The sequence below is a fragment of the Pseudomaricurvus hydrocarbonicus genome, from assembly GCF_011602365.1.
Taxonomy (GTDB): domain Bacteria; phylum Pseudomonadota; class Gammaproteobacteria; order Pseudomonadales; family Cellvibrionaceae; genus Pseudomaricurvus; species Pseudomaricurvus hydrocarbonicus.
Genome location: NZ_JAAONZ010000004.1, coordinates 287619 through 402961 on the forward strand (window position 1 = coordinate 287619; position 115343 = coordinate 402961).

The window sequence follows — 115343 nt, forward strand, 5'->3', positions numbered from 1 at the left end:
TTTTGCTCATTCCCTCATTAAAAAGGGACATGAATAAACGCCCACCGCCACACATTAAATCGCGCCAGGAAGTTTTAAAGACTTTATCGGTACTGAGATTGGTCCAGATCTTATTTAGATCATCAACCGCTTCATAGAAGTGCCCCGTGTGTGAGGCAAGCGCCAATGCATTAATAGCACCGGCAGAAGTCCCGCAGATAATAGGAAAGGGATTGCGGGTTGTTGAAGGCAACAAATCATTAATTGCTGATAAGACTCCCACTTGATAGGCCGCACGAGCGCCGCCACCCGATAAAATCAGGGCATTTGTCAACTTCTGTAACTCCTGTCTGGTCCGTTTAGTCCGTTCATTCTGCAGAGTGCAGGGAAAGTTAAACGCTTGGTTTAACTACAAGCGCGGAAAGGAAAGCATCCCAAATGCTTTATAGCTCGTGTTTAATCAGCGACACCTTGTCCATAAACTCGGCCAGTCTTTTAACCTGCATTTTGGACATCACCCGACTGCGGTGTATTTCGACCGTTTTAATGCTGATCCCCAACTGTTCAGCAATTTCCCGGTTTGCCAAGCCGTTCATCACCAACTTGGCCACGTCCAGCTCCCTGCGACTGAGCTCAGACCAGCACGCCAGCACTTCGGCTTTACGCTGTTGCTGCTCAAACTGTTCCGCGGTACTCGACAGTGTGTCCTCAATCAAAGACAGCATGGCAGTGTCTTCAAAGGGCTTTTCGATAAAATCCACCGCATCGTTTTTCATTGCCTGTACTGCGACGGGCACGTCTCCATGTCCGGTAATAATGATCACAGGAATGACCTCTCCACGGCGAATAAGCTCCTGCTGCAAAGCCAGCCCACTCATCCCGGACATGCGCACATCCAGTAACAGGCAGCCAGGCTCCTGACGGTAGGTAAACAAAAAATCTTCGGCACTTTCGAAGGCTTTCACCTGGTAACCGGCCCCCTCCAACAACCAGGCCAGTGAGTCACGAAAGTCCTGATTATCATCAACAATAAATACGGTTTGCTGTATCGTCACAAAATATCCTTAAGTGCCATAAATTGGCATTGTAGAAGCTCTCTGTGTATCCAGTACAGCGTGAAAGCGGTCTCAACATTAACTTAACTGTTGGCTCAAAATTGTAGGCTATCTTCGCAAAACGCCCTTGTGCTGCCCTGTTCGCAAGCGTCATTATGCTGCTTTCTGGCAGTCGTTCTTATGCCTCTCACTCAACAACCTGACACGTCGAGCTCAACAATCCACTGCCATCTACCCGCGTTCAACATCCTGCCCGGGGTAACTTCACCGTAAATGAAGTGGCCGGCGGGTGATCCATATCGACCACTATTTGACCACCATGCGCCTCAACAATGGATCTTGAGATGGATAACCCCATGCCCAACCCATGGCTTTTTAGGGTAACGTACGGTTCAAATAGCGTCTCTCGCAGGCTTTCATCAATACCACCGGCAAAATCCTGCAGGGTCATCAGTATATCCTTATCGTCAATGGTGATGCCGATCAAGACGATCCGGTCGTCGCAATTGGACTCCTGATACGCGTCCATACTATTGCGTATCAAATTAAACAGTACCTGCTGAATTTGAATCCGGTCACCGATCACATTGGCCGCAGTTTCTGGCAAATTATATTCTAAAGTAACCCGGTTACTCCAAAGATCGTGGCCTAATAGTTGCTGAACTTCCTGTATTACTTGCTGCAGGCTAAATTCGCTGCGCTGATAAGGTGTTTTTTTCACAAAACTGCGCAACCGCTTGACGATATCCGCAGCCAACTGTGTCTGCCGAACAATTATATCAAACACCTTATGCAGGTGTTCTTCTGATAAACGCTGCCCATCATCCAGCATCCTGACCGCCCCCCGAGCGTAATTCAGGGTAGTGGCCAGAGGCTGGTTAATTTCGTGAGCCAGTCCCGTTGCCATCTCCCCCAATGTCGTCAACCGGGAAGCGTGAATCAAATCCGATTGCTGGTCACGCACTCGCCGCTCAATCATCTTTTGCTCAGTACTGTCGCGAATAATCAGCGAGTAATAATTACCCTTTTTACCCAATTCCGCTTTCGAATAGGCCAACACCTCTTCTAACAGCAGATAACGATCTCGAGCCTGCGGGGCACGCACCCGCAGAGCCCCGTTCCAGCTGCCATCAATATCCGCCTGGGAAAAAGCGGACTCCACCACTTCAGCGTAGTTCTCTGCTCCCAACAGATCCTTGAGATAAGGCCGCTCATCCATCCCCGCCACATACAGCACATCACGGGTTGCCTGGTTCATATAATTGACACGATGCTGACGATCACAGAATAAAATCATGGCGAACGACGCTTCGACCACCGAAGCGAGCAATCGGGTAGATTCTTCGGCGTTCACCTGAGCTGAAATATTTCGGGTAATGGCGATAATTTCGATCAGTTGACCCTCATCATCGCGGACAGAACTGTGGGTAGACTCCATCCACGAATAACTGCCGTCTTTATTGCAGCTACGATAGCGGAAAGTCCGTGCCCCATGATGGTAAATGGCCGGAATCAATTTGTTTTTCATCGCCTCTGCATCATCGGGGTGAAACAGCTCATACGCAGGGCGCCCCAATAATTCCTCAGCGGTATACCCTGACATGCGCTCCAGGGCCGGATTTAAGGAGGTATAAGCCCAATCCCCCGGCCGGTGAGTTGAAATAATATCCCCGGAACGCTCGACCAAAAAACGATAGCGGGCATCTGAAGAAGAGCCGCCCATGGTAATTAAAGAGTCTGTTCGGGAAGATTTTGTCATTGAACCGGTCTTTTGTGAGAAAAGCCCCAATTTACTTGCCTGCAGGGAGACATGCAATGTCCAAGGGGCTGTCTTCGAGGGCGTCGGCCTGACACGGCAGACCAAAGAGCCCAGGCCGTCACGTCCAGCGGTGTAGTTATGCTGAGCTTGTCGTCATGGTCGACTTATGAGTTATGCGGGGAAAGCCCTGACAAAACGCCGTCGCGATCAAACAGCATTGTACAGTAAGATATGCGGTGTTCGTGGTTTTATAGCCGTAAAGCGGCCATGCGCCGGGCAGCGGCATTGATAACGGCGACACGACCGTGCCATCTCGGCACAGCTAAGATGGATGACCTCTCCAGTCCCGCAAAGCCTCCCCGTCCCCCAACACCCATGTTTTTAAAGATTGAGATCCAGGAGTAATGACCGCATCCAGATATTAGCCTTGTCCTGATCCGCACTGGTGTGCCAATACAGGTTCCAATCAAGGGCCGGAAGTGAAAAAGGCAGCTCTAACACTTTCATGTCGTACTTTTGCGCCATGCTCATCGGTATGGTCAGTGCCAGGTTGGTTTTGGCCACGAGCATGGGGGCAACCTGATAGTGCTGTACCCTCACTTTCACTTTTCGATGACGTCCCAGGCGGTTGAGGGCAACATCGACGTAACTCATCCCCTTGCGACGTGAAGAGACCAGAATATGATCCAGCTCCAGAAACTCGTCCAGGGTGATTGAATCATTCACGAACGGATGATCTTTACGGACAACGCACGCGTATCGCTGCTTTACCATAGAGGCCGTACAAATTTGAGTACCGGAAATCAACGGGACATCCAACGCAAAATCCAGTGAACCGGCCGCCAGCTCACGCTCCACCAGATCGCGAGGAACGTGGTAGCACTCAACACTGACATTAGGTGCCAATTCCTGCAAGGTCTCCAGCAGACCCGGCAGAATCATCGCCTCCGCCATGTCGTTCATGCTCAGCCGAAACGCTTTATCAGCCTGATCCGGCTGGAACACCTCCCCTTCAGTGACACTGGTATTGAGCAACTGCAGCGCCTCCTGAACCCGCCCGACTATATTTTCAGCCATGGGTGTGGGACTCATGCCTTGTGACGTCCGTACAAACAGAGGGTCGTTCAGAGTATTACGCAGACGTCCTAGAGCATTGCTCACGGCAGGCTGCGTAATGCACAAAACCTCTGCAGCACGCGTTAAATTCCGCTGTTGATAGATCGCATCGAAGACGATAAATAGATTTAAATCTACCTGACTCAGTCGCATAAATCCTCTCTAGGTCTCTGCCCAATTCTCTGGCAGTTTGTCTTACCAATAGCAGGCAGGCCTGCCTAAAACCGTCAATCCCACCTAAAAACGGTGCTGCGTTCAGCCATGGACCGCTCACTAGAGCCATAAGATACATGAATATTACCGAATTCACATAATAAATTTTCAATATAATCAGGTGGGGACTAAGCTCTGTTACCAAGTCATTTCCGCAATATTGAATAACGGGAGCACAACGGATGGCAGAACTTTACCTTGTCAGGCACGGACAGGCGTCCTTCAGGTCTGACAACTATGACAAACTGTCTCCACTTGGTCACCAACAGGCACAATGGCTGGGCGAATACTTTCGCCAACGTAACCTTCAGGTAGACAGCATCCTCACCGGCACTCTGGTCCGACATCGTGAAACCGCAGAGGGCATCGCTCAGGGCTTGCAGTTGTCATCACCGGACTTCAAGGTGTTTGAAGGCCTGAACGAATTTGATTTTCACAGCCTGATCAACGCCTATATCAAACAGCACCCTGCTGAAGCCCTCGACAGAAACGCGCCCGCTGCAGACTTCTACAAGCTGTTAAAAAAAGGCATGCAAAAGTGGTCATCCGGTGAACTCAGTGAAGGCGTAGACGAAACCTGGCAGCACTTCGAAGAACGGGTGCGCAGCGTCATTGAAACCCTGCAAGCCGAATTTCACGGTCAAAAGATCGTCGCTGTCAGCTCCGGCGGTGCCATTGCCATGGTACTCAGGCAGATTCTGCAGGCTCCCAGCCAAACGGTCATAGAGCTGAATTTACAAATCAAGAACACTGCCATAGCCCATTGTTACTTTAACCCCAAGGCGTTGCGCATGACCAGTTTCAATCACGTTCCGCATCTGGATACACCGGAGCGCGAACAGCACATTACGTACAGCTGAGAGTGTCAGCACATAACCTGTAACAAAGCATAACCATTACAATTTACCGTTTTCAATTAACAACAGATAACAAACAGATATTTTGAGGGAGATCATAATGGATTTCGAATACAGCGATAAAGTGAAAGGCCTGATAGAACAAGTGCGTGCATTTATGGATGAGCATGTCTACCCCAACCAGGATCTCTTCAATGAACAGCTATCACAAGAACGCTGGTCCACCCCCCCCATTCTGGATGAACTGAAAGCCAAGGCCAAAGTACTGGGCCTGTGGAATTTTTTCTTGCCTCTGTCTTATGGCGAGTACAGCGGTGGATTGACCAACCTGGAATACGCGCCACTGGCAGAAGAAATGGGTAAAGTGGGTTGGGCGCCGGAAGTTTTTAACTGCGCTGCGCCGGACACCGGCAACATGGAAGTATTGGCCAAATACGGCAACGAGGAACAGAAAAAACAATGGCTTGAACCGCTGTTGGCTGGAAAAATTCGTTCGGCTTTTGCCATGACTGAGCCTGAAGTGGCCTCTTCAGACGCCACCAATATCGAAACTCAAATTGTCCGCGATGGCGATGAGTATGTGATCAATGGCCGTAAGTTTTACATCAGTGGCGCCTGCCGGAAAACCTGCGAAATCATGATCGTAATGGGCAAGTCGGACCCTGAAAACCCCAACCGCCATATGCAGCAATCTCAAGTGTTGGTCCCCATGAATACCCCGGGGGTAACCATCGTTCGCCCGATGCAAGTGTTCGGATACGATGACGCACCGGAAGGTCACGCGGAAGTCATTTTTGAGAATGTCCGAGTACCGGTGAGCAACATCATTCTCGGTGAAGGCCGCGGTTTTGAAGTGGCTCAGGGGCGTTTGGGACCGGGTCGTATACACCACTGTATGCGTTCGGTGGGTGCGGCACAACGGGCACTGGAACTGATGTGCAAACGCGCCAATAGCCGCGTTGTTTTCGGCCAGCCAATGTCCAAGAACCAATCCGTGCGTGAAGACATTGCCCGTTCAGCCTGTCAAATTGAGCAAGCCAGACTGATGACTCTGAAAGCTGCACAAAAAATGGATACCGCAGGCAACAAAGAGGCCAAAGATCTAATTGCCATGATAAAAATCGTTGCCCCCAGCATGGCACTGGATGTTATTGATCGCGCGATTCAAATACACGGTGCCGCCGGCGTCAGTCAGGACACCAGTCTTGCCCATGCCTATGCCGGCCAGCGCACTCTGCGTTTGGCCGATGGCCCCGATCAGGTGCATATGATGCAGTTGGGTCGTAACCTAATGAAACAGTTTGAAGACTAGTACTGTGAAGGCTATTTCTTGAACACACGTTTTTTAAAGTCAGCGTAGAGCCGACCTGACACGGACCCCACTGCCTGCTTCAGGCAGTGGGGTTTTAAACGTTAAACGCGTTTCGAAAACACCCGTTATACACTATGCACCATACACAAAATGAAACGGAGATAAGAATGAGTACTGCCGTTGACACTCTGGATACCGAAGTTTTAAGCCGTTATCTTGAAGAGCACATAGAAGGGTTTAAAGGCCCCGTCACCGCCGAGAAATTTGCTGGCGGGCAGTCCAATCCAACATTCAAAATCAAAGCGGCCTCAGGCACTTATGTATTGCGTCGTCAACCACCGGGCAAGCTGCTTAAATCAGCTCATGCAGTCGATCGCGAATACCGTGTTTTGGCCGCGTTAAAAGACAGTGATGTCCCTGTGGCAAAAGTCTTCCATTTGTGTGAAGACCGCGACGTAATCGGCTCCATGTTTTACATCATGGAGTTCTGCGATGGCCATATTTACTGGGGGGCTGCGCTGCCTGAAATCGACAGTAATGAACAACGCACCGCCATGTACGATGAAATGAATCGTGTCCTCGCGGCCCTGCACAGTGTGGATGTCGATGCAGTCGGGTTGTCTGACTACGGCAAGCCAGGCAATTACTTTGAGCGGCAATTCGGCCGCTGGTCCTCCCAGTACAAAGCGTCTGAACTGCAACCCATTCCTGAAATGGACAAACTCATCGATTGGCTGCAGGAAAATCTTCCCGCCGACGATGGCAAGGTAGCGTTGACTCACGGTGATTACCGGCTCGATAACGTCATGTTCTCTCAGGACAACAGCAAGATTATTGCCGTTCTCGACTGGGAGCTCTCCACCCTGGGGCACCCCTACTCTGACCTTGCCTACCAGTGCATGCAATTGCGGCTGCCCACCAGCGGTGAGAAAAACACGATGTCTGGTCTGCTGGGCATCAACCCGACCGATCTGGGCATTCCCACAGAAGAAGAATATGTAGCAGCCTATTGCAAACGCATGGGGATTGAAAAGATCGACAACTGGTCTTTTTATCTGGCGTTCAGCTTTTTCCGCCTGGCCGCCATTTGTCAGGGCGTCGCCAAACGAGCCGCCGATGGCAATGCATCCAATAAAGCCGCCAATCGCGTCGGTGCGATGGTATTGCCACTGGCCCAAATGGCTCTGGACATCATTAATCAATAAATATTCAAAAGAACACCAGTAAGGGTTCAGGAGAGAGTTATGAAAGCAATTATCTGTGAAAAATTTGCCCCCGTAGAAGAGCTGCTTTACAAGGATGTCCCCGACCCTGTTGTCGGCAAGGGACAGGTTCTGCTGGACATCACTGCGATTGGAGTCAACTACCCGGACGGCCTATTGGTTCAGGGGCTGTATCAGATGAAACCGCCCTTTCCGTTCACTCCTGGCATGGAAGTCGCCGGGGTCATCAGTGCGCTGGGTGAAGGCGTCAAGCATCTGAAGGTCGGCCAACGAGTCATTGGTTTAGCGGGTTTAAATGGTTACGCCGAAAAAGTTGCCATTGATGCCATGCTGGTGATGCCTCTGCCGGACTCGATCCCGGATGACGAAGCCGCAGGCTTGATTACGGCTCACGCTACCGCCCACCACGCGTTGAAACAGCGTGCGAACCTGCAACCCGGAGAAACCCTGGTAGTCACCGGTGCCGCGGGCGGTACCGGCCTTGCTGCCGTACAAATCGGTAAAGCCATGGGGGCTAAGGTGGTAGCGGTCTGCTCTACTCAGGAAAAACTCGACATCGCCAAAGCCAACGGTGCGGATATTTTGATTAATTACAGCGAAACCGACCTTAAAAGTGAGCTTAAAAAACTCAACGACGGCAAAGGTGTTGATGTTGTCTACGATGTGGTCGGTGGTGATGCCTTCGATGCCTGCAGTCGCTCAATGGCGTGGAACGGTCGCTTACTCGTCATTGGTTTTGCTTCTGGCACGATCCCCAAGTTCCCGGTGAACCTTTCACTGGTTAAAGGTTATTCCGTGGTCGGTGTTTTCTGGGGCAGCTTTACCAAGCATGAGCCCAAAGCGTTTATGGAAAATATGGTGGAACTGATGGACTGGTACGTCAAAGGCAGTGTTAAGGTGATCGTTGACGAAGTATTCCCCCTCAAAGACACCGCCAAAGCCCTGCACAAAGTCATGGATCGTGAAGTTAAAGGTAAAGTCATTCTAAAACCTTGATAAAAATTCACCCACCTAGCCTATACAGACAGACGTATTTTTAGACCTATCAAGAGAGAACACTATGACTACGAACTTATTTGACTTATCGGGACGCATTGCTCTGGTTTCAGGCGCTAGCCGCGGCATAGGTGAAGAGATTGCCAAGTTGCTCGCCGAACAAGGTGCACAGGTTATTGTCTCAAGCCGCAGAATTGAAGACTGCACTGCGGTGGCTGACAGCATCAAGGCCAGTGGCGGCAAAGCTGAACCCTTTGCATGTAACATCGGCAATATGGACGATATCAGTGCTGTGTTTGAACACATCCGCAGCACCTACGGCAAACTCGACATTCTGGTGAATAACGCAGCCGCCAACCCCTACTTTGGCCACATTCTGGACACCGACCTGGGGGCATTCAACAAAACGGTTGATGTTAACATCAGAGGTTACTTCTTTATGTCAATCGAGGGTGGCAAGCTGATGCGTGAACACGGTGGTGGCGCCATTCTCAATACCGCCTCGGTCAACGGTTTACAGCCGGGAATGGGCCAGGGAATCTACTCCATTACCAAAGCTGCCGTCATCAATATGACCAAAGCGTTTGCTAAAGAGTGTGCCCAGTTTGGGATTCGCTGTAATGCCTTACTGCCGGGCCTGACGAAAACCAAATTTGCAGGCGCGCTCTTTACCAATGATGACATCTACAAAACCGCCGTGCAGGGAATTCCAATGGGACGCCACGCGGAACCGAGAGAAATGGCTGGCACCGTTTTATATTTGGTATCGGATGCCAGCTCTTACACCAATGGTGAATGCATTGTGGTCGATGGCGGCATGACCATCTAACCCGTGGTATTTGGTCTGGACGCACCGCAATATCGCAGCCTCCGCAACAGAGAATCTCCATATGAAAAACTATCAAGATCAAGTTATTTTGATTACCGGCGCCAGTGGCGGCCTGGGGCAGGAAGCCGCCAAACAATTTGGCAAGCTCGGTGCAAAACTGGCTCTCAGCGACATCAATGCCGAAAAACTTGCCTTGCTCGCCAATGAGTTGCGTGAGCATGACATCGACGTGCTCACCATGGTTTGTGACGTCCGTGATGAAGATCAGGTTAAAGCCTTTGTGGCGGCAACCGTTGAGCGTTTTGGCCACTTGCATGCCGCGATCAATAACGCCGGCATCGATCCTGAACACGCCCTGCTGGCGGACACTTCTCTGGAAGAATACCAACGTACAATGGACATAAATGTCCAGGGTGTTTTTCTTTGTATGAAATATCAAATACAACAGATGCTAACTCAGGGTGGCGGTGCTATCTGCAATATCGCCTCAGTCGCTGGCGTCGGTGGCGCGCCTTTCATGTCGGCTTACGCAGCCAGCAAACACGCGGTTATCGGACTGACTAAAAGTGCCGCCTTTGAATACGGAAAGTTTAACATCCGTGTCAATGCTGTTTGCCCATTCATCACCATGACCGATATGTTTGAGCAAACTCTGGCTCAATTTCCAGACCGTGAAGCAGCGCTGAAACACTTTGGTAAAACCGCCGCTCTCAAACGAGTAGCCCAGCCTGAGGAAGTGGTACAGGCGATGCTGTTTGCCTGTGACCCCAACAACTCCTACATGACCGGTCACGAGCTGGTCATTGATGGTGGCATGACTGCGGTTTAACTCTCAAAACATCAGGAAAAAACAATGGATCCACTACTCGATTTTACCGATAAAGTTATTCTGATTACTGGAGCCGCCAGTGGCTTTGGCAAACAACTGGCTGAAGATTTTTCACGCCGGGGGGCCCGACTGGTACTGGGCGACGTTAACGAAGCCGGTGTACAGGCTGTCGCTGCCAGCCTTGAAGGGCCGGTTACGGCCATGAAGTGCAATGTTGCCAATGAGGCAGAGTGCAAAGCCATGGTTGAAGCCGCCACTGAAATCTACGGTCGCCTGGACATCGCCGTCAATAACGCGGGTGTCGGCCAGGGTTTCATGTCCTTTACTGACATCACCGAAGAAGTGGCTGACCGCCAATTCGACATTAACGTCAAGGGCGTCATGTACGGCATGAAGCATCAGCTTAACGTGATGAACGATCAGGGTGACGGTGTCATTCTCAACGTCAGCTCCATGGCCGGACTCGGTGGCGCGCCTAAAATCGCCGCCTACTCTGCCGCCAAACACGCCGTCATCGGCTTGACCAAAACCGCCGCCGTGGAATACGCCAAGAAGGGTATTCGCGTCAACGCTGTGTGTCCCTTCTTCAGTCTGACGCCACTGGTGACCGATTCGGAATTAGCGGCTGGCGGCACCGAACAGCTGGAGTCCTTCCTCAGCCGTGGCGCGCCAATGAAGCGTCTTGGCCTCCCCCAGGAAATCACGAATGTCATGTTATTACTGTGCTCCCCAGGCAATACCTACATGACCGGACAAACCATTGCGATTGATGGGGGCGTTTCCGCACTTTAATACACACGCCCAATCTACAACATTAAGAAAGACTGTACTCAGAAAGACAATGTTCAAACCCACAACGTTCAGACTCCACATTAGGATGTCTGAATGTTGTCTCGCTAAAGAAAGGCTGAGTTCAACATCGACTGAGGCCTTAACAGCAGGATCCCAGAATGCACAGGATTGAAGATTCTTACTTGAACGTTAACGGCCTGCGCTATCATCTCGTGAGCTGTGGCAGCGGCCCACTGGTATTGCTCACACACGGTTTTCCTGAATCCTGGTACTCCTGGCGCCATCAATTGCCCGCCTTAGCCAAAGCCGGCTTCAAGGCTGTTGCTCTGGATATGCCAGGCTATGGTGATACCGACAAGCCTGATGCCGTTGAGCGCTATAGTCAGGTAGCCCTCAGTGACGACATCGCTGACATTGCAACACAATTGGATTACGAAACCTTTGTCTGTGTCGGCCATGACTGGGGAGCCCCAACAGCGTGGCACACAACATTACGATTCCCTGAAAGAGTCCGGGCCGTCGCAGCCATGAGCGTTCCTTACGGTGGCCGATCTGCACGCCCCCCCACTGAGGGCTTTAAGCGACTGTTTGCTGACAAATTTTATTACATTCTGTATTTCCAGCTACCCGGGGTCGCCGAAGCTGAGCTGGAAAGCGATATTCCACGTTTTTTGCGAAGCTTTTGGTGGCCCGTCAGCGCTGAGGGCAACGGGACATTCGCTCGAGAAGACCAACCCCATGATGCCCAGCTTTTTCAAGCCATGCCCGACCCGGGTCAACTGCCAGAATTTATGACCGAAACTGAAGCCAATCATTATATCCAGGCGTTTACGCAACACGGTTTACGAGGCCCGCTCAATTACTATCGCAACATTGACAGAAACTGGGCACTGAGTAACAACTACGGCAACAATACTATTACCCAACCCGCCTTATTCTTGTACGGCGACAGAGACCCGGTTCCCATGGTGGGCGGTGAACTTGAACGGATGAAACACATCGTACCCGGTGTGGAAATACAAAAGCTGGAGAAGTGTGGACACTGGATTCAGCAGGAAAAACCCGAAGAGGTTAACTCGCGGTTAATCCACTTCCTGAAACAACTTTAACCAAGAAAATGCACACAACATTTCTATAGAGGATACCCAATATGACCCAGTATCAAAATCGCTCAATCGTTCTCAGTAAACGCCCACAAGGTGAACTCCAGGACGGAGACCTCACCCTGGAAACCAACCCGGTGCGGGAATTAAAAGACGGAGAATTTCTTATCCAGGTACTCTGGCTCTCTCTTGATCCCTATATGCGCCCACGGATGAACGACACTGAAAGTTATGTCGACCCCGTTGCCATCGGGGCAGTCATGGCCGGTGAAACGGTAGGTCGTGTGATCGCATCCAAAACCCCCAAATACTCAGTCGGTGACATAGTGACCAGCTACTCGGGCTGGCAGGAGTACTACATTGCAAATGAGAACGAGGCGATGATTTATACCGTGCAACCGGACGGTGTTCCTCTACAAGCCTTTTTGGGGGTTGCAGGGATGCCTGGCCGCACCGGCTATTGCGGACTGACCTACGTAGGCAAACCCAAAGCCGGTGAAACCGTAGTGGTTGCTGCTGCATCTGGACCTGTGGGAACCGTCGTTGGTCAAACTGCCAAGCAACTCGGTTGTCGTGCGGTGGGAATTGCTGGAGGCCCTGAAAAATGTCGCTATGTGGTCGAAGAACTTGGCTTTGATGACTGCATTGATTACAAGCAGGGCAACCTGCTGGAGAACCTCAAGTCTGCTTGTCCGAAGGGTATCGATGTGTACTTTGAGAACGTCGGCGGTGAAGTCACCAAGGCTGTTGCCCAACTATTAAACAAAGGTTCACGAGCCCCTATTTGCGGATACGTTTCTGCCTACAATTCTGAAGACATTGGTAAGGTCGAGACACCGTTCCACATATTCGGCGCTCTGGCTGAGCCACCTGAGCATCGCTTCTTTGTGGTCACCGAATGGCAGGATCAACACCAGGAACTGACCAAGTTACTCGCTGAGCAAGTCAGGAGCGGCCAGCTTAAGTACCGTGAATCTGTCGCAGAAGGTCTGGAAAATGCTGTTGATGCCTTTAAAGGCATGCTCAAAGGTAAGAACTTCGGCAAGCAATTGGTGCATATTGCCGATTAATGAAAGCGGCTGTGTCCATAGACATAAAAAAGGCAGCCATTGGCTGCCTTTTTTATTAAAGAACGCGCAATCGGGTTAAGCGGCTTTACCGCTTGTTTTTGCCTTCTCTTCCTCTTTCAATTCACGGCGTAAAATTTTACCCACATTTGACTTGGGCAAATCATCCCGAAACTCAATATGCCGAGGAATTTTATACCCCGTCAGTTGAGTCCGGCAAAAGGCAATCACATCTTCTCGGGTTAAGGCCGGATCGTCCTTAACAATAAACAGCTTAACCGCTTCTCCAGATTTTGCATCAGGCACACCAATTGCTGCAGCTTCCAACACACCTGGGTGCTTGCAAACTTCATCCTCAATTTCATTGGGATAGACGTTAAAGCCCGACACGATAATCATGTCTTTCTTGCGGTCGACGATCTTGATGTATCTGTCCTTGGAAATAACCGCCATGTCGCCAGTTTTTAACCAGCCATCTTCACTCAGGATTTCAGCCGTCGCTTCTGGACGTTGCCAGTAACCTTTCATGACCTGAGGGCCACGAACCAGCAGCTCACCAGACTCGCCTTGCGCAACTTCGTTTCCGTCATCATCGACGATTTTAATATCTGTGTTTATCACCGGCGTGCCCACTGTCCCCTGACGAATATCATCCGGTGGGTTAGAACTGATAACCGGCGATGTTTCCGTCATGCCGTAGCCCTCTGAAACCTGACAACCCGTGGTTTTTTTCCACAAATCGCCAACATCACTGGTCAGAGCCATGCCGCCAGACGCAGTCAATTTAAGCTGGGAAAAATCCAGCTTTTTAAAACCTTCGTTGTGGCACAAGCCATTAAACAATGTATTGAGGCCAACAAACCCTGTGATCTTCTGCCCTTTCAATGCATTCACAAAACCGTCCATATCCCTTGGGTTAGGAATCAAAATACTGTGATTGCCTGTACTCACCAACATCATGCAGTGAATGGTAAAAGCGTAAATATGATACAGAGGTAAAGGCGCCACGAAAGTTTCTGCACCCGGCTGGTTCATACTGCCCAGACGCTCATCAAGTTGTTTCATGTTGGATACGATATTGCTGTGCATCAACATAGCGCCTTTTGCCACCCCTGTGGTGCCGCCGGTGTACTGCAGAACGGCGACATCTGAAGGATCAACCGAGACCGTAGCCAACGGGCTAGAGGCCCCTTTCTTTAACGCATCTTTAAATGAGATTTGATTGGGAAAGGAAAATTCCGGGACTAACTTCTTTACATGTTTGGCAACGAAGTTAATGATCGGCCCCATCGGGAAACCGTGCAAATCGGCTGCATCAGTGACGATCACCTGCTCTACAGAAGTATTGCGGATAATAGCAGCGGCCGGACTGGCGACATTTGACATCACCACCAACAACTTTGCGCCAGAGTCATTAAGCTGATGCTCAACTTCACGCTCCGTATACATCGGATTTGTGTTCACCAGAATCATACCTGCCCGCATGATCCCGAACATGGCAACGGGGTATTGAAGTATGTTCGCCAATTGAACCGCGACCCGGTCGCCAGGCTTTAACGAAGTGTGATTTTGCAAATAACTGGCAAACTGCTCACTGTAACGATCAATTTCAGCATAAGAGAGTGTTTTACCCAGGCAAGTAAAGGCGGGCTTATCCTTGTACTCTTTGAACGCCGCGAGGAACACATCGGGGATGGTTTCTAAATTACTGGTATTCACTCTTCCTCCCAGGCAAGAATGCCTTATCTTTTTTATCTGTAAACAAAATGCAACTTGCTGATAGTCACTACTGAACCATTTAACCAGATGCGTTTTACTTTATTGGGTTTGTCTTTATTCATCGTGCCGTTAGAACAGCTTATAGGTAAAAACTGAATATAATGTGTTGTCTCTGAAGTCTGTTATTTTTTTTAAATTGGGCTGCAAAATTGCCATTCATCCAAATTTATTGTCAAAAATGACATCACACGAAGTTCACAATGTGACTAGGTTTTTTGCAAAGGAAATAACTCAGACAATTTGGTCGCGTGTGCCATATCACCATCGGCCTTGATTCGCCCAAACATAAACGCTTGCATACCATTGACTGTGCCGCTCAAAACATCAATCAATGTCTGTAAATCCATAGTCAAGATAACCGTTGGAGAGTCACTGATACCTTCGTTTAAAAAACACTGGGAATCAGACACCACCAAATAACAATCCCCGGCATCGGGGATTGTTATTTGGAAACAAGCTTCCAGCCCCTCTGCCGCTTGACGATCAAAGCGGAGACGGGCCTGGAGAAAAACCTCTTGTAAATCAGGCATATAAATCAGAGTCTTCGCGATTAAAAAGCGAAAGACTCTACATCCATGTCCATCAGGCTGCTGGCGCCAGAGGTCATGGTTGTTGCCAAAGACTCGGTGCGAGGCAAAATACGCGCGAAGTAAAAATTAGCCGCCTGTACTTTAGCGGTATAGAACGCCGCGTCACCACGACCTTCATCCAGTGCAGCCTGAGCCTTGGTGGCAGCCAGAGCCCAGAAATACCCGAGGACTACATAACCAGAGAACATCAGGTAATCAACGGATGCGGCACCGACTTCGTCGGGGTTTTCCATAGCCGCCATACCCACTTTCATGGTTAGCTCACCCCATTGTTTGTTAGCTTCAGCCAATGTTGCCACCAGAGGATTTCCTGCATTGGCCTGGCAGAATTTATGAACCTCTTTGGTGAACGGCTTCATGATTTCACCCTGGCTCATCAATACTTTACGACCCAGCAGGTCCAATGCCTGAATACCGGTGGTGCCTTCATACAACATGGAAATACGGCAATCACGAACGTTTTGCTCAGCACCCCACTCCGAAATAAAGCCGTGACCACCAAAACACTGAACACCGTGGTTAGCCGATTCAAAACCCACTTCGGTCAGGAATGCTTTACAAATAGGTGTCAGGAACGCCAGTTTGGCATCGGCTTCTTTCGCCGACTCTTCCTCACCGTTGCTGATGATATCAACCAGCTTACCGCAATAAGCCATCAGCATACGCCCACCTTCGGCGAAGGCTTTCTGAGTCAGCAGCATGCGACGAACATCCGGGTGAACAATAATGGGGTCAGCCGGACCATCCGGGTTTTTCACACCGCTTAAAGAGCGCATTTGCAAACGATCACGAGCGTAATCCAAAGACTTCTGGAAACCCAGTTCAGCGTGGGCAACACCCTGCAGTGCCGTGCCCAGACGCGCGGTGTTCATAAAGGTAAACATGCAGTTCAAGCCACGGTTAGGCGGCCCAATCAAATAGCCTTTGGCATTATCGAAATTCATGACACAGGTTGCAGACGCTTTAATACCCATCTTGTGCTCAATGGATCCGCAGCTCACGCCATTTCTATCCGCTACGCTGCCATCTTCTGCGATGTTAAACTTGGGAACGATAAACAGTGAAATGCCCTTGGTGCCCGCAGGTGCATCCGGGAGACGAGCCAGAACAATATGGACGATATTTTCTGCCATGTCGTGTTCACCGGCAGAAATAAAGATTTTGGTTCCGGAAATAGCGTAAGAACCATCGGCATTGGGTTCGGCCTTGGTCCGCAGCATGCCCAGATCAGTACCGCAGTGAGGCTCAGTCAGGCACATAGTCCCGGTCCACTCACCGCTAACCAGCTTGGTCAGGTACACTTCTTTCTGCTCGTCCGTACCGTGCTCTTCAATCGTGTTCATCGCACCGTGCGACAAGCCAGGGTACATGCCCCATGACCAGTTGGCAGTACCCACCATTTCATTGAGAACCAGACCCAGCGACGGCGGCAACCCCTGACCGCCGTGGTCCGGGCTGTGAGTCATTGAAGGCCAGCCGGCTTCAACAAACTGCTGATAAGCTTCTTTAAAACCTTTTGGAGTGGTAACTTCACCATCATTCCACTGACACCCTTCAGCGTCACCAGACTGATTGATCGGAGCCAGAACGTTTTCGCAGAACTTCGCGTTCTCTTCCATAATCGCGTTCGCAATATCCGCACCGGTTTCTTCGAACTTGGGAAGAGCCTGCCAGTGTTGCTCATAGTCCAACAATTCGTACATGGTGAACTGTATATCACGTAGGGGCGCTTTATAGTCTGCCATCCTGATAACCTCTGTGTCGTCTTTAAATTGATTTGTCCCTGAATTTCAGGCACTTATAAACAAACGCTAGAATCACGAATTCGTCAATTTCGCTCAATGGCAAAACTGACTACATTTACTATCAAATATGACTATAGACCACTATAACGCCACAAATAGCCTGTGACTATTCGGTCAAAAATACTTTGGGCCGATCAACACAGACTTACACTTAAAGAACCTGCTTGACCAACAAGTCAGATATAAACGCTAGGCCGCGCCCTGCTCTACCGACATTTGCTTGCGGTATTCACCGGGAGTCAGTCCGGTCCACTTTTTGAATGCCCGGAAGAAGGCACTGGTTTCATCAAATCCAAGGCGCTCGGAGATCACACTGTTAGTGAGGTCTTTACAGCCCAAATAATGGATGGCCGCTTCCAGGCGACATTCGTCTTTGATTTTCTGAAACGAGGTCCCCTCCTGCTGTAAATGGCGGCGCAGGGTCGTTACCGATAAATTTAATTGGGAGGCGACGGCCTCGGCCCCAGGCATGGACTCACTGACGTCTTTTGACAAGATAGTGCGCACCTTCGATTTAAGGGTACTGCGTGCACTGTTGTTAATGACCAGGTGGTACGGAGCCATGCGGATGAACTCGTCCAGGGTTTGTGGATTTTGGATGACCCGGGCATCCAGATAATCCTTGTGCAGCTCGAAACCATTGTATGGTTGCTCAAAGAAAATCTGTGCGGGATAAGACTCTGCCAGAGCCCGGAAAGACTCGGGGCATGGAAATGTAAAACTGATCGATTCCAGAGGGATTTCCTGCCCAATCAACCAACAGTGAAATCGGTGCCAAACCGCCAAAGACGTCCTGATACGGTCAGCGTTTTCGACCGACATCAGCTGCTCAAAGGCCTCATCGGACAAAGATTCGATCCCTGCCATTCGAATCGAGGCCAATTCACCCTCGCCCTCAACCAGGATCGACCGAACCTGGAAACCACGGCATATTTCACTGAACTCACCCGTGCGAATCACCGCCTGACGCAGGCTTTCACAATGAATAAGCGTGAGGCAAAGCAACCGGAATGAGCCCCAGCGGACCTTACCTCCGGCCATCATTCCAAAACACTCGTCCTGCATTTGCCACATGATGCGCTGGTAGAGTTGTCCGTACTTCACCGCTGAAAAAAAGCGCCCATCCTCGATATCTTCCGGTGAAATACCCAGCGCCTGCAGTAACTCATCCGTGTCACAGCCCTGTTCTTGCGCTGCATCCAGTAATGCACGGGCATACTCGACGGATACGGGACTATCAAATATCGCCATAAAGCTGACACCATTCGGCCTGGCCGACAGAGATTGGGGTGACTATACTGGCTTCATTGGTCAAGATTTTCAATCGTCATTTCTGAGCTTTTGAACAAATTTGATCAAAACAACCATGCCGATAGCGGCCACCATCAGGCCGAGTATCAACACCAGTGAAATTAAAAAGAATTGACTCAGCGTTTCCAGAGGTACATCCCAGCCCCAAACGGCCAGTGCCAAAAACGCCAGAGATGCCAAAACAGCCACCGAAGCAGCGGATCTGGACTTATTCTTCCTGGAAAAAATCATACAACACCTTTAACAATTCAGAGACCGGCATTGGCCATATGGCAAAACGCCTCTCTGACGGTTTCAGACTTAACACAAACTCAGCCACAGTAGCGGCCTGCCAGCCGAGGCTAACTCCCAGCCAAGTGTTCCAACACTACAGCTACGCCATCTTCCCAAACGGCTGTAGTGACAATATCAGCCTGGGCTTTGACATCGTCTGTTGCATTTCCCATCGCCACACCCACCCCGGACAACTGCAAAAAGGTTTTATCAGATTGCGCATCCCCAAAAGAAATCACCTGATCAGCGGTGACGCCATGGTATTCCAGCAACTGCTGAAAGCCAGTCTGCTTGCAGGCCCGCGAGCTGATCACACTGACAAACAACCAATCCGGCTTTGCCGCCATCTTAGCATAGGCAAACACGGCGTCAGGAAATCGTTTTTCCAGGGCATAGAGCTTGGCATGATCTTGTCTGGCGGATACTGCAAACAACAGCTTAATAACGGCCTCATCCGCTTCCAGCTCATCAAAAGCACACATTTCAGGGGCTGCTCTCAGGTGTTGACTGTGCAATTGTCCCAAGGCGGTGATGGCTTCGACGTAAAAGCGATGCCGGCCACAGACTTCGATATACACCTGCATGTGTTTCGCCGCCGCCAACAGGCACTCAACCAAGGCCTGCTCCAATGGGTGCTCAGCCAGGCTTTCCCCCGTTTGTGGATTGTGAAGCAGAGCGCCGGTATAAAACAAACCCGCATGATTTAAGCCCAGTTCACGCACCAGAAAATCAGCCGCAAACAGGGGCCGCCCCGAAGCCACGGCCGTTTTAACCCCCCGCGCCTGAACGGAATGGATAGCCTGCCGCACTCTTTCCGTATAGTTACCATCCAATCCCAGCAACGTGCCATCAATATCAAAGAAAGCCAGGCGAATATCACGCTGCAAAAAGCGCTTCGCTTCAGGAGACGATATATGCATAAGTGTTTTTCATTCACGGTTAAAGAAGGACGGGCTAACGCCAGACAGCGGCCGCCCCCGTAATTGGGCCGAGTGACGGTATTTCATTTTTTCATCAGCGAGGTATTTTGGATCAGCGACTGCCTCGATAAGGACCCCACCCAACCAAGGGTTTCAGGACCGAGAATGATCCACGGGTCCCGGCACCTAACACCAAAAGCCTTCGCAGTAGCTCAACAATCAGGCTGCCCGAAGACCAGACTGTAGGGCTGCCCGAACACCACACTACAGGACTGCCCGAACACCACACTACAGGACTGCCCGAACACCAGACTACAGGCTGAGAGACCCCTCGTGACTCCACTCACAGCGCACCTGCATATCGCCAGACCCCGGAATATGAGTGTCGCTGGCGGACTCCCAGGTAAAGGTGTGGGTGCCCGATAATTCAGTTTCCAAATGCACGGTGGCTGAAACCCAATACATTTGACTGAGCAGCTCTTCAAATTTGGCAATCCACTGCTCCCACTCGTATTCCACGGCTTTGTAGGAGGCACCGAAGTGCATAACCTCGGTCTGATAGTTTGCCTGATCGACCTCCACCTGTGGAATCGCAAACATTTCCTGACACAGAAAAGGCCAGCCGTCCGCCTTGGGCAGCCCTAATAATGCCTGCCGATTTATTCTACGACGGGATGAATCTGTCTCGTAATAGGAGGCATCTTTAATACAACCGTAAACAATCGATTCCTGATCCATAATCTTCAGCCCTTAGAAAAACCACCAACCGTTGCTTTCCAAACGCTCCTGACATCCTGCCAGTTGCCGTTTATACGTCGCCGCACGGGAAGACACTTTTTTGGCCACACCGGTCAACCAGCGTTTGTTGCTGTAGGTTCTGCGACTGAAACCACCATGCCCTTCATGGTACGCAAGGTACAAATTATACGGGTCGTTCAACCCGATGCCATTGCGCTTGTGACTGACGCTGTTGTACCAGGCGACAAAATCCACCGCATCCGCAAAATCGTCACGATCTGCCCCCCACCCGCCGGCCTGATCTTTATACCAATCCCAGGTTTCATCTTTCGCCTGAGAAAACCCGTAGGCACTGCTAACGCGAGGGCCGGGGAAAACCCACAACAATTTTGTCCGCGGAGGCTTTGCCTTCGGCTGGAAACGCGATTCCTGATGCATAAACGCCATCAATATCGGTATCGGAGTGCCCCATTTCTTCTGCGCCGACAGCGCGTCGTCGTACCAGCCATCTTTCTCATCAAAAATATGACAAATATTATCCACATGCCGCGGCGGAGAGGTAACACAACCGGTCAAGCCGGCCACCACTACAATCGCTAACACACCGCGCGTTAGTATCAACTTCAGAAATTCCATTTGCCTTCCCGTGCTAACCTTCATAGACACCATATTCTGTCAGCAATGCTACCAACTCTTCTTCGGTCATGGTATCAATGCCCAGCTCCTGAGCTTTGACGTATTTTGAATTATTGGTCGCTCCACCGCCAACCACGACACAATGGGTCTTGGCGGAGACCGAACCGGCCACTTTTGCCCCAAGCTGCTGCAGCATTTTTTTAGCCGCGTCACGCTTGACGATCGAAAATGAGCCTGTCACCACATAGGTTTGATCCTTCAGCGGTTCATCCGCCTCTTCCACATCGATATCACTCCAGTGAACTCCGGCGGCCTGTAATGCTTCAATGGCTTCCAGGTTGTGCTCCTGTCGGAAAAACTCCGCAACAAAATGAGCAACGACGGGCCCAACGTCCCCAACTTTCTGCAGGGCGTCTTCGTTGGCCGCCATGATCGCGGGCAAGCTGCCGAAATGACGGCTTAAGCTTCGTGCCGTAGCCTCGCCAACCTCCCTGATGCCTAAAGAGTACAGGAAACGCTCCAGGGTCGTCTGTTTACTGGCACTCAGAGCGGCAATCAAATTTTCAGCGGACTTGGGGCCCATTCGCTCCAGGCCTGCGAGCTGCTCTGCTTCCAGCCTATACAGGTCAGCCACCGAGTGAATCAGGCCTTCATCCACCAGCTGCTCAACCAGCTTATCGCCCAGGCCATCAACATCCATCGCCTTGCGCGAAGAAAAATGTTTAATCGCCTCTTTGCGCTGTGCACCGCAGATCAGGCCACCGGTACAGCGAGCGACAGCCTCTCCCGGAACGGTTTCAACCGGAGAGTCACAGACCGGACAGGTTTCTGGAAAAACAATCTCTGCGGCATCATCAGGGCGCCTGGACTTAACAACCGATACCACCTGGGGAATCACATCCCCAGCCCGGCGAATGACCACAGTATCGCCAACCATGACTCCCAGCCGATTGATCTCATCGCGATTATGCAATGTGGCATTGGAAACGGTGACACCGCCGACAAAAACAGGTTCCAATCGCGCAACCGGGGTTACAGCCCCGGTTCGTCCCACCTGAAACTCAACACTCAGCAGCTGGGTCATCTCCTCCTGGGCAGGGAATTTATACGCGATGGCCCAGCGAGGCGCACGGGACACAAACCCGAGTCTCTCCTGCAGCAAACGGTCATTAACCTTAAAGACAATGCCATCAATGTCGTAGGCAAGGGTCGTTCTTTTTTCAGCCAATCTTCGGTAATAGTCCAAACAACCATCGATATTTTTAACGGTGGCCATTTCGGGGTTGATCAGAAACCCCCACTCGTGCAATTTTTCCAACACCGCGGTATGGCGATCCGGCAACTCTCCGCCACTGACCCGGCCGACACTGTAGGCGCACATCTGCAAGGGCCGTTTGGCCGTGATTCTGGCATCAAGCTGTCGCAAACTGCCTGCCGCTGCATTGCGAGGATTGACAAAAGTTTTCTCCCCTGCCGCCCGGGCATGCTCATTCAATCGCTCAAAGCCCCGTTTGGGCATGTAGATTTCACCACGCACTTCCAAAGTGGCGGGATAGCCCTGCCCCATTAAGCGTAAAGGTATCGAATCTATGGTACGCACATTCTGGGTAATATCTTCCCCAGTAGTGCCATCACCCCGTGTTGCCCCCCGAACCAGCTGACCATCGATGTACAACAAACTTACCGCGATACCGTCGAGTTTGGGTTCACAGGCAAACTCAATATCTTCGGGGGTTTTTAAACGGTCCTGAACCCGGCGATTAAAATTAAGCAGGTCTTCGTCGTTAAAGGCGTTGTCCAGCGATAGCATTGGCAGCTCGTGGGACACCTGTGAAAAGGCACTCAGGGGCGCCTCACCCACCCGCTGACTGGGTGAGTCCGGTGCAATCAATTCCGGGTGCTGAGCCTCGATATCTTTTAGCTGTTGAAAAAGGCGATCGTATTCAGCGTCCGGCACATTGGGGTCATCAAGCACATAATAGCGATAGTTATAATAATTAAGCTGCTTTTTTAGCTCTTCCAGCCTTGTCTGGGCTTCAACAGTACTTGTCATTAGTGGGGATATTCCAACTGAGTTCTAATCCGGTAAATTTCCACTTACCATTTGATAAGTGTTTTTGAATACTAAGTGTTTTTTCAATACATTGACGTGGGCTAGTGGCGACACGGAGCCATTACAGACACCAAAAGAATCAAAGTGTCGACGACGAGAGAATGAAAGATGCCATGAGTTTTCGATCCGACATGCCCTATGGCAGCAAGCGCCACGCCCTGTGAATCACAGCTGATTTGAGCCCATTAAATTGTTAATTTGAGCCCAACAAGCTGTTAAGTGGCTACCGGTTAAGCTCAAATCTTTTATCAAGAACAGAGCGCTCACAGGTCATCAATCGAAACTTATAACCTGCAAATAAACCGGGGCTGCGCAGTGGCTTTTAAATCAAACGCGAGAGAGCTGTTTACGTTCAAATTCCCGTATGCGCTGGCGACAATGCTCAATCGTTTGCTGAGTCATGATACTGCGCTGCTCATCTTTGAGTTCTCCGCCCAGACTGTCAGCCAACGTCATTGCTGTATTCGCCATGATATTGAAGGCTTCCATGCTGTTAGCGCTCATGGGCAAAGTCATAAAAAAGCTGACGCCCGGAGTTTCGAATTCACTCATGGTACTGAGGTCAAAGGTTCCCGGAACAACCATATTCACCATACTGAACAGCAGATCTCCCTCGCCATCCTCGCCTTCATGGCGGTGAAAAATCTGCATATCACCAAAACGCATACCACACTGTAACAGGACCTGCAGGAGATCAGCTCCCTGAAAGCGCTCCCCCCCCGTAGACATGACATTGATGACCAGCACTTCTTCTACTTCAGGCTCTTGCTCGGGTTCAGAGTCTTGATGAGCCTTGCTTCTGCTTTCTGCGCGCTCAGCTTTTGTGGCCGACCGAGCCGTTTCCTCTGAAGCCGTAGCCGGCTCCGGCAGCCTCTCATCAAGTGAAGGCTCCTCGATGGAGATTTCAGCAATTGAGGGTTCCTTGCGTAAACCCTCATCCTCGGTAACCGATTCCATCAACATAGGGACTTCTTCATCCAGATTTAAAGTCACCTGTTCGGGGATTTTGCGGCGCCCCAGGGTCGTCTTGCTTCTTACAAAGTCCTGCTGAAGATTTCGGGTCAATTCACGCGTATCGTCTTCATCCCTGACCCCCACCACTCGGGCCCCACCGTTAGGCAACTCACTGCCGTAAGTTTCCGGAGTGCCTTCGTCCGTTTTGATTATATTTCGTGACATTTTGATCGCTTGACGCTTGGACAACCTCATCCGACGCCAGCCATCCAGCAGCACACCAATGATCAGCAAGACAATTATGACCGTTAACCACTCACGCATCGCGAACTCCATTCGTTACCGCGCCCCCTGAAAAGTAAAAAGGTTGATAACTTTTCCAAACATCCAAACCAGCCGACCATCCACTAGGGCTCGACCAGTCAAAAACATCGCTTGCTTTAAAAAAAAACGTTGTTTTAAAAACATAGACAGTCTCTGCATAACTTGTATTTATTAAATACAGCGCACATGGTTTAACTTGCAGCCAGTTCCGCCGCTTCTTCCACATCTACCGTTACGAGCCTGGACACACCAGGTTCATGCATGGTCACACCCAATAGCTGGTGTGCCATTTCCATCGCAATCTTGTTGTGGGTAATGTAAATAAATTGTACATGCTCGCTCATCTGTTCAACCATGCGAGCATAGCGCCCCACGTTGGCATCATCCAACGGAGCATCAACCTCATCCAGCATACAGAAAGGTGCCGGGTTCAAGCGGAAGATGGAAAACACCAGAGCAATGGCCGTCAACGCTTTTTCACCACCGGACAACAGATGAATCGTGCTGTTACGTTTGCCCGGCGGGCGCGCCATAATCGCAATCCCGGTATCCAGCAAGTCTTCGCCAGTCAATTCCAGATAGGCATGGCCACCGCCAAATACTTTCGGGAACAGCTCCTGCAAGCCGCTGTTGACCTGATCGAAGGTCTCTTTAAAGCGTGTTCGGGTTTCCCGGTCAATTTTCTTAATTGCGTTCTCTAACGTTTCAAGCGCGTCCTGAAGCTCAGCATTCTGAGCATCCAGATAATTCTTCCGTTCGGCTTCCGTTTTGTACTCATCAATGGCCGCAAGGTTAATTGGCCCCAGACGGGTAACCCTGGCGGCGATCTTTTCGAGCTCTTCTTCCATTGGCGCTTCATCAGCGTCGTCGGGTAACTGCTCCAGCAAAGTTGGCAGATGGAATTTGTCTTCTTCGAGTTGCTGCTGCAGGGTTCGACGCTGTACCTCAAACGTTTGCGCTTCGAGCCTTGCCTGCTCAAGGCGTGAGCGGACCGCCTGAATTTCCTGCTCCGAGCGACTGCGATCCTGCTCGGTTTTGCGCAGGTCGTGCTCGACCTGCTCAACCGCTTTACGAGCGTTGAGCAACTCTTCCTCAACAGACAAACGCTTGTCCAGTAAGGCTTCGAGTTCCAACTGATGATCTTCACCCGGATCCCGGGCTTCTTCCAACTGGTCGCGGAGCATGTCACGGCGCTCCTGCAGACGCTGGGTCTGCTCACGCAAACGCCCCAACCCAGCCTTAATAGAATCGACCTGCGTTTTTAACGCCTGATGACGCATGGCGAGCTGGTGCCCGCGATCCTTGTCTTGGCGGGCACGCTGACGAGCGTCATCCAGCTTTGCCCGGATATCATCGCGCTTCGCCAACAAAGCCTCACGCTGGTCGGTGTCCCGCCCCATCGCTTCAATGGCTTCCTGGAGGATCATGCGCGCCTCGCCCAAGCCCTCATTTTCAAGATCGACCTGCTCCCGGGCTTCACGAATTTCGTTTTCGACCCGCTCGTGACGTACTGCGATCTGCTCTACGCGGACCTGCTTGGCACTTAACTGGGAGCGCAGCTCACTGTATTTGCGGTTATGGTCTTCGGATTCACGGCGAACTGCTTCCCGCTGCTGCTCCAGCTCTTTGATCTGCGAGCGCCCTTCATCCAGTTTGAAGCTCAGCTCTTCGACACGATTTTCCGCTTCTTCCAGCTGAGCCGTTAACTCTTCAAGCTCCTGCTTTCTCGCCAACACCCCGGAAGTGGCATCGTTGTCGCGCGCCACCCGCAACCAGTTACTGCCCAGCCACAAACCATCTTTAGTGACCACGGATTCATGGGCCTGCAGCTTACTGCGGATAGCCAATGCGGCTGACAAATCTTCAACGGCGTAAATTGCCCCCAAAAGTCCGGCCATACTGACATTCGAAACAATTTTATCCTGTAAGCGGTCAGCGACGTCAGAAGCGGAGGCTGACACCTCGGCGCGGGTATCCAGCAACACCAGTTCCCCCTGAGTCAGCTGCCCGACAAACTCGGATACCGCATCGAGGCCATCGACACAGACAGCCTGCAGGGCATTGCCCAGCACCGTTTCCACGGCCTTGTCCCAGCCATCACGAACTTCCACACCTTCGGCCAGACGGGGATTTGCGGCCAGGCTGCGCTCCTTCAACCAGTCGCTGACGGCCCCGCTCTTTTCCCCCATCGCCGCCTGCTGAAGCGCTTCCAGGGAGGCGTGACGGCCACGCATGGATTGTAATTTGCCGCGCACATCGTCCAACTGACTGGCTACAGCGTCATTGTCGTCGCGTAATTCGTTGATCTCGTCGCCAATTTGTTCCACCCGGCCGCGCTTATCGTCGGCGGCCAGATCCAGTTCAGCCAACTGCTCGGTCAGCTCGCCAATTTCCTCTTCGGCCTCATCGGGAACCAGATTTCTCTTTTCCTCGTCCAGCTTGCGTATCCGGTCCAGCAACCGGGTTTGTACCTGTTCCAGGTGCTGAATCCGGGACTGCTGCACCTCCGCTCGTTGACGCGGTTCGGACGCAGTTTGGTTGAAGTTGTCCCAGTCCAGCTGCCAAGACTGCATGGCGTCCTCAGCCTCCTGCAGCTCGTCACCAGAGCCCTCTTCGGCCGCTTTCACCAGCTCCAGCTCTGGCTCAAGCTCCATCAACTCCTCTTCCCACTCCTCGGCTTTGGTCTTATCGGCGACCAACAGCTCTTCGGACTCTTTACAGTCGCGCTCGGTCTGATCGAGATCCGATTGCAGCTGACGGCCACGCTCCTGTGAGTGCTGAATGGTTTGCTCTACACGAGCAATATCGGCGCCAATGGAGTAAAAGCGCCCCTGAACCTCATTAAACTTGTCGCTCAAATCGGTGTATTGGGTGCGGTACTTTTCAATCGCGGTGTCGTTTTGAACCTGATCGGTGACAAAAGACTCAACGTTCAATTCCAGCTGAGTGATGGCCTCTTTTTTAATCTCGGCCTTGGTATCAATCACTTTAAAGCGCAAAGCCTGTAACTGGGCTTTCAACAGTCGCTCTTCTTTTTTGTACTCAGTGTACTTTTCGGCCGCCTGTGATTGGCGGTGCAGGCGAGATAACTGGCGTTCCAGCTCATCGCGAATATCGGTCAATCGCTCAAGATTTTCATGGGTGCGACGCATGCGGTTTTCAGTGTCACGACGACGCTCTTTGTACTTCGAGATGCCCGCGGCTTCTTCGATATACACCCGCAGTTCTTCAGGTTTGGCCTCAATCAACCGGGAAATCATCCCCTGCTCAATAATGGCGTAACTGCGCGGCCCCAGGCCAGTCCCCAAAAAGATGTCGGTAATGTCACGACGACGGCACTTGGTACCGTTGAGGTAGTAGCTGTTCTGGGCGTCGCGGGTGACTTTGCGCTTAATGGATATCTCGGAGTAGCCCGCATATTCTCCAATCAGGGTGCCGTCGCTGTTGTCAAACACCAGCTCAATGGAGGCTTGTCCTACGGGTTTGCGCCCACCTGAACCATTGAAAATAACATCCGTCATGGACTCGCCACGAAGGTTTTTCGCAGACGACTCGCCCATCACCCAACGCACAGCATCAATGATGTTGGACTTGCCACAACCATTGGGGCCAACCACGGCTCCCAGGTTGCTGGGAAAATTGACCGTCGTTGGATCGACGAAAGATTTAAAACCTGCCAGCTTAATGCACTTTAGCCGCATAGAAATGCTTCACTCAGATATAACGTATTGATTTTCTTATGTTTTGGGTTGGACTCAAACTGCCAAAAACATCCCTGCTCAGGTAAACACCTGGCTTCCACCCTACACATCCCCACTCAGGCAATTCTTACTCCAGCACAAGCTGCTCACCAGAGGAACCCTCATCACCAAGAGTTCATGTTCGATTGATTGAGGAATTTTACACACTTGGCGGTGGTATTACATCCACTCATCTGCTCACCCTGTTCGATGGTCGCCCCCATCCTCGGCCGGCCTCTGAATATCCCCGAATGCCCCTCGATCTGCCGCTAAAATTATCAACAAGATCCGTAACTTAGGCAACCTTTACCGGCAATCTGAATTTAACCAGTAGCATCTGGGATCATGGTATCTGCTGATTGACGGATAAACTGAGGGGGCCATCCAACTCTGCCAAAATGACGGGACCAAACGTCGCCTGCCAGTCACCCGATTGCGGAACCGGCGCTCCGGACCTGGAAATCCTCGCCACCACCTCAAGTCGGGGAAAGCTGGTCAGCGTCACCCCCGGCGCCATGGCCATGGTTTCATCCAGAATGATCGTTGCCGGCAACTCAGATGCTGGCACTTTTCGGATGGCCAGCGGCATCTTGGCCCCCTTCCAGGCCCTCACATAAACAAACACGGTGTCACTGGGCGCCACCTCAACCCCATCCGCCACGCTCACCTGCACCTGGATGCTTGCCTGAGCCGCCGTATCCTGTTGCTTGCCTGTTCCCACCGTCTGGCCCTGCGGCGCCAAAGGGACAGCCGCCATATCGGCTTGCCCCAGCACCGCCGGGGGAGCGGCTGCTTCGGGCATGAGCGAGTAAGCACGCTGAATGCCAGCCATCAGGGATTGGGCACCAGGTGAGTCAACACCGAGCACCTGTACCGCTCGCTGCCAATATTGGATGGCCTCGGCGTACTGGGCCCTCTCGAAAGCCCCAATACCCGCCAACCCCAGAGAAGTTGCTTCGTTCGGTTCCTTTTCAAGCGCCCTTGCAACCAGAATTTCGACCTCTGGCGTTACCCGATTGCCCGCCGCCAAAAAAACCGCCTGAGCCAGCTCGCCAAGAACGTTGGCCGGTGCATCATTATTTTGAGCGATATACGTATACTGCCCAACGGCCTTCACATAATCATTGCTTTGCATGTAAGCCCGCGCCAGCAAATAGCGGTTACCCAGGTTGTCGGGGGCTTGTGCGATACGTTTTTCCAGGCTGTCGACCATCCCCTGCAGGGCTTGTCCGGAAGATAACTCGCCACGCTCTGCCGCCTGCATCTCTTCCTGAAAATACGCCTGGCGCTTGAGCACAATATCCACGTCATTGATCGAGCCATATTTCCAGTAGAGACCAAAAGCCACCGCCGGCAACAACACCACGGCCGCATAAAGCCCCCAGCGTGAATGCCCATGACACTCTTTTTTATCGTCAGTGATATCTTCCAGAAGGGAGAGCTCCAACTCTGTCTTCAGTTGTTCAAATTGAGCCTGATCCAGTTCTCCCGCAGCAAACTGACGTTCCAGTCCCTGCAGGTGCTCGTTAAACAGATCCAGCACCAAGGCTTCACGATCCGCCACATCCTCACCGCCCTGTCTCTGGCGCCACAGTGGCCATAACACGAAGAACGCCGCGGCCAGAGTCATCACTGCCACTATCAACCAAAAACTCACCATTTACACTTTATCCTGTTGCGGGACAGCATCTGCCCGTCATGAAGGGTGGGACCGGGTATTCCCAGTCAGAAACTGCCGCGGGCACCGCAGCGGCAACAAACCCTGTTGAAGAAAACTTTACTGCACCAAAACCCGCCAGCTAAGGGTACCCCGGGCCGATCCGCAGCCCATCACCGCTGCGGGTTATTGGTGTGTTTCGCCCTCTCTGCGGCGGCCGCCAGCAGCTTTTGGAGACGCGCCTCCTCTGCCTGTGCCAGATCCGCAGAACCAGGCTGCGCCCTGCGCCTTTGCCGGAGAGTCAGACCTACCATCACAAGCCCAAGGATCAGGAGCAGCGACGGCAAGCCCCACAGCAGCAGCGTGTTGGTTTTTACCTGCGGGCGGTACAAAACATAATCGCCGTATCGGGCCACCATGAAATCCACGATTTCCTTATCGCTTTTACCATCCTGCAGCAGCTCGTACAGCTCCCTGCGCAAATCCGCCGCAATGGGAGAGTCTGAACCCGCCAAATTTTGATTTTGACACTTGGGACAACGCATCTCCTCCGTGAACGCCAAATAACGCTGCCGAGTGACCTCGTCCTTGAATTCGTGCACATCTATCGAGGCCGCAACGGGCGAGCCTGGCAGTAACGACAGGCACAGCAGCAACCAAAACCCGGTAAACATTTGTCGAGTCAACTGTAATGACCTTGGATCAGACATAGATCTCCCCTTTTAGATGGCGGAGATTATAGCAATCGACACCCTTGGTCTCTATAGGAAGTAAGGTAAAGTAAAAGCACGGTATAAAACGTAGCATTTTGATTTTTTTAGAAAAAACCGTTGACGAGAATCAAAATATCATTAATATACGCGGCCACTGACAGCGAGGGTGGTTAGCTCAGCTGGGAGAGCATCGCCCTTACAAGGCGAGGGTCGGGGGTTCGATCCCCTCACCACCCACCAATTTTTCGATGCGTGATGCGAAAAATCTGGAGATGTCGGTAAAATTGCGGACCGGTAGTTCAGTTGGTTAGAATGCCGGCCTGTCACGCCGGAGGTCGCGGGTTCGAGTCCCGTCCGGTCCGCCACGAATTTGGCTTATGCTTCCATAAAGAGCTAGAGCCTGAAAAAGCTGCCTCAGCCGGTAGCTTTTTTTATGCCTGCACAAAGCACCTTGTTTCAACAGGTTTCGATGCGTGACGCGAAAGATCTGGAGGTGTTAGTTCAAACTGCGGACCGGTAGTTCAGTTGGTTAGAATGCCGGCCTGTCACGCCGGAGGTCGCGGGTTCGAGTCCCGTCCGGTCCGCCATTTATTTAAAAGCTGCCCACCGCACCGGTGTTGGCAGCTTTTTTTTGCCTGCAAGCCCCATAAAAAAATCCCCGCACGATGGCGAGGAGCTTGTCCGCAGGCCCTATGCACTTGGCCTGCCGATGGTATTCTATTTTCCTGTGAAAGAAGGCCCGCTTAAGACTTCTTGGATTTTTCCATATCCTCTTTAATGTGACGGTGAGCGTAATACCCTACATACCCCATCATCACACAAGCCAAAACAACAATTGCCACACCAGAGAGTACATACACGTCAACATACATAGGTCATCATCCTTTCGAGGCTGTTTAGATTCGTTTACGCTACAAGTAAATAATACGCCCCACGCCCTGAAAAGCTTTGATCTCAATCAACTGGCCAGCGTTTATGAAACTTGCACCACTCCCGATTCAAACCGGAAATTTAACGCCTCGCAGCTGCAACCTTTGTTGCCTGAAGACTTTCGCGGGCACCAGCTGCGACTGTTCTATTTTTCTGAACACAATGTTCGAAATGAGAAGCGTTATTTGAACTAATCGTTCCTATACTCTAGTTTGTCATTAGACTGCACTTTTTAAAGCGGCCACATTTAAGCCGCGGCATTAACCCTAACGCCCCCACAAGCCTGAAAAACCAACCACGGGACACCCACTCAGACAGCCATGCTTAAAAATACCCCACAAGCCTACGGATTAATCAGTAAACTGCTGCACTGGAGCATCGCCCTGGCCCTGGTAGGGCTGTTTATACTGGGTCTGTGGATGGTCGATCTGGGCTACTACGACAGCTGGTATCAAAAAGCGCCTCACTATCACAAAAGCCTTGGCATTATGGTGGCCACAGCAATGCTGCTGCGCTTGCTGTGGCGCGCACTCACACCACAACCCCAGCCCCTGGTCAGTCACCGCCCCTGGGAAATCAGACTGGCAAAAATCGCGCACATTTTGCTCTACCTGCTGACTTTCGCCATCGTTATCAGTGGCTATCTCATTTCGACAGCGGACGGCCGAGGCATCGCGATATTCAACTGGTTTACGATTCCGGCACTGGGTAGCTTTATAGACAACCAGGAAGACGTCGCCGGATACTTTCATTACTGGCTGGCCGTATCACTGATCAGCTTATCAAGCCTCCACGCACTCGCGGCCTTCAAACATCATTTTTTTGATAAGGATCGCACCTTAAAACGCATGATCTAATCCAACGACCAACAACCTTTTACTATTACAGGAGTTACCCATGAAACCCTTGAGGTTTTTCGCCCCCATACTCATGGCAGCAGCACTTACCACCCCCCTGCACACACAGGCAGCGGATTACAAAATTGACAGCAAAGGTGCACACGCCTCTATCAATTTTCAGATTCCTCACCTGGGGTATTCCATACTGGTGGGTCGTTTCAATAAATTTGAAGGTAAATTCACTTACGATCTGAACAACGTTGAAGCCTCGGAAATTGAGGTTCTGGTAGACACAACCAGCATCGATTCAAATCATGCGGAGCGCGATAAGCATTTGCGTAGCGATGACTACCTCGACACCAAAAAATTCGGAACCGCAAAGTTTGTCAGTACCAAAGTCATCGACAGGGGCGACAATCAATTGTTAGTGGAGGGCAACCTGACGCTGCATGGCGTAACCAAACCCATCACGATCGAGGCCTACAAGGTAGGAGAGGGCCCAGATCCCTGGATGGGGTATCGCGCTGGCTTTTCCGGCAAGACCACGTTAAAACTGCAGGACTTCGGGATACCCGACAAATTGGGCCCCGCGTCCTCCCGGGTCACTCTGGATTTGCACATTGAAGGCATACGCCAATAACTTAACTGCCCCTTACAGCGGCATCCACCCACACTCTGGTGGGTGGATGCCGCCAGCAACTCCAGCAGACACGCCCTGCCCCGCCATAACGCTTAAGCTCAATCTTCCGGGCCCACCCGCATCATCGGATTGTAAGCCACCTCCCACAGGTGCCCATCCGGATCCTGAAAGTAACCACTGTAACCACCCCAAAAAACGCTTTGCGGTGCTTTGGTAATCACAGCGCCCGCTCGCTTGGCAATCGCCATCACCTCATCCACTTGCGCCTCGCTGTGCACATTGTGCGCAATGGCAAAACCGTTAAACCCACTCCCCTGCGCCGAAACAGCGGCATCCTCTGCCAGCGCCTCGCGCCCAAATAAGCCCAGCCAGGTGCCGCTCAAGGTAAAAAAAGCCACCTCTGGTGGCGACTCCATTCTTGGGAACCCCAGCCCCTGCTCATAGAACTGAATGGATCGGGCAAGGTCACTAACCTCCAGCGTGATCATGCTCATACGGGGCTGCAGAGACTTCATAAACACCTCCGGGCAGAGTGCCATTGAGGTTAAATAGGCCAAACAAGCATAGGTGAAAAAAAACTAATGGCGCAATCCTGTCAATTCAGACCACAACATGGCGGCGGCATTTTGACAAATGGGCTCAATGGCAGCTTCATCGACATAAATACCGTCAATCAGCAGACGACTCATGCCGTGCAGCGTGCTCCAGCTGACCTGCGCATACCGAAGCGGGTCAATGGATTCCAGAATCAATGCCTGCTCCTGCCAGTGGCGAACGCCATCGACATAGCGGCGAAAGGACGCGTGGGATTCACGGGTCAGGGATTCCGTCAGTTGCCGATCCTTCCAAAGGTGTCCGCCAAACATCAGGTCGTAATATTCGGCATTCTCGATCGCGAAGCGAACGTAGCCCCTGACAAAGCCATCCAGTACCGAGCGCGCGATCATGCCGGTCTCAGGGTCCTTAACCACAGAGCCATCAAATAACATAAAGCGCCTGAATCCCTCCTCGGCAATGGCACACAAGAGCGCCTGCTTGTCGGTAAAGTGGTGATAGGGAGCGGTACGGGACACCCCCGTTTTTGCAGCCAGTTTGCGCATGGAAAAAGCCTGCTCACCGTCCGCGCGAATCATTTTTGCCGCCTCGTCCATCAGTACCTGGCGTAAATCCCCGTGATGATAGGAAGTTTTCATTGTGTATGGTCCTTGGGCATGCCTCCTCAAGCGGGAAGCACGAGACATGTCATCCAATGTACCAATCGATCTTGACACTGTCAAAATATAGGACTAAGTTAAGACCCAACAAACTTGACACCGTCCAGTTCACACAAAACCAGACGCCAATCATCACCCCATGACAGGCATCAATACACAGGCAAGGAGAACACCCACATGAGCTATGACAGCCTAACCCTGAACATAGACGCCAAAATTGCCCACATTCAGCTCAATTGCCCCGACACGCTCAACACCATGACCCCCGCCTTCTGGCGGGAATTGCCTGAGGTCGTTCAGCACATCGACCGTGAAGCTGCAGCCCGTGTGATTGTGCTCTCCTCGACTGGCAAGCACTTCTGCGCTGGCATGGATTTGTCCGTGTTTACCGGCGGCGCCTTAACGTCCAAACAAGAACTGGGGCGCAAGCACGAAAACCTGCGTCGAACCGTGCTGCAATTGCAGGAGGCACTCAGCCAATTGGAGAAAGTGCGCATGCCGGTATTGGCCGCCATTCAGGGAGGTTGCATTGGCGGTGCCGTGGACATGGTCACCGCTTGTGACAGCCGTTACTGCACAGAAGATGCCTTTTTCAGCATTGAAGAAACCAAGCTGGGCATGACCGCCGATGTCGGAACGCTACAGCGCCTACCCCACCTCATCCCCCAAGGTCTGGTGCGCGAGCTGGCGTATACCGGTCGACGCATGTACGCCGACGAAGCCAAACAAGCCGGCCTCATCAATAGAGTCTACCCGGATCAGGCAACCATGCTGAATGATGTCATGGACATCGCCGCTCAAATTGCCGCCCGCTCTCCTCTGGCCGTCACTGGCTGTAAAGAAATGATCAATTACACTCGCGACCATTCTGTCGCCGACAGTCTGAATTATATGGCCGCCTGGCAAAGCGGGATGTTCCAGCCTGAAACCGACATGATGGAAACTTTTATGGCAAAAGCCGAAAAGCGGGAGCCGGATTTTGAGGAGCTGAACAAAATGACGTCCATTTTCGACTGAGCCTTTTCTTTAACTGAGTAATTGCACCCAAGAGGATCTCCCAATGACTGATGAGCGCCTGGCACGTTGGCACAAAGTTGTTTTTGAAAAAGACCTGACACTTTTGCATGAACTGCTGGATGAAAATGTTGAATTCCACTCACCTACCGTCTGGAGCCCCAAACAGGGACGAGAAATCACAGCGTATATCCTGGCCATGGTGATCGATATTTTTCAGTCGTTTGAGTACCACCGGGAATGGCTCAACCCAAATGATTTTGCCCTCGAGTTTTCCGCGACGGTCGGCGATAAAAAGGTAAAAGGCATAGACCTCATCCGCTGGAATGAGGCCGGTAAAATCATCCACTTTGAGGTCATGATGAGACCCATCAACGGCCTCAACAGTCTATTTGAAAAAATGACGGAACGCTTGCACAGCGCCGGCTTTATCAGTTGAAACCCAGACCGACTTTTCCACCAAACCGCATTAGATATTGAGACAGGAAATACACATGAGCACGAATGCATACCCCCATATGTTGAAGCCCCTGGATTTAGGCTTTACCACCCTGAAAAATCGTGTCCTGATGGGCTCCATGCACACCGGGCTGGAAGAAGCGCCCAATGGTCACGAGCGTATGGCGGCTTTTTTCGCTGAGCGCGCTCGCGGTGGCGTGGGACTCATCGTCACCGGAGGCTTTGGGCCGAACAGGCGGGCCGCAACGCACGAGCATACCAAAATGCTCTGGAGTGAAGCCGACTGTGCCGACCATCAAATCATCACTTCTGCGGTGCATGAAGCGGGTGGAAAGATCTGTATGCAAATTCTCCACACCGGCCGCTACGCTTTTAATGAAAACCCCATAGCCCCCTCCGCCATTCAGGCTCCCATCAATCCGTTCAAACCCAAAGCGGCAACCGAAGAAGAAATCGAACAACAGATTGAAGATTTCGTCCGCACGGCAGAACTGGCGCAAAAAAGTGGTTACGACGGTGTCGAAATCATGGGCTCTGAAGGCTATTTCCTCAATCAGTTTCTGGCTGAACGCACCAACAAACGCGATGATGACTGGGGCGGCAACTACGAAAACCGGATGCGTTTACCCGTCGAAGTGGTGCGTCGTGTGCGCGAGGCGGTGGGCGAACGATTCATTATTATATACCGGCTGTCCATGCTGGATCTGGTGGAAGGAGGCAGCTCCTACGAAGAAATCGTCACCCTGGGCAAGGCCGTTGAAGCCGCGGGAGCAACCATCATCAACACCGGCATCGGCTGGCACGAAGCCCGCATCCCGACGATTGCCACCAAAGTGCCTCGTGCCGCATTTACCTGGGTTACGGCTAAATTTAAACAGCAGTTCCGTATTCCGGTGATTACCTCGAACCGCATTAATACGCCCGAAAAAGCTGAAGAAGTGCTCGCCAATGGCGATGCCGATATGGTGTCCATGGCGCGTCCGTTTCTTGCGGATGCCGACTTCGTCAGCAAGGCTGCTGCTGGCAAAAGTGACGAAATCAATACTTGTATTGGTTGCAACCAGGCCTGCCTTGACCACATTTTTAACGGCCAAATGACCAGTTGCCTGGTCAATCCCAGAGCCTGTCACGAAACTGAATTGAATCTGCTACCGACCCTTGGCGTCAAAAAGTTGGCCGTCGTTGGCGCAGGCCCTGCGGGTCTGGCCTTTGCGACTTCAGCCGCAGAACGCGGTCATCACGTCACCTTGTTTGATGCTGCCGGTGAAGTTGGTGGTCAGTTTAATATCGCCAAACAAGTTCCCGGGAAGGAAGAGTTTTACGAAACCATTCGCTACTTTAAACGTCGCATTGAGCTCACAGGTGTGAACTTACAGCTCAACACCGCCGTGACAGCCGAGGCACTCAATGCAGCCGATTTTGATGAAATCATCGTCGCCACAGGCATTACTCCACGTACTCCGGCGATTCCCGGCGTTGAACACGAAAAAGTCCTCAGCTATCTCGATGTGCTCAAAAACAAAACCAGCGTTGGCAACAAGGTCGCGGTCATCGGTGCCGGCGGGATCGGCTTTGATGTGTCAGAATATTTGACCCATGCCGGCCCTTCCACCAGCCAGGATATCACAGCGTTCATGCAGGAATGGGGAGTGGATATGAACCTGCAGGCTCGCGGCGGTATAGAAGGTATCAACGCTCAGGTGACGCCTTCACCGAGGGAAGTGTATTTATTGCAGCGCAAAGCGGCAAAAGTGGGCGGTGGACTCGGTAAAACCACCGGCTGGATTCATCGTACCGGCCTGATCAACAAAGGGGTGAAAATGATCCCGGGCTGTGAGTACCTGAAAATAGACGATGAGGGATTGCACATTCGAGTCGGTAACGACACCAAAGTACTGGATGTAGACCATGTCATTCTTTGTGCCGGTCAGGAACCGAAACGGGATCTGGTGGAAGGCTTAACCAAACCGTATCATTTGATTGGAGGCGCCGATGTGGCCACCGAACTGGATGCCAAACGAGCCATCAACCAGGGCACCCGGTTAGCCGCTGATATCTGAATTTCAGCGGCTGCCCCCGGTGCCCGACCATCGTCGGGCACCGGGTAAAGCTCGATTCAAGCGCCACTCAACTCGGCCGCGCAGTCGTAAGTCTGCTGAATGAATAAGGCATCGGTGCTCGCCCGGTGCCGTTTCCCGTCAAACGTTGACGCAACAATGGATCGGGCTTCGGTCCAGCACTCCATCATAGGTTCGGTCAAAATCATCTCTAAAGGAGAAAGCCAAAAGTTCATGGGCGTTCTGGCTCGGTCAAACAACTTGATAAGCCAGGGCTTATCCACCACCCAGCCGTCACTGTAGACGGTCTGGTGCTCTAGCAGCGCATTCAGCTCCTGTGCGACCACATTGCCCGGCTTACCGTATTTCTCAAGATCTGCCTGACTGATGCCGTGGACGGCTTCAGCCTCTTCCCCCCAACAATCCCAATTGGCGTAAGGCTTTATCAATGAGGAATAGCGCTCGCCGTTACTCGTCACGACCCCGACCTCGATAGGGAAACTGAGAGAATCAAAGCCGGTTGCCTCTACATCAATAATGGCTGGCTTTCTACGACGATCTTTGTAAATGGAAGTGTTAAAAGTCAAAACTCTAAATCCTTACTCATAAAAGGGCTAAACTGTCTCGAAAAAAATGACCTCGAAATAACGGTCCAAGAGTTGCTGTTTCGAATAAAGGCCGTCTCTGAGAGGGCCAGGTCTAACGGGACATGTTCACCTAAGGCACGGCAACGTTGTGCATTGTTATTATTTTGTGGCTTAACCCGGCAACTGCCACTTTGCCAAGCTGCAAACATGATCAGTATCCAGAAGCCCGAAGTTTCTGAACCCGAATTAAACCAACAGCGTTCTTGAAAGTCCATGTCACTGAGAAATTCTTTATCTCAGTTATCGTTGAACTGTAGTCTAGACGTTGATTGGCATATTCCTGCATTTCAGCGGGCCGGGAGCCCTCTAAAGCGCCCACTGTTTGCGTGAGTTTGCTATTATCCGGTTTTCTCGACACTCAAAAGGCTTTCAAATGGACTGGCTGGCTAACTTTATTTCAGGTTTTTTTCAGTTTTTCGCCCTGCTTTTCATCTTGATGGTAGGAGCTGGACTGGTATCGCTGGTTTACATGTTCTGGGTTGACATCCATCAGACCAAACACGCAATACGTCGAAATTACCCGGTAATCGGTCGCTTTCGCTATCTTTTCGAGCACTTAGGCGAGTTTTTCCGTCAGTACTTCTTTGCCCTTGACCGCGAAGAACTGCCGTTTAACCGGGCTCAGCGCAGCTGGGTTTATCGAGCCGCCAAAAATATTGATTCGACCATTGCCTTTGGCTCCACCCGCCCTTTGAACCAGACTGGCGAAGTTCTGTTTTTAAACGCGTTTTTTCCCACCATGAAGGCCGAGGCACAACCCCCCTCAACCATTACTATAGGTGAAGGCTTCGCGCGCCACCCATACACCTCAAGCTCCTTCTTCAACATCTCCGGCATGAGCTTTGGTGCACTTTCTGTTCCCGCCATTCAAGCGTTATCTCACGGAGCCAAAAAAGCGGGCATCTGGATGAACACGGGTGAAGGCGGCCTGTCGCCCTACCACCTCCAGGGTGGGTGTGACCTGGTCTTCCAGATGGGCACAGCAAAGTACGGGGTTCGTAAAGACGACGGCACTCTGGACGAAGACAAGCTGAAATCCGTTGCCAACCACCCTCAGGTAAAGATGTTTGAAATTAAACTCAGTCAGGGAGCCAAGCCAGGCAAAGGGGGTATCCTGCCGGGGGAAAAGGTCACACCGCTGATTGCCTCTACCCGTGGCATCCCGATTGGCCTGGACTCCATCAGCCCCAATGGGCACCTCGACATTCGCTCCATCGATGATTTACTGACTTTTCTGCACCGCGTGCGCGACCTTACCGGCAAACCCACCGGCTTTAAGAGCGTCATCGGGGAGAGCCGCTGGATAGACGAACTCTGCCAGGCCATCCACAAGCGGGGCCTGGAGTATGCACCAGACTTTATTACCATCGACAGCGCTGACGGCGGCACCGGTGCGGCACCTCAAAGCCTAATGGATTACGTGGGATTACCACTGCGCCGCAGCCTGCCACTGATGATTGACAAACTGAATGAATACGGGCTGCGCAAACGCATAAAAGTCATCTGCTCCGGCAAAATGGTTAACCCTTCAGACGTCGCCTGGGCGTTGTGCGTCGGTGCCGATGAAGTGGTCAGCGCCCGTGGCTTCATGTTTGCTCTGGGGTGTATTCAGGCTCTGCAATGCAATAAAAACACCTGCCCGACCGGGATTACCACCCATGACCCCGATTTGCAAAAAGGTCTCAACCCGGCCAATAAGGCCAACCGCGTATACAACTATGCTCAAAACCTGATTCATGAAGTGTCCGTGATTTCCAACTCCTGTGGTGTCAAGGAACCTCGTCAATTGCGCCGCTCACACGCGCAGGTCATCGACAACGACGGTATCCCGCGCCCTTTGGATGACCTTTACCCCGACGTAACGACTCAGGAAATATGGCAGCGGGAGACAAAGCCCGTCGCCGTTGCGGACTGAGCGTAACGTTAACCCCCACTCTGCAACCACACTCCGCCGCTAAGCCCGTCAAGCCGTTTTGGGATGCAGCGCCGGCATTAATCCCGTGTCAGAAACAGTGCCTGTCTGTTTTCTGGCACGTATTATTTTACTCTCCTCGCCCATCATCAACGACAGCTATAGCCCATAATTCACAGCAAATATACTCACCCAAAAATGTCAAATAAGGGTTTTCCCCAGGCTCTCTCATCTGTTATGTTCATAGACAATATAACAAGAAATAAAGAGAGAACTATGTCCGCCAACAGAACTGTGTCCAGCGACGGGACCGTCTCAACCGACAGCAAGGGGCCTGCCAACACTAGCTCCCCGGATCCACAGGCCATCAGCTACACACCCGCCTATCGACGTTATGTGCTGGTGATTTTAACCGTGGTGTATGCGTTTAATTTCATCGACCGCCAGATCCTGGTCATCCTGCAGGAGTCCATTAAAGCCGACATGGGGCTCTCCGATACACAACTGGGGTTACTGACCGGGTTTGCCTTTGCCATCTTTTACGTCAGCGTGGGCATTCCTATTGCCCGCTGGGCCGATGCCGGCAACCGCAGAAACATTGTGGCTCTGGCCATCACCGTGTGGAGCGGCATGACGGCACTGTCTGGCATGACGCAAAACTTCTTCCAGTTATTGCTGGCCCGTATCGGCGTCGGCGTCGGCGAAGCCGGCGGCAGCCCCCCGGCACACTCCATGATTTCGGACTATTACCCAGCGGAGCAACGGGGCACGGCCCTGTCGTTTTATTCCACCGGCGTATACATAGGCATTTTGCTCGGCTTTCTCATTGGCGGCTGGATCAATCACACGTTTGGCTGGCGTTGGGCGTTTTTTGTGGTGGGCGTTCCCGGCATTTTGATCGCACTCCTGGTCAGATTTACCATTCGTGAGCCAGTGCGCGGGCAGTCTGACCCAGTGGATCCCCGCATCGTCCAGGCAGGCAGCAAGCCCAGAGCCAGTTTCAAACACACCATGGCGACGCTTTGGCAGCTGCGCTCATTCCGTTTTTATTCCGTCGCCGCGGGACTGGCTGCGTTCACGAGTTATGGGCTTGGCAATTTCATGCCGTCTTTTCTTATCCGCACGCATGGCTTCGACAGTCTGCAGGTGGGCACCAGTTTGGCGCTCATCACCGGCATTGGCGGCGCAGCTGGTACGTTTCTCGGGGGCTACTTTGCCGATAGACTCGGAAAAAGAGACATGCGCTGGTATTTATGGATAGCCGCCATCCCGGCGTTGATCTGCTTGCCAATGAACTTTTTAGCGCTTACCCACGATCAATCCAACTGGGCTCTGGCCTTTTTGTTTCTGGCGACCATGACTGGTGCTTTTTATTTGGGCCCCACCATCGCCATTACGCACACCCTGCTGCCACCGATGATGCGCGCCATGGGGTCAGCGGTGTTGTTTTTTATTTTGAATCTTATTGGTCTGGGGATGGGGCCACTGTTTGTGGGCATGCTCAGTGACTTTCTCGCGCCCTCTCTGGGATCGGAATCATTGCGCTATGCCATGATCTTCACGTCTTTCGTGGGGTTGATAGCGGCTATAGCTGCGTTTATTGGCGCCGCCAAACTGCCACAAGATCTAAAGCGGCAGCAACAACACAATGATATGGAGCGCTCAAGCGCCGCAGAAGCAGCTCTGCCGGAAAGTGTGTAATCGCAGCACGTCAGGAGTGACAGGCTCAGCCGGCCAGCAGGGAGTGACTGCTGGCCGGCGAGCTTGAGTATGTTCAGTAACATGAAGGGGGTCGATGAACCCGGTAAAGGCCTTTAAGCGCCAGGAGGAATATAGGTTTCAACCGATGCCGGGTCGGGAGCCCCCCCGGACTTGCGTGACCGGGAGGACTTCAACGCGCAGGACTGACAGATACAGGACCGCCCCCGCTGCTGTAACGGCAGCGATTCCAATAAGTTGGGATCAATCGTTTCATGCAGACACCAGCAATCGAAATCATCGGCGGTGGCACTGGCCGTTTGCTGGCGCTGCTGATTACCACAGTGATTTTGCTGCTGACAAATCGGGCAATAATCAGCAACAGAGGTTAAGTCCGGATTTTTCTCGGTCATTCTCAACCCTCTTTCAAGGCATCCACAATCGGTTTGATTCTTTCGCTCCAAACTTTATCGTCGACCACACCCACGTGCTTGTAACGAATGACACCCTGCTGATCCAGCACATAGGTTTCAGGCGCCCCAAACACACCGAGATCAATGCCTAAACGCCCATCCGCATCGACGATGCTGTACACATACGGATTGGAAAATTCCTTTAACCATTTCTGCGCAGCCGGAACATCATCTTTATAATTGACGCCCACGATTTTGATCCCCTGATTGGCCAGTTTCACCAGGTACGGGTGCTCAACCCGGCAAGAGATGCACCAGGTGGCCCAGACATTCAATAGGGTAACCTCACCTTTGAGGTCTTCGCCGACGATCACCCGGTCAGCATCGCCAACCGTCGGCAAACTGAATGCGGGCATCGGCTTGTCGATCAGCGCAGATGGCATTGCGGTGGGGTCAAGGCTCAAGCCTCGCCAGAAAAAAGCCGCCAGGACCAAAAAAATAATCAGCGGAGCAAACAACGTCAATCGAGACATTCTGTACCTTTTCGTTCATCAGCTATAGCGATAGCGGCAGTTTCACCCACAACAATCGCTTTACCCGCAAGTATCGCTTTACCGATCACGATAACTTGCATCGGCATCATCAGTTGGTAGCAATCATTTGTACCGGCCAGACCCACGAGTTCAGTGACAGTATGAGCCGCCGGTTGATTACCGGGCTTCAGCTGCTGCCGGGTCTTGGCTCGCGACTGTTTCATTAGTGAGGCTTTCGGTGGCTTTCGCAGTCGCTCGGTAGCGCTTATCGAGCACCGCCAGCAGACCGCCAAGCCCCATCAGGATGGCCCCCAGCCAAATCCACCGCACGAAGGGTTTGTAATGAATTCTTACAGCCCAGGCTCCGTCGGGAAGCGGCTCGCCCAGGGCGACGTAAAGATCGCGCCAAAACCCGGCATTTATTCCTACCTCGGTCATCAGGTTACCGCCGGACAGATAGCGACGCTTCTCAGGGTGTAGAACATCAATGACCTTATCGTTCCGATAAACCTCAATCACACCCCGGTCAGCCAGGTAATTGGGGCCGCGCAGTTTTTCGGCGCTTTTAAAATGGTACTCGTAACCACCCTGCTCTATGCGCTGCCCCACTTCCATGCGGATGTCCTGATGATCTGAATAGATGGTATTCAGACTGGCACCGAGTAAGGTAAAGGCGACCCCGGTGTGAGCTAAAAGCATGCCTTTGTAACTCAGGGAGAACTGCCCAAAGCCTTTTAGCCAGCCTTTCTTGTTGCGCAGGCGATAGCGTATGTCGGTCAGGGTAGCCAGAACGATCCAGCTGCCCACCGTGATCGCAAGCGCCGCCGAGATCGAGTATTCATCCGCAATAACCAGCGGCAACAAAGCGCCTAAAGCCACACTCAATACCGCCGGCTTCAGCAGCCACGCCTTCAACGTACTCAGCTGGCCCCGCTTCCAGTTAACCAAAGCCGCTGAGCCCAGCAGCACCGCCAGCAAGACCATCAAGGGGATGAAGAAGAAATCAAAATACGGTGGCCCGACCGAGATTTTCCCCCAGTTGAGCGCATCGGCAATCAACGGGTAGAGGGTACCCAATAAGATGGTGCCTGTGGCAACCACCAGCAAGACGTTATTCCCCAGCAGGAAGGCTTCGCGCGATAACCACTCAAAACTGGCTGCCGCCTTCACCGATGGCGCCCTGAACGCATACAGCGTCAAGGATCCCCCAACCACCAACGCCAGGAAAATCAGGATAAATACCCCGCGCTCAGGGTCCGCGGCAAACGCGTGCACCGAGGTCAACACACCGGATCTAACCAGGAAAGTGCCCAGCAAACTCAGGGAAAACGCAAAAATAGCGAGCAATAACGTCCAGCTTTTAAACACGCCCCGCTTTTCGGTCACGGCCAGGGAGTGGATTAAAGCCGTTCCCACCAGCCAGGGCATAAAGGAAGCATTTTCAACCGGGTCCCAGAACCACCAGCCGCCCCAGCCTAATTCGTAATACGCCCACCAGCTGCCCAGGGCTATCCCGATCGTCAGGAAGGCCCAGGCAACCGTCGTCCAGGGACGCGACCAGCGCGCCCAGGCACTGTCCAGGCGGCCCGACAGGAGCGCGGCGATGGCAAACGCAAACACCACGGAAAATCCCACATAGCCCATGTACAGCATGGGTGGATGGATGATCAGGCCAAAGTCCTGCAACAGCGGGTTTAAATCACCGCCATCGGCCGGAGGGTTGGGCAACAACCGGTCAAACGGATTGGAGGTCAATAACACAAAGGCACAAAAACCAATGGCGATCATACCCATCACTGACAGCACCCGCGCCACCATGTCCAGCGGCATATCTTTGCTGTAGATGGCCACCGCCAGAGTCCAGCCGGACAGAATCAGCACCCAGAGCAACAGCGACCCTTCATGCCCTCCCCAGACCGCGCTGACCTTGTACTGCAGGGGCAGCAGGCTATTGGACTGATTGGCCACGTAAGCGACCGAGAAATCATCCTGCACAAACGCGTAGACCAGGCACGCAAACGACAGGCCCACGAAGACAAACATCCCCAGCGCCATGCTGCGACCGGAAGCCATCATGACCCGGTTGCCCGTGTGAGCCCCCCACAGAGGAACGATCGTGAGAGCAATCGCCAGACAGAAAGCCAGAATTAACGCGAAATGACCAAACTCAGGAACCATAATTCATGCCTTCACAGGTTTTCTGGTGTTCACCGGTATTTTGCATGGCTTCAGCCACCTCAGGGGGGGTGTAGGTTTCATCGTGCTTGGCCAAGACTTCAGACGCCATGAACACGCCTTCACCATTCAGCTTGCCGTTCACCACCACCGCTTCACCCTCAGCGAACAAATCCGGCAGAATCCCACTGTATTGAACTTCCACCGAAGCGGCACCATCGGTAATGAGGAAACTGACATCCAGATTGTCTTTTGCTCGCCGAACCTCCCCCGGCAGCACACAACCGCCGGCGCGAATGCGCTTGTCGACAGGAGCCTCACCCGCAATGATCTTGGATGGGGGGTAAAATAAATTGATGTTTTCCCTGAGGGCGTAGGCCAACAGGCCCACAGCGACACTGGCGAAAATCACCACAAATAACACCATTATTAAACGCTGTTTTCTTACCGGGTGCATGCAAACTCTCTCTTTCTAAAACTGTGTGTTCGGTATTCGTACGGGCGGCTCTTAGCCGATCACCAAGAGCAAGCCTTTGCGTGACGTATTCAGGACGTTTGATGTCTCATTTCATGCTCCCGGACTCTCGCTTGCCGCTTCAGGTCGGCCATTAATGCACGGCGCTTGATCACCGGTGAAAGCAGTAAATAGGTCAACGCCAGGGCTGTGATCACATAACAGGCCCACACATAAGGGCCGTGACCGGACATCCACAAAAAACCCTGCAAACTTTCAAATTGAAACTTCATGTACGGCTTCCAATAAGAATTGAATGAGCACCCGGCCAGCGCCGGATGATGACAAAACGGTTCCTCTAGAGGTGATCAGGTCTTCACCGCCAACTCCTGGACCCAGCGAGTTTTCTTTTCCCGACTGAGGATCTCGGTCCGCGTTCTCATCAGCAAGACCAGGGCGTAAAAGACGTAAAACCCCACCACCATCACCAGCAGTGGATACAGCATGGTCGGATGAATGGTCGATTCTGAGGTGAATTTGATCGTTGCAGGCTGATGCAGGGTGTACCACCAATCCACCGACTTATAAATAATGGGAATGTTGACGGTGCCCACCAGCGCCAAGATGGCGCTGGCCTTATTGGCCGTATCCTGATTCTGGTAGGCCTCTTGCAGTGCGATCACACCCAGATACAAAAAGAACAACACCAGCATGGAGGTGATGCGGGCATCCCAAACCCACCAGGTTCCCCAGGTCGGCTTGCCCCAAACGGCACCGGTGATCAAGGCGACAAACGTCAGTACCGCGCCAATGGGGGCCGCCGATTTCATCACCATATCGGCCAGTTTCATCTTCCAAATCAGGCCAATGGCACCGCTGATTGCCATGGTGTAATACCCAGCCAAGGCCAGGAACGACGCGGGTACGTGAATATAAATAATGCGGTAACTGTTGCCCTGCTTCATATCGGCGGGTGCAAACGCCAACCCCCAGACAGCACCGACGATCAGCAAACTGATGCTGATGGCGGCCAGCCAGGGAATCCAGGCGTTGGTTTTTTCAAAAAACCAGCGCGGAGAGCCTAATCGATGAAACCATTGCCAAGCCACGTCTCTTCCTCATATTTCGCTACACATTGACCGGGTCCCCAGCAATAACGCAGCAATTCATCAAAAAATCTTTCATTTGGCCCGCAAGGAGCCATTTTACACTACATTGGCGGCCTGCCGGCGATTCACTCAGCCCCGCCTCGGAATCGCAAAGCCTTTCTTCAAACGTACAATTTCAAGTAAAACAGTGACCGCAACACTCGCCCATCCGTTCAACCGTTCACACTGATGCGCAAGGCTCCCGCTGCTGCGAGGGGGGCCAGTATCACCGACAAGGCCAGAAATGCCCCCAGCACTGCCAACTGCCCGCTCATCGGAAAACCGTCGATCGCACTGGTCACCGCACTTGCGCCAAATATCAGCACTGGAACATAAAGAGGCATAATGATCAACGAAATCAGAATTCCCCCCTTTCTCAAGGCCACCGTCAAAGCAGCACCAATAGCCCCGATCAAACTGAGGCACCCGGTGCCCAACAGCAGCGAAGCCATCAAGGGACCGTAACCCGCTGACGGTAAAGACAGCATAACCCCCAAAATGGGTGCCATCACCGTCAGCGGCAGGCCAGTCACCAGCCAGTGCACCAGCACCTTCGCCAGCACTTGGAAATACAAGGGTTGCGGTGACATGAGCAGCTGTTCCAGCGAGCCATCTTCAAAATCACTGCGAAACAAGCCATCCAGTGAGAGCAGCGTTGCCAGCAGTGCCACCACCCAGATCATGCCCGGAGCCAGATTGGCCAATACCGCCGATTCCGGGCTGATGCCCAGCGGCACCATGGTAATCACCATCAGCAAAAACATGATCGGGTTGGCCATTTCGCCCCGGTGCCGAAACGCAATCAACACGTCGCGGCGCAGCGTGGCCCAAAACCCCGCTCCGATACCGGGGGTCGCCAACGGCTGCGCTTGCAAGCTTACCCGCTCCTGCGGCTCCCGCGCGCTCATACAATGTCACCTGCTGACCATTCAGACTGCGGCTTAAACTCTTCTAAATTGATCTTGCGAACCGCGCTCATCGACATATCCTGATGAGTCGTTAATAACACACAGCCGCCGCCGGCAGCGTGTTCGGCCATTAAATTTTCCAGATTTCGAACCCCTTGCTTGTCTATAGCGGTAAACGGTTCATCGAGTACCCAGACCCTGGCCGGAGTCAGAAACAAGCGTGCCAGCGCGACGCGACGCAATTGGCCGGCCGATAAATGGTGGCAAGGCACATCCTCAAACCCGAACAACCCGACTTCTTCCAGGGCGGATTCAATCGTGCAGCGCTGATGGCCCTGATTGACTCCGCAAAACCAGTCCAGATTCTCTCGCGGTGTCAGCGCCTTCTTGACCCCAGGAAGGTGCCCAACGTAAAGCAGCTTGTTCAGGTAATCCAGGCGCTGGTCTTTTAACGGCGCTCCACACCACAAAATCTGTCCCTCGTAATCCGTGGATGTGGTTGTCAGCAAACGCAATAAGGTGGTCTTACCGCACCCATTGGGCCCCTCAATCTGCACCACATCACCGGGCATGACCTTGAGGTCGAGGTTCTCAAACAGAACCCGCTCATCACGCTCGCAGCGGAGTGCCTGTAATTCGATCAGCGGTTGCGTCATGCCACACACGATTCCTTGGAAAAATCTTCAGGGTGCTCGTCTAAAAGCTCTTTTTAAGTGCGCTCTTCAAGAGCGTCTAAAATACCCGGCTTGTGTACCGGCTGTGGATTACTGCCGTACCGGCTTTGGAAAAAAGCCCACTCAATAGCGAGCGGCCTTGGTAAATTCCTGCCAGGCAGACACGCCATAAGCACCAGGTACGTTAAGCAAGGTAAAGCAAAATCATGCAAAGTTAAGCGAAATCAAAGTCTTAGCTGGCATGTTCAGATTGGCAGCAATCTTACTGACAAAACGCATAAATTTCATCGTGAATTTGCCCCAACATCGCTTTACGCCCTACTCTCCCTGCCGATTCGGAGCCCAATCAGACCTGTCTGGGGCCCGTTTTCCTCAAGATTGACAGTGGTATACTGACGGTCTGTAGAAAATCCGCCCCTTTTTCGAGACTCCTGAACGCCTATGCCCACCCCACAGTCATCCGCTACACACTTCGAGACCTCCAGCTCCAGCGGCAAGCCCGTGCTGGGCTTTATCGGTATGGGGCTAATGGGCGTGCCCATGACCACTCGACTGTTACAGGCCGGCTTCGAAGTGAATGTCTGGATCCGCAACCCGGACAAACTGCAACAGCCCGCACGGCTCGGGGCCAGCCCCTGCACTGACCTGCAAGCACTTGTGCGCGGCAGCGACATCATCATGCTCTGCGTGTCTGACACAGACGCGGTAAAACACATCGTCGAAGGCCCACGGGGCCTTAAAGCCTTCGTCAAACCGGGCACCATCATCGTTGACTTCTCCAGCATTTCGCCTGATGCCACCCGCGACCTTGCGGATCAGTTGCTCAACCAATGCGGGGCGCAGTGGGTTGATGCCCCGGTTTCCGGTGGCGTTAGCGGTGCAGAAACCGGCAGTTTGGCGATCATGGCAGGCGGACCCGAAGCAACCATTGACGCCATACGCCCGATTCTGTCTCACTTGTCCCAGCGAGTCACCCGCATGGGCCAGGTGGGCAGCGGCCAGACCACCAAGATCTGCAATCAGATGCTCGTCAGCTGCAACCTGATGGTCATGGCCGAAGTCATGGCGATGGCAGAAAAGGCCGGCGTGGACACCCACAAGATCCCGCAAGCGCTTAAGGGCGGGTTCGCAGACTCCCTGCCGCTGCAGCTAACCGGATCACGCATGGCAGACAAAGATTTTGAGCCGGTGAAATGGCATGTTAAAACCCTCCTCAAGGATCTCGACCTGTCCGCCAACCTGGCCCGCCAGAGCAACGCCAATACCCCGATGAGCCAGCTGGCTCGGGAATTGATGCAACAACACGCCAACGGCGGCAATCAAGACAAAGATCCCGCCACCCTAGTCGAACTGTACTCATCAGGGTGTCATGCACCTTAAGCCTTATGACTCCCGCCGAAGCCACAGACGGCAACCCCATTAAAAATATTGAAACAACACCACCATGAAACTATGCGCTAACATTTCCACGCTGTTTACCGAGCACCCTCTTGCGGAGCGTTTCGCGGCGGCGAGGCAGAACGGTTTTAACGCTGTCGAAATTCAATTCCCATACGACGAGGATCTGCAGCTCCTGATCGACCGGCAACAGCAAGCCGACACCAGGATTGCCCTGATCAATGTGCCTGCGGGCGATTTAATGGCGGGCGGCCTGGGGTTAGCCTGCTCACCGAACACCACCGATGCTTTCAGGCATGCCGTTGACCAGTGCCTGATCTATGGGGAGAGTTTGCAGGTCGATTGTGTCAACGTACTGGCCGGCAGAGTCCCGGACCAGAAGCAGAGCGATCGGTGCTTTGATGTGTTTTTGCACAATTTGGAGTACTGCGCGGACCAGTTCCAGTCGATCGGAGTGACCACGGTATTTGAAGCCATCAACACTTACGACATGCCGGACTTTTTGATTCACAGTGTGGCTCAGATGCAACAAGTCCTGAAAGACCTCAACCATCGCACCGTCAAAATGCAATATGATTTGTATCACATGGCCCGTATGAATGAGCCCACACAAGCTCTGTTGCCGCAGATTCTATCCGATATCGGACACCTACAATTTGCGGATACGCCCCACCGACACCAACCAGGTACGGGGAACCTGGCGTTTGAGAAAATCATTCAGCAACTGCAAGATCTACGCTACGACAAATGGATTGGTGCGGAATACAAGCCCGACGGCAATACCGAAGACTCCCTCGACTGGATGTCGTTATTCTCTTAACCTTGCGTTAAACCTTTTAACGCTTGCAAGGCAGACAACATGACCAGCCCAAACAAAGACGCCCGGCTTGACAATACCTTCATCACCGCAGATGAGCTCGCGGATGAGCTGACGAATACCGTGATTCTGGATTGCCGGTTTTCACTGGCGGATCCCCAAGAGGGTGAACGCTTGTATCAGCTTGACCACATTCCAGGGGCGCTCTATTGCCATCTGGAAAAGCACCTCTCGGCGGAAAAACAACAGCACGGTGGCCGCCACCCTCTTCCTGATGCTGAGTTTTTTGCCCGGCAACTGCAGAGCTGGGGGATTAATGCCGGGACACCGGTCGTGGTGTACGATGATCAACGTTTTGCCTTTGCCGCCAGAGCCTGGTGGTTATTGAAAGCCGCTGGCATCAACAATGTCAAATTCCTTGATGGTGGCTATCAGGCCTGGAAAGCACAACGTCATCCCATCGAAACGGAACCGAAAGATGTGCCGACCGGTAACACCTCGGAAACCCATTTATTCGAGGTCAATAACACCGTTAACTTTGACATGATCTTTCAATCCCTAAACCAGTCAGCCTACCAGTTGATCGATAGCCGTGAAGCTCCCCGCTATCGAGGCGAATCCGAACCTATAGACCCGGTTGCCGGGCACATCCCCGGAGCCATCAACAAACCCTGGGCTGACATTACCGACGAAGCGGGTTTCATTCGACCGCAGGCGTTTCATGACCTGCGATGGCAGGGCATCAAGGATGACAAACCGCTGGTGATTTACTGCGGTTCCGGCGTCACCGCCTGTGTCAATATTGTGTCCGCCCAGCTGGCGGGGAAACAACCGTTGTTATACCCCGGCAGCTGGAGCGATTGGTGCAGTTTTCCTCAAGCGCCTATTAGCACACATAGCTAGCACACACAGCACAAATGGCAGCACAGTAGACACCACAACACCTCCGGCCCAGTGACGTTAAAAACCTGACCGAAGTGTATTTAGAGCGGATTGGCTATGGTGTCGACTGACCCCGTTGAACTATAGTCAGTGCACTCTAAAAAACGGAATGGCTGATTTTTTTCATGAATTCCTGATGCCCGTTTGTCAGTAGATCAATCGGTAGCCTTCAGGAGCTAATATCGGCGTTTCACAACAATATGCTTGCCCCCAGTCTAAGAGAGGACAATTTGACCAACTCAACAGAACAACTTGCGGAGATTATTGAGCTTGAGCAGCTGGACACCTTGTTGTTTCGGGGGACTACCCCAAAAACAGAACTGCCTCGGGTATTTGGCGGACAGGTGTTGGCGCAGGCCCTAAACGCGGCGATTCGCACCGTGCCCGAATCACGTCAAATGCATTCCATGCACGCCTATTTCTTACGCCCCGGGGACACCAGTCGTCCCATCATCTTTGAAGTCGACCCTATACGTGACGGCAATTCGTTTACCACCCGCCGGGTTGTTGCGATACAAAATGGCAAAGCCATTTTTAACACGTCACTGTCGTTCAAAATTCCTGAAGAAGGTCTGGAACACCAGGTGGACATGCCGGATGTGCCTGCCCCTGAAAGCTTAACTCCGGATCGCGAGCGTATGCAGGAGTACCGGAAAGAACGCCCGGACGCCTCCCCGCCGCCGCCCGCCGATGCACTGGGTGCCTTTGAAGTTCGCACCAACGGTGACCTGCCATTTCTCCAGCCCAAAGGCAGTGAACCGGTGCATGGCTTCTGGTTTAAATGTCGGGACAAGCTCGACAGGGGCTTTCCCATGCACCAGGCCTTCCTGGCCTATGCCTCGGATTTTCGCTTGTTAGCCTCTGCCCTGCTGCCTCATGAAGTTCGCTTTAGCGACAATGGTAATTCACTGCAAGCCGCGACGCTGGATCACTGCATTTGGATTCACGCCGACTTTCGCGTGGACGATTGGATTTACTATCACATGGAGGGGCCGGTTGCAGCCGGAGGACGTGGCTTGAATTTTGGGCGTTTTTACACCCGTGACGGCCGCTTGGTTGCGTCTACCAGCCAGGAGGGTCTCATGCGCTTGCGTTCCGCCAAGGCCTAGGGCCAAGTCACACCACAAGCACAACGTCTATCCGTACAATCTCTGCAAGCTTAGCGAGATTGAAAGCGAGCGGCGCCGATCGCTCGCTTTACTTTGCCGCTCTCCTGCCTGTTGTTTGCCCTTGGCGTCAAGCCAAGAGGATCACAAGGCGCATTCGATGCCGGTTCCTCCCAAGCCACAGTAGCCCTGGGGATTCTTGTGTAAATACTGCTGATGGTACTCCTCCGCGAAATAGAAGGCTGGAGCCGCGTAGATCTCGGTCGTCACTTCACCCAACCCCTTGGCAGCCAGAGCCCGCCCATAACTTTCTTTTGACGCTACAGCCAGCGCAGCCTGTTTCTCCCCGAAGGTATAAATGCCCGAGCGGTATTGGGTGCCCATGTCATTGCCCTGTCGCATACCCTGGGTCGGATTATGAGACTCCCAAAACACCTGCAACAATTGCAGGTAGCTCACTCGTTGCGGATCGTATACCACCAAAACCACCTCGTTGTGGCCGGTTAAACCGCTGCAGACTTCCTCATAGGTCGGATTGGGGGTAAAGCCACCGCAATAGCCCACAGCGGTGCTGTAAACCCCCTCCTGCTGCCAGAACTTTCTCTCCGCCCCCCAAAAACACCCCAGGCCGAACACCGCTTGTTCAAAGTTGTCCGGAAACGGCGGCTGCAGCGCAACCCCGAACAAGGCGTGCTTATTGCTCAGGTGCATTGGTGTGTCGCGCCCAGGCAGGGCTTCTTCGGCGGTGGGCAGCGACGCTTTTTTAGATAAAACAGACATATTAACTCCAGAACACTGACTCAATCGGCTAATGTTGCACCGACCCGGGACCGGTTTATCCCGGCAATACGGTCTTAATGCCCATAAGCATAAACCAGTGAGTTACAATTCTCGACCAATCGTTACCCCCGGAACCCGGTGTGCACCTCCACACAACAGACCGGATGACCAGACACCCCAAGATGGACACCTCACCCACTATGGACTCAACCGCGACTTCTCCTATTTCTCCCACTACGCAGTTTCTGGCCGCCATTGATTTAGGATCAAACAGCTTCCACCTTCTCATCTGCTTATGGCGGGATGGCAAGTTAACTGAGGTGGCCCGACAAAAAGAAATGGTGCAACTGGCCCGAGGCATGGACGCGCAAGGCAACCTGGCCCCGGAGGCGCTCCAAAGGGCACAGGCCTGCCTGACCCATTTTCAGGAAATCCTCTCCAGCTACCCGCAGGCCATCAAACGCTCCGTAGGCACTCAAGCTTTGCGCCAGTGTCAAAATCTGGCTGAATTTCTTCACATGGCTGAGCCGCTGCTGGGCTGCCCCATCGAAATCATCAGCGGACAACGCGAGGCCGAGCTGGTTTACCGCGGGGTTCAGTTCTGCTTGCCTGCCGCCCAGAGGCATGAGCAATCACTGATTGTCGATATCGGTGGCGCCAGTACCGAACTCCTCATTGGCCAGGGCCCGCAGATTAAACACTGGCACAGTTTTTCGCTGGGCTGCGTGGATTTGGCAAACCGCTTTTTGGGCGGCAGCCGCCCTCGGCGAAAGATTCCCGCACAGGCACTTGAACAGGCCTATCAATACAGTTACGACCTGCTCTCTGAACAAGCTGCGGCCTTTAACAACATGTCATGGGCGTTAACTCTGGGCGCCTCAGGAACCATGCGGGTCATTCTCGATTTACTGCCAGTTCAACCGGCGCCCCCCCGCATCACTCAAGCCCACCTGCAACAACTGCTTGAGGAGCTTCGAGTGAGCGGCGAAATCAGCGAGCAGATCCCCGACTCGCTTCGCTGGGATGTACTGCCTGCGGGCCTGGCCTTGCTCAGCGCCATTTTCGACAGCCTTAACATTGAGCAACTGGATGTTTCCCCCGGCAGCATTAAAGAAGGTATGATGCTGGAAAGCCTTGACGGCATCACCGCGTCGATGAATCAACATCAGCCCAAGATGAATTAAAATAAGCCAGATTATTATGGAAGGACTTTTTTTACCCACCGACGAAAATGCCTATTATTTTTCGCGTTCTGACGACACTGAACTGCTGGGCACCTACTACCCTTTAAGCTTTACGCTGGAAGGTGTTGAATGGCCAACCGTTGAGCATTATTTTCAGGCGATGAAGTTCGAGGATTCCCAATACCGGGAAAAAATTCGCGCAGCGACCTCCCCCAAGCAGGCAAGAAAACTGGGGCGCAACCGCTTTAAGCGCCCGCGCCCTGACTGGAAATCCATTCGTACGACCATTATGACCCGAGCCGTCTACACGCGTTGCAAAACCCATACACAGGCCTATCAGGCTCTTATGGACACCGACGCGAAAAAAATCGTCGAAAGCAGCAGTTACGATTATTTTTGGGGGTGTGGCCGGGACCGCTTGGGCCACAATCATTACGGCGTGATCCTGACCAAGGTCCGCGACAAACTCCGGGAAGAAGAAAAAGCCAGCCAATGACTGCACGGGTTAACACCTCACCGCGGCCCCTCGGCCCTGTCATAAGCAGTCAGGGCTACTCACCGGACAATTCGTTCACGTCCACACCCAGAGCTCTGGCAATATTACGCAGAATGGGCTCGCTGGGTTCTCTCTCACCGGATTCGATTTGCTTGAGATAAACCGGGCTGATGCCGATTTCTCTGGCGATATGCGCTTCATCCAGCCCTTTTGACAGCCGCAGCTTGGCCGCTTTTTCCCCCTGAAAGCTTCCTGCTTGGGAAACGCTGGCCACATTTTGCAGTTGCTCCATCATGGTTTTACGCAAGTTTCGTGAATCCTCCGCTCGGATCTCCGTGCTTGCCGGTGCTGGCGCACCGCTTTCCAGTGCCTCGACCCTGGCCAGAAGGGCTTCATATTCTGTATAGGGCAAGACGGCCCATTCCGGGCGCCCATCCTTCATAATCACCTGAACACTCATGCGTACCTCTCTGACTGTGCGGCTCAATGAGCCACTGCCTCTGAATTTCGGGTGCCTATAATACTCTGTTGCATGCGTTTTTGGCATTCTGTGATTGCCTCCCGGACAACACCACGAAAAAAACGCCTGAACGAGGCCCCTGCCCATGATCAAGTTCGTGCCTTTAGCTGTCCTCACAATAGCTATCCCAAACCAGCCCTTTTATAATGCCCACACGTTATTCCACTGCCCCATAAGGTCCACACTGTGCTTTTCAGACTGATATTCCTCATCGCCGTAGTATTTATTGGCCTCTATGGTTACAAACATTTCAAACGTCAACCGGCACAGAAGCAAAAAGACCTGCTGTGGAAGTACGCCATGTACGGCCTGATTTTGGTGATTGTGGCTCTTGCCGCCACCGGCCGGCTTCACTGGTTAGGCGCACTGATTGCCCTGATGATCCCCATTGCCAAACAAATTGGCCCGCTGGCATTGCGCTACCTCCCGGTTAAGGACTGGCTGAGCAGACAAAGTTTCGCCAACCCGACCTTAAACACCCGGTTTATCCGGATGACGGTGAACATGACCAACGGTGAAATGAAAGGGGAAATTTTAGCGGGTGAGTTTCAAGGTAGAAGCCTGGAGAGCCTCAGCGAGGAAGAGTTGAACGCTCTGCTGGCCACTTATCGCGAGCAGGATACCGAATCTGCCCGTTTGCTCACGGCTTACATTCAACGCAGGTTCCGTCGCAGCTCCGGGACCGCCAGCGGCGGCAACTCCGAGTACCAGTCGTCAACCGGGCAAAACGGCTCCCATGGCCATATGGGGCGCCATGAGGCCCTGCAGATTCTGGGGCTAAACGATGACGCCACGAACAAGGACATCATTCAGGCCCACCGCAAGCTGATGCAAAAAGTCCACCCGGACCGGGGCGGCAGCGATTACCTTGCCGCCAAAATCAATCAAGCCAAGGACTTTTTATTAAAGTCATAATTGTTTCGTGGCGAGTCTAAAACAATTTAAGCCGTTATCGACAGAGCCTTGAGCACGGCGAACGTCTATGCGATTTTCTGGCTCAACACGTGGATGTAGCGTCCCAGCGAGCGCCAGGGTTCTTGACGTGACAATCTCAATTCCAGTGACAATTGCTGCTGCGGCTCGTTCATCCGGTGCTTCGGCTCCAGGATGTAATCGTGAAAGCAACGGATGCCACTGCAACAGAGCGGCTCCAGGGGCAACTCCGCCAACCATTGATACACGGCCTCAGGCTCTCTGGGGTAGGTGGGCGTAAGACTGCCTCGATAGCCCTTATAATCATCATCAATCACCTTCTGAAAATTGGTCCGCAACAGGTTTTTCATCATGATGCTGTTGACGTTATAAAAAGTCAGCGAGAAGTATCCTTGCGGGGCCGAGAACGCCAGCAGTGTCTGCAACAGCTCTTGCGGCTTGACCACCCACTCCAGTACGGCGTGGCAAAGCACTAAATCAAACTGTTCCCGATAACTCGCCGGCAACGACTGTATTGGCCCGTGGTGTAAGTGCACCCGATCTGCCACCCCCGCCTCAAGGCAGTTTTGTTGAGCAAGCTTCAACATTTCGGCGGATATATCGCACAGCACAACCTCGTGCCCTTGCCGGGCCAGGGAAATACTGAACTGCCCCTGCCCACCTCCGGCGTCCAGAATTTTCATGGGTTGGGCAGCAACACCGTCCGCCTCCACAGCCCATGAAGCCTCTGGTATGAATTCAGACAAGTCGCGCTCCAATATCGCCAGGCGTATATCCCCCTTCAAACGATCATAAACATTGCGCTTGAAGCGATGGGCCAGATCATCGAAATTACGGTCCACATCGGCGGGTTGTTTTTTCGGTTTGGTGGCTATTTTTTTGGACTTGGCGGCTCGCTGGCCCGCATCGGCAGACAGCTCAGCAGACACGGTTGATTGTTCGACGCATAGGCTTTTAGCTTTGAGGGCTATTTTTTTCGGTTTGCAGGGTGGTTTTGGTGTGGCCATGGCGATTCAGTCTGGAAAAGGAAAGTTAAAACGGAGACACTGTGCTCCGGTTTTTATGGAACGTTGTACTATGGAGCTTGGTATTGTGGAACTTTGTATTGTGGAACTTGGTATTGTGGAACTTTGTATTGTGGAACTTGGTATTGTAGAACTTGGTATTATGGAACACGGCATTCATGTCTGACGATCCCGCCACACCTTGGTGCGTTTACATTATCCTCAGCAGCGATGGCCGCCTCTACACGGGCATTACCACGGACATCAAAAAACGCTGGCACGCCCATTGCCACACGCGGCAAGGTGCCAAGTTTTTTCGCGGACGTTCACCCCAAAAGTTGCTGCACCTGGAAACCGGCTTCAATCGGTCCACGGCCAGCCAGCGAGAGGCCGCCATCAAGAAACTTTCCAGGCTTCAAAAACTGGCCTTGATCGATCAACAAAAAAGCCTCAACTGGCATGATCATCTGGGGCTGTAGGCTTACCCCAGTCCTGACTCACTTCAACCATGGCGTGAAGGGTGCGCGAGTGGAACTCACGTCGATACAGAATCGCAACCACTAAGGCCACCGCCAGCACAAAGGCCAGCGGATGAATAAACCAGGCCAGCATGGCCATCGAAAAATAATACGCCCGCAACCCAAAATTATAACTGTGAGAGGCCTGATCCAGCACCTTGCCGGTGTGCCGGGCATAGGTGTCGCGCTGAGCCTGGTCAATATCCCCTGGTTTAAAGATGGGAGTCGCGCCCAAAATCACATTGCAAAAACTGAATTGCCGCAACGACCAGGTGAAGGTAAAAAAAGCGTAAACAAATATAAACACCAGCACCAACAATTTAAATTGCAATTGCGCAGACGTGGTGGCGGCAACAAAGGGGAGGTGCTGCAGCAAGCCGTAGACCTGATCCGACGAAGCCAGAACCGTCACAATACCGGCCAACACCAGAATGGTGGTTGAAGCCATAAACGACACACTGCGCTCAAGATTGGCAATGATCGAGGCATCCGGCATTCTTATTTCACGGAACAACACTTCACGCATCCAGGCCAATCGAAAGCTGTGCATCACCGACGCCAAGCAGTCGGTTCTTTTGGCCATATGCCGGGCAAAACGGCTGTAACCGACCCAGCAACCCAAAAACCAGACCAGACACCCCAGATTGACCCAATCCGTCATATGCTCCATCAAATACGCTTTCAATCTTCACCCCTCAAGTTCTGAACCTTTCTGTGACCATCTGGCTTTGCCCTGCCCCTCACCACGCAGAGATATTCCCCAATGACATCAACATCTGAACACCGCTAGTGTACCATGCAGATGACCTGATCTTAGTGGCTGCATCATATTCATATCGGTATCTAACCCGGTGATTTTAAACAGGATGAGCGGTAATGGCACGCCCCATATGCGCAAAGTGCAAGACGCCTCTGGCCCGCTGTTTTTGCGACCTGGTGGTTAACGTTACACCGGCCGTTGAAGTCATCATCTGGCAGCACCCCAGCGAGGCCGGACACGCCAAGGGGACGGTTCCTCTCTTGGCGCGCTGCCTGACCAACAGCCAGTTGATCATTGCCGAAACGCTTAACCGCTGCGACTTTGAGAAAAGGGTTGGCCCCACTGCCCGTCAGTTACAACTGCTGTTTCCAACTGACCAGCTGCAGCCAGCCCCGGCTCAGGACATGGGGTCAAACAGGCTACATGTCCCCACTGCGGGGCAATTGCGACTGCTGGTTCTGGACGGTACCTGGCGCAAGGCCCGCAAATTACTCTATCTCAATCCGTGGCTGTCCGAACTCCGGCCCTACCCGCTTACCGCCCCGGGACCCGGCCGCTACTCGATCCGCAAAGCCGAAAAGCCAGGCCAGCTCTCCACTCTGGAAGCCGTCTGCGCCGCCATAAGCCAAGCCGAAAAAAGCGCCAGCCACAGCCTGCCCATTCTGCAGGCCTTTGATCAATACTTGATCAGGCTTAGCCAGCAAAACCCACACGCACCGACAGAATAGATCTCCTGCTGCCTTCTCGGCTCCCCATTTGGGCTTATCCCGTGACCCTGCTCCGCCGAGTGAGTTACACTTAACGCTGAGACGCATCCTGTACCGGTGCAACAGTGACCGGCAAAAACTGCTAAACAGTGATGCCAAGCGACATACCCTGAGGTTAACGAATGACAGTAGCACACCCGGCTTTTGAGAAATTACGCAGCCAACCCATTGATTCCCTGCAAGTCACCGTAGAGGAATATCGCCACCGCGCCACCGGCGCGCAACACATCCATATTGCCTCAGACAACAATGAAAATGTGTTTCTGGTCGCCCTGCGAACCGTCCCTCAGGATTCCACCGGGGTCGCGCATATCCTGGAGCATACGGCCCTGTGTGGCAGCGAAAAATACCCGGTACGCGATCCCTTCTTTATGATGATCCGTCGCTCACTCAACACGTTCATGAATGCCTTCACCAGTTCCGACTGGACTGCCTATCCCTTTGCCAGCCAAAACCGCAAAGATTTCAACAACCTGTTGGACGTCTACCTGGATGCGGTTTTCTTTTCCCGCCTCGATCCACTGGATTTTGCCCAGGAAGGTCACCGCTTTGATTTTGCCGAAGCGGGAAATCCAGACTCCGACCTGGTCTACAAGGGAGTCGTATTCAACGAAATGAAAGGCGCCATGAGCTCGGTGCCGTCGCAACTGTGGCAGACCCTGTGCAAGTATGTGTTCCCCAGCAACACCTACCACTACAACAGCGGCGGTGACCCCGAAGCCATTCCGAATCTGACCTACGAGCAGCTGCAAAATTTTTACAAAACCCATTACCACCCCAGCAACGCGGTGTTTATGACCTATGGGGACATTCCTGCCGCTGAGCTGCAGAGCAAGTTTGAAGAGCAGGCCCTGAGCCGCTTCGACAAGCTGGACAAAGTGATCTCCGTGCCGGATGAACAACGTTATTTGGCACCGATTCGAGTGGAAGAGGCCTACCCGGCCGAAGAAGGCAGTGACCTGAAGGGCAAGACTCACGTCGTTTTGGCCTGGCTACTGGGCAAAAGCACCAACCTGCAAGAAACCCTGGAAGCCCAACTGCTGGCCAGTATTCTGCTCGACAACAGCGCCTCGCCGTTACAGCACGCCCTGGAAACGTCAACCCTGGGGGCGGCGCCATCTCCCTTGTGCGGTCTTGACGACTCACAGAAAGAACTGACGTTTGTCTGTGGCCTGGAGGGCAGCGATACGGATAAGGCCGATCAGGTCGAAGCCATGATTCTCGACGTGATCGAAAAGGTGGCCAACGAAGGTATTGACTACGAGGACCTGAACGCCGCGCTGCAACAGCTGGAATTGCATCAACGCGAAGTCGGTGGCGACTCCTACCCTTACGGGCTGCAAATCATCATGACCGCGCTCACGTCAACCACCCACCGCGGCGACCCGATTGGCTTGCTCAACCTCGACCCGGCGCTGGAAAAACTCCATAAAGACATCAAAGACCCGGAGTTCATTAAAGGCCTCGCACGTCAGCTGCTGCTGGAAAATCAACATCGGGTGCGTCTCACTCTGCGCCCTGATGCCCAACTGGCCAACCGTAAATCAGCTGCCGAAACGGCGCGTCTGGCGAGCATCAAAGCCCAGCTCAGCGCTGAGGAAAAGCAGGCAATCGTGAAACAGGCGGAAGCCCTGCAAGCCCGGCAGGTACAAATCGATGACGACAGTATTCTCCCGAAAGTGGGTCTCGACGACATTCCCAAGAGCATGCACTACACCCCGCACCACAGCGTCGAGAAACTGCCCACCCCCCTGACGAATTATGCCGCAGGCACCAACGGCCTGGTGTATCAACAAATCATTATCGAGCTGCCCAAACTCAGCGAAGAACAACTACAGACCCTGTCCTACTACGGCATGTTCCTCACCGAACTCGGCATTGGCGATAAATCCTATCTGGACGTTCAGCGCTGGCAAGCCAAGGTGGCGGGCTCTATTTCAGCGTACACGTCCATTCGCGGCGCCAGCGACGACGTGCAAAAAGTTCAGGCCAACCTGACCCTGTCGGCCAAAGCCCTGAAAGCCCAGCAACCGGGCCTGAGTGAACTCATGTGGGCCACGTTAAACGATGTGCGCTTTGACGAAACCGACCGCTTGAAAGAGCTGGTGTCCCAGGTTCGCGCTCGCCGCGAGCAGAGTGTCACCGGCAACGGTCACAGCCTGGCCATGGCCGCCGCCAGTGCCGGCATGAGCCCATCCGCCCAGATCTCTCACAAACTCAATGGCTTGGCGGGCATTCAAAGCATCAAAAAGCTGGATGAGTCCCTGAAAGACCCTGAGCAGCTGAAAGCCTTTGCCAAGCAGCTGGACGAAATCCATACCGTTGTGCTGAACGCACCGCGCCAATACCTGTTGGTGTCAGAGCCCGAAGCCCTGGCGGATTACCAAAAAGCCATTGAGCAACAATGGCCAACGGCTCAACCCGAGGAATGTGCGCCCTTCTCTCTCGATCCCATCAGCGAGAAGATCACGCAAGCCTGGATCACCAACACTCAGGTTAACTTCTGCGCCAAAGCCTACCCAACGGTACCGATGGAGCACCCGGATGCTGCGGCACTGACGGTTTTGGGTGGCTTCCTGCGCAACGGCTACTTGCACCGGGCAATACGTGAACAGGGTGGCGCGTACGGTGGCGGCGCGGCACAAGACAGCAACGTTGCTTCTTTCCGCCTGTTTTCCTACCGCGACCCACGCCTGGAAGAGACCTTGCAGGATTTTGACCAGTCTATTGACTGGCTCTTGAGTGAAGAGCACGAATACCAACCTCTGGAGGAATCGATTCTGGGGGTCATCAGCTCGCTGGACAAACCCAGTTCACCCGCGGGAGAAGCCAAACAAACCTTCCACGCGGAACTGTTCGGACGCACGAAAGAGAAACGTGAAGCCTTCCGTCAGCAGGTACTGGAAGTCACCATAGAGGACCTGAAGCGCGTTGCAACAACGTACTTGCAACCTGACAAGGCCAGCGTGGCGGTCGTGACCGGCCCCAGTCAACAGGACAAAATGAAGGCGCTGGGACTGGACATCATCAACTTATAAGTTCGCGCTGCAAGGCTTTCGAGAGAGCTCCCGTCAGCTGCGAGAAAGCCACAGGGATGTACGTCCCAAGCGCCCCCCAAATACCCGCTCAGGCGGGTATTTTTTTGTCCGGGTTTTGTCCGGCTTGCACCTGAGGCGCGAGCGTGTAAACATTCGGGCCGGACCCACCAATAAGGACTTACCCCTATCATGAACATCCAGCGCCTGATGATCGCCAACCGCGGTGAAATTGCCATTCGAATAGCCAGAGCTGCGTCAGAGCTGAACATGACCTCGGTAGCGCTCTACAGCGAAGATGACCTGAACGCCCTGCACCCTCGCAAAGCCGATGAAGCCATTCCATTAAGCGGTCAAGGTGTCAGCGCCTATCTGGATATCCCGCAAATCATCGAATTGGCAAGGCAGCACCGTTGCTATGCCATTCATCCCGGCTACGGTTTCCTCAGTGAAAACCGGGAATTCGCCCAGGCCTGCGCAGACAACGGTTTGATCTTTGTGGGGCCAACCGCGGACACTCTGGACGCCCTCGGCAATAAGGCCAGCGCCCGGGCGCTGGCCATCCACTGCGGCGTCCCTTTGTTGCATGGCACCCAGGCTGCCGTCACTCTTGAGGAGGCGAAAACCTTCTACACCAACCTCATGGAAACGTCCGGATCCCGTGCGGCGGTTATGATCAAGGCCATTGCCGGAGGCGGTGGCCGCGGCATGCGAACGGTCCATCAGCCGGGGCAGCTGGAAGAAGAATTCAAACGCTGTCAGTCAGAAGCGCTGGCGGCCTTCGGCCAGGCAGATGTCTATCTCGAGCAGAAAGTCGTCAACGCCCGCCATATTGAAATTCAGATTCTTGGCGATGGTCAGGGGCACGTTAGCCACTTTGGGGAACGTGAGTGCAGCCTGCAGCGCCGTCACCAAAAACTCATCGAAGTGGCCCCAAGCCCAAGCATTTCGAGGGCATTGCGGGAACAGCTGTGCGCTGCGGCCGTGACTCTGGCCGACAGCTTAAACTATCGCGGTTTGGGCACGTTTGAATTTTTAATCGATGTCGACACCCAGCTATTCTATTTTATGGAAGCCAACCCCCGGGTACAGGTGGAACACACTGTGACCGAAAGCGTGTATGGCGTTGATCTGGTGCAAGCACAAATACAAGTCGCACAAGGTCTGTCCCTGGCTGAACTGCACCTCAGCCAGTCAGAAATTGCGCCGCCCAAAGGTTTTGCCCTGCAGGCCCGCATCAATACCGAATCCATGGACTGTGAGGGCAACATCACTCCCTCCGGGGGTGAAATCAGTCGCTTTGAGCTGGCCAGCGGCCCCGGCATACGTATCGACAGCTGCGGATTCAGTGGGTTTACAAGCAGTCCCTATTACGATTCCTTACTGGCCAAACTGATTGTTCACTCTGCCTCCAATGAATTTTCCGATGTTCTTCGCAAAGCCGAACGCAGTCTGCGCGAGTGCTCTATCGAAGGCATAGACACCAACATTTCCCTGCTTTACGCCCTGCTGACTCACCCGCAGGTTGCCAGCAACCAGATCAGCACGCAGTTTATTGATGAACACATCAGAGAGCTGAATCTTTCCGCTCATCCTTTTAAGCCCTTATACAGCGATTCGAACAACACCAAAGACAATCGCGTACCTCCTCATCCGGCGCGCCAGGAACCCAGCGTGCCGGAACACTGGTCCGGGGTCGCGACACCGATGCAAGCAGTGGTGGTCGAAATCTCCGTCCGTGAGGGCGATACGGTGCTGGCTGGCCAGTCCATCGCGGTGGTTGAAGCCATGAAAATGGAGCACGTGATTACCGCCCACGTCAGCGGCATTGTGCAACGAATTGACTTCCAGGCCGGTGACGCGGTGTCCCAGGACGCACACTTGTTGTACCTCGAAATGGATCATCAACGTGCAGGCCTCAGCAGCGAAGAAGTGCACATCAACCTGGATTACATTCGTCCTGATCTGCAGGAGTTTTTCGAGCGTAAAGCAAAAACCGAAGATCGGGCCAGGCCCCAGGCCATTGCCAAGCGCCATCAAAAAGGCTTGCGCACCGCCAGGGAGAACATTGCTGATCTTGTGGACCCGGACAGCTTTCAAGAATACGGCTCGCTCACCATTGCCGCCCAAAGGCGTCGCCGAAGCCTTGAGGAACTGATTGACATCAGCCCTGCCGACGGTTTGGTGGCAGGCACTGCCAGCATCAATGGCGACCTGTTCAGTGAAGACAAAAGTCGCTGCCTCGTCATGTCTTACGATTACACGGTGTTTGCCGGTACTCAGGGCGCCATGAACCACAAAAAAACCGATCGCATGTTGCGCCTCGCCAATCAACAAAAGATGCCGCTGGTCTTTTTTACTGAGGGTGGCGGCGGTCGACCCGGCGACACCGATTACCCCGTCATTGCCGGATTGGATCTCGATACCTGGAGCTCATTGGCCACCCTATCCGGCCAGGCACCCATCGTGGGCATTACCGCAGGGCGCTGCTTTGCCGGTAACGCGGCCATTCTTGGCTGCAGCGATGTGATAATTGCCACCCGTGACTCTAACATTGGCATGGCCGGTCCCGCCATGATCGAAGGCGGTGGGCTGGGTTCCTTCGAGGCCACCGAAGTCGGTCCCAGTGACGTTCAGGCCGCCAATGGCGTAATTGACATTCTGGTGGAAGACGAAACCGAAGCCGTCACCGCAGCCAGACAATACCTCTCCTATTTTCAAGGCTCAACGCCGAACTGGGAGGCTTCTGACCAACGTCAACTTCGACACCTGATTCCTGAAAATCGCCTGCGCAGTTATGACGTTCGGAGCGTTATCGAATCGCTGGCAGATGTTGACTCGACACTCGAATTACGCGCCGGTTTTGGCTCAGGCGTGATCACCAGCCTGATCCGCATCGAAGGTCGGCCATTGGGTCTGATCGCCAACAATTCCCGTCACCTGGGCGGAGCCATCGACACCCCCGCAGCCGATAAAGCCACCCGTTTCATGAAATTGTGTGACGCGTTTGATCTGCCCCTGATCAACCTCTGTGACACCCCGGGGTTCATGGTGGGTCCCGAGGCGGAGAAATCCGCTCAGGTGCGGCATTTCTCTCGCATGTTCGTCACCGCGGCCAATATGGATATCCCCGTGTTCAACATTGTGTTGCGCAAAGGTTACGGCCTCGGCGCCATGGCCATGACCGGAGGCAATTTCCACGCCGGGGTTTTCACCGTTGCCTGGCCCACCGGGGAGTTTGGAGCCATGGGACTGGAAGGCGCCATTCGCCTGGGGTTCAAGAAAGAACTGGAGGCAACAGCCACCATCGAAGAGCGCAACGCCCTGTTCGACAAACTGGTCGCAAATGCGTATGAGAAAGGCAAAGCTATCAACATGGCCAGCACATTGGAAGTCGATGAAGTGATTGATCCGGCGGAGTCTCGAAAGTGGATCATTCGCGGCGTCAAAAGCGCAGCTCCAGCCAGCCCGCGAAGAGGGAAAAAACTGCGTTACATCGACACCTGGTAATCCAGAAGAGCAACCGGTGAACATGGGTTTAATGCTGTACCAGAAGGCTTCAGCGAACGGGTTTAATTGACGACTGCGGTCCGGGCATCCGACTAGTCGCCCAATGGGCGCAGATTAAATTCTATGACTGCCGGTGTATCCAATAAGGCTTCGGCCACCGCCTTGTATCGTTTCAAGTCAGTGGTTCGAACCGTCATTTGGTAAGCCAGCGACTGCCCCATATCACTGAGTTTGTAGGTCAAACTGCTGACCACGATCTCGTGCTCGCTCAACAATTCACGAATATTTTGTTCGACCCAATGCTCACCACGGTTAAATTTCATCATCAGAAAGGCATACCGACGTATGGGCAAGACATCAACCAGTTTATTGAAAATGGCCAACGTGATTAAGGTCAGTAGCGTCGCGATGACCGCCAATTCGTAATAGCCGGTGCCCACGACAATACCGATACTGGCGGTAATCCAGATGGAGGCCGCCGTGGTCAACCCCCGCACCGAAGACCGATCCTGCATGATGACGCCAGCGCCTAAAAAACCAATGCCGGTCATGATGCCCTGCGCCATGCGAGCGGGATCCATCCGAATCACGTCGGGGTTTTCCGTGGCCTCCGTTAGCCATTGAAAATCCATCAGCAGCATGGACACGCAGGATGCCAGGCAGACTAAGATATGTGTTCGAAATCCGGCCGCCCTTCCCCGATAGGCCCGATCCATCCCTATCACGCCACCAATCAACAGTGCCGTCAGCAATCGTACAAAGGGCTCCCCAATGAACTCCACTCGTCCTCCCCAATCAACACGGTTTTTAACAATACCCTTTAGAGTATAGAAGAGACTTGAGTTCATCGATTCAGGTCGGTCTCGGGATCAGCATTTTCCCGATACCGGTGTGACTTTCAAACCGGTATTCGCCTCAACCGCTGTTGACGAGAAAAGACCCCGCGATGAGCTTTAATAGCGGCACGGCGACAGTAAGGCCACACCCTGGCGGTTACCCAGGCCACCATTGCCATGAACCAACCCGTATTGTGACGCTGCGGCCTCTTTACCAGCAGCCTGAGAGGCATGCCTCAACGTTGCCTCTTGTGAGTGACGCCGAGTGCCCGACGGCCGCGAAGCAGACGCGTCTTGCCTGAGTCCGTGTTGCAACAGAGTCTCATGCATGGTGATCAAGCCATTCAGTGCCGGGTTGTTCCAGGCACCTCGCGCCAGGTTCATGCCCCCGGTTTGAGTCACCGGTGTTTGCTGGATAAACGCCAGCAAGTCATCCACGCCTGACACCAACCCGCTGTTTAATAGCGCCGCCATCGGCACCACCGGGTAGCAGGTGTAGAGTTCCAGCAGTAAATCGTCACGCTTGAAAAGGCTTGGCAGACTCGCTTCCAGCTGTTGATCCAGCGAAGCGAAAGCGGCTTGTAGATGTTCGTAGCGGGCAATCGTCGGAACCATCTCGGGTCCACCGCCCGATAAAAGCCCCAACCCCACACCGCAAACTTCAACACAATCTCCTGAACCCACACCCAAATCGCGGGCCAACGAGACACTGGTCAACAACATGGCACCGTCAAAGTCCACCACTGGATTGGCGCAGTCCACGCCTCGAAACAACTCGGTGACCGGTTCCAACCACCGTGCACCCGGCAAATCATGAGTACGGTTTTCGACAGCCGTATAAGTCCGGCAGTAATTGTCGTACAGGGCATCACGGAGCTGGCAAAACTCGTTGCCAGACAGCCCCTGAATCGCCATAAATTGATGCGCCAGTTGATCGTAAGCCTCGGTCAGGGGTATGGATTCCCCATAGATGGCCATGGCCTGTCGACGAGCGACGGAGGTGTACTCGCTTTTCAGGTAATCCCGACCGCGTATCACCACCGCGCCCTCCGCACCAGAGCGAATCAACTCACGGGCAAATGCCAACGCTTCGATAGGGGCGCAGCCGCTGCGAAAATGGTCTGGTGCCAGCGGGCTGTGCCAATCGATACTTAAGGGGTCGATAGTCAGTACGCGCGGCTTTATATTCAGTTGCGACGACAGGCAGCACGACAAGCGTTCAAAGTTCTGCCAGTCCCCCTCCCCATTCACGCTTCTGCCCACGGCAACACTCACCACTGGTCTCATACAACCCACACCTTGGCGCATTTTTCGCCTCACAAAAGCGCCCATTCTAACACACAGGCGTTTACTCCCCACGGGGCAGGCCTTACACTCCGCTCTTTCAGTCTTCAGCGGGAAAGCCCCCATGGTTCAAATTGGTAAATTCAACCGCTTGAAAGTGGTCAAACTGGTCGATTTTGGTCTGTTTCTGGAGGGCGGCAAGTTTGGCAATATTCTCTTGCCCAAGCGCTATGTCCCTGCCGATACTGACGTGGGTGACGAGCTGGATGTGTTTATTTATCTCGATTCCGAAGATGAAATCATTGCCACAACCGAACGGCCAAAAGTCACCGTTGGCGAGTGCGCCTATTTAAAGGTAACCGACGTCAACCGCGTGGGAGCGTTTCTGGATTGGGGCCTGCCCAAGGACTTGATGGTGCCCTACAACGAGCAGAGCAACCCCATGGAGGAAGGTAAGTCCTATGTGGTCTACGTGTATCTGGACCCCTACACCAACAGGATCGTTGCCAGCAGTCGCCTGAACCGTCACCTGAGTGAAGAGTCCCTGTTTTTTAAGCCTCAACAAGCGGTCAAATTGCAAATATGTGGCCGCACCGACATGGGCTACAAAGCGGTGATCAACAACACCCATCTGGGACTGTTGTTCAAAGACGATGCCTTTAAACCGTTAAAGTACGGCGCCAGAACCCCCGGCTACATCAAAGCCATTCGCCCCGATAAAAAAATCGATCTCAGCCTGCAGTTACCCCCGGTGCAGCAGCGAGAGCAGCTGACGGAACAAATTATTGAGCATTTGGAGGCCCGTGGCGGCACGTCAAACCTGACCGACAAAAGCGCACCGGACGACATCTATCGGCAGTTCAACGTCAGTAAAGGCAGTTACAAAAAAGCACTGGGCAGTCTCTACAAGGCCAAGCGCATCTTGATCGAAGCGGATAAAATCACCCTGCTCAAATAAGCAGGGCCGACTTACAGCCTCAGCGGCACTAAGCTAAGCTTCGGCCATTGGGTATCGCGGTCTATTACGGCGAGTATAAGTACGGGAAAAGTTTCTGCTTTTCTCCATCTGTCAGCTGGTTCATTCGACGAATGTTGTTTTCAGGTATCTCATCACTGCCCGGGAAGCGCGCCAGCATTTTTTCCAGACTCGCCTCCCGCAACAAATGAAAAGTGGGATAAGGTGATCGGTTCGTCAGGTTTTCGGAATCCTCGGCAGAGGTCCCCTCAAACTGATAGTCCGGATGAAACGTCGCCACCTGAAACTCCCCTTCCCAGCCTCGGCGCGCTACCAACTGATCGACCCAATGCAGGTAGAGGTTGTAATCCATAAAGTCCTGCAACATATGGGGCACAATCAACAAGGTGGTTTCCAGTTCCGTGGCGGAGGTGGCTTCCAGTTTTTCCAGCTGAGCCTGCAAATCCTCCAACAAGGCCTCTTCAGCCCTGGCCTCAGAAACCACAAACGCCACCTGTCCGGATTTTGTCGGGCGAGCGGCAAAGGGACACAAATTGAGCCCAATCACCACCTCCTGCAGCCAGCACTGTACCTCGGCAATGATCTGGCCCTGACTGACGTTTGCATTTGTTTCCAACTGCGACCCACCTTAATTAACTGTGATAACACCCCTTGTCAGCACGGCCTAGCGCGCCCTGAAGACGCCCTTGAGACGCCCTTGAGACGCTCTGAAGCCTCCCAGAGAAGCATGACTTTGTGGTCGCCCTTGAGCGTTTGCCACGCAGAAAGTGAGTGCTAGACTGTGCCAGTGATTGGCAATTATACCGCGAGTCTGACCGCAACGGATGTTTAAAACACCAGCCCGATCTTCAAACGCGGTGCCTCAAATAATAAGAGTTAAGGAATCCATATGCTCAGGCATCAACTTTTGACGTTGCTCACCGGCTTGTCCCTACCGCTGCTCAGCTCTTTGTCCATAGCCAGTAACGAGGCTGTTCTTGGCCATTGGAATACCCTCGACCGTAACGGCAAAGCTCAATCACTGGTTGAACTCTATTTAAACGGTGATCAACTCAACGGCCGCATCGTCAAACTTTATGATGAGTCCAAACAGGGTGCCCTCTGTCAGGAGTGCGAAGGAGAGCAACATGACCAGCCCATCGCCGGGCTGGTGTTCATCACCGGTCTCAAAGCCGCAGAGGATGAGTGGGTTGATGGCCGTGTGCTGGATCCCGAGACCGGCAGTGAATACGACTGTAAATTGTGGCTCGACGGCGATAACCTGAAGCTCAAAGCCGGGTTTGGCTTTATCGGCCAAACCCGGGAATGGCAAAGACCGGCACCATAGACCTCTGCCTAAGCTTTCCGCCCGACGAAAAATTCATACTGCCCTCCCACCCCCTCCTTGACGTCGAGCGTCGCAACGCCTGGTTCAAGAAAGGGGGAAGCCAATCACCTTGTCGATCAGCGTCTAGCGGCGGCGTCGATGTGAGGCCAGCCAAATCCAGAACCCACTGAGCGACAAAAAGAGAAACAACAAGGCGGCAGCATCGAATAGCCATACTCCCCAGCGCCCAAAGAAACGGCCGCTGTGCAGATCTTGTACGACGCGCTCCCAGGATAACGACGACCCCAGCTGCTCATGTACAACCCGCTGGCGGATCTCCTCAGGCAACTCAGCGGCCTGACTCCAGCTTACCTCACCTGCGGAATAAGCAGGCCAGCGCAGCTGCTCCACATCAACCACTAACGTTTCGCCGGCAACCTGGAGGCAGGCACTCTCGCCACAGAGCCCCAGCTGCTCAATGGGTACGGGTAAACCGTATAAATGATTTAGTCGCTCCACCACGTTCCCTTCCTTGTCCAGAAACAAGAGCTCTTGATCACATGCCACCATGAAGACATCACCCACCAACAAAACCCCAGCCAGGTTCTCCTGACAAGAGCCCAGCTTGTAACCGTTGTAGTAGAGGTTGTGGTTCTGATCCCCAGAAAACCAATGGCCCGCCACCGAAAAACTGCGGGTTTTCGGAACATCTACACCATAGAAATTCAACAGCGATAGGGAGCGAACCGGTTGCTGAGCGAGCTGCAAGGCACTGGTGTGATTCAACAGAATGCCTGTGACCGACAGGAACACCACCAGCACGGCGACACAGAGGCCAATGCGCCGGTGCCAGCGCCACAACAGGGCACGCCAGCGATGTCTGCGCGAGACGTTAGACACTTGGGCTTTAGAGATTTGAGAGCTGGTTGTTTTGAACATGGGCAAAAGGTGTGAGCTGATGACAAAAGAGTGCCAGTGTAGCGATTTTCTTCAGTGCTCGCACGGATAAGGTCGCCCCGGTGATCCCGTCAATGGAACCATCCAGCTTGGCTTGCTCTGCGGACGCCAACCCCAGCCCTTGAAATTGTTGGGTAAAAAACGGATAGCGCACTTCCCCACCGCGGCTTTCACGGTATTCCATCACCTCGACCTGAGTGATCTTGCCGTTATCGACCACGACCCCCACCGTAATGGGCAACTCTTTGCCGATTTCTTCAAACACCCACAGGGTTTTGGAGCCGCCACCCAGATAGCGAACCCGCAGTGATTTAAAGCTGCGGCCTAAAATAGCTTCAATCTGATGCCGTTGATTTTTGTTGATCCACAGCATCTGCCATTGCACATCCTCTCCGGCAAATGCCTGGGATTTCAATTCGTCGATGGACATAAAACTGCCACGCTGCGCCCATGCACTCATGACGCAGAACGCAAGAGCAGCAGCGACAACCAAGGAAAACAAACGCCTGTTCAAACCTGAAACCTCATTGTCGGGAGAACGCACAAGGGCGCCCTTCCACTTTAGCGGCAAAGCCAAACTTGCCTGACGGCAAGTTTACCACCACCTGAGCAGACACACTTAAGGAAGCCAGCCGAACCTAGAAAGACCATCCGAGGCCCAGGTTCAGTGCGTCCTTATCCGTACCACTGCTTTCACTGACGAAGTCGGTGTAGTCCGCTTTCAGTACCACGGTTGGTGTTAGCCAGTAATTCACACCGTATTCCCACACTTCGGTATCGTCACTATTACTGAAACCGGCCGTAGTATTGTATTCACTGTAACGGGCAAACACACCCAGCGAGTCGGTGAACTTGTAGGACGGTTCCAGATACCAGCCATCCTGAGAATCGCGACCCAGCAGTTCAATCTCGTCACCGTCGATGTCCCATTCGGCCCAAAGGGCTCTCAAGGCAAAAGGCCCTACAGTGTAGGCAGCGTGCACTTCCGTCAACCAGGCCGAGGCCTCAGTGAGTGCGCCCTGGGAGATGTCTTCCTGATACTGAACTGTGGCCGCCAGTTCCAGTCCGGCTATGCCAGTATATTTCAGTCGAGCGGTGTAGGCGAAGTCTTCCGCGTTCGCTTTGGCCGACTTCTGGCGTCCGCTGCGAATTTTTCCTTCAGCGTTTTCCAAGCCACTGTGAAGCGCCAGGTTATAGTTCAGGCCGGGAGCCAATTCGCCCTTCAGCTGAACACCGGTTTCCCACCAAGTGGCCGGAATGATCTCTTTTTCCACCAGGTTGCGCTCGGTGCCGTAAAAGGTATCGGGCTCATGAGTTTCATTGAGAATCCCCACCGGCACCAAAAACTGACCCAGCTGGACACTGTGGTTCTGAGTGTAATCCCACTCAATGAAGGCCTGCTCCAGCTCAACCTCACCGACCTGCTCTTCACCGGCTATCCCGTGCTCCAGCTCAAACTCGGAGAAGAAGCGCACGCTGTCGGTAAATTGATGACCGAAATACAGCACAAAGCGGTGCGCATCAACTTCATCATTTTTGTCTTCAAAATGGTTGTAGTGGTGCTCACCATAACCGCCGATGGAGGTTTTCTCTACCCAGGAGGCTACTTGCGTCAGTGCTTCACTGCCGACCACACCCTGCTCGATCGCATCCGCCGCCGCCGATACCTTGACCTCAGTCTGTTGCAACTTGGAATCGGTTTGATTCAACTGGGCTTTTAATGCATTGATTTCGGCCTGTTGAGTTTGAATCAACTGCCACATTTCTTCCATGGACGGGGTAGTATCAGCTGCTTGGGCTGAAACGGTGGCTAGGGCAATGGCTGCAGCCAACATGGACTTCTTTAGCATGAACGCTCTCCTGTTCGACATTTGTGTGGAGTGGCAAGACAAAGTTACCACCCTCTAATTTTGTGTCGCGAATCTTATACGGATTGATAATATTTATCAATTACATTTAGATTGCCCATGCTATTAAGTATTTTGTGACCAGCAATCAAGCATCACCAAGTTCACCACCATCACCCTGGGATTCAACAACAGCGTGCAACTCTGACCACGTCTTTTCACATAAAACAGTCAAAGCCACGATTAACCGACAACAAAAAAGGCGCTACAGAGCAAACTCTGTAGCGCCTTTCGGGGCGACTGCGGGACCTTATTTTACTCGGTACTTATCACCCATACCGTGCCCTTGAAAAGCTGCCATTTCAGGCAGTTCGGTGACTGGTTGCCCCCCGCCCTTTGCTGCTGTACAGGCGGGTATCAGTTGGCCTTTTTATAGCCATGCAGGGCAAGTACGTCCGCTATTTCAGGCAAACTGGCCGGGTCATCAATCGTAGAGGGCACGTTGTAAGTTTCTCCATCGGCAATTTGACGCAACAATTTACGTAGAATTTTACCCGACCGGGTTTTCGGTAACCGCTCTACCACCAGGGCTTTCTTGAAGCTTGCGACGGCACCAATCTGATTTCGGACTCGCTCCACGAGCTCCGCCTGCAGCTCGTCCTCAGACATGGTCTCGCCATCCTTGAGGATCACCAGCCCGAGCGGCAGCTGCCCTTTCAACTCATCGGCCACACCAATAACCGTACACTCTGCAACGGCCGGATGAGCCGCCAGTACCTCTTCCATCTCGCCAGTGGACAAGCGGTGCCCAGCCACATTGATAACATCATCCGTGCGTCCCATGATAAAGACATACCCATCTTCATCCCGATAGCCCCCGTCACCGGAGACATAATAACCATCAAAGGTAGACAGGTAACCGTTCTGGAAGCGTTCAAAGTTTCCCCAGATTGTGGGCAGGCAGCTGGGAGGCAAGGGGCGCTTGATCGCCACACTCCCCTGCTCATTTGGCCCCAGCGGCGTACCCGCCTCATCCAGAATCTGCACATTAAAACCGGGCGAAGGCAAGGTTGAGGATCCCGCCTTGCAAGGCTTTGGATCAATCCCCATGAGGTTGCCACAAATCGCCCAACCGGTTTCGGTCTGCCACCAATGATCCACAACAGGCACCGACAACAGCTCCTTTAGCCACTCATACGTGGGCGGATCAAGGCGCTCACCGGCCAAAAACACGGTTTTCAAACAGCTGAGATCGTATTTCTTCAAATATTCAGAGTTCGGGTCAGCCTTGCGAATCGCCCTGAAAGCCGTAGGCGCTGAAAACAGCGCTTTCACACCGTATTCATTGACCACCCGCCAGAACGCACCCGCATCCGGGGTGTTGACTGGCTTGCCCTCGTACAGGACGGTCGACAACCCCGCCAACAGCGGTGCGTATACGATGTAAGAGTGACCCACGACCCAACCGACGTCCGAGGCCGCCCAAAAGACCTCTCCAGGGTCCATATCGTAGACAGCTTTCATACTGTATTTCATGGCTACGGCATGACCCCCGTTATCACGCACAACACCTTTTGGCTTACCGGTGGTACCTGATGTGTAAAGGATATACAGAGGGTCGGTGCCATTCACGGTGACGCAATCCGCCGGCTGAGCTGTGGCGACCAACTGGCTCCAGTCAAGATCTCGCCCCGCCTGCATCGCGGCAGTTACTTGCTCACGCTGGAAAATAACGCAGCGCTCAGGTTTATGCTCGGCCATATCAACAGCGTCATCAAGAAGAGGCTTGTAGGGAATCACCCGATCAACTTCAATCCCGCAGGACGCTGAAACCACCACTTTAGGCTGCGCATCATCGATCCGCACCGCCAACTCATTGGCTGCAAACCCCCCAAACACAACCGAGTGAATCGCCCCCAGGCGGGCCGTTGCCAGCATGGCGATCATCGCCTGTGGAATCATAGGCATATAGATGAGAACCCGATCCCCCTTGACCACGCCCTGCTCCTGCAAGGCACCGGCAAACAGAGATACCTGACTGAGCAGCTCATCATAAGTCAATTGCTGCTTAATTCCGGTCACAGGAGAATCGTAGAAAACCGCGACTTGAGAGCCTCGGCCCTTGGCCACATGAGCATCCAGCGCCATATGGCAGGTGTTCATTTCACCGTCCGCAAACCAGCGGTCCATACCGTTTTCATCCTGGCTCAATATCTGCTCAGGCGCTTTAAACCAGTCCAGCTCGCGGGCCTTATCGGCCCAAAAGGTTTCGGGGTGCTCAATGGATAACGCGTATTCCTGTTCGTAGGTGTTCATTTATTATTTTTGCAACCTCGCTCTCTAAATTTTTGACTGATGGCCAGCTTAAACCCAGAGAGGAAAATTACTATTCGACTATAGTCTGATTTGAATAAAGCCCGAGTCTGATTTGAATATCGCCCGAGTCTGATCTGAATATCGCCCGGTGCGAATCTGGCCCAACCTGAATCAGCCTGTGCCGGCCTCCATTGAGGACAAATGCTGTCTGAAACCTACCCTGACGCCACCAGACGGTATGACCCCAAGCCAGGCATAATGCAGCCCTGATGGCTGACCCGGGCAGCGACCGACAAAAAAAGGGTCTGCCAATGGCAAACCCTTCGTCAATCGCTCGCCCAACCTCGAAATTACAAGTAAAACTTCAATTCCTTTAAATAGGCCTGCAGCTTTTCCCGATTGTCTTTACCCATGCGCCAAAGGGCTTTGTCCAGAGCCGACTTTTGCTCCAGGCTCTTGTCTTCATATTCGTAAAACACATGTGGCTGAACCAGCACGGCCTCTTCATCAACGTCTTCAACCGCAAGAATCCGGGCAACCGCTTCGTTCATTCGCACGCGGAAACTGTCTTCTTTACCGAGCTCACCATAAGCCTTTTCCAGCAGAGGCAACCACTCGCGGTAATAACGCCCCAAGGTGCGAGGCGGAATGGCCGTTACGGCATCGATCAAAACGGTGACACGCTGGGAGTTGGTCTCCGCCGCCAGGTATTCGTCGTCCCCCAACGCTTGAACCGCAAAGCCGGGCATGGGGAAATCAATGGGCTTGTGTCGTTGCGGAAGCTTGCCTGCGGCCAGCATATCGACGACCAATACCCACTTGCGCACCTGCTCTTCAGGCACCAACCACTGCACCAGCTGTGGCGACAAGGATTCAACAATGGCGAGCGCCTCATCATCACTGCCATCGAGGCTCGGCGGGGTTGGCAGCAAGGGCTCCTCAACAGGGCGGGGCTCAACCGGTGCGGGGGATTCGCTCACCGCCTCTTCAACCTCGTCAGGAATCACCACTGGCTCCACAACTTCAGGCTGAACCACCTGAGGCGTCGGCTCAGGTTTATTTTTTGTCACGACAAAATATCCCGCTACGATCAAAGCCAGCACCGCAGCCAAACCTATCTTTATCCCATTATTCATAATCATCCCCAAGGTGATTGATTCGCAATTTGATACAACCTTTTCTGAGCACACACAATACGCCACCAATGTTTCCGCCAGGTACGAGACCGAAGCAACGAAACATTGACGGCTTCCAACCCTCTTCCCAGAAGGTAGCGCCGGGCAACATACAACCCAAAAGGTTTTCTCACGCCACCTTTGACGCTTTTAACACCAATAAGTTTCTGATGAATTACGATCAATTATGGCACTAACAGCCTAATTCAAAAGGAAAAACCCATATTTTTTTGCGCAAATTTAAAACCGGGCCTCCAACCCATCGCTTTAGACAGGGTAATAGGGGTAAATCCACCAAGGCTTGATGGAGGCCAATTCAGCCGCTCACCATCATCATAGTGGCCTAAACACTCCCCTGTGCACAAATATGTCCCGCAAACCGTTGTGTATAAAACACAGGAATCCTTATACTTGTCTCCACCACCGGGGCTACGAGGCCCAACACACTCCCCCAACCACAAGACATCCCCTCTTTTTATGCCGGTCAAACTGCGCCCCTATCAACAGCAAACGGTTCAGGCCACCCTGCATCATTTTCGCCAGACAGACGACCCTGCAGTGATCGTCCTGCCGACAGGGGCTGGCAAAAGCCTGGTGATCGCCGAGCTGGCCAAGATCGCAAAACGCCGCATTCTGGTACTTGCCCATGTCAAAGAGCTGGTCGAACAGAATCACCAGAAGTACGAACATTATGGCTATAAAGCCAGCGTGTTTGCCGCCGGCCTGAATCGAAAAGAATCCACGCACCAAATCACTTTTGGCAGCGTGCAATCGGTCGCCCGCAATCTCAACCATTTTAACAACGAATATTCCCTGCTGATCATCGACGAATGCCACCGAGTATCGCTGCAAGAGAGCTCCGAATACCAAAAGATCATCCACCACCTCAGAACTCACAATGTGAACCTGAAAGTACTGGGTTTAACGGCTACCCCCTATCGACTGGACAGCGGATGGATCTACCAGCAACACCTGCCACTCAAAACCCAACGCACCACCGAAGCCACGCCCTTCAAAACCTGCATTTTCGAGCTGCCGCTCAGGCAGATGATCGCTGAAGGCTTTTTGACGGAACCCCGGCTGCTGGACGCTCCTATAGCACTTTATGATTTTGAACAGCTCAGGCCAGGGACGAATGGTCACTATCAGGAGGCTGACTTAAACCGCGTCCTGCAGGGCGCCAAGCGTGCGACAGCCCGCATTCTGGATCAAATCATCCATCTGGCTTCAGATCGCAGCGGTGTGATGATATTTGCCGCAACCGTCAAGCACGCGAAAGAAATCCTCACCTATCTGCCCCCGGAGTGCTCCGCCATTATTTTGGGGGACATGCGCCCCAAGGCCCGGGACAGCGTCATCCAGGCCTTCAAACAAAAGCAGATTAAATTTCTGGTCAATGTGTCCGTGCTGACCACCGGGTTTGATGCCCCCCACGTCGATCTGATAGCGGTCTTGCGACCTACCGAGTCTGCAGGCCTGTATAAGCAGATTGTTGGCCGGGGGCTGCGCCTATCTCCAGGCAAGCAGGATTGCCTGATTCTCGATTATGCCGGCAATACCCACGACCTTTATCGACCAGACATTCCCGCCGCCAAGCCCGACAGCAATGCCGTTCCGGTGAATATCCCCTGTCCCGCGTGCCAGCATATCAACCTGTTTTGGGGGAAGACCGACAATGACGGGGATGTCATAGAACATTTCGGGCGTCGCTGCCAGGGGCTCATTGAGCGGAAAGAGCACACCCTCGAACAATGCGACTTTCGCTATCGTTTTAAAGAATGCGGCCAATGTGGAAGCGAAAACGACATTGCGGCACGCCTTTGTCACCAATGTGAACATCAGCTCGTGGATCCAGACCAAAAACTGAAAGATGCGCTGCGCCTGAACGATGCCAAAGTCATCCGCTGCGCCGGCATGACCCTGCACCACACCACCAACAAAGATCAGCAGCCACGCCTAAAGGTTGTCTACCACGATGAAGAGGGTGTGGAGCTCAGCGAAACCTATGCCCTGACCTCCAAAGCTCAGCAAGGTCACTTTTACCATCAATTTATCCGGCACCACTTAAAATGCCCTGAAGAACGGTTTTTTCCACAACACCCGGCAGACGCCATTAGGGAGCAGGCACGCTTCAGGCACCCGGACTTCGTCATCGCCCGTAAAAAAGGCCGTTTCTGGTCGATCCGTGAGCGGATTTTTGATTACGAGGGGCACTACCGTCGAGCCAATGAGCTGAGTTAAACCTGAAAACCCTGCTTGAAGAACAGGGCCAGTCGGGCAGAATTCAAGAGTGTGACACCTCCACCCCGTTCATACTTGCGGCCAGATCATCCAGATCAGCGCAGGTACTGTCATAACCCTGACTGTCCGTAAGCGAGTAAGACACCTGCACCGTGTTTGAGCCCTTGTGCAAACGAGCCTTTACCCTGGCGACTTCACCCGATTTCAGGCGATTCAGAAATCGGTTGGCGGTTTGACCACTGTCGAAGGCGTACACAATCTGAGCATTCATAAAGGCTGTTTTTCCCACTAAACTCTGCCAAACAACTTCCCGACTCTGCTTTGGAATCCACATTAGCGAGACCGGGAACAACGAGCGCATTATACCCAAGTGATCACCCGTGTCTGCCCAAGTGGTGATCACTGCCTCAAACGAATCAAATGCCACTCGCTTTTGACGCACCAAAGCACATTTTTCCGGCTTAAAATTCATGGATACTAGTCGTTTATTATCAAGGGATTATCCAACAAATCTCATTCTACTTATAAGTAAGGAAGCACTTCGCTTTGCCATACCTGCTCGAACACTAAGGGATTATCGAAATACCCCTTCTACATACATCAAAATACATGTACAATCTCGCGCTAATTTTGGCCCTGGCTTATCGAGACCCACTAATGACAGACTTATCAAAGTACAGAAATATCGGTATCTTCGCCCACGTTGATGCCGGTAAAACCACCACGACTGAACGTATTCTGAAGCTGACTGGTAAGATCCATAAGCTTGGTGAAGTTCACGAAGGTGAATCCACTACCGACTTCATGGAACAGGAAGCTGAGCGCGGGATTACCATTCAGTCCGCGGCCGTCACCTGTGAGTGGAAAGGTCACCGTCTGAACGTGATCGACACCCCGGGGCACGTTGACTTCACCGTTGAAGTATACCGCTCACTGAAAGTGCTGGACGGCGGTATCGGCGTATTCTGTGGCTCCGGTGGCGTTGAGCCCCAGTCAGAGACCAACTGGCGCTACGCCAACGAATCCGAAGTTGCCCGTATCATCTTCGTCAACAAGCTGGACCGTATCGGCGCAGATTTCCTGCGTGTTACCGACCAGGTCAAGAAAGTTCTGGGCGCCAACCCCCTGATCATGACCCTGCCAATCGGTCGCGAAGACGAATTTGTCGGTGTTGTTGACCTGCTGACCCGTCAAGCTTTCGTTTGGGACGAGTCCGGCCAGCCAGAGAACTATGAAGTCAAAGACGTCCCGGCCGACATGGTTGACGATGTTGAAATGTACCGCGAGCAGTTGATCGAAACTGCCGTTGAAGTTGATGACGACCTGATGATGGCGTACATGGAAGGCGAAGAGCCCTCCGTCGAAGATCTTAAGCGCTGCATCCGCAAAGGTACCCGCGACCTGACTTTCTTCCCAACCTTCTGTGGTTCTGCCTTCAAAAACAAAGGCATGCAGCTGGTTCTGGACGCCGTTGTTGACTACCTGCCAAGCCCAACTGAAGTTGACCCGCAGGATCTGACCGACGAAGAAGGTAACCCGACTGGCGAGAAAGCCATCGTATCTGCCGACGAACCTCTGCGCGCACTGGCGTTTAAGATCATGGATGACCGCTTTGGCGCCCTGACCTTTGTTCGCGTCTACTCTGGCATGCTGCGCAAAGGCGACACCATCCTCAACAGCTTTACCGGCAAAACCGAGCGTATCGGTCGCATGGTAGAGATGCAGGCAAACGATCGTAACGAAATCGATTCCGCCCAGGCCGGTGACATCATCGCGATCGTAGGCATGAAGAACGTACAAACCGGCCACACCCTGTGTGATCCGAAGCACGAATGCACCCTGGAAGCCATGGTATTCCCGGATCCCGTTATCTCCATCGCCGTTGCCCCGAAAGACAAGGCTGGCGCTGAGAAAATGGGTATCGCGATTGGCAAAATGGTTGCCGAAGATCCTTCCTTCCGCGTTGAAACTGACGAAGATTCCGGTGAAACCATCCTTAAAGGTATGGGCGAACTGCACCTGGACATCAAAGTCGACATTCTGAAGCGTACTTACGGTGTTGAACTGGTCGTTGGTCAGCCGCAGGTTGCCTACCGCGAGACCATTACCCAGGCGATCGAAGACAGCTACACCCACAAGAAGCAATCTGGTGGTTCCGGTCAGTTTGGTAAAATCGACTACCGCATCCGTCCGGGCGAGCCCGGCTCCGGCTTCAAGTTTAACTCCGTGGTTGTGGGCGGTAACGTTCCCAAGGAATTCTTCCCTGCCATCGAGAAAGGCTTCTCCACCATGATGGGCGAAGGTCCTCTGGCGGGCTTCCCGGTTCTGGACGTTGAAGTTGAGCTGTACGATGGTGGCTACCACGCGGTTGACTCCTCAGCGGTTGCGTTTGAAATCGCCGCTAAAGGCGCCTTCCGTCAATCCATGCCGAAAGCCGGTCCTCAGCTGATTGAGCCCATCATGAAGGTTGACGTCTTTACCCCGGAAGATCACGTAGGTGATGTGATTGGTGACCTGAACCGTCGTCGCGGCATGATCAAAGATCAAGAGCCAGGCGCTACTGGTGTCCGCATCAAAGCTGACGTGCCTCTGTCAGAAATGTTTGGCTACATCGGCAGCCTGCGCACCATGACTTCTGGCCGCGGTCAGTTCTCCATGGAGTTCAGCCACTACATGCCTTGCCCAGCCAACGTTGCTGAAGGCGTGATTGCTGCAGAAAAAGAGAAGAAAGCTAAAAAGTAATTCTTTTTAGTTCGCAAGAAAAAGCCCCGCCAGCGCAAGCTGGCGGGGCTTTTTTGTTCGGTACATGCTGACAAAAAGCCAAGCAACCCGTAACGCGAGGAGCATCCAGACTCAGAAAATGACCGGGTCTGCCTAAAAAGAATATTTCACTCCCACAGAAACGGCCCTGGGCAAACCACCCGGCAAGGTCGCCACCTCATAACCGTGCGCTCCGTCGACCCCCTGATATCGGGCATTACGATCATTATTGGTTTGCGTATAAATGAGATACCCCTTTAGCGATGCGCTCACCTTCCGCTCCACACCCGCGCTCAACATCACCGCCCCCGAATCTCTCACATGGTCGTAATCCTTCGCCACAAAGGCCTGAGCGATATAACCCCAAGCCCCAACACCGTAAATCGCATTTACGCCATACGCCTCCCGATCCAGGCTGTTAACACCAGACAGAGAATCCTGACGCACCAGGTCGGCAATCAAGCCTAGCGTGATGTCACCCCACCGAACTCTGGCCGCCAAGCGGGTAGCATCAATATCGCTGCCATAAAACTGAGTCCAATGGTCGTGGGCTGCCGCCAGAGACAAGACCTCCCCCTGCCACTGCAAGCCTACCGCTGTGATTTTACAGCCATTATTATCCAAGTGTTTATTGGGCCTGGTGCAGTCTTGTGAGTATTGCAGCACCCAATCAACAGTCCCCTGTGGCACAGACACCTTGTTGCGCCACATGACCATCTTGTCCGCACGGGTATTGATCAGCGATCCCGTTAAAGCACCCGCCCCAATCAAAGCCCCCCGATCCGCGACCGTATCATTCATCACAGAGTAACCTGTACCCACCATTTTAAACGGCGTGTCGTGACGGCCAAGCAGCACCTCCCCCCAGGGACTCCTAAACCCCACAAAGCTGTTTCGCAACACAAACGCATCGCTTTTGGTTTCAGCAAAAACCAGCCCGTGCTCCCACTGATAAAGAAAGGCCCAGCCGTCCTCAGACCCGAGCGCCCCCCTTACCCCCAGTCGACTGGAATTGCTGGAAACAACCCAATCGCTGGCCACATACTTGTCATCAGCGTCCATCTCGACCAGAGCATCAGGCACACCGGAATCACGATAATCCACAGAGCCGTGCATAACCCCATAAACCTCTAACCGCTTGCCCACCACTTCGGCCGCAACAGACTCCAGGGACCACGCCAGAAGCGCAGCAACAATGACTCCACACCGAACAACAATCATCCAAACCATCCATCAAAGTTTGATACAAGTCCCACAAAGCCCCCATCTCGCAGGAAGATCACTCCAATCAGGAGCGCAATACCGACAACAGCTTAAACAGCTTTTCGAGCCCACCGGCATAAGCTCCCATCATTCCCATTGTCGTTATATAGCTTATGATAAAGAAAAGGGGCAAACTGCACTCCAAGCCAGTCAGCCCCAGGAGAGCTTGGCGGCCGGCCCCCACAACGTTAACGCGCACTCAGACTGACTCATGCTTAGAACATTCTTACAACACCACACAGCACCAACCCGGCGAGCACTCCCCCTCAGTACCGCCATCGTCCAGATACTAATCCTGTCCGCAATATTAATCTCCGGAGCAACCCGGGCAGAAGACATTCATGTGGCTGCAGCCTCCAACTTCACCGCCACCATGAAGGATCTGACCCGTTCTTTCGAGCAGGAAACGGGTCATCAGGTGATATTATCCTTTGGCTCATCCGGTAAATTTTACGCACAAATCAGCCACGGAGCCCCGTTTCAGGCGTTCTTTTCGGCGGATCAAGCCAAGCCCATCGCTCTGGAAAAGGCCGGGCTTGCCATTCCTGGCAGCCGCATAACCTATGCCGAGGGCAGCCTTGCGCTCTGGTCAGCCAAACCGGATTTTGCCAATCAGGGAGAAAAAACATTAGTACAACGAGACTTTCGCAAGCTGGCTCTTGCCAACCCCAGACTCGCCCCTTATGGCCAGGCAGCAATGGAGGTTCTGAAAAACCTGGACCAGGTAGACGCCACTCGCAACAAATGGGTGCAGGGAGAGAACATTTCCCAGACCTACCAATTCATTGACAGCGGCAATGCCGAGATGGGGTTTGTGGCAGCGCCTCAAATCCTCAAACGGGGGAAAATCACCAAGGGCTCAGCCTGGATCATCCCCCACGAACTGTACAATCCGATTCGCCAGGACGCCGTGATATTGGAAAAAGGGAAAAACAGCCCAGCCACCCATGAACTGATGGAGTTCATGCGCAGCAGCCGGGCGAGAAAAATCATTGAGTCTTACGGGTACGCAGCCGGCGCACCAGACCAATCACCGAAAACAACCATCAAGGAATAGGAATAGGAATAGGAATAGGAATAGGAATAGGAATAGGAATAGGAATAGCCAAGCTGAAACCGCTATCGACGTCCAGCACAAGCCGACAATGATTTACCGCACCCGATAAAAGCACCTGATTTTCCGAAAATGGCAGCAGCCCCCTGCTCACCACCGCCCTTTACGGTCACTGATTTGTTTCTGCCCAAACTCAACCACGGGCACTACCCTACAGAGAGTGAGCTCAAACCAATTCGCGCCTCAATTTCGCGCTTAAACCTCAGCAATGCACTCTCCATCTCGTCAAGCGCGCCCGGCAAGCGCGCCGTGGGCATGGCAATACCCGCAGAGAAAACCCCCAAATAGGTTTTCAAACTGACCCCCAGCGCACTGACCCCCAACTCATACTCATCAATGTCCCTCGCGATTCCGGTCCGATACACCTCTTCCAACTGCGCCAATAGCTCACCTTTATTGGGACTTCTCTCTGTGTAAACAGGTATACCCCCACTCAACAATGCCTCACGCTCCTCTATCGGCATCTCTGCCAACAAAGACTTTCCGGCTGCCGTGTTATAGACCGGCGCCCCATCCCCCACCGGAAACACAACACGTAAAGGCCGCTCCGCAATGACCCGATCAATAACACAGGTTTGCTTGTCAACCCGGGTAGCCAAATACACGGTCTCCGAAAACTCCTCAGACAAAGACTCCAGATAGGGCCTGGCAATGTGAATAATGTCCATGTGGGTTTGATGGAACAGCTTGCCAATAGCCGACCCCAGTCGAACCCCGCCACCGCTGCCCAGTGGTTCGACTATATATTCCGCCTGAAGCGCACAAACAATGCGCTGCACTGTAGAGCGAGGCAGGCCAACACCTTTGGCAATCTCCGCCAGACTCAAGCCCTGGGGGTTTTCCCCCAGCATCCTGAGAATATCCGCAGAGCGAGCAATCACCTGAATGCCCTGCTTGCTATCCTCCGACCCCTTCTTTTCCTGCTGCATGACCAACCATCTCTCCAAGCGAGGCTCAACACCCCTGTTATCTATTTGACACCTAAAAGTGTTACCGATAGTTAAGCTCAAACGTAAAGTGTGTTGATACGTATCAACAAAGTTTCATATATGTACTGCATTGTAGTACACTGTACCACGATATGAACACCACCCTAACACCTTTAACCTTAGGAGGCTTCAAGTGAGAAGCATTACATTCAACCCCACCTATTTACTCATAGGGTTAGGGCTTCTCTTATCAGCCTGCGGCGAAGAACCCAGTCGTGCGAGCTATAACCGTACGGTAAGCGTCGGCGTTTTTACCATAACACCACAACCTCTTGAGATTACCACTGACTTGCCTGGCCGGACGGTTGCGTATCGCCTGGCCGAGGTTCGCCCCCAGGTTAACGGCATCGTAAAAGAGCGACTGCTGACAGAGGGCGCCAATGTCAAAATCGGTCAGCAGCTCTATCAGATTGATGACCAAAAGTACCGGGCAACCTTTGAAAGAGCTCAGGCTAACCTCCACAATGCCGAACTGCTGCGCAAGCGCTACAAGGAGCTGCTGCAAAGCAATTCCGTCAGTAAGCAACAGTTCGATGACGCGGATGCGGCCTGGCAACTGGCCAAAGCTGAGGCTGAAATTGCCAAGATCGATTTGGCTTACACCAAGGTGGTAGCCCCGGTGACCGGCCGCATTGGCCGCTCATCCGTCAGTGAAGGCGCACTGGTCACCAGTGGTCAAGCTCAAGCCCTGGCAACCATTCAGCAAATCGATCCGATTTACGTCGATATCCGTCAACCGGTCAGTGAATTGCTGCGCCTGCAAAAAGCCCTGCAAGACGGACGCATTAAACGCAGCGCTGATGGTGAAGCAAAGATTGTCCTGTTGCTGGAAGACGGCACCTCTTACGAGCATGAAGGTGTGTTGCGGTTCTCGGAGGTCGGCGTTGATCAAGAGACCGGCTCTGTCACATTGCGAGCCGTGGTTCCCAACCCCGACTGGCGTTTATTACCCGGCATGTTTGTCCACGGACGCCTGAGCCTGGGTTATAACGACAGCGTCATTCTTGTCCCTCAACAGGCCGTGCAGCGTGACGCCACCGGAAAACCCGCCGTGTGGGTCATTAATGAAGAAAATAAAGCCGAGCGGCGCTCGATTAAGACCGGCCGCACCATCGGCAACATGTGGATGGTCAACGCCGGCCTCAAAGCCGGGGACGAGGTCGTGACGGAGGGCTTATTAAACATGCGCCCCGGTGTTGAAGTTTCAGCCTCACCAGCCTCGAATGTACACCCTATCCTCGATTTTACCGCCGCCAACCCGTAAGGAGATCAACACGTGTCGAGCTTTTTTATTGACCGCCCGATCTTTGCGTGGGTGCTGGCCATTGTCACCATGCTGGCGGGTGCGCTGGCTCTGAAAAACCTGCCCGTAAGTCACTACCCCAACATTGCTCCACCGGCAATTTCAATCAGCGTCACCTACCCCGGTGCGTCTGCAGAAACCGTCCAGGACACGGTTGTGCAGGTTATTGAGCAGCAACTGAATGGTCTTGATGGTCTGCGCTTTATGTCGTCCACCAGTCAGGCGGATGGCAGCATGCAAATTCTGGTGACCTTCGAACAGGGAACCGACCCGGATATCGCGCAGGTACACATCCAGAACAAGTTGCAACTCGCCAACCCGCTACTGCCTGAAGAGGTACAAAGACAAGGCATCCGGGTCGCGAAATATCAGCGTAATTTCATGATGGTGATTGCTCTGATTGACGAGAGTGGCAAGCTCACCAATTTTGACTTGGGCAACTATATTGCCTCGAACCTCAAAGACCCTATCTCCCGGGTAACCGGGGTGGGTGATTTCACGCTGTTTGGCTCCCAATACGCGATGCGCATCTGGCTGGATCCGGGAAAACTGCTCAGCTATCAGCTTACACCCAGTGATGTCGCCGCCGCCATTCGTGCGCAAAACGTGCAAATATCGGTGGGTCAAATTGGCGGCTTACCGGCTCGCAAAGGCGTCCAGCTGAACGCCACGGTGATTGGCAAAACCCGCTTTGAGACACCCGAGCAATTTCGCAACATCCTGCTAAAGGCCAATGCCGACGGTTCTCAAGTCAAACTGGAAGATGTCGCCAACGTTGAACTGGGCAGTGAAAACTTCTCTATCACGTCAAAATACAATGGCAAACCCGCCGCCGCACTGGCACTGCGCCTGGCCACCGGAGGCAATGTTCTGGAGACCGTCGATCGGGTCAAAAGCATGGTGGATGAACTTTCCCCGTTCTTTCCCGAAGGCGTCAGGGCGGTTTATCCCTATGAAACGGCACCGGTAGTCGCAGCTTCGATTGAGTCGGTCATCCACACGCTGATTGAAGCCTTTATCCTTGTGTTTCTGGTAATGTACCTGTTTCTGCAAAACTTTCGGGCAACACTGATTCCCACCCTGGCGGTCCCCGTTGTTTTGCTGGGGACACTGGGCATCCTCTACGCTCTGGGTTTTAACATTAACGTGTTGACCATGTACGCCATGGTTCTGGCCATCGGCCTACTGGTGGATGATGCCATCGTCGTCGTTGAAAACGTCGAGCGAGTGATGGAGGAAGAAGGCTTGTCGGCCATAGAGGCCACCCGTAAATCCATGGGACAAATACAAGGCGCCCTGATTGGCATTGGCCTTGTGCTGTCCGCCGTGTTTGTGCCTATGGCCTTCTTTGGCGGCTCGGCCGGAGTGGTGTACCGCCAGTTCTCAGTGACCATCGTTGCCGCAATGGCGCTGTCCGTATTAGTGGCTCTGATTTTTACTCCAGCCCTGTGCGCCATGCTGTTAAAGCCCGGCGCCACCAACCACGAACCTAAAGGCGGTTTCTTTGGCTGGTTCAATCGCACCTTTGAACGCAATACCGGTCGTTACGAGCGAGGTGTCGCCGGGATATTAAAACGACCGCGGCGCAACCTGCTTGTCTTTGCCATTTTGGTCGCCGGGCTCGGCTATCTGTTTTCAACGTTACCCAGCGCCTATATTGCCGAAGAAGACCAGGGCATTATGTTTTTGATGGTGCAGATGCCTGCCAACTCTAGCTCTGAAGCCACCGAAGAGGTGCTGACACAAGTCCGCGAGATCATGCTGAAAGAAGAATCCGGGATCGTTAACTCTCTGTTTACAGTCAATGGTTTCAACTTTTTCGGCCGCGGCCAAAGTCAGGGCATGGGATTTGCCCAGCTCAAACCCTGGGAAGAACGTGAGGGTGAACACACCGACATTTTCAGCCTTCAAAAGCGACTGATGGCAGCCTTTAGCGCCATCAAAAGCGCTCAGGTTATTGCCGTCGTCCCACCCGCCATTATGGAAATGGGCAACTCCAGCGGGGTCAATGTTTTTCTGCAAGACAGAGCTGCTCTTGGGCATGATGCGCTAACCGAAAGCAAAAATTTATTCATTAAAACCGTCATGCAGGACCCCCGGGTCAGCTGGGCCTCCCATAAAGGCATGGCGGATTCGCCCCAGTACCAAATCGTGATTGATGATGAAAAAGCCTCGGCCTATCAGGTCAGGTTGGCGGACATCAATGACACCATGTCGGCGGCGTGGGCCTCCCAATACGTTAACGATTTTATTGATCAGGGACGGGTCAAACGCGTATACATTCAGGGCAACGACAACTCCCGACTGGCTCCTGAAGACCTGACAAAATGGTTCGTACGCAACAAAAACGGGGAAATGGTGCCGTTTTCTTCCTTCAGTCACGGTCGCTGGACATATGGGCCCAGTATGCTCGTCAGATACAATGGCGTTCCCGCCCTCGAGCTACAAGGCAACCCCGCACCCGGCTATACCTCCAGCGACGTAATGGCCGCATTTGAAGAGGCTGCCCAGACATTGCCACAAGGCATTGGCATGGAATACACCGGCTTGAGCTACGAAGAGCGCATGACCGGCGATATGACAACCTTGCTTTACGCCCTGTCACTGCTGGTGGTTTTCCTGTGCCTGGCGGCACTTTATGAGAGCTGGTCAATTCCTTTTGCCGTAATGCTGGTGGTTCCACTGGGCGTGTTAGGCGCAGTTGCGGCCACTCTTGCACGGGGCCTGAGCAATGACATTTTCTTCCAGGTGGGGCTGTTAACCACCGTTGGCCTCGCCGCGAAGAACGCGATTCTGATCGTTGAGTTCGCACGTGCGCTTTACGAAGAGCAAGGCAGATCGTTAACAGAAGCCGCCATTGAAGCCGCCCGACTGCGGCTGCGCCCTATCGTCATGACCTCGCTGGCATTCACCTTTGGTGTGCTACCCATGGCCTTGGCTACGGGTGCCGGACAAGGTAGCCAGCACGCCATTGGCACCGGCGTGGTCGGCGGTATGCTCAGCGCGACCTTCCTGGCCATTTTCTTTATTCCGCTCTTCTATGTGGTGGTCGTGGCTCTGTCGGAAAAGATAACCAAACCGCGCGAACTGCCGGAGCCACATACGGAGGGTACGTCCGCTTAACTAAAGAGTACGTCCGCTTAACTAAAAGGGCCCTCTTAAGTCACAGACCCTTTATGAAAAAAGCCGCACTTTCAATCTCTTGTCTGCAAGCGCGGCTTTTTTGGTGAATCACTGCCCCCTTCTAATCACTTCACGGCCTTGCGCCTTACATATCCACTTTTCCCCGCATTTGTTTCACCCGGCCTCGCTGGGTCTTCTTGTCCATGCGTTTCTTTTGCGAGTTCTTCGAGGGCTTGGTGGCTTTGCGGGTTTTCCGCACCACCGTCGCCGCCAGTATCAGGGCTTTCAAACGCTCCAGTGCATCCTGCCGGTTTTTTTCCTGCGTCCGATGCTGCTGAGCCTTAATCACCACCACACCCTCACTGGTAATCCGACCGTCAGACCAGCTTAGCAGGCGCTCCTTGTAAAATTCCGGCAACGATGACGCCTTGATATCAAAGCGCAAATGCACTGCCGAAGACACTTTGTTAACGTTTTGCCCACCTGCTCCCTGAGCGCGGATGGCCGTCCATTCGATTTCATGGTCGAGCAATTCGACATTATTTGATATTTTCATAAAACACGTTCACTAAATTCAGCCCCTGCACAATACTGGCCTACTGTACCTTAATGAGCCTCTGGAAGTCGCGGCTTGTTCACACCCGATGCACGTTATAAAATTGCACAAGTAACGCCCCTTTCACACATTCAGATACCCGCCATGTCAGAGCAAGAACATTCAAAACACGCCTCAGGGGCGTCAGATACCATTTACGCCAACCCCCTGGGGCATGTGGCGGGATTCAGCTTTGACCAAAACGTGGTCAACGTGTTTCCAGACATGATAAAACGCTCTGTCCCGGGCTATACCACCATCATCACCATGATCGGCACCCTGTCAGAGCAATACGCCACCAGCGGCAGTCACTGTTACGACCTGGGCTGTTCATTGGGAGCGGCCAGCCTCGCCATGCGCCACCGTATTCAGGCCGCAAACTGCCGCATTATTGGCGTCGATAACTCTCAGGCGATGATTGATCGCTGTCAGGACGTTTTCGACGCGGATTGTGGCGAAGTACCGGTAGAACTGATTTGTGATGACCTGGAAAACATCGAGATACAGAACGCTTCGGTGGTTGTGCTCAACTTTACTCTGCAATTTATTCCCCCCGAACGTCGGGACGGGATTCTGCAGCGTATATATGACGGCCTAAACCCCGGCGGCGTGCTGATCCTCTCTGAAAAAGTGGTCTTCCAGGATCAACAACACGATCAACTGATGATCGATTTATACCACAATTTCAAGCGGGCCAACGGTTACAGCGATCTTGAAATCGCCCAAAAGCGAACCGCCTTGGAGAACGTATTGATCCCGGAAACCCTCGACAGCCATCGCCAACGGATGAAAAAAGTCGGCTTCCACAGTTGTGACGTCTGGTTTCAGTGTTTTAATTTCGCCTCCATGATCGCCATCAAATAAACTCACGCCCCCTCCCACTGAACCACTGGAATTATGAAAATCCACGACCGCATTGATTACAGCGCGCTGTTGCGCACCATGGAGGGTACCAAGCTGGCCCCCTGGCTAACGCTGCTGCCCGAACAAATTGAAGCCGGGCTTTGCCCGAATCGGTTTGGCGATCTGCCAGATTGGCTGCAAGCCCTGGAGCGCTTACCCGAGGTGGAGACCGATCAGGTCAATCTGAGCACAGCCGTGGAGCTGATGTCCTCATCAGCGCTGCCGGCTGAAACAACCAGGCAAATTCACGACGCCCTGGCGGCACTGATTCCCTGGCGCAAGGGGCCATTTCACATTCACGGTACCGACATTGATACCGAGTGGCGCTCCGACTGGAAATGGGATCGCGTGCTCCCTCATCTGGCGCCCCTGAAAAACCGCACCATTCTGGACGTGGGCTGTGGCAACGGCTATCACTGCTGGCGGATGCTGGGTGAAGGTGCCCGTCAAGTGATTGGCATCGACCCCTCGCCAAGGTTTGTGGTCCAGTTTCACATGCTCAAACACTTCATCGGCAATGTCCCCGTCGACTTGCTGCCGGTAGGCATTGAAGCCGTACCCGCCAACCTGCAGGCGTTTGACACCACCTTTTCCATGGGTGTGCTTTACCACCGACGCTCCCCGATGGACCACCTGCGTGAACTGAAAGCTACCCTGCGTCCCGGTGGCCAGCTGGTGCTTGAAACATTAGTGATTGACGGAAAACTGGGTGAGGTGCTGGTACCAGAAGATCGCTACGCCAAAATGAATAATGTCTGGTTCCTGCCCAGTTGCGAGACCCTGATTTCCTGGCTGCGCAAATGTGGCTACAAAAACCCCAGACTGGTCGACCTCAACAAAACGTCTACCGACGAGCAGCGCTCCACCGAATGGATGCAATTTCATTCCCTGCCGGAATTTCTCGATCCTGAAGATTCAAACCTGACCGCCGAAGGCCACCCGGCCCCCCTGCGCGCGGTCATGGTCGCTGAGGCGCCCTGACCGGCAGTCAGTACCCCAACCAGATGCTTAATAAAGCAGCGGCAGCCGCTTCAAGCACAAGGCTGGCACACACCCCTACCCAGAAAAAAGCCGCCCGAGATTACCTCCGGCGGCTTGTATAAGGACATTCCTGGTATAAGAATTTTCCAGACTGTGTCTGCTAGTCTTCCAGCGCGTCGACGGAAAGATCCAATCCCATTTCACGCACCACCTGCTCGCACCAGACATTCAGGCGCTGGGCGGTCAATTCCTCCTGCTGATCTTCGTCGATGGCCAGCCCGACAAAGGACTTGCCATCGGGGGTCAACGCTTTCGAGGCATCAAATTCATACCCTTCGACAGACCAGTGACCCACGATTTTTGCGCCATTTTCAAGGATCACATCGTGCAGCATGCCCATGGCGTCTAAAAAATAATCACCGTAACCAAACTGATCCCCCAAGCCAAACAGCGCTACGCTTTTACCGGTAAAGTCCACTGCACTGATATCGTCCCAGAATTCCTCCCAATCCGACTGAATCTGGCCAAAATCCCAAGTCGGGATCCCCAACAGAATGTTGTCGTAGTCGGCAAACTCCAGCTGAGTCACATCGGCAATATCGTGTATCTCCACGACTCCGTCACCCAAACGCTGTTGAATACGCTGGGCCACATTTTCCGTATTCCCTTCATCACTACCGAAAAACAGACCAATCACTGACACAGAACTGCCTCTAATTAAGATTACCAATGGGGGCTGAGATTTTCCCAGTTATACCTCGTTGGCGCAACCGGGCAAGTTGAGTGGCCACAGAATTGAAGCGGCTTGGGGAAAAAAACCGGCCTTGCGGCTTGGGGAACCGCTGAGCTCAGGCCATATTAGGAGCTGGCTGCTGGCCGGTAAGAGGGTCACTAATGTGAGACGACACCAATGACGAGGATTTCACCATGAAAAAGGAAGCACATGCTAAGGCCTTAAGCGGTGAACCCAGTGAAGACCCCGACCTCATCACGCTTGAGAACTTAACATGCCATCCGTTGTGTAAGAGTCTCGATGATGACTAAAGTTCCCTCCCCCTCCCCACGGAAGCCAGCAAAAAGGTTAAGAAGGGTTAGAGCCATGAGGAAAAGATGACAGTCTCCCGGCAGTCATGCACACTTCAGGTTATAGCGTTGTGTGAACGCCCAAAGACACCACATCAGAACAAAGAAAGAAGACTATGAGTAATTTACTGCTTGTTGATGATGATCAGGAACTTTGCCTGCTGCTGAAAGAGTACCTGCAAACCGAAGGATTTAACGTCACGTTGGCTCATAATGGAGACGAAGGTGCCAACCTGGCTTTGAACAACGATTTTGATGTCATTATTTTGGACGTCATGATGCCCGTGATGAATGGACTTGATGCCCTGCGAAAAATACGGGACACCAAGCGCACCCCCGTGCTGATGCTGACCGCCAAAGGGGAAACGGTAGACCGTATTGTTGGCCTGGAAATGGGCGCGGATGACTACCTGCCGAAGCCCTGTAACCCGCGGGAATTGATTGCTCGGGTCCGGGCCATTTTGCGCAGAACCACCGAAACCACCACCACCCACTCTCCGATGGCGGACGAGATTCGCGTCGACGACCTGTTCATTCAGGTCAAAAGTCATGCCGCGTTCTACCAGGAAACCCCGGTGACGCTGACCGGAGCCGAATTCACCGTATTGGAATTACTGATGCGATCAGCCGGAGAAGTCATCAGTAAAGAGGTGCTGACTGAAAAAGCCCTCAACCGTAAACTCACGCCCTATGATCGCAGTATTGACGTACATGTCAGCAACATTCGTAAAAAACTGTCCGCCTTAGGTGCCAATAAAGAGCTGATCATCAACATCCGCGGCGCAGGCTATATGCTGACACGTCAGCAATAGTGATCAATGAACCCGCTTACACCACTCCAGTTGCCTTAAGCGGTCTTCTGACCCTCAAGGCACGTGTCTTTACAAAACCCGTAGATCACCCAAAAACCAGACCATTAACCTGAGAGCCCTACTGAATCCGATGAAGTTTCCTCGCCTTAGCCATGTCTATGTCAAAGTCTTCCTGGGATTTTGGCTGGTAATGATCACCATGCTACTGGGTTCCAGTATGGTGATGCACTTTTTTGACCTTGGTCCGGACAAGCATCTCAGCAGCCAGGAAGAGGCATCGTTCCACGATCCCGGTGGACGACTGCTTCGAGAAGTGGTCAGCGACGCAATCAATCACAACTACGCTCAAGTCAAAATGGGCATCAGCAGTATGCCAGACTGGGCCATCAAACATGTCTACATGATTGATGACCAGAAAGAAGAGATTCTGCACCGGGAGATCCCGCCGGTGATTGTGGATTTCCTCCGCAACATTAACGATGATGTGCCCTTTTTTCGCAAGAAGATTGGCCAGGACGTTTTTTACGGCCGACTGTTCAGCCTCAACGATGGCACTCAACTGCGACTGATTGTAACGTCGCCCAATAACAACTCTCTGGGCTGGCGATTGTTCATACACAACTTCTGGTACATCCTGCTGCTCGACATTTTAATCAGCGGTGCCGCTTGCTATTACCTGGCCCGCTACATTACTCGTGACATTCAAACCCTGAAAAAAGCCACCCAGCAAATTGCCACCGGTGACTGGGATGTTCGCATCGCCGAGGAATTCTGTAACCGCCCCGGTGAACTGGCTGAACTGGGGCGTGCGTTTGACAACATGGCGATCAAACTGCAAAAAAGTATGCTGGAGCAAAAGCGACTGATTAAAGATGTGTCGCACGAATTGCGCTCACCCCTCGCCCGCCTTCAGGTTGCGCTAGCCATTGCACAGCAGCGCGCGAACAGTGAAATCACCGGTGAACTTGATCGTATTAAAGAGGCGGCGGACTACCTAAATGATGTTATTTCCGACATTCTGTCTCTGCCCGTCACCGAGCAAGGGGGCTGGGAATTGGATGATGTTGTGGAACTGAGCAGCCTGGTCACCACCATTGTAGAAGAGTGTCGCGATGAAGCGGCGCAGAAGTCTGTGACGCTCTCTCTGAGCAATAATCTACCCGAGGTATTGATTCAAACACGTGGCAACACCTTGGCCGGAGTGTTTGACAACATCATACGCAATGCCATTCGCTACACGGACGATCATTCACCGGTCAGCATTCGTATCGATCGGCCGGAAACCGGTCAAGCGCGTATCAGTGTCAGTGATTGTGGTCCAGGGGTGTCGCCCGACCACCTCGATGATATTTTCGAACCCTTCTTTCGAACCGACGAAGCTCGGGACCGCAAAAGCGGTGGCTACGGTCTGGGCCTGGCGATCGCAAAGCGTACGGTACTCCACCATGGCGGGACGATTAATGCACGCAACAATCCCGTTCGCGGGCTTTCCATCGTTGTGACGCTGCCTGAAATTGAAGAGATATAAGGATCAGCGGCTGGGCGGCTTAGGTGCATAAGGGGCCAGGGGCTTAGGGGACTCAAAAATCAACCAGCATAAGCCAGGAGCAGAGGCACACCTGACTTCCCCCCCCTCCTTGATCGTCAATCGTCATCCAAATAGCGATGATCATCGTAGGTCTTGACCAGATGCGGCGCCAACACCGTTAAAGTACTGATCATCGCGCCATTGATGAAACCCTCCGGAAACATCATCAGCAGTGTCAGGTAGTAGTAATCAGAAATGATGACCAGCAGAGGTTCCGGCCCAAACAGCCACACATAGAGCCAGCTGGAAGCCGCCATGGCCTGTACGGTAACCATGGCTCCGATAAACCCACCCCCCAGCATATAGACGAATAAGTTTCTGAAGGGTAAGCGTTCGATCAACATCAACACCGCGGCTGCAACCAGGGCCGGGATGAGTACGTTCAAACAAAACTGCACGGCCAGATCGGTCCAGGGCTGAACATGAAACAGCGACCCCAACATCAACGCCAGAGCACCAACCCACAAGCCCAAAGCACACCCAAACACCATCACCACGCTCATCATGATCAGAGGGTGCAGCCCGAACAGCCCCAAAACATCCACATGCATTTGCCAGAACAACCCAAGCCCCACCGCGGCTCCCCAAAATAAATGCTGACGATAACCCTGCCTAAACAGCTGACGCCAGGGAGCCATAACGGCGGAACAGAGCAACGCCAATAACGATGCGATAACGGCTGGCCACCAGAACAGCGGCGATGCAATTGAAGAAAAAATCATGGAGACAAACCATTTTTACCCGCTGAACAACCTGGGTATATTATTTTAATTATTTTCAGCAGTGTCACGTCAGCGTTCTAAGATCACCGTGGCTGTTGCATACAACTGTTCATCGGATACGCTGACATGTATCCGGCTCCCCCCCAAGGCCTCTAACCGGGCTAACGCCCCCTCCGAAAAGCACAATTTGGGTGCCCCATCTTCATTGTGCTCAACCCACATATGCTGCCAGGAAACTCCACGACCAATGCCCGTTCCCAGCGCTTTGGCCGCAGCTTCTTTAATGCAAAAGCGCTTACTCAGAAAAGCCGTTTTACGAGTCGTATCCAAATAGGATTGCCACTCCGGCGCCGCCAAAATCCGGCGGGCAAATGCATCGCCCAGGCGATCCAGAGTGGCGTCAATACGCGACAGTTCAACAATGTCGGTTCCCATTCCAACAATCATTATGTCACCCTCTAGAGTGCTTCCGTATTAAGCGGTAAGGTTTTTTGAAACAGTTTACGGCTTTCCAGTGGTCTGGAGCCCAGCAACGGCTGAAATAAAAGGCGTGACAGCGTCTTGGCGGTACGCAGAGTATCCGGGGTAAAATCCTGCCTCGACAGCGCCAGCAAATGCGCTCCGACAAAAGCGTTTGAGACGGCGCTCGCGGTTGAACGTGCGGGCTCTGAGACGGCCTCCATCGCAGGTCCCTCCGGATGCACCACCAGTGTCCAGCCATGCTCTGGCCGCCACTGATAAAGACCCGCTGCACTCAGCGGGTTACCCATAGCATCATAGGTCAGGTCTACGCTGTAGCCCAAATCTTCCAACAGCCCCAGCTCAAAAGACCGCAACACCGGTTCAAGAGGCTCCTGCCTGGACAACTGCTCCAGAGCCAGCCCATAACGATGATAAACCTCCTGACAGCTGTCCTCTTCGGGGATAACCCTGGTCAGCAGCTCATTCAGGTAGAAACCGCTGAACAAATGATCGCCGCGCAGGTTTAGAGGTAACTGCCGGCTCTCAATGGAGATCATTGTCTTCAAGCTGGATTTGCCTTGCCAGGAAAGTAACAGCGAGCCAAAGGGTTGACACAATTGACGCTGACGCGATTTGGCCGATCGAGCGCCTTTGGCAATCAGCGAAAGGCGCCCAAAATCCCGAGTGAGACAATCTATAATCAGGCTGGTGTCCCGAAATGGGCGGCTGTGAAGAATATAGGCTGGCTGTAATTCGATCCGCATCAGTGAGAGCGCCTGACCGGGCTAGACGTCGTCGTAGCCCAGACTGCGCAGTGCCCTCTCGTCATCAGACCAACCTGACTTCACTTTCACCCAGGTTTTGAGCATCACTTTACAATCGAACAGGGCTTCCATATCCAGGCGAGCCTGCTGCCCAATCTGCTTGATCTTGGCCCCTTTGTCACCAATCAGGATGCGCTTCTGCCCATCCCGCTCCACCAGAATTAAGGCGCCAATATGTATGATATTGCCCGCATGGGAAAACTCTTCAATCTCAACGGCCATCTGATAAGGCAATTCATCACCCAGTTGACGGGTAATTTTTTCACGGATGATTTCTGCGGCCAGGAAGCGAGAGCTGCGGTCGGTAATCTGGTCCTCCGGAAAAAAGTGGACTCCCTCCGGTAGACGTTTTTCCACCTGCTCCTGCAGAGCGTCCAGATTTACCCCTTTTAATGCTGAAATCGGTACGATTTCATCCACCTTAAGCTTTTCTGCCAGGCACTCCAGGTGCGGCAACAATACTGCCTTATCCTCCAGCTGATCCACCTTATTGATGGCCAGGATGATGGGACAATCCAGGTTCTGCAATCGATGCACGACCATATCGTCTTCATCAGTCCAGGCCAGCCGATCCACAATAAAAATCACCACATCCACGTCGCGTAAAGCGGTAGTCGCGGCTTTATTCATATAGCGGTTGATGGCTTTGCCGTGCTGCAAATGCAGACCTGGAGTGTCTACATATATCGCTTGCACCGCACCTTCGGTTTTAATCCCGAGAACGTTGTTGCGGGTGGTCTGCGGCTTGCGCGAGGTAATACTGATTTTTTGTTCAAGGATGTGATTAAGCAGCGTGGATTTGCCCACATTGGGGCGACCGACGATGGCGACGTAACCACAACGACTGACCTCTGGTTGACTCATTCAGTCGCTCCTAACAATTGTTTGAGAGCCGCTTCAGCGGCCATTTTTTCGGCACCGCGACGGCTGCTTGCGGTTGCCACCGTTGGACCTTTTAACAGTTTGGAGTGGCACTCAACGGTAAATTGCTGGGCATGGGCTTCCCCCCCCACATCCACAACCTTGTATTCTGGCAAGGCTACTTTTTTTGACTGCAGATACTCCTGCAGCTCGGTTTTCGGGTCTTTACGATTGGTTTCCAGCTCCAGCGCATCCAGCCGGGCCTGATACCAAATCAACACGCGCTCGCGTGCAGCGGCCATACCACGATCCATGTGTATGGCACCGATAATGGCTTCTACGGCATCAGCCAGGATCGAATCGCGTCGAAAGCCGCCACTTTTCATCTCCCCTTCACCCAGGTTCAGGCAGGGGCCGAGGTCGAATTCACGGGCGATTTCCGCCAGTGTTTCCCCCTTAACCATCTGCGCACGCAAACGGCTCAGCTGGCCCTCTTTGGCTTGAGGGAAGCGCTCGAACAATGACTCTCCGACAACGAAGTTCAAAATCGAATCGCCCAGGAATTCCAGCCGTTCATTATTACGGGCACCGCAGCTGCGGTGAGTCAGGGCCAGGTCAAACAAGGTTTCATCGAGAAACTCATAACCCAACCGGTGCAGCAATCGCTGACGGATAATATTATTCACTTGCAGAGTTACATCTCACTGTCAGGTTTACAACAATCATAAGGTCGCTTGCTGTCCCAGACGTTGTTAAACGTCATTACCACATCGACATTCGCGAAAATCGGCACACGCACTTCGTATTCCATTTTCACCAACGTACGATCCTGTTTGCGCTCAATCTTAATATCTTTCTCGGACTGGCTGCGTACGTTATTCACGACGAAGAAACGGCCAATTTGCTTTCTGATCTGCTCATCGGACATTTCATCAATTTGGTCAACATTTTCGGTCAAGCTCTTGAGCCCTTCCTGGATGAAGCGATCATCCATATACGCCGGCACCATCTTAAATAAACACATGATGGCAAAGCCCGCCGCCAGCAGTGTGATCAGCAATCCCGTTGTCGACAAGCCACTTTGGTATTTTGGCATACGCATATATTCAACCCCCAAGGTTTTATATAACTTTCTACTTTATTGAATACTGCCTACATTACTGAAACTTGGAAGACTGAACAACGAGTCCCAATGCATCCAAACCGCAAACGCCTTGCCGACAATGGCGTCCTCAGAAACCACCCCCCAAACACGACTGTCGGAGCTTTCGTCACGGTTATCACCCATCATGAAATAGTGGCCTGCTGGCACTTCCCACTCGCCTTGACGGCTTAATGGGCTGGGCACCACGTGCTTGCGCATTTCATGCTCAACACCACCTAAATTCTCGGTCATCAGGCGATATTGAGGGTTTCCCGGTGGCAGTGAAGCCACCAGCGATTGCGGCTGTTTCTCGCCATTAATGTAGAGCACATTATTGATATAACGAATCTTGTCACCCGGCATGCCGACTACCCGCTTGATAAAGTAGGTATCCGGTTTGTGTGGAGGGAAAAACACCATCACATCACCGCGTTCGGGTTCGTTGATATCGATGATTTTGGTACGGATTACCGGCAAACGGATACCGTAGGTGAATTTATTCACCAAAATAAAATCACCCACCTTCAGGGTTGGAATCATCGACCCTGAAGGGATTTGAAAAGGTTCAGCCAAAAATGACCGCAACACAAGCACAACAAACAGAACCGGGAAGAACGACTTCGCATATTCAACAATTACCGGTTCTTTCGAGGCAACCGCTTTGGCCTGATCATACACGGCCTGCTCCCGCGCGGAATCCAGCTCTGCTGCCGCAAACTGCTGATCCACCGCCGACACCGCTAATTGACGCTTGCGAGCCCAAAACAGACTATCAATCAACCACACCAAACCGCTGCCGAACACCAGCAGCACCAATATCAAAGGAAAATTAATATCCATATAGTCTGTCTTCTTTATTTCTCTTAGTCGTCAACTTTAAGCACTGCCAGGAAAGCTTCCTGTGGAATTTCCACGCTGCCCACCTGCTTCATGCGCTTTTTACCTTCTTTCTGCTTTTGCAGCAGCTTTTTCTTACGGGAAATATCGCCGCCGTAACACTTAGCCGTTACATTTTTCCGCAGCGCTTTCACGGTAGTCCGCGCAATCACCTGGCCACCAATTGCTGCCTGAATAGCGACATCAAACATTTGACGAGGAATAAGTTCTTTCATCTTATCCGCCAGTGCCCGACCCTTATAGGGCGCATTGTCGCGGTGAACAATCAACGCCAGTGCATCCACTTTCTCACCATTAATCAAGACGTCCAAACGAACCAGTTTGGCTTCTTCAAAGCGGTCAAAGCTGTAATCTAGAGAGGCAAAGCCCCGGCTCACCGACTTCAACCGGTCAAAGAAATCCAGTACCACTTCGTTCATTGGCAGCTCATAAGTCACGGCCACCTGGGATCCCATGTACTGCATGTCCTTTTGAACACCGCGTTTTTCAATACAGAGAGTTATCACAGCCCCCAAATGTTCCTGCGGCACCAGAATATTAGCCTGCACAATGGGCTCACGCATGGACTCAATCATGCCCGGGTCCGGCAGTTTTGAAGGGTTGTCCACATAGATCACTTCGCCACCGGTTTTCACTACTTCGTAAACCACGGTAGGCGCTGTCGTGATCAAATCCAGATTATATTCCCGCTCCAGCCGCTCCTGGATGATTTCCATGTGCAGCATACCGAGGAAGCCACAGCGGAAACCAAATCCCAGTGCGTCCGAACTTTCCGGTTCAAAAAACAAGGAGGCGTCGTTTAGCGTTAACTTGGCAAGCGCCTCACGAAACGCCTCATAATCATCAGAGCTGACCGGGAAAAGACCCGCGTAAACCTGAGGTTTGACTTTCTGGAAGCCGGGAACGGGCTCTACATCAGGCGTTGAAGCATGTGTAATGGTGTCCCCTACGGGGGCACCGTGGATGTCTTTCACGCCGGCCACCACAAAACCCACCTCACCGGCTCGCAAGACCTTGGTCTCTTTGCGCTTAGGGGTAAACACGCCAACGCTGTCAACGATCTGAGCGCGCCCGATGGACTTGGTGATGATTTTATCCTTGACCTTGAGTGTACCCTGACGAACACGAACCAGAGAAACAACGCCCAGGTAATTGTCAAACCAGGAATCGATAATCAGTGCCTGCAAGGGCGCATCGACATCCCCTACCGGTGGTGGCACCAGGCGCACCAGCTCTTCCAGTACATCGTCGACCCCGATACCGGATTTGGCACTGCATTGGACTGCCTCAGTGGCATCAATGCCAATAATCTCTTCAATTTCCTGGGCAACCCGCTCGGGCTCAGCCTGGGGTAAATCGATCTTGTTAAGAACCGGAATCACCTCCAGTCCCTGCTCGATGGCGGTATAACAGTTCGCCACAGATTGGGCTTCAACACCCTGGGCCGCATCCACTACCAGCAATGCACCTTCACAAGCGCTCAGCGAACGGGAGACCTCGTAACTGAAATCTACGTGCCCCGGAGTATCAATGAAGTTGAGTTGGTAGATTTTACCATCGCGGGCCTTGTAATCGAGAGTCACGCTCTGCGCTTTAATCGTGATGCCACGCTCGCGCTCGATATCCATGGAATCGAGCACCTGGGCAGCCATTTCTCGCTCGCTAAGACCACCACATACCTGAATAAAACGATCGGCGATGGTGGATTTACCATGATCAATGTGAGCAATGATGGAAAAGTTTCGTATATGGCTAAGGTCGGTCACAGTATTTACAACTACCCGTCAGTAATAAGTCAAATTTGGCCATTCCATCAATAGAAATGACACAGGTACGAGCGAGCCTCCGGGGCCCGGAAAAAGGTGGGAAGTCTACCGTATTTAGCGTTGAGGCGCTATGACGGCGCCTCAACTGATGCGAGATCCAGAAGGATTTATTCAGCAATAGAAATTGTTCGGAATAAAGCCCGCCCGTGGCGGTAAAAGCGGATGGGTAACAGGTTGTTCGGTGGCAATTGAGCCACAATTTTGGAGAACTCCTGCACAGAGGCGACATCGTTAAAACCCAATTGGACAATGATGTCACCAGGCCTAAGGCCTGCTTTGGCCCCCGGCTCATTGGGCAGCACTTTAGTGACCACCACACCGCCGGCCAGCTGCCACTCTTTCATTGTCTGTTCATCGACGGGCTCGACCACAAGTCCCAGTCGCCCCCCGTCGATAGAATCAACAGGTTTTGAAGCTGCCGCCGCGTCACCGCCCAGAGTGCCCACTGTCACGGGAATATTGGTCTTCTTGCCCTCACGGATCACCGTCACCGGAACCGTCTCGCCCGGAGGCGTGCCCCCCACGGCATGAGGCAAATCACCGGAGGTCGAAATGGTCATGCCATCGAACTTGATAATAACATCCCCCACCTGAATTCCGGATTTCGCGGCTGGACCGCGAGGATCCATTTGAGCCACCAGTGCCCCCATGGGCTTGCTCAAACCAAATGAAGCCGCCAAATCACGATCCACCTCCTGAATCACAACCCCGAGCCAGCCTCGGTCTACCCGTCCTTTCTCTTTAAGCTGGCTGACGACCTCTCGAGCCACACTCACAGGAATCGCAAACGACAGTCCAATGGAGCCGCCCGAGCGGGTATAAATCTGTGAGTTGATGCCGACCACCTCGCCATCGAGGTTAAACAAAGGCCCACCGGAATTGCCCGGGTTAATGGCCACATCGGTCTGAATAAAAGGGACGTAATTTTCGTTTCTTTCACTCGGAATGCTGCGACCAATGGCACTGACAATGCCCGCACTGGCGGAGAAATCGAGACCAAAAGGAGAGCCAATCGCCAACACCCATTGGCCCACCTTCAAATCATCATCTTTGGCGAATTTAAGTGTCGGCAAGCCGGTAGCATCAACCTTGAGGAGCGCCAAATCCGATCGCTCATCGCTACCCACTACCGTGGCACTGTATTCACGGCGGTCACTCAAGCGCACCTGAATCTCATCGGCGCCATCCACCACATGATTGTTGGTCAGGATGTAACCGTCTGCGGAGACAATAAAGCCAGAGCCCATAGACTGAACATTGCGCTCCGGCATGCCTCCAGGCGGTTCGAACAAGTGACGAAATATATCGGGCACGTCCTGGCGCCCCGGGGGCAACTGCATTCGCCCGCGAGCCTTAACGTGCTCGACAGTATTAATCTTGACCACAGCGGGGGACGTTGACTCAATCAAATCCGTAAAGTCAGGCAGGCCACTTCGCGCCTGAGCGCCCAAACTGATCACCAACAAGAAAAATGGCAAGTAAAATTGCTTAAACGTCATGAACAACTTCCTTTCACTGAACAAACCAACTCATACAAACAGCCGCAGAAGCCTAAAATCAACTGCGAACCTATTTCATCGGCCGGTCTCAATACATAACCAGCACACACCAACCCGCGTCATTGCACCGCGTCACTCGCTTATCGTTCATCTCGGGCACCAGCTGACCGGCTCCACGCCATCCATCAAAACAGGCTGCACACGACGATCATCTCGGTGCCGGTAGCTGTGCCAACGCACCCCTCCCCCTCCGACCAATAGCCCGGCCAGGGCAGAAACAATCACCCCGCCTTCCGACAGGTTGAAAGATTCCGCCATAAATACACCCGCCATCAGGGCCATCAGGGGCGTCAGGTAAACCAGCATGGAACCTCTTGCGACCACCTCCTCGGGGATGCCGATCTTGACCGTGTCGTGCAGGTGATACTGGGAGGCATCGCGCCCATCGAGCAGCACGCGAATGAAGCTGGTTTTTCCACCCCACTTCGCCACGAGACTCTGGCCACAACCTTTTTCAGCGGAGCACGATTCGCAGGTAGAGCGCTGTATGGTTTCGACCCACAAACAGCCTTGATCAACCGCAACAACACGACCCACCTCTGTAATCATAAAGCGTCTCTCTTCCTTTTCTTTAGGCAGTAGCCATAAGCATTCAACAAGTCGATCTCAACGAAAACCGGCATGGCCGGCAACCCTACAGCAGCCATCGGATTTGCTATCAGCGAGCCGGGCCACTCTCGGGCACTTTCCCGGCATCAGGAGTCTCACCTGTTAGCGCCGGGCCCCAATGAAGTGAATTGGCAATCCGCTGCGCGGTTCTGGCCGGAATTTCACCCACCACCGTGACAGTATAAGGTGCGCTGTTGAGCATATGCTGCTGCATGTAGGCGACCGTTGCTCCCCGCTGGGCTTTCCCCTGAGCCGCAACCTCTTTAGTCATTGGGCTTAAGAAAACCGAAAATGCGGATAACCCATCGGTAAACAGCTGCACCTCACCAACATCTTGCATCCGATAATTTCCCGCTGAAACGAAGCCGCTAGGGACCCAGGCGACACGCCACTCCATGTCATCCGACTCTCGATCGCAGGCACGCCACACTGAACGGTTGACGTCCGTCGTCGGTCCAACCACATCTACCCAGCTGTCATCTGATATAAGGTCAATATCGGCAAACTGCAACCGCTCGAGAACCTGCCGATTCGCATTAAAGGTCATGGAAGCCAATGGCAGGAAGGTTTCCTTATCTATGGACAAGGTGTAGCCATAGCGGTAGTCGTCACGGGGCACTATTTGCAGAACATTCGCAGCTCGACCAGCAATCCGCTCTTCGTCTCTAATATAAAAGCGGTAATGCTGACCCAAACCGTGATAATCCCCTTCCAGCGCTGGAAACAACCCTCTCATCACCTGGTCAGCCGGCGACAGACACTCCGTACTGCGGCCACTTCGCTCAATCCGACGAGAAGGTCCGTTCAGGTATTCCAGATGCTCATACTCATCCCCATCCATCACTCGGTGCGTCACCCGGAGAGTCTGCAAAGCACCACCGTACTCGTAAGTGAACAACCCTCGATAATCTCTCTCGCGGAGCGATTTGGACATGCTGGACAGGAGGCCAATGGCCTGATCAGGCTTTTCCGCGGCGAATACCACTGGGGAAATGCCGACAAAAGGAAGCACAACAAAGGCAGTCAATAGACCCGCCAGGGGCCTGAAGAGAAAGCGACGAGAGAGCACCCTCAGATTCAATGACATCACAGGACCAGGTTTCTCCATGTAACTAACTTTCTGGCAATAGGAAGTAAGACAATAGGGTAAACAGCGAGACCATGTTTGGTTGGTATCGATGTTGAGTTTAAACATATTTTAGTTAACACAAACTTTAGTGAGAAAGAAAGTGCCGATCCTTTTACCCAGCGGTCAATTAGGCCTCGACTGTGAAGCCTGATCAACGAGTAAGTATTGGCCGGATCGACGCCCCAAAAGCCTTTACTGCAGCCTGCAGGGCGAAGCGCGAAGAAGTACGTGCGGGACGGCCCTGACAAATTCGCCAAGCCATCATCGCTCAGTTGATTTCAGCAATCAATCATTCCGTGTCAGCGGGAACGCGGGCATAAGGCATCATGCCCCGACTGCTGTTTAATGCAGCATGCCCCGCGTGAACCTCCATCACCCGTTGCAAGTACGCCTGAACTTCAGGGGTTGGAGGCTGAGCAGGTAAAGCCGACTGAGCCTTGGTCACTACCGGGTAATATTGAGCTCGGGATTCCTGCACCGGCATACGCTGATGGGAACTTACCGTACGGGCAGTTAATGACGGGGTCTGAAATCCAGCAGGCAGTGTTGCCGCAGGAGTCGGTAATTGAAGCTCTGGGGACCCATTAACATTGCCACCTTTCGCCACTTCTACCGCTGCAGATCCTGTCCCGCCGACGTCCGTCAACTGTGTAGTGAGTACCATAACAGCAGCAACGGAAGCCGCCACCGCCACTTTTCCGAGGTTTTGTACCCAACCTGAACGCTTTGAATCGGCCGCAGGCATTTGATGTACCTCTTCGGCATCAATGGCTTCACGGATGGCGGAAGATAAATCGATCTGCGGTGCCGAGGGGGCGTCATTACGCAGAACAGAACTGATAATCTGGTAACGACTCCAAGTATGGCGAATACTCTCATCCGACTCACTGGCCTTCAAAACCCGATGAAGCTCCAGCTCAGACACTTCCCCATCGACCAGGGCCGATACAGATTCTTTCATGTCTGCCACACGTTGCTTATGTTTCGAATGCTCTGCCATATTAATCTGTTCACTCTTTATCGTGCTATCAAACTGTCGATTTGTAAGTAAGTCTGCATTTATATGTGCTGACTCTTCACGCGTAATGTCTGGACAGCCCAATGGGTTGACTAAAAAACGTTATACACCTGAAACTACGCAACCTCGCGAAACCCTGCTCTTTTGGCCGGACCCAGGTTGTTACACCAGGCCGCGGACTCCGATTTAAGCCACAGAGATCAACTTCACAGAAAAACCCTTTTGGCCTCATGAGATTGTGTTCTCTATGACTGCCCCCGCGAGAGAAAGTTCACACTATATTCGCTTATGGCTGTCTTTTATCCGCCAATCCAACGGAAAACTGCGCCCACAGAACATTTGCTGTGCGGCTGACGTACATTCACAGTGCCAGCCCTACCAATCCCGCTATCGCTATACTCCTGAAGATCCGGTTTTATGCCCTGACGCCAGAGCGCCTCATCGGTGCCACGCAGAACGCGCACAAACTCAGCCTGCCGTTTCATCCACTAAATGCGCAATTCTCTTCTCGATAGCATCCCGAGCCCGGAAAATACGAGACCGGACGGTTCCTACAGGACACCCCATAACATCAGCAATTTCTTCATAGCTAAGACCTTCGAACTCACGCAGGGTCACGGCAGTGCGAAGATCTTCCGGCAAATCCCTTATGGCACTGTCCACTTCGGCCTTTAATTCATCCCGAAAGAGGTTATTCTCCGGAGTGTCTACATCCTTCAACAGGTCACTGCCGGAATAGAACTCTGCATCCGCCACATCGACATCCGTTGCCGGCGGCCTTCTGCCACGGGAGACAAGATAGTTTTTAGCCGTATTAATGGCGATACGGTACAACCAGGTGTAAAACTGGCTATCGCCGCGGAAGTTCCCCAAGGCACGATAGGCCTTAATAAAGGCCTCCTGTACAACATCGTATACCTCATGTGAATCATTTATGTAACGACTCACCACGGATATCATTTTGTGCTGGTATTTCAAAACCAATAAGTCGAATGCTCGCTTATCGCCCTTCTGAACCCGCTCCACAAGCTGTTGATCTGTTTCTGGCGCACGCTGCGCTGTCATCCTGTTCTCCAAAACCTCTCATTTTTGCCAATTATGGTCACTTGTCATGAACATCCTCTGAATATGCATGAACCAGGGTTCATCTTAAACGCTCCGCAGTGAACGTTTATTCCAACCAACAGCACCTATAACAAGCAGGGCAACAACGACAAGACGCCCTATTATTGATTCTGAAACTAGACTGCAGGCGAGATGAGAAGTTCACACCTGCCCAACAAACATTTACGCGACAAGTGTCCCGGGCACAAATAACACACAATAAGACCATGTTTAACGCAAATTTTGCTACAGCTTAGCAATTTTCACCTCTGATGAAGTAAATTCTACTCTTTAACAGAAGCGATTGCCTCTTAAACCGCCCGAAAAGGCAATACCACCGCGAGCACGGCATGTATATACTAGCCGCCTTTCACCGGTAAGTTCAGGGAACACAGGCATAAACTATGCGTAGCCGTCACCACCTACACGATGTCTTGATTATTGGCAGCGGAGCCGCAGGTCTCACGCTTGCACTCAATTTGGCCGACACTGCAAAAGTGGCGGTTCTCAGCAAAGGCGCCCTCAACGAAGGGTCAACCTGGTTCGCCCAGGGCGGCATTGCCGCTGTACTGGACGACAACGACTCCATCGAGGCTCACATTGAAGACACCCTCAACGCTGGTGCCGGCCTCTGCCATGAAAGCAGCGTGCGCTTTACCGTGGAAAGGGGCAAAGCCGCCATTCAATGGCTTATCGACCAGGGCGTTAGCTTTACCAAACAACAGGACGGACCGGACTACCACCTGACCAAAGAAGGCGGTCACAGCCATCGACGCATTATTCACAGTGCCGATGCCACCGGGCGAGCCGTTCATACAACCCTGATCGAGAAAGTCCAGAAACACGAAAACCTGGATCTGTTCGAACATCACATCGCCGTTGACCTGCTGACACAGCCCGACACCCGCAGCGGAAAAGTCCGCTGCAGCGGAGCTTATGTGTACAACCGCAATCAGGATTGCGTCGATGTATTCCAGGCCAAAGCCGTTATTCTGGCAACCGGCGGAGCCAGCAAGGTGTACCTGTACTCCAGCAACCCCGACAGCGCCAGCGGAGATGGTATTGCCATGGCCTGGCGAGCGGGCTGTCGCATCGCCAACATGGAGTTTAATCAGTTCCATCCGACCTGCCTGTATCACCCCAAAGCCGGTTCATTTTTGGTCACTGAAGCTCTGCGCGGCGAAGGAGCACACCTTAAATTGCCCAATGGCGAGCGTTTCATGCAGCGTTTCGACGAAAGAGGCGAATTGGCGCCTCGCGACATCGTGGCCCGAGCGATTGACCACGAGATGAAACGTCTTGGCAGCGACTGCCTGTACCTGGACATCAGTCACAAACCCGCAGAGTTCATCAGTGAACACTTTCCGACAGTGAAAGCCCGGTGCCTGGAGTTCGGCATTGATATTACCAAGCAGGCCATCCCCGTCGTTCCGGCGGCACATTACACCTGTGGTGGCGTGGTGGTTAACCATCACGGGCAAACTGACCTGGACCAGCTTTACGCCATTGGCGAAACCTCATTCACGGGCCTGCACGGCGCCAACCGCATGGCCAGCAACTCACTGCTGGAATGCGTCGTTTACGCTCAAGCGGCCGCCGAACACATTGCCGAGACCCTGGGTAACATTGATGCCCCCGGCAAGGCCCCGGCCTGGGATGACTCCCGGGTCACTAACTCCGACGAAGATGTGGTTATTTCCCACAACTGGGATGAACTGCGTCGATTTATGTGGGATTACGTAGGTATTGTCCGCACCCGCAAGCGCCTTGAGCGTGCAACGCACCGCATCAAACTGCTGCAAAAAGAAATTCAGGAGTACTACAGCAATTATCAGGTCGGCAACGACCTGATCGAACTGCGCAACCTCGCCATGATCGCCGAACTCATCATCCGCTCGGCCATGGAACGCAAAGAAAGTCGGGGACTGCACTACTCTCTGGATCATCCCAACAATTCTTCCATTGCCCGAGATACGATTTTGGTGCCGACGAATTTCGCCGCCCAGGAGATTTTTGTCCGAAGTTAACGCCTGTGAATGGCCTTTGATGGGGTTGATGGCCTTGTGATAATGGCAGCCACGCCCTCATCACAAGTCGCCCTCGACCCGTTTAACCTTTGGCAACACTTGAGGACAAGGCTTTACCCTGGGCCCCGAGAAATCTTCAGAGCGCAACAACCTCAGGGCTTCAGGGCTGGCACTGTCCGGCCACAACAAGAGGCTCCGCCACCGTCGCTGCCCCTGCGCCCGATAGTGCAACTGCAGCCACCAGGGGGCCAATTGCCAGCCCCTGACAACCTCGAGCCGAAGACGGGGCACGGCCTTTGCGGTCTGACGCCCACCCATCCCGGCGGCAAGCAATGGGTCAGCATCGGCCCTACCCTGAATTCCCGCAAAACCACAGCGGGCTGACTCCCCGTCAACGCGCATCTGAGTGGCGGCTCCCTGTGCCATCGACAACCCCCGTGCATCAATCAACCAGCTGCCCACAGGATTGCGCGCCAAATAGCGATAACCCCACGCCGCCAGAAGCAGGACAAGCAGACACCAGATCAGCAACCCCAGCCCCGCCAGGGCAGAGAGACAGCCAGCCGCCAGGGCCAGACACGACATCAACAGATGAGTGGCCCGGGCCATGTTTGATGGTCTGATCTCAATGACATTTGATCCTGAAAAAACACCCGCAGGGCGCAGGTTCGCGCCCGGGGCAGGAACCCTGGCGGCTGACAGTGAATCGCCCTGGTATGGATCCGCAGGCTGGAGGGGAAGGTTTTCGCCAGCACCGGGGCCGACTTCGCTCAGGCGCCTGACAGCGGCCTTTCGCGTTCGAACCCTGCTGATAAGGCCGCTAACAGCCGCAAAGACAAGCCTTCGCTGCCGAGTGATGATCTTTTTAAACTTGCATCCCGGTATGGCCACGTACGATATCCACTATCTTTTTGATCTCTGGATCCTCTGGTTCATGACGATGAATAAACCAGTTAAACATATCCTGATCTTCGCAATCCATTAATTCCCAATACCGCTCTTTATCTTCCTGCGGCAGATCATCATAGACATTTTCCAGAAAAGGCTGCAACACCAGATCCAACTCCAGCATGCCGCGGCGACTGGCCCAAAACAGACGGTTTTTGTCCATGAAAGTAACCTACTTAGTTAATAGCTCAAAATGGGTATTTGCTCAAAACAATGAGCCATGTGCTTAAAAATAAGGGGCGCATTATACCCCCAGACCCGCCGGGCCGCGAGCCAAGCCTGTCATTCTTGGGGATTTACAAAAGACCAGACTAAATAGAGGCAGCCCGGGAGTGCCAGAGCATGAACTACTTATGCTAAACTGAAGTGTAAACTTTAACGTATGTTCTCTCTTGTTATAGATCTATTCCCCATCGCGCTATAACCCACCTACCGATTAACCGCACATAAACACTGAAAGCCCGAACTCTATGAACCCAGATATACCGAACCTCATAGCCCTTCCCCATATCGGTCTGCTGCAGATACAAGGGCCTGATGCGACGAAATTCTTGCAGGGTCAGGTCACCAATGACATCAACGCCTGCACACCGGAGCAATGGCAACACAATGCTCACTGCAGCCCAAAGGGACGCATGATTGCCAATTTCGACAACGTCAGAATCGATGAACAAACGCTGCTCATCGGCGTGCAAAAGGATCCCTTGAACGCCCTGCAGACGTCTCTGGGCAAATACATTGTGTTCTCTAAAGCCAAGTTAGCGGATGTCAGCGAGCACTATCAGCTGGTCGGCCTGCTAGGTGTTGATGTTACAAACTGGGCCAAGCAGCACCTGGGCATTGATTTTGTCGCCGGGATGACCGCCGTGCAGAAAGACGGAGCGGTATACCTAAAACGGGATGAGGAGCGAATTGAGTGCTGGTTCCCTCAAAGCGGCTCTTTGCCGGATGCGTTACGCAATGTGGCCCTGTCGGAAAACACGACAGGCTGGTGCCAGAAAGACATCGAACTTGGCCGCGGCTGGGTAACAGCAGCCACCGTGGATGAATTCTTACCGCAGTTTCTCAATCTTCAAACAGCCGCCATCAACGGTGTGAGCTTTAAAAAAGGCTGCTACACCGGACAGGAAATCGTTGCCCGCATGCACTACAAGGGTAAATTGAAACGTCACTTGTACCGTTTCGAGCTCAGCGGCAACACGCCGGCTGCGGCGGGCTCCAGCCTCTTTACTGACAACAGCAAGCAATCTGCCGGCACCGTCGTCAACAGCGTCTGCTGCGATGGCAAAGTGCAACTGCTGGCGGTAACCACGGAAGATGCGGTAAAAGGCGGGGCTCTGACGCTCGATCAGGATTCTCGGGACACTTTAACGCTGTTACCCCTGCCTTATGAGGTCGAGTAGATGCCTTATCAGGTCGAGCAGGTCGCTCGACCTGATCCCCGGCGAGGCCTGGGGACAAGGTGGTATTTTATCCTGCGGCCCCGGAAAAGATGAGGTAATACTGAAGCCGGGCAGCCGGAAATTCGACGCCCAAGCTCGTTTAGAAGCTCAAAGTGAACTGACCGGCGCCTGACAGCTCCGCATCGGGCAGAGCCCAGTCAATCGGGCTCTTGCCCTGCCCCAGCAGATACTCATTGGCCCTGGAAAAATGACCACACCCCAAAAATCCCCGGTGGGCGGACAGCGGCGACGGGTGCACTGACTCCAGAACGCAATGTCGACTGCGGTCAATTATCCCCCCTTTCTTGTGCGCATAACTGCCCCACAACATGAAAACCAGCCCTTCCCGGCGCTCATTTAACAGTTCAACTATTTTGTCCGTAAACGTCTCCCAACCCTTACCCTGGTGGGACCCGGCTTTACCCTGCTCCACCGTCAAAGTGGCATTCAACAACAACACCCCCTGATCGGCCCAGCTTTGAAGGCAACCGTGACTCGGCACGGGTATGCCAGTATCCGCTGTAATTTCTTTGAAAATATTGCGCAATGAGGGCGGTATTTTTACCCCCTGCGGCACTGAAAAACTGAGCCCATGGGCCTGATGTGGACCGTGATAGGGGTCCTGCCCCAGGATCACCACTTTCACCTTGCCAAAAGGGGTACTGTTCAAGGCATTAAAAATCTGTTCCCGGGCCGGATAGATCACTTTCCCCTGCGCCTGCTCTTGCAACAGAAACTGGTTGAGAGACCTCATGTAGGGTTTTTGAAGTTCCGCCCCCAATATCGGGCTCCACGAAGACCCCAACGATTCGAAATATGCTGTCATAGCCCTTCTTACACCCATTGATTCATGATCCGCAGCGCCTCTTGCCGTGTCTGTTGTTGGGGCAGCGGAACCAAATATCTTCAAAAGGCAGCATACTAACACGCTAGCAGAGCCCAACGGATAGCCTGTTGCGTCATGCTCAGGTAAAATGCCCGCTCTTCTTCTCAGCCCAGTGCCCTATTCCATGCATTTATTCGTCGATAACCTCACCAACGTTGATTTCAGCTACTTGCACCCACAGCGAGGGCTGCTTGGTGAAACCTGGCTCGCCAGTACACAACTGGATGGTCAGCTCGATCAGCAAGGTATGGTCTGTGATTTCGGCGTGGTAAAAAAAACACTGCGCGACTGGCTGGATAGGGAGATCGATCACCGTTTGGCGGTCCCGCTCCGCTCGCCCAACCTGAAGTTGAAACAGACCGGCAAGCGCATCAACCTGACCTGGACTTTCGGCGAACACTCCTTGCAATGCTCTGCACCCGAGCAAGCAATTGCCCTGGTGGATGCCGAGGAAATCACCCCTCACTCAGTCAGCCAGTGGAGCAAAAACCAACTGCGCAGCCTACTGCCAGACAGTCTTGATCGGTTGGGGCTCGATTTTGAACCTGAAGACATTAATGGCAGTTATTATCACTACAGTCATGGATTAAAGAAACATGACGGCAACTGCCAACGCATAGCCCACGGTCACCGCTCCCGGATTCACATCTGGCGCAATGACCAGCCCGCCCCGGAACTGGAGGCCCAGTGGTCCAAAACCTTTGAGGATATCTACATCGGCACCCGGGAAGATATTGTTCAACAGGAAGACCGGTACATCCGCTTTGCCTACACCACGTCCCAGGGGGCTTTTGAACTTTGCATGCCCGAAACCTGTTGCTACATGATCAATACCGACACCACGGTTGAGCTCATTGCCAGCCATTTGGCCGATCAACTGAAGCTGCAGTTTCCCTCTGACCGCATCAAAGTCAAAGCCTACGAAGGCATTGGCAAAGGCGCCCTGGTCATCCGTTAATTTACACTCAACCGCGGAACCGACTTAACGCTCACGCCTGCGCCGAGCCCTGTGCAGAAAGACTCAATGCTGCAAAAAAAGCATTAAACCCATAAATCAGGGGTGCGATCTATTATAATTGTGACAGCGCAGGGTGCCGTCAACGGTCTATACTCGCTGAACCCATTTTGAGATGACCACAACACCTGTGGCAGCGCGAGCTCAAGGCCCAAAGCCCAAAGCCAGACCGTCACTCCGAATACGTTTATACAACACTAACAATTATTAACGACAACCATTTCAATAATCATTATCACGACAACGTCAAACATTTCAAAGAGGTTTTCTTTTGTCAGATTTAATCACCGGCCAATTCATTACCGGACAGCGCTGGATCAGTAACACTGAGGCAGAATTGGGATTGGGTATCGTCAGCGAAACCGACCATCGCTTTGTCACCTTAAGTTTCCCGGCCGCCGGCGAGCAGCGCATTTACGCAAAAAACAATGCCCCCCTGACCCGAGTCCAGTACCGGGTTGGCGAAAAGATTAAAGACCTTGACGGCAACACCTTACTCATTGAAGAGATCAAAGAAGACAAGGGCTATCTCTCTTACCAGGGACTAAACCACGCCGGAGAGACCATCACGTGGGGAGAAGTTGAACTGGATTGTTTTGTACAGTTCAACAAGCCACAAGACCGATTGTTTGCCGGGCAGATTGACCGCATCCGCGACTACAAATTACGCCACCAGACACTGCTGGAACAACAGCGCCTTGCCTCGCTGAACACGACGGGGTTAATTGGCCCCCGTGTACAACTACTGCCACACCAGCTCTATATTGCAGACAATGTTGGTAAGCGCTTCGCACCACGAGTCTTACTCGCTGACGAAGTCGGTTTGGGGAAAACCATCGAAGCCGGGCTGATCATCCACCAGCAATTGATCAAGGGCCTCAGTCAGCGAATTTTGATTGCCGTACCAGAATCCCTGACACACCAGTGGCTGGTAGAAATGCTCAGGCGTTTCAACCTCTCTTTCACCTTATTGGATGAAGAACGCTGCCAGGCCCTGGAGCTTAGCGATGACGCACTCCTGTCTGATGACGAGATGCTGGAAGACGATCCCTTTGAGATGCCGGGACTGGATGACACCAATCCCTTTGAATCCGCTCAACTGATTCTCTGTAGCCTGCCGTTGCTGACTGACAGCCCCAAGCGCTTACAGCAGGCTCTCAGCTGTGACTGGGATTTGCTGGTGGTTGACGAGGCCCATCACCTTCAATGGCAGCCGAATCACCAGTGCCCGGCCTACGACAGCATTGAAC

The 115343-nt window shown here is 53.0% G+C and carries 104 protein-coding genes, 3 tRNA genes and 1 pseudogene (2 of these 108 cut by a window edge); 45 read left to right on the forward strand and 63 right to left on the reverse strand.

Annotated elements, in window-relative coordinates:
• From G8770_RS07900 to G8770_RS24110, 5 genes and pseudogenes are all read right to left on the reverse strand, one after another.
• Positions 1–313, reverse strand: the start of a protein-coding gene (locus tag G8770_RS07900; RefSeq protein WP_167184382.1) for a patatin-like phospholipase family protein. Its footprint begins 827 nt before the window's first position; 313 of the gene's 1140 nt are visible here — the first part of the coding sequence; its start codon is at positions 311–313; the stop codon falls past the left edge of the window.
• 109 nt (positions 314–422) lie between these two features.
• Positions 423–1034 carry a response regulator gene (locus tag G8770_RS24520; RefSeq protein WP_167184384.1) on the reverse strand — a complete coding sequence of 204 codons (612 nt, stop codon included), beginning with the start codon at positions 1032–1034 and terminating at the stop codon, positions 423–425.
• A gap of 241 nt (positions 1035–1275) precedes the next feature.
• Positions 1276–2793, reverse strand: a complete 1518-nt coding sequence (locus G8770_RS07910) for a PAS domain S-box protein (protein WP_167184387.1) — start codon at positions 2791–2793, stop codon at positions 1276–1278.
• A 381-nt stretch (positions 2794–3174) separates the two neighbouring features.
• Positions 3175–3870: a LysR substrate-binding domain-containing protein gene (locus G8770_RS07915; protein WP_243760347.1), complete on the reverse strand. Its 696-nt coding sequence runs from the start codon at positions 3868–3870 to the stop codon at positions 3175–3177.
• Positions 3871–3873: 3 nt separating this feature from the next.
• A pseudogene (locus G8770_RS24110) lies at positions 3874–4062 on the reverse strand (LysR family transcriptional regulator); the annotation flags it as partial.
• A 242-nt stretch (positions 4063–4304) separates the two neighbouring features.
• Here G8770_RS24110 and G8770_RS07920 point away from each other — a divergent pair.
• The 9 genes from G8770_RS07920 to G8770_RS07960 all read left to right on the forward strand — a co-directional run bounded on the left by G8770_RS07920 (position 4305) and on the right by G8770_RS07960 (position 13133).
• A complete protein-coding gene (locus G8770_RS07920; RefSeq protein ID WP_167184394.1) occupies positions 4305–4982 on the forward strand; it encodes a histidine phosphatase family protein in 678 nt (225 codons plus the stop codon).
• A gap of 97 nt (positions 4983–5079) precedes the next feature.
• Positions 5080–6291, forward strand: coding sequence for an acyl-CoA dehydrogenase family protein (locus tag G8770_RS07925; RefSeq protein WP_167184397.1), 1212 nt, complete (start codon positions 5080–5082; stop codon positions 6289–6291).
• 167 nt (positions 6292–6458) lie between these two features.
• Positions 6459–7496 carry a phosphotransferase gene (locus G8770_RS07930; protein WP_167184400.1) on the forward strand — a complete coding sequence of 346 codons (1038 nt, stop codon included), beginning with the start codon at positions 6459–6461 and terminating at the stop codon, positions 7494–7496.
• A 39-nt stretch (positions 7497–7535) separates the two neighbouring features.
• On the forward strand, positions 7536–8510 hold the full coding sequence (locus G8770_RS07935) for an NADPH:quinone oxidoreductase family protein (protein ID WP_167184403.1): 975 nt from the start codon (positions 7536–7538) through the stop codon (positions 8508–8510).
• A 64-nt stretch (positions 8511–8574) separates the two neighbouring features.
• Positions 8575–9339, forward strand: coding sequence for an SDR family oxidoreductase (locus G8770_RS07940; RefSeq protein WP_167184406.1), 765 nt, complete (start codon positions 8575–8577; stop codon positions 9337–9339).
• Between the two features lie 61 nt (positions 9340–9400).
• The gene (locus G8770_RS07945; protein WP_167184409.1) at positions 9401–10168 is read left to right on the forward strand and encodes an SDR family NAD(P)-dependent oxidoreductase; all 768 of its coding nucleotides are present in this window, start codon (positions 9401–9403) and stop codon (positions 10166–10168) included.
• Between the two features lie 24 nt (positions 10169–10192).
• Entirely contained in the window at positions 10193–10960 is a 768-nt protein-coding gene (locus G8770_RS07950; protein ID WP_167184412.1) for an SDR family NAD(P)-dependent oxidoreductase, read from the forward strand.
• A 158-nt stretch (positions 10961–11118) separates the two neighbouring features.
• A complete protein-coding gene (locus tag G8770_RS07955; protein WP_167184415.1) occupies positions 11119–12069 on the forward strand; it encodes an alpha/beta fold hydrolase in 951 nt (316 codons plus the stop codon).
• Positions 12070–12110: 41 nt separating this feature from the next.
• The gene (locus G8770_RS07960) at positions 12111–13133 is read left to right on the forward strand and encodes an NADP-dependent oxidoreductase (protein WP_167184419.1); all 1023 of its coding nucleotides are present in this window, start codon (positions 12111–12113) and stop codon (positions 13131–13133) included.
• Positions 13134–13208: 75 nt separating this feature from the next.
• Here G8770_RS07960 and G8770_RS07965 read toward each other — a convergent pair whose 3' ends face one another.
• The 13 genes from G8770_RS07965 to G8770_RS08025 all read right to left on the reverse strand — a co-directional run bounded on the left by G8770_RS07965 (position 13209) and on the right by G8770_RS08025 (position 30680).
• Positions 13209–14849: an AMP-binding protein gene (locus G8770_RS07965; RefSeq protein ID WP_167184422.1), complete on the reverse strand. Its 1641-nt coding sequence runs from the start codon at positions 14847–14849 to the stop codon at positions 13209–13211.
• A gap of 266 nt (positions 14850–15115) precedes the next feature.
• Positions 15116–15439: an SCP2 sterol-binding domain-containing protein gene (locus G8770_RS07970; protein ID WP_167184426.1), complete on the reverse strand. Its 324-nt coding sequence runs from the start codon at positions 15437–15439 to the stop codon at positions 15116–15118.
• A 20-nt stretch (positions 15440–15459) separates the two neighbouring features.
• Complete coding sequence (locus G8770_RS07975; RefSeq protein WP_167184429.1) at positions 15460–17244, reverse strand: acyl-CoA dehydrogenase C-terminal domain-containing protein; 1785 nt, start codon at positions 17242–17244, stop codon at positions 15460–15462.
• A gap of 249 nt (positions 17245–17493) precedes the next feature.
• A complete protein-coding gene (locus G8770_RS07980; RefSeq protein WP_167184432.1) occupies positions 17494–18555 on the reverse strand; it encodes an AraC family transcriptional regulator in 1062 nt (353 codons plus the stop codon).
• A gap of 69 nt (positions 18556–18624) precedes the next feature.
• Positions 18625–18846 (reverse strand): hypothetical protein, encoded by a 222-nt coding sequence (locus G8770_RS07985; RefSeq protein WP_167184435.1) that lies wholly within the window; start codon positions 18844–18846, stop codon positions 18625–18627.
• A 110-nt stretch (positions 18847–18956) separates the two neighbouring features.
• Positions 18957–19808, reverse strand: coding sequence for an HAD-IIB family hydrolase (locus G8770_RS07990; RefSeq protein ID WP_167184438.1), 852 nt, complete (start codon positions 19806–19808; stop codon positions 18957–18959).
• 312 nt (positions 19809–20120) lie between these two features.
• A complete protein-coding gene (locus G8770_RS07995; protein ID WP_167184441.1) occupies positions 20121–20546 on the reverse strand; it encodes a hypothetical protein in 426 nt (141 codons plus the stop codon).
• A gap of 12 nt (positions 20547–20558) precedes the next feature.
• Positions 20559–21182 carry a transglycosylase SLT domain-containing protein gene (locus G8770_RS08000; RefSeq protein ID WP_167184444.1) on the reverse strand — a complete coding sequence of 208 codons (624 nt, stop codon included), beginning with the start codon at positions 21180–21182 and terminating at the stop codon, positions 20559–20561.
• Between the two features lie 13 nt (positions 21183–21195).
• Positions 21196–23235: an NAD-dependent DNA ligase LigA gene (ligA, locus tag G8770_RS08005; protein ID WP_167184447.1), complete on the reverse strand. Its 2040-nt coding sequence runs from the start codon at positions 23233–23235 to the stop codon at positions 21196–21198.
• A 387-nt stretch (positions 23236–23622) separates the two neighbouring features.
• Entirely contained in the window at positions 23623–24573 is a 951-nt protein-coding gene (gene zipA, locus G8770_RS08010) for a cell division protein ZipA (RefSeq protein ID WP_167184450.1), read from the reverse strand.
• Between the two features lie 191 nt (positions 24574–24764).
• Complete coding sequence (gene smc, locus G8770_RS08015) at positions 24765–28274, reverse strand: chromosome segregation protein SMC (protein WP_167184454.1); 3510 nt, start codon at positions 28272–28274, stop codon at positions 24765–24767.
• Positions 28275–28656: 382 nt separating this feature from the next.
• Positions 28657–29973 carry a c-type cytochrome biogenesis protein CcmI gene (gene ccmI / locus G8770_RS08020; protein WP_167184458.1) on the reverse strand — a complete coding sequence of 439 codons (1317 nt, stop codon included), beginning with the start codon at positions 29971–29973 and terminating at the stop codon, positions 28657–28659.
• Positions 29974–30143: 170 nt separating this feature from the next.
• Complete coding sequence (locus tag G8770_RS08025; protein WP_208022116.1) at positions 30144–30680, reverse strand: cytochrome c-type biogenesis protein; 537 nt, start codon at positions 30678–30680, stop codon at positions 30144–30146.
• 167 nt (positions 30681–30847) lie between these two features.
• On the opposite strand from G8770_RS08025, the gene G8770_RS08030 reads away from it, so the two are divergent.
• The 5 genes from G8770_RS08030 to G8770_RS08050 all read left to right on the forward strand — a co-directional run bounded on the left by G8770_RS08030 (position 30848) and on the right by G8770_RS08050 (position 33092).
• Positions 30848–30923: transfer RNA gene (locus G8770_RS08030), tRNA-Val, on the forward strand.
• Between the two features lie 48 nt (positions 30924–30971).
• A tRNA-Asp gene (locus G8770_RS08035) sits at positions 30972–31048 on the forward strand.
• A 145-nt stretch (positions 31049–31193) separates the two neighbouring features.
• Positions 31194–31270: transfer RNA gene (locus G8770_RS08040), tRNA-Asp, on the forward strand.
• 663 nt (positions 31271–31933) lie between these two features.
• Positions 31934–32470, forward strand: coding sequence for a cytochrome b (locus G8770_RS08045; protein ID WP_167184461.1), 537 nt, complete (start codon positions 31934–31936; stop codon positions 32468–32470).
• Between the two features lie 40 nt (positions 32471–32510).
• Positions 32511–33092: a YceI family protein gene (locus G8770_RS08050; RefSeq protein ID WP_167184463.1), complete on the forward strand. Its 582-nt coding sequence runs from the start codon at positions 32511–32513 to the stop codon at positions 33090–33092.
• A gap of 98 nt (positions 33093–33190) precedes the next feature.
• Here the strand turns inward: G8770_RS08050 and G8770_RS08055 are convergent, their stop codons facing one another.
• Both G8770_RS08055 and G8770_RS08060 read right to left on the reverse strand, forming a co-directional pair.
• Complete coding sequence (locus G8770_RS08055; protein WP_243760323.1) at positions 33191–33607, reverse strand: VOC family protein; 417 nt, start codon at positions 33605–33607, stop codon at positions 33191–33193.
• Between the two features lie 63 nt (positions 33608–33670).
• Complete coding sequence (locus tag G8770_RS08060) at positions 33671–34285, reverse strand: TetR/AcrR family transcriptional regulator (RefSeq protein WP_208022117.1); 615 nt, start codon at positions 34283–34285, stop codon at positions 33671–33673.
• A gap of 198 nt (positions 34286–34483) precedes the next feature.
• Between G8770_RS08060 and G8770_RS08065 the strand changes: the two genes are divergently transcribed.
• Genes G8770_RS08065 through G8770_RS08075 form a run of 3 tightly spaced genes read left to right on the forward strand, consistent with a single transcriptional unit; the run spans position 34484 to position 37839 of the window.
• Positions 34484–35323, forward strand: coding sequence for a crotonase/enoyl-CoA hydratase family protein (locus G8770_RS08065; protein WP_167184466.1), 840 nt, complete (start codon positions 34484–34486; stop codon positions 35321–35323).
• A 43-nt stretch (positions 35324–35366) separates the two neighbouring features.
• On the forward strand, positions 35367–35759 hold the full coding sequence (locus G8770_RS08070) for a nuclear transport factor 2 family protein (RefSeq protein ID WP_167184468.1): 393 nt from the start codon (positions 35367–35369) through the stop codon (positions 35757–35759).
• A 55-nt stretch (positions 35760–35814) separates the two neighbouring features.
• Positions 35815–37839, forward strand: coding sequence for an oxidoreductase (locus G8770_RS08075; protein ID WP_167184471.1), 2025 nt, complete (start codon positions 35815–35817; stop codon positions 37837–37839).
• A 56-nt stretch (positions 37840–37895) separates the two neighbouring features.
• Here G8770_RS08075 and G8770_RS08080 read toward each other — a convergent pair whose 3' ends face one another.
• Positions 37896–38423 carry a 3'-5' exonuclease gene (locus G8770_RS08080; RefSeq protein ID WP_208022118.1) on the reverse strand — a complete coding sequence of 176 codons (528 nt, stop codon included), beginning with the start codon at positions 38421–38423 and terminating at the stop codon, positions 37896–37898.
• A 433-nt stretch (positions 38424–38856) separates the two neighbouring features.
• Here G8770_RS08080 and G8770_RS08085 point away from each other — a divergent pair, with 433 nt between their 5' ends.
• Complete coding sequence (locus G8770_RS08085) at positions 38857–40398, forward strand: FMN-binding glutamate synthase family protein (protein ID WP_167184474.1); 1542 nt, start codon at positions 38857–38859, stop codon at positions 40396–40398.
• A 273-nt stretch (positions 40399–40671) separates the two neighbouring features.
• Positions 40672–42096, forward strand: coding sequence for a spinster family MFS transporter (locus tag G8770_RS08090; RefSeq protein WP_167184477.1), 1425 nt, complete (start codon positions 40672–40674; stop codon positions 42094–42096).
• A gap of 113 nt (positions 42097–42209) precedes the next feature.
• Here G8770_RS08090 and G8770_RS08095 read toward each other — a convergent pair whose 3' ends face one another.
• From G8770_RS08095 to ccmA, 8 genes are all read right to left on the reverse strand, one after another.
• Positions 42210–42506, reverse strand: a complete 297-nt coding sequence (locus tag G8770_RS08095) for a cysteine-rich CWC family protein (protein WP_167184480.1) — start codon at positions 42504–42506, stop codon at positions 42210–42212.
• 2 nt (positions 42507–42508) lie between these two features.
• Entirely contained in the window at positions 42509–43039 is a 531-nt protein-coding gene (locus G8770_RS08100; RefSeq protein WP_167184483.1) for a DsbE family thiol:disulfide interchange protein, read from the reverse strand.
• A gap of 177 nt (positions 43040–43216) precedes the next feature.
• Complete coding sequence (locus tag G8770_RS08105) at positions 43217–45217, reverse strand: heme lyase CcmF/NrfE family subunit (protein ID WP_167184486.1); 2001 nt, start codon at positions 45215–45217, stop codon at positions 43217–43219.
• Complete coding sequence (ccmE, locus tag G8770_RS08110; RefSeq protein ID WP_167184490.1) at positions 45207–45671, reverse strand: cytochrome c maturation protein CcmE; 465 nt, start codon at positions 45669–45671, stop codon at positions 45207–45209. Before ccmE ends, G8770_RS08105 begins: the two co-directional genes overlap by 11 nt.
• A gap of 89 nt (positions 45672–45760) precedes the next feature.
• Positions 45761–45961, reverse strand: coding sequence for a heme exporter protein CcmD (ccmD, locus tag G8770_RS08115; RefSeq protein ID WP_167184493.1), 201 nt, complete (start codon positions 45959–45961; stop codon positions 45761–45763).
• Positions 45962–46036: 75 nt separating this feature from the next.
• Positions 46037–46777: a heme ABC transporter permease CcmC gene (locus tag G8770_RS08120; RefSeq protein WP_167184496.1), complete on the reverse strand. Its 741-nt coding sequence runs from the start codon at positions 46775–46777 to the stop codon at positions 46037–46039.
• A gap of 212 nt (positions 46778–46989) precedes the next feature.
• The gene (gene ccmB / locus G8770_RS08125) at positions 46990–47724 is read right to left on the reverse strand and encodes a heme exporter protein CcmB (RefSeq protein ID WP_167184499.1); all 735 of its coding nucleotides are present in this window, start codon (positions 47722–47724) and stop codon (positions 46990–46992) included.
• Complete coding sequence (gene ccmA / locus G8770_RS08130; protein WP_167184502.1) at positions 47721–48380, reverse strand: cytochrome c biogenesis heme-transporting ATPase CcmA; 660 nt, start codon at positions 48378–48380, stop codon at positions 47721–47723. Before ccmA ends, ccmB begins: the two co-directional genes overlap by 4 nt.
• 459 nt (positions 48381–48839) lie before the next feature.
• On the opposite strand from ccmA, the gene G8770_RS08135 reads away from it, so the two are divergent.
• From G8770_RS08135 to G8770_RS08150, 4 genes are all read left to right on the forward strand, one after another.
• Positions 48840–49778 (forward strand): NAD(P)-dependent oxidoreductase, encoded by a 939-nt coding sequence (locus tag G8770_RS08135; RefSeq protein WP_167184505.1) that lies wholly within the window; start codon positions 48840–48842, stop codon positions 49776–49778.
• A gap of 64 nt (positions 49779–49842) precedes the next feature.
• Entirely contained in the window at positions 49843–50616 is a 774-nt protein-coding gene (locus G8770_RS08140) for a TIM barrel protein (protein WP_167184508.1), read from the forward strand.
• A 39-nt stretch (positions 50617–50655) separates the two neighbouring features.
• Positions 50656–51516, forward strand: coding sequence for a sulfurtransferase (locus G8770_RS08145; protein ID WP_167184511.1), 861 nt, complete (start codon positions 50656–50658; stop codon positions 51514–51516).
• 269 nt (positions 51517–51785) lie between these two features.
• Positions 51786–52664, forward strand: a complete 879-nt coding sequence (locus G8770_RS08150) for an acyl-CoA thioesterase (RefSeq protein WP_167184515.1) — start codon at positions 51786–51788, stop codon at positions 52662–52664.
• A gap of 141 nt (positions 52665–52805) precedes the next feature.
• Here the strand turns inward: G8770_RS08150 and msrA are convergent, their stop codons facing one another.
• Positions 52806–53441 carry a peptide-methionine (S)-S-oxide reductase MsrA gene (gene msrA / locus G8770_RS08155; protein WP_167184518.1) on the reverse strand — a complete coding sequence of 212 codons (636 nt, stop codon included), beginning with the start codon at positions 53439–53441 and terminating at the stop codon, positions 52806–52808.
• Positions 53442–53605: 164 nt separating this feature from the next.
• On the opposite strand from msrA, the gene G8770_RS08160 reads away from it, so the two are divergent.
• Complete coding sequence (locus G8770_RS08160) at positions 53606–54625, forward strand: Ppx/GppA phosphatase family protein (RefSeq protein ID WP_167184521.1); 1020 nt, start codon at positions 53606–53608, stop codon at positions 54623–54625.
• A gap of 16 nt (positions 54626–54641) precedes the next feature.
• A complete protein-coding gene (locus tag G8770_RS08165) occupies positions 54642–55121 on the forward strand; it encodes an NADAR family protein (protein WP_167184524.1) in 480 nt (159 codons plus the stop codon).
• 55 nt (positions 55122–55176) lie between these two features.
• Here G8770_RS08165 and G8770_RS08170 read toward each other — a convergent pair whose 3' ends face one another.
• Complete coding sequence (locus G8770_RS08170) at positions 55177–55581, reverse strand: helix-turn-helix domain-containing protein (RefSeq protein WP_167184527.1); 405 nt, start codon at positions 55579–55581, stop codon at positions 55177–55179.
• A 246-nt stretch (positions 55582–55827) separates the two neighbouring features.
• On the opposite strand from G8770_RS08170, the gene G8770_RS24380 reads away from it, so the two are divergent.
• Positions 55828–56556, forward strand: a complete 729-nt coding sequence (locus G8770_RS24380) for a DnaJ domain-containing protein (protein WP_167184530.1) — start codon at positions 55828–55830, stop codon at positions 56554–56556.
• Positions 56557–56621: 65 nt separating this feature from the next.
• Here the strand turns inward: G8770_RS24380 and G8770_RS08180 are convergent, their stop codons facing one another.
• On the reverse strand, positions 56622–57503 hold the full coding sequence (locus G8770_RS08180) for a methyltransferase domain-containing protein (protein WP_208022119.1): 882 nt from the start codon (positions 57501–57503) through the stop codon (positions 56622–56624).
• A gap of 103 nt (positions 57504–57606) precedes the next feature.
• Entirely contained in the window at positions 57607–57759 is a 153-nt protein-coding gene (locus G8770_RS24620; protein WP_167184537.1) for a pentapeptide repeat-containing protein, read from the reverse strand.
• On the opposite strand from G8770_RS24620, the gene G8770_RS08190 reads away from it, so the two are divergent.
• Positions 57758–58057 (forward strand): GIY-YIG nuclease family protein, encoded by a 300-nt coding sequence (locus G8770_RS08190; protein ID WP_167184540.1) that lies wholly within the window; start codon positions 57758–57760, stop codon positions 58055–58057. The two genes, G8770_RS24620 and G8770_RS08190, sit on opposite strands and share 2 nt — an antisense overlap.
• Here the strand turns inward: G8770_RS08190 and G8770_RS08195 are convergent.
• On the reverse strand, positions 58029–58781 hold the full coding sequence (locus tag G8770_RS08195; protein ID WP_208022120.1) for a DUF599 domain-containing protein: 753 nt from the start codon (positions 58779–58781) through the stop codon (positions 58029–58031). The genes G8770_RS08190 and G8770_RS08195 overlap by 29 nt on opposite strands.
• A 191-nt stretch (positions 58782–58972) precedes the next feature.
• On the opposite strand from G8770_RS08195, the gene G8770_RS08200 reads away from it, so the two are divergent.
• The 3 genes from G8770_RS08200 (at position 58973) to G8770_RS08210 (ending at position 66168) form a co-directional block, all read left to right on the forward strand.
• Entirely contained in the window at positions 58973–59584 is a 612-nt protein-coding gene (locus tag G8770_RS08200) for a tRNA-uridine aminocarboxypropyltransferase (protein ID WP_167184543.1), read from the forward strand.
• A gap of 161 nt (positions 59585–59745) precedes the next feature.
• A complete protein-coding gene (locus G8770_RS08205) occupies positions 59746–62661 on the forward strand; it encodes an insulinase family protein (RefSeq protein ID WP_167184545.1) in 2916 nt (971 codons plus the stop codon).
• A gap of 189 nt (positions 62662–62850) precedes the next feature.
• Positions 62851–66168, forward strand: coding sequence for a carboxyl transferase domain-containing protein (locus G8770_RS08210; RefSeq protein WP_167184547.1), 3318 nt, complete (start codon positions 62851–62853; stop codon positions 66166–66168).
• Between the two features lie 92 nt (positions 66169–66260).
• On the opposite strand, the gene G8770_RS08215 is transcribed toward G8770_RS08210, so the two are convergent.
• Together G8770_RS08215 and G8770_RS08220 are read right to left on the reverse strand one after the other, a co-directional pair.
• Complete coding sequence (locus G8770_RS08215; RefSeq protein WP_208022121.1) at positions 66261–66950, reverse strand: MgtC/SapB family protein; 690 nt, start codon at positions 66948–66950, stop codon at positions 66261–66263.
• A gap of 171 nt (positions 66951–67121) precedes the next feature.
• Positions 67122–68291, reverse strand: coding sequence for a hypothetical protein (locus tag G8770_RS08220; RefSeq protein ID WP_167184551.1), 1170 nt, complete (start codon positions 68289–68291; stop codon positions 67122–67124).
• Between the two features lie 121 nt (positions 68292–68412).
• On the opposite strand from G8770_RS08220, the gene G8770_RS08225 reads away from it, so the two are divergent.
• Positions 68413–69246, forward strand: a complete 834-nt coding sequence (locus G8770_RS08225) for a CvfB family protein (RefSeq protein WP_167184553.1) — start codon at positions 68413–68415, stop codon at positions 69244–69246.
• A 64-nt stretch (positions 69247–69310) separates the two neighbouring features.
• Here the strand turns inward: G8770_RS08225 and G8770_RS08230 are convergent, their stop codons facing one another.
• Positions 69311–69880, reverse strand: a complete 570-nt coding sequence (locus G8770_RS08230) for a DUF1415 domain-containing protein (protein WP_167184555.1) — start codon at positions 69878–69880, stop codon at positions 69311–69313.
• 273 nt (positions 69881–70153) lie between these two features.
• On the opposite strand from G8770_RS08230, the gene G8770_RS08235 reads away from it, so the two are divergent.
• Complete coding sequence (locus G8770_RS08235) at positions 70154–70591, forward strand: DUF2147 domain-containing protein (RefSeq protein ID WP_167184557.1); 438 nt, start codon at positions 70154–70156, stop codon at positions 70589–70591.
• Positions 70592–70714: 123 nt separating this feature from the next.
• Here the strand turns inward: G8770_RS08235 and G8770_RS08240 are convergent, their stop codons facing one another.
• The 5 genes from G8770_RS08240 to G8770_RS24385 all read right to left on the reverse strand — a co-directional run bounded on the left by G8770_RS08240 (position 70715) and on the right by G8770_RS24385 (position 76760).
• Positions 70715–71470 carry a PepSY domain-containing protein gene (locus G8770_RS08240; RefSeq protein WP_167184559.1) on the reverse strand — a complete coding sequence of 252 codons (756 nt, stop codon included), beginning with the start codon at positions 71468–71470 and terminating at the stop codon, positions 70715–70717.
• Positions 71471–71477: 7 nt separating this feature from the next.
• On the reverse strand, positions 71478–71987 hold the full coding sequence (locus tag G8770_RS08245; RefSeq protein WP_167184561.1) for an FMN-binding protein: 510 nt from the start codon (positions 71985–71987) through the stop codon (positions 71478–71480).
• A gap of 178 nt (positions 71988–72165) precedes the next feature.
• Complete coding sequence (locus tag G8770_RS08250; protein ID WP_167184563.1) at positions 72166–73377, reverse strand: porin; 1212 nt, start codon at positions 73375–73377, stop codon at positions 72166–72168.
• A 414-nt stretch (positions 73378–73791) separates the two neighbouring features.
• A complete protein-coding gene (locus tag G8770_RS08255) occupies positions 73792–75690 on the reverse strand; it encodes a propionyl-CoA synthetase (protein ID WP_167184565.1) in 1899 nt (632 codons plus the stop codon).
• A 350-nt stretch (positions 75691–76040) separates the two neighbouring features.
• Positions 76041–76760 (reverse strand): DUF3014 domain-containing protein, encoded by a 720-nt coding sequence (locus G8770_RS24385; protein ID WP_167184567.1) that lies wholly within the window; start codon positions 76758–76760, stop codon positions 76041–76043.
• A gap of 582 nt (positions 76761–77342) precedes the next feature.
• On the opposite strand from G8770_RS24385, the gene radD reads away from it, so the two are divergent.
• Positions 77343–79106 (forward strand): DNA repair helicase RadD, encoded by a 1764-nt coding sequence (radD, locus tag G8770_RS08265; protein ID WP_167184569.1) that lies wholly within the window; start codon positions 77343–77345, stop codon positions 79104–79106.
• Between the two features lie 43 nt (positions 79107–79149).
• On the opposite strand, the gene G8770_RS08270 is transcribed toward radD, so the two are convergent.
• Positions 79150–79377 (reverse strand): hypothetical protein, encoded by a 228-nt coding sequence (locus G8770_RS08270; protein ID WP_167184571.1) that lies wholly within the window; start codon positions 79375–79377, stop codon positions 79150–79152.
• 386 nt (positions 79378–79763) lie between these two features.
• Between G8770_RS08270 and fusA the strand changes: the two genes are divergently transcribed.
• Entirely contained in the window at positions 79764–81848 is a 2085-nt protein-coding gene (gene fusA, locus G8770_RS08275; protein ID WP_167184574.1) for an elongation factor G, read from the forward strand.
• Positions 81849–81980: 132 nt separating this feature from the next.
• Here the strand turns inward: fusA and G8770_RS08280 are convergent, their stop codons facing one another.
• Complete coding sequence (locus G8770_RS08280) at positions 81981–83087, reverse strand: porin (RefSeq protein WP_167184577.1); 1107 nt, start codon at positions 83085–83087, stop codon at positions 81981–81983.
• Between the two features lie 253 nt (positions 83088–83340).
• On the opposite strand from G8770_RS08280, the gene modA reads away from it, so the two are divergent.
• Positions 83341–84186 carry a molybdate ABC transporter substrate-binding protein gene (modA, locus tag G8770_RS08285; protein ID WP_167184580.1) on the forward strand — a complete coding sequence of 282 codons (846 nt, stop codon included), beginning with the start codon at positions 83341–83343 and terminating at the stop codon, positions 84184–84186.
• 203 nt (positions 84187–84389) lie between these two features.
• Here the strand turns inward: modA and G8770_RS08290 are convergent, their stop codons facing one another.
• The gene (locus G8770_RS08290; RefSeq protein ID WP_167184583.1) at positions 84390–85172 is read right to left on the reverse strand and encodes an IclR family transcriptional regulator; all 783 of its coding nucleotides are present in this window, start codon (positions 85170–85172) and stop codon (positions 84390–84392) included.
• 193 nt (positions 85173–85365) lie between these two features.
• Between G8770_RS08290 and G8770_RS08295 the strand changes: the two genes are divergently transcribed.
• The gene (locus G8770_RS08295; RefSeq protein ID WP_167184586.1) at positions 85366–86496 is read left to right on the forward strand and encodes an efflux RND transporter periplasmic adaptor subunit; all 1131 of its coding nucleotides are present in this window, start codon (positions 85366–85368) and stop codon (positions 86494–86496) included.
• Between the two features lie 12 nt (positions 86497–86508).
• Positions 86509–89658: an efflux RND transporter permease subunit gene (locus G8770_RS08300; protein WP_167184589.1), complete on the forward strand. Its 3150-nt coding sequence runs from the start codon at positions 86509–86511 to the stop codon at positions 89656–89658.
• 145 nt (positions 89659–89803) lie between these two features.
• On the opposite strand, the gene arfB is transcribed toward G8770_RS08300, so the two are convergent.
• Positions 89804–90214, reverse strand: a complete 411-nt coding sequence (gene arfB, locus G8770_RS08305; protein ID WP_167184592.1) for an alternative ribosome rescue aminoacyl-tRNA hydrolase ArfB — start codon at positions 90212–90214, stop codon at positions 89804–89806.
• A 144-nt stretch (positions 90215–90358) separates the two neighbouring features.
• Between arfB and cmoA the strand changes: the two genes are divergently transcribed.
• Both cmoA and cmoB read left to right on the forward strand, forming a co-directional pair.
• Positions 90359–91117, forward strand: coding sequence for a carboxy-S-adenosyl-L-methionine synthase CmoA (gene cmoA / locus G8770_RS08310; protein WP_167184594.1), 759 nt, complete (start codon positions 90359–90361; stop codon positions 91115–91117).
• Between the two features lie 33 nt (positions 91118–91150).
• The gene (cmoB, locus tag G8770_RS08315; RefSeq protein WP_208022122.1) at positions 91151–92137 is read left to right on the forward strand and encodes a tRNA 5-methoxyuridine(34)/uridine 5-oxyacetic acid(34) synthase CmoB; all 987 of its coding nucleotides are present in this window, start codon (positions 91151–91153) and stop codon (positions 92135–92137) included.
• A 160-nt stretch (positions 92138–92297) separates the two neighbouring features.
• Here the strand turns inward: cmoB and fldB are convergent, their stop codons facing one another.
• Positions 92298–92840, reverse strand: coding sequence for a flavodoxin FldB (fldB, locus tag G8770_RS08320; protein WP_167184597.1), 543 nt, complete (start codon positions 92838–92840; stop codon positions 92298–92300).
• A gap of 496 nt (positions 92841–93336) precedes the next feature.
• On the opposite strand from fldB, the gene G8770_RS08325 reads away from it, so the two are divergent.
• Together G8770_RS08325 and G8770_RS08330 are read left to right on the forward strand one after the other, a co-directional pair.
• A complete protein-coding gene (locus G8770_RS08325) occupies positions 93337–94032 on the forward strand; it encodes a response regulator transcription factor (RefSeq protein ID WP_167184600.1) in 696 nt (231 codons plus the stop codon).
• 130 nt (positions 94033–94162) lie between these two features.
• Positions 94163–95560 carry an ATP-binding protein gene (locus tag G8770_RS08330; protein ID WP_167184603.1) on the forward strand — a complete coding sequence of 466 codons (1398 nt, stop codon included), beginning with the start codon at positions 94163–94165 and terminating at the stop codon, positions 95558–95560.
• Positions 95561–95676: 116 nt separating this feature from the next.
• On the opposite strand, the gene G8770_RS08335 is transcribed toward G8770_RS08330, so the two are convergent.
• The 13 genes from G8770_RS08335 to rpoE form a co-directional block, all read right to left on the reverse strand.
• A complete protein-coding gene (locus tag G8770_RS08335) occupies positions 95677–96342 on the reverse strand; it encodes a hypothetical protein (protein ID WP_167184606.1) in 666 nt (221 codons plus the stop codon).
• Between the two features lie 69 nt (positions 96343–96411).
• On the reverse strand, positions 96412–96789 hold the full coding sequence (gene acpS, locus G8770_RS08340) for a holo-ACP synthase (RefSeq protein WP_167184609.1): 378 nt from the start codon (positions 96787–96789) through the stop codon (positions 96412–96414).
• Positions 96790–96800: 11 nt separating this feature from the next.
• A complete protein-coding gene (gene recO, locus G8770_RS08345) occupies positions 96801–97568 on the reverse strand; it encodes a DNA repair protein RecO (protein ID WP_167184612.1) in 768 nt (255 codons plus the stop codon).
• A gap of 21 nt (positions 97569–97589) precedes the next feature.
• Positions 97590–98492 (reverse strand): GTPase Era, encoded by a 903-nt coding sequence (gene era / locus G8770_RS08350; protein ID WP_167184615.1) that lies wholly within the window; start codon positions 98490–98492, stop codon positions 97590–97592.
• Complete coding sequence (rnc, locus tag G8770_RS08355) at positions 98489–99175, reverse strand: ribonuclease III (RefSeq protein ID WP_167184617.1); 687 nt, start codon at positions 99173–99175, stop codon at positions 98489–98491. Before rnc ends, era begins: the two co-directional genes overlap by 4 nt.
• Before the next feature lie 8 nt (positions 99176–99183).
• Positions 99184–99591, reverse strand: a complete 408-nt coding sequence (locus tag G8770_RS08360) for a DUF4845 domain-containing protein (RefSeq protein ID WP_167184620.1) — start codon at positions 99589–99591, stop codon at positions 99184–99186.
• A gap of 36 nt (positions 99592–99627) precedes the next feature.
• Entirely contained in the window at positions 99628–100473 is an 846-nt protein-coding gene (gene lepB, locus G8770_RS08365) for a signal peptidase I (protein ID WP_167184623.1), read from the reverse strand.
• A 23-nt stretch (positions 100474–100496) separates the two neighbouring features.
• Positions 100497–102296: a translation elongation factor 4 gene (lepA, locus tag G8770_RS08370; protein ID WP_167184626.1), complete on the reverse strand. Its 1800-nt coding sequence runs from the start codon at positions 102294–102296 to the stop codon at positions 100497–100499.
• Positions 102297–102463: 167 nt separating this feature from the next.
• Complete coding sequence (locus G8770_RS08375; RefSeq protein WP_167184629.1) at positions 102464–103855, reverse strand: DegQ family serine endoprotease; 1392 nt, start codon at positions 103853–103855, stop codon at positions 102464–102466.
• Positions 103856–104002: 147 nt separating this feature from the next.
• The gene (locus tag G8770_RS08380; RefSeq protein WP_167184631.1) at positions 104003–104464 is read right to left on the reverse strand and encodes a SoxR reducing system RseC family protein; all 462 of its coding nucleotides are present in this window, start codon (positions 104462–104464) and stop codon (positions 104003–104005) included.
• A 109-nt stretch (positions 104465–104573) separates the two neighbouring features.
• Positions 104574–105551, reverse strand: coding sequence for a MucB/RseB C-terminal domain-containing protein (locus G8770_RS08385; protein WP_167184634.1), 978 nt, complete (start codon positions 105549–105551; stop codon positions 104574–104576).
• A gap of 391 nt (positions 105552–105942) precedes the next feature.
• Positions 105943–106614, reverse strand: a complete 672-nt coding sequence (locus G8770_RS08390) for a sigma-E factor negative regulatory protein (RefSeq protein ID WP_167184637.1) — start codon at positions 106612–106614, stop codon at positions 105943–105945.
• 525 nt (positions 106615–107139) lie between these two features.
• Positions 107140–107736 (reverse strand): RNA polymerase sigma factor RpoE, encoded by a 597-nt coding sequence (rpoE, locus tag G8770_RS08395; protein ID WP_167184639.1) that lies wholly within the window; start codon positions 107734–107736, stop codon positions 107140–107142.
• A 443-nt stretch (positions 107737–108179) separates the two neighbouring features.
• Here rpoE and nadB point away from each other — a divergent pair, with 443 nt between their 5' ends.
• Positions 108180–109802, forward strand: coding sequence for an L-aspartate oxidase (nadB, locus tag G8770_RS08400; protein ID WP_167184641.1), 1623 nt, complete (start codon positions 108180–108182; stop codon positions 109800–109802).
• Positions 109803–109862: 60 nt separating this feature from the next.
• On the opposite strand, the gene G8770_RS08405 is transcribed toward nadB, so the two are convergent.
• Both G8770_RS08405 and G8770_RS08410 read right to left on the reverse strand, forming a co-directional pair.
• The gene (locus G8770_RS08405) at positions 109863–110411 is read right to left on the reverse strand and encodes a hypothetical protein (RefSeq protein ID WP_167184644.1); all 549 of its coding nucleotides are present in this window, start codon (positions 110409–110411) and stop codon (positions 109863–109865) included.
• Between the two features lie 256 nt (positions 110412–110667).
• Entirely contained in the window at positions 110668–110913 is a 246-nt protein-coding gene (locus G8770_RS08410; RefSeq protein ID WP_167184647.1) for an FAD assembly factor SdhE, read from the reverse strand.
• Positions 110914–111220: 307 nt separating this feature from the next.
• On the opposite strand from G8770_RS08410, the gene ygfZ reads away from it, so the two are divergent.
• Positions 111221–112153, forward strand: coding sequence for a CAF17-like 4Fe-4S cluster assembly/insertion protein YgfZ (gene ygfZ, locus G8770_RS08415; protein ID WP_167184650.1), 933 nt, complete (start codon positions 111221–111223; stop codon positions 112151–112153).
• A gap of 139 nt (positions 112154–112292) precedes the next feature.
• Here the strand turns inward: ygfZ and ung are convergent, their stop codons facing one another.
• On the reverse strand, positions 112293–113018 hold the full coding sequence (ung, locus tag G8770_RS08420) for a uracil-DNA glycosylase (RefSeq protein WP_167184653.1): 726 nt from the start codon (positions 113016–113018) through the stop codon (positions 112293–112295).
• A gap of 184 nt (positions 113019–113202) precedes the next feature.
• Here ung and G8770_RS08425 point away from each other — a divergent pair, with 184 nt between their 5' ends.
• Positions 113203–114036 carry a 6-carboxytetrahydropterin synthase gene (locus tag G8770_RS08425; protein WP_167184656.1) on the forward strand — a complete coding sequence of 278 codons (834 nt, stop codon included), beginning with the start codon at positions 113203–113205 and terminating at the stop codon, positions 114034–114036.
• A 328-nt stretch (positions 114037–114364) separates the two neighbouring features.
• Positions 114365–115343, forward strand: the 5' portion of a protein-coding gene (rapA, locus tag G8770_RS08430; protein ID WP_167184659.1) for an RNA polymerase-associated protein RapA. The gene runs 1877 nt beyond the window's last position; 979 of the gene's 2856 nt are visible here — the first part of the coding sequence; the start codon lies at positions 114365–114367; the stop codon falls past the right edge of the window.

Excerpts from the sequence above, each read along its gene's own strand:
- G8770_RS07910 (WP_167184387.1), bottom strand. The coding sequence starts at position 2,793 with ATGACAAAATCTTCCCGAACAGACTCTTTAATTACCATGGGCGGCTCT.
- G8770_RS07915 (WP_243760347.1), bottom strand. The coding sequence starts at position 3,870 with ATGGCTGAAAATATAGTCGGGCGGGTTCAGGAGGCGCTGCAGTTGCTC.
- G8770_RS07920 (WP_167184394.1), top strand. The coding sequence starts at position 4,305 with ATGGCAGAACTTTACCTTGTCAGGCACGGACAGGCGTCCTTCAGGTCT.
- G8770_RS07925 (WP_167184397.1), top strand. The coding sequence starts at position 5,080 with ATGGATTTCGAATACAGCGATAAAGTGAAAGGCCTGATAGAACAAGTG.
- G8770_RS07930 (WP_167184400.1), top strand. The coding sequence starts at position 6,459 with ATGAGTACTGCCGTTGACACTCTGGATACCGAAGTTTTAAGCCGTTAT.
- G8770_RS07935 (WP_167184403.1), top strand. The coding sequence starts at position 7,536 with ATGAAAGCAATTATCTGTGAAAAATTTGCCCCCGTAGAAGAGCTGCTT.
- G8770_RS07940 (WP_167184406.1), top strand. The coding sequence starts at position 8,575 with ATGACTACGAACTTATTTGACTTATCGGGACGCATTGCTCTGGTTTCA.
- G8770_RS07945 (WP_167184409.1), top strand. The coding sequence starts at position 9,401 with ATGAAAAACTATCAAGATCAAGTTATTTTGATTACCGGCGCCAGTGGC.
- G8770_RS07950 (WP_167184412.1), top strand. The coding sequence starts at position 10,193 with ATGGATCCACTACTCGATTTTACCGATAAAGTTATTCTGATTACTGGA.
- G8770_RS07955 (WP_167184415.1), top strand. The coding sequence starts at position 11,119 with ATGCACAGGATTGAAGATTCTTACTTGAACGTTAACGGCCTGCGCTAT.
- G8770_RS07960 (WP_167184419.1), top strand. The coding sequence starts at position 12,111 with ATGACCCAGTATCAAAATCGCTCAATCGTTCTCAGTAAACGCCCACAA.
- G8770_RS07970 (WP_167184426.1), bottom strand. The coding sequence starts at position 15,439 with ATGCCTGATTTACAAGAGGTTTTTCTCCAGGCCCGTCTCCGCTTTGAT.
- G8770_RS07975 (WP_167184429.1), bottom strand. The coding sequence starts at position 17,244 with ATGGCAGACTATAAAGCGCCCCTACGTGATATACAGTTCACCATGTAC.
- G8770_RS07980 (WP_167184432.1), bottom strand. The coding sequence starts at position 18,555 with ATGGCGATATTTGATAGTCCCGTATCCGTCGAGTATGCCCGTGCATTA.
- G8770_RS07985 (WP_167184435.1), bottom strand. The coding sequence starts at position 18,846 with ATGATTTTTTCCAGGAAGAATAAGTCCAGATCCGCTGCTTCGGTGGCT.
- G8770_RS07990 (WP_167184438.1), bottom strand. The coding sequence starts at position 19,808 with ATGCATATATCGTCTCCTGAAGCGAAGCGCTTTTTGCAGCGTGATATT.
- G8770_RS07995 (WP_167184441.1), bottom strand. The coding sequence starts at position 20,546 with ATGGATCAGGAATCGATTGTTTACGGTTGTATTAAAGATGCCTCCTAT.
- G8770_RS08000 (WP_167184444.1), bottom strand. The coding sequence starts at position 21,182 with ATGGAATTTCTGAAGTTGATACTAACGCGCGGTGTGTTAGCGATTGTA.
- ligA (WP_167184447.1), bottom strand. The coding sequence starts at position 23,235 with ATGACAAGTACTGTTGAAGCCCAGACAAGGCTGGAAGAGCTAAAAAAG.
- zipA (WP_167184450.1), bottom strand. The coding sequence starts at position 24,573 with ATGCGTGAGTGGTTAACGGTCATAATTGTCTTGCTGATCATTGGTGTG.
- smc (WP_167184454.1), bottom strand. The coding sequence starts at position 28,274 with ATGCGGCTAAAGTGCATTAAGCTGGCAGGTTTTAAATCTTTCGTCGAT.
- ccmI (WP_167184458.1), bottom strand. The coding sequence starts at position 29,973 with ATGGTGAGTTTTTGGTTGATAGTGGCAGTGATGACTCTGGCCGCGGCG.
- G8770_RS08025 (WP_208022116.1), bottom strand. The coding sequence starts at position 30,680 with ATGTCTGATCCAAGGTCATTACAGTTGACTCGACAAATGTTTACCGGG.
- G8770_RS08045 (WP_167184461.1), top strand. The coding sequence starts at position 31,934 with ATGCTTAAAAATACCCCACAAGCCTACGGATTAATCAGTAAACTGCTG.
- G8770_RS08050 (WP_167184463.1), top strand. The coding sequence starts at position 32,511 with ATGAAACCCTTGAGGTTTTTCGCCCCCATACTCATGGCAGCAGCACTT.
- G8770_RS08055 (WP_243760323.1), bottom strand. The coding sequence starts at position 33,607 with ATGAAGTCTCTGCAGCCCCGTATGAGCATGATCACGCTGGAGGTTAGT.
- G8770_RS08060 (WP_208022117.1), bottom strand. The coding sequence starts at position 34,285 with ATGAAAACTTCCTATCATCACGGGGATTTACGCCAGGTACTGATGGAC.
- G8770_RS08065 (WP_167184466.1), top strand. The coding sequence starts at position 34,484 with ATGAGCTATGACAGCCTAACCCTGAACATAGACGCCAAAATTGCCCAC.
- G8770_RS08070 (WP_167184468.1), top strand. The coding sequence starts at position 35,367 with ATGACTGATGAGCGCCTGGCACGTTGGCACAAAGTTGTTTTTGAAAAA.
- G8770_RS08075 (WP_167184471.1), top strand. The coding sequence starts at position 35,815 with ATGAGCACGAATGCATACCCCCATATGTTGAAGCCCCTGGATTTAGGC.
- G8770_RS08085 (WP_167184474.1), top strand. The coding sequence starts at position 38,857 with ATGGACTGGCTGGCTAACTTTATTTCAGGTTTTTTTCAGTTTTTCGCC.
- G8770_RS08090 (WP_167184477.1), top strand. The coding sequence starts at position 40,672 with ATGTCCGCCAACAGAACTGTGTCCAGCGACGGGACCGTCTCAACCGAC.
- G8770_RS08095 (WP_167184480.1), bottom strand. The coding sequence starts at position 42,506 with ATGACCGAGAAAAATCCGGACTTAACCTCTGTTGCTGATTATTGCCCG.
- G8770_RS08100 (WP_167184483.1), bottom strand. The coding sequence starts at position 43,039 with ATGTCTCGATTGACGTTGTTTGCTCCGCTGATTATTTTTTTGGTCCTG.
- G8770_RS08105 (WP_167184486.1), bottom strand. The coding sequence starts at position 45,217 with ATGGTTCCTGAGTTTGGTCATTTCGCGTTAATTCTGGCTTTCTGTCTG.
- ccmE (WP_167184490.1), bottom strand. The coding sequence starts at position 45,671 with ATGCACCCGGTAAGAAAACAGCGTTTAATAATGGTGTTATTTGTGGTG.
- ccmD (WP_167184493.1), bottom strand. The coding sequence starts at position 45,961 with ATGAAGTTTCAATTTGAAAGTTTGCAGGGTTTTTTGTGGATGTCCGGT.
- ccmB (WP_167184499.1), bottom strand. The coding sequence starts at position 47,724 with ATGAGCGCGCGGGAGCCGCAGGAGCGGGTAAGCTTGCAAGCGCAGCCG.
- ccmA (WP_167184502.1), bottom strand. The coding sequence starts at position 48,380 with ATGACGCAACCGCTGATCGAATTACAGGCACTCCGCTGCGAGCGTGAT.
- G8770_RS08135 (WP_167184505.1), top strand. The coding sequence starts at position 48,840 with ATGCCCACCCCACAGTCATCCGCTACACACTTCGAGACCTCCAGCTCC.
- G8770_RS08140 (WP_167184508.1), top strand. The coding sequence starts at position 49,843 with ATGAAACTATGCGCTAACATTTCCACGCTGTTTACCGAGCACCCTCTT.
- G8770_RS08145 (WP_167184511.1), top strand. The coding sequence starts at position 50,656 with ATGACCAGCCCAAACAAAGACGCCCGGCTTGACAATACCTTCATCACC.
- msrA (WP_167184518.1), bottom strand. The coding sequence starts at position 53,441 with ATGTCTGTTTTATCTAAAAAAGCGTCGCTGCCCACCGCCGAAGAAGCC.
- G8770_RS08160 (WP_167184521.1), top strand. The coding sequence starts at position 53,606 with ATGACCAGACACCCCAAGATGGACACCTCACCCACTATGGACTCAACC.
- G8770_RS08165 (WP_167184524.1), top strand. The coding sequence starts at position 54,642 with ATGGAAGGACTTTTTTTACCCACCGACGAAAATGCCTATTATTTTTCG.
- G8770_RS08170 (WP_167184527.1), bottom strand. The coding sequence starts at position 55,581 with ATGAGTGTTCAGGTGATTATGAAGGATGGGCGCCCGGAATGGGCCGTC.
- G8770_RS08190 (WP_167184540.1), top strand. The coding sequence starts at position 57,758 with ATGTCTGACGATCCCGCCACACCTTGGTGCGTTTACATTATCCTCAGC.
- G8770_RS24620 (WP_167184537.1), bottom strand. The coding sequence starts at position 57,759 with ATGAATGCCGTGTTCCATAATACCAAGTTCTACAATACCAAGTTCCAC.
- G8770_RS08200 (WP_167184543.1), top strand. The coding sequence starts at position 58,973 with ATGGCACGCCCCATATGCGCAAAGTGCAAGACGCCTCTGGCCCGCTGT.
- G8770_RS08205 (WP_167184545.1), top strand. The coding sequence starts at position 59,746 with ATGACAGTAGCACACCCGGCTTTTGAGAAATTACGCAGCCAACCCATT.
- G8770_RS08210 (WP_167184547.1), top strand. The coding sequence starts at position 62,851 with ATGAACATCCAGCGCCTGATGATCGCCAACCGCGGTGAAATTGCCATT.
- G8770_RS08220 (WP_167184551.1), bottom strand. The coding sequence starts at position 68,291 with ATGAGACCAGTGGTGAGTGTTGCCGTGGGCAGAAGCGTGAATGGGGAG.
- G8770_RS08225 (WP_167184553.1), top strand. The coding sequence starts at position 68,413 with ATGGTTCAAATTGGTAAATTCAACCGCTTGAAAGTGGTCAAACTGGTC.
- G8770_RS08235 (WP_167184557.1), top strand. The coding sequence starts at position 70,154 with ATGCTCAGGCATCAACTTTTGACGTTGCTCACCGGCTTGTCCCTACCG.
- G8770_RS08245 (WP_167184561.1), bottom strand. The coding sequence starts at position 71,987 with ATGAGTGCATGGGCGCAGCGTGGCAGTTTTATGTCCATCGACGAATTG.
- G8770_RS08250 (WP_167184563.1), bottom strand. The coding sequence starts at position 73,377 with ATGCTAAAGAAGTCCATGTTGGCTGCAGCCATTGCCCTAGCCACCGTT.
- G8770_RS08255 (WP_167184565.1), bottom strand. The coding sequence starts at position 75,690 with ATGAACACCTACGAACAGGAATACGCGTTATCCATTGAGCACCCCGAA.
- radD (WP_167184569.1), top strand. The coding sequence starts at position 77,343 with ATGCCGGTCAAACTGCGCCCCTATCAACAGCAAACGGTTCAGGCCACC.
- G8770_RS08270 (WP_167184571.1), bottom strand. The coding sequence starts at position 79,377 with ATGAATGCTCAGATTGTGTACGCCTTCGACAGTGGTCAAACCGCCAAC.
- fusA (WP_167184574.1), top strand. The coding sequence starts at position 79,764 with ATGACAGACTTATCAAAGTACAGAAATATCGGTATCTTCGCCCACGTT.
- G8770_RS08280 (WP_167184577.1), bottom strand. The coding sequence starts at position 83,087 with ATGATTGTTGTTCGGTGTGGAGTCATTGTTGCTGCGCTTCTGGCGTGG.
- modA (WP_167184580.1), top strand. The coding sequence starts at position 83,341 with ATGCTTAGAACATTCTTACAACACCACACAGCACCAACCCGGCGAGCA.
- G8770_RS08290 (WP_167184583.1), bottom strand. The coding sequence starts at position 85,172 with ATGCAGCAGGAAAAGAAGGGGTCGGAGGATAGCAAGCAGGGCATTCAG.
- arfB (WP_167184592.1), bottom strand. The coding sequence starts at position 90,214 with ATGAAAATATCAAATAATGTCGAATTGCTCGACCATGAAATCGAATGG.
- cmoA (WP_167184594.1), top strand. The coding sequence starts at position 90,359 with ATGTCAGAGCAAGAACATTCAAAACACGCCTCAGGGGCGTCAGATACC.
- cmoB (WP_208022122.1), top strand. The coding sequence starts at position 91,151 with ATGAAAATCCACGACCGCATTGATTACAGCGCGCTGTTGCGCACCATG.
- G8770_RS08325 (WP_167184600.1), top strand. The coding sequence starts at position 93,337 with ATGAGTAATTTACTGCTTGTTGATGATGATCAGGAACTTTGCCTGCTG.
- G8770_RS08330 (WP_167184603.1), top strand. The coding sequence starts at position 94,163 with ATGAAGTTTCCTCGCCTTAGCCATGTCTATGTCAAAGTCTTCCTGGGA.
- G8770_RS08335 (WP_167184606.1), bottom strand. The coding sequence starts at position 96,342 with ATGATTTTTTCTTCAATTGCATCGCCGCTGTTCTGGTGGCCAGCCGTT.
- acpS (WP_167184609.1), bottom strand. The coding sequence starts at position 96,789 with ATGATTGTTGGAATGGGAACCGACATTGTTGAACTGTCGCGTATTGAC.
- recO (WP_167184612.1), bottom strand. The coding sequence starts at position 97,568 with ATGCGGATCGAATTACAGCCAGCCTATATTCTTCACAGCCGCCCATTT.
- era (WP_167184615.1), bottom strand. The coding sequence starts at position 98,492 with ATGAGTCAACCAGAGGTCAGTCGTTGTGGTTACGTCGCCATCGTCGGT.
- G8770_RS08360 (WP_167184620.1), bottom strand. The coding sequence starts at position 99,591 with ATGCGTATGCCAAAATACCAAAGTGGCTTGTCGACAACGGGATTGCTG.
- lepB (WP_167184623.1), bottom strand. The coding sequence starts at position 100,473 with ATGGATATTAATTTTCCTTTGATATTGGTGCTGCTGGTGTTCGGCAGC.
- G8770_RS08375 (WP_167184629.1), bottom strand. The coding sequence starts at position 103,855 with ATGACGTTTAAGCAATTTTACTTGCCATTTTTCTTGTTGGTGATCAGT.
- G8770_RS08380 (WP_167184631.1), bottom strand. The coding sequence starts at position 104,464 with ATGATTACAGAGGTGGGTCGTGTTGTTGCGGTTGATCAAGGCTGTTTG.
- G8770_RS08390 (WP_167184637.1), bottom strand. The coding sequence starts at position 106,614 with ATGAAAGAATCTGTATCGGCCCTGGTCGATGGGGAAGTGTCTGAGCTG.
- rpoE (WP_167184639.1), bottom strand. The coding sequence starts at position 107,736 with ATGACAGCGCAGCGTGCGCCAGAAACAGATCAACAGCTTGTGGAGCGG.
- nadB (WP_167184641.1), top strand. The coding sequence starts at position 108,180 with ATGCGTAGCCGTCACCACCTACACGATGTCTTGATTATTGGCAGCGGA.
- G8770_RS08405 (WP_167184644.1), bottom strand. The coding sequence starts at position 110,411 with ATGGCCCGGGCCACTCATCTGTTGATGTCGTGTCTGGCCCTGGCGGCT.
- G8770_RS08410 (WP_167184647.1), bottom strand. The coding sequence starts at position 110,913 with ATGGACAAAAACCGTCTGTTTTGGGCCAGTCGCCGCGGCATGCTGGAG.
- ygfZ (WP_167184650.1), top strand. The coding sequence starts at position 111,221 with ATGAACCCAGATATACCGAACCTCATAGCCCTTCCCCATATCGGTCTG.
- ung (WP_167184653.1), bottom strand. The coding sequence starts at position 113,018 with ATGACAGCATATTTCGAATCGTTGGGGTCTTCGTGGAGCCCGATATTG.
- G8770_RS08425 (WP_167184656.1), top strand. The coding sequence starts at position 113,203 with ATGCATTTATTCGTCGATAACCTCACCAACGTTGATTTCAGCTACTTG.